This window comes from Spirosoma arboris (genome assembly GCF_009754945.1).
Lineage (GTDB): Bacteria > Bacteroidota > Bacteroidia > Cytophagales > Spirosomataceae > Spirosoma > Spirosoma arboris.
In genome coordinates this window covers 346028-461370 of sequence record NZ_WPIN01000005.1, presented here as the reverse complement: position 1 = coordinate 461370, position 115343 = coordinate 346028, and the positions used below count along the sequence as shown (strand labels likewise).

General features: G+C 46.7%; 79 protein-coding genes (2 of these 79 running past the window's edge). 42 read left to right on the top strand and 37 right to left on the bottom strand.

Annotated features, from left to right (window positions below; translation table 11 throughout):
* Positions 1–297, top strand: partial view of a type IX secretion system ring subunit PorN/GldN gene (gene porN / locus GO755_RS15895; protein ID WP_157586154.1) — the end only. It extends 753 nt beyond the left edge of the window; only the last 297 of its 1050 coding nucleotides appear in the window; the start codon falls outside the window, past its left edge; the stop codon is at positions 295–297.
* 94 nt (positions 298–391) lie between these two features.
* Here porN and uvrC read toward each other — a convergent pair whose 3' ends face one another.
* The 3 genes from uvrC to porW form a co-directional block, all read right to left on the bottom strand.
* A complete protein-coding gene (gene uvrC / locus GO755_RS15890; RefSeq protein ID WP_157586153.1) occupies positions 392–2200 on the bottom strand; it encodes an excinuclease ABC subunit UvrC in 1809 nt (602 codons plus the stop codon).
* Positions 2201–2342: 142 nt separating this feature from the next.
* Entirely contained in the window at positions 2343–4700 is a 2358-nt protein-coding gene (locus GO755_RS15885; RefSeq protein WP_157586152.1) for a penicillin-binding protein 1A, read from the bottom strand.
* A gap of 86 nt (positions 4701–4786) precedes the next feature.
* The gene (gene porW / locus GO755_RS15880; protein ID WP_157586151.1) at positions 4787–7036 is read right to left on the bottom strand and encodes a type IX secretion system periplasmic lipoprotein PorW/SprE; all 2250 of its coding nucleotides are present in this window, start codon (positions 7034–7036) and stop codon (positions 4787–4789) included.
* 115 nt (positions 7037–7151) lie between these two features.
* Here porW and GO755_RS15875 point away from each other — a divergent pair, with 115 nt between their 5' ends.
* From GO755_RS15875 to atpH, 5 genes are all read left to right on the top strand, one after another.
* A complete protein-coding gene (locus tag GO755_RS15875; RefSeq protein WP_157586150.1) occupies positions 7152–7427 on the top strand; it encodes an AtpZ/AtpI family protein in 276 nt (91 codons plus the stop codon).
* Between the two features lie 450 nt (positions 7428–7877).
* Positions 7878–8993, top strand: coding sequence for a F0F1 ATP synthase subunit A (gene atpB / locus GO755_RS15870; RefSeq protein ID WP_157586149.1), 1116 nt, complete (start codon positions 7878–7880; stop codon positions 8991–8993).
* 86 nt (positions 8994–9079) lie between these two features.
* The gene (gene atpE / locus GO755_RS15865) at positions 9080–9337 is read left to right on the top strand and encodes an ATP synthase F0 subunit C (RefSeq protein ID WP_082111625.1); all 258 of its coding nucleotides are present in this window, start codon (positions 9080–9082) and stop codon (positions 9335–9337) included.
* Between the two features lie 177 nt (positions 9338–9514).
* Positions 9515–10009: a F0F1 ATP synthase subunit B gene (atpF, locus tag GO755_RS15860; protein ID WP_157586148.1), complete on the top strand. Its 495-nt coding sequence runs from the start codon at positions 9515–9517 to the stop codon at positions 10007–10009.
* A 7-nt stretch (positions 10010–10016) separates the two neighbouring features.
* Positions 10017–10556, top strand: a complete 540-nt coding sequence (gene atpH, locus GO755_RS15855) for an ATP synthase F1 subunit delta (RefSeq protein WP_157586147.1) — start codon at positions 10017–10019, stop codon at positions 10554–10556.
* A 57-nt stretch (positions 10557–10613) separates the two neighbouring features.
* On the opposite strand, the gene GO755_RS15850 is transcribed toward atpH, so the two are convergent.
* Together GO755_RS15850 and GO755_RS15845 are read right to left on the bottom strand one after the other, a co-directional pair.
* The gene (locus GO755_RS15850; protein WP_157586146.1) at positions 10614–11528 is read right to left on the bottom strand and encodes a serine hydrolase; all 915 of its coding nucleotides are present in this window, start codon (positions 11526–11528) and stop codon (positions 10614–10616) included.
* A complete protein-coding gene (locus GO755_RS15845) occupies positions 11528–11989 on the bottom strand; it encodes a GNAT family N-acetyltransferase (protein WP_317165883.1) in 462 nt (153 codons plus the stop codon). Before GO755_RS15845 ends, GO755_RS15850 begins: the two co-directional genes overlap by 1 nt.
* Positions 11990–12191: 202 nt before the next feature.
* Between GO755_RS15845 and GO755_RS15840 the strand changes: the two genes are divergently transcribed.
* Positions 12192–13295 carry a DUF6786 family protein gene (locus tag GO755_RS15840; protein WP_227686972.1) on the top strand — a complete coding sequence of 368 codons (1104 nt, stop codon included), beginning with the start codon at positions 12192–12194 and terminating at the stop codon, positions 13293–13295.
* A 35-nt stretch (positions 13296–13330) separates the two neighbouring features.
* On the opposite strand, the gene GO755_RS15835 is transcribed toward GO755_RS15840, so the two are convergent.
* Positions 13331–14392, bottom strand: coding sequence for a methyltransferase (locus GO755_RS15835; protein WP_157586144.1), 1062 nt, complete (start codon positions 14390–14392; stop codon positions 13331–13333).
* 200 nt (positions 14393–14592) lie between these two features.
* Here GO755_RS15835 and GO755_RS15830 point away from each other — a divergent pair, with 200 nt between their 5' ends.
* Together GO755_RS15830 and GO755_RS15825 are read left to right on the top strand one after the other, a co-directional pair.
* Positions 14593–15606 (top strand): bifunctional heptose 7-phosphate kinase/heptose 1-phosphate adenyltransferase, encoded by a 1014-nt coding sequence (locus tag GO755_RS15830; protein WP_157586143.1) that lies wholly within the window; start codon positions 14593–14595, stop codon positions 15604–15606.
* Positions 15599–16870, top strand: coding sequence for an AGE family epimerase/isomerase (locus GO755_RS15825; protein ID WP_157586142.1), 1272 nt, complete (start codon positions 15599–15601; stop codon positions 16868–16870). Before GO755_RS15830 ends, GO755_RS15825 begins: the two co-directional genes overlap by 8 nt.
* Positions 16871–16921: 51 nt before the next feature.
* On the opposite strand, the gene trxA is transcribed toward GO755_RS15825, so the two are convergent.
* The gene (trxA, locus tag GO755_RS15820) at positions 16922–17299 is read right to left on the bottom strand and encodes a thioredoxin (protein WP_394351029.1); all 378 of its coding nucleotides are present in this window, start codon (positions 17297–17299) and stop codon (positions 16922–16924) included.
* A gap of 37 nt (positions 17300–17336) precedes the next feature.
* Complete coding sequence (locus GO755_RS15815; RefSeq protein WP_157586140.1) at positions 17337–18644, bottom strand: bifunctional 3,4-dihydroxy-2-butanone-4-phosphate synthase/GTP cyclohydrolase II; 1308 nt, start codon at positions 18642–18644, stop codon at positions 17337–17339.
* A gap of 212 nt (positions 18645–18856) precedes the next feature.
* On the opposite strand from GO755_RS15815, the gene GO755_RS15810 reads away from it, so the two are divergent.
* The 3 genes from GO755_RS15810 to GO755_RS15800 all read left to right on the top strand — a co-directional run bounded on the left by GO755_RS15810 (position 18857) and on the right by GO755_RS15800 (position 22404).
* Entirely contained in the window at positions 18857–20869 is a 2013-nt protein-coding gene (locus GO755_RS15810) for a T9SS type B sorting domain-containing protein (protein ID WP_317165882.1), read from the top strand.
* Between the two features lie 108 nt (positions 20870–20977).
* Positions 20978–21310 carry a YbaB/EbfC family nucleoid-associated protein gene (locus tag GO755_RS15805; protein WP_157586139.1) on the top strand — a complete coding sequence of 111 codons (333 nt, stop codon included), beginning with the start codon at positions 20978–20980 and terminating at the stop codon, positions 21308–21310.
* A gap of 71 nt (positions 21311–21381) precedes the next feature.
* Entirely contained in the window at positions 21382–22404 is a 1023-nt protein-coding gene (locus GO755_RS15800; RefSeq protein WP_157586384.1) for a glycosyltransferase family 2 protein, read from the top strand.
* An 80-nt stretch (positions 22405–22484) separates the two neighbouring features.
* Here the strand turns inward: GO755_RS15800 and GO755_RS15795 are convergent, their stop codons facing one another.
* Complete coding sequence (locus GO755_RS15795) at positions 22485–22706, bottom strand: PspC domain-containing protein (RefSeq protein WP_157586138.1); 222 nt, start codon at positions 22704–22706, stop codon at positions 22485–22487.
* 341 nt (positions 22707–23047) lie between these two features.
* Here GO755_RS15795 and GO755_RS15790 point away from each other — a divergent pair, with 341 nt between their 5' ends.
* Positions 23048–23248 carry a cold-shock protein gene (locus GO755_RS15790; RefSeq protein ID WP_157586137.1) on the top strand — a complete coding sequence of 67 codons (201 nt, stop codon included), beginning with the start codon at positions 23048–23050 and terminating at the stop codon, positions 23246–23248.
* A gap of 67 nt (positions 23249–23315) precedes the next feature.
* Here GO755_RS15790 and lysS read toward each other — a convergent pair whose 3' ends face one another.
* The 4 genes from lysS to fucP all read right to left on the bottom strand — a co-directional run bounded on the left by lysS (position 23316) and on the right by fucP (position 28551).
* Positions 23316–25070: a lysine--tRNA ligase gene (gene lysS, locus GO755_RS15785; protein ID WP_157586136.1), complete on the bottom strand. Its 1755-nt coding sequence runs from the start codon at positions 25068–25070 to the stop codon at positions 23316–23318.
* Positions 25071–25249: 179 nt separating this feature from the next.
* Entirely contained in the window at positions 25250–26269 is a 1020-nt protein-coding gene (locus GO755_RS15780; RefSeq protein ID WP_157586135.1) for a zinc-binding alcohol dehydrogenase family protein, read from the bottom strand.
* An 86-nt stretch (positions 26270–26355) separates the two neighbouring features.
* On the bottom strand, positions 26356–27147 hold the full coding sequence (locus GO755_RS15775; RefSeq protein WP_157586134.1) for an L-fucose dehydrogenase: 792 nt from the start codon (positions 27145–27147) through the stop codon (positions 26356–26358).
* Between the two features lie 150 nt (positions 27148–27297).
* Positions 27298–28551, bottom strand: a complete 1254-nt coding sequence (gene fucP / locus GO755_RS15770; RefSeq protein WP_317165881.1) for an L-fucose:H+ symporter permease — start codon at positions 28549–28551, stop codon at positions 27298–27300.
* A 148-nt stretch (positions 28552–28699) separates the two neighbouring features.
* Here fucP and GO755_RS15765 point away from each other — a divergent pair, with 148 nt between their 5' ends.
* The 3 genes from GO755_RS15765 (at position 28700) to GO755_RS15755 (ending at position 30823) form a co-directional block, all read left to right on the top strand.
* On the top strand, positions 28700–29572 hold the full coding sequence (locus GO755_RS15765) for an AraC family transcriptional regulator (protein WP_157586133.1): 873 nt from the start codon (positions 28700–28702) through the stop codon (positions 29570–29572).
* 112 nt (positions 29573–29684) lie between these two features.
* Complete coding sequence (locus GO755_RS15760) at positions 29685–30533, top strand: SPFH domain-containing protein (RefSeq protein ID WP_157586132.1); 849 nt, start codon at positions 29685–29687, stop codon at positions 30531–30533.
* A gap of 98 nt (positions 30534–30631) precedes the next feature.
* Complete coding sequence (locus GO755_RS15755) at positions 30632–30823, top strand: ribbon-helix-helix domain-containing protein (RefSeq protein ID WP_157586131.1); 192 nt, start codon at positions 30632–30634, stop codon at positions 30821–30823.
* Positions 30824–30826: 3 nt separating this feature from the next.
* Here GO755_RS15755 and GO755_RS15750 read toward each other — a convergent pair whose 3' ends face one another.
* From GO755_RS15750 to rpmH, 11 genes are all read right to left on the bottom strand, one after another.
* On the bottom strand, positions 30827–31510 hold the full coding sequence (locus GO755_RS15750; RefSeq protein ID WP_157586130.1) for a hypothetical protein: 684 nt from the start codon (positions 31508–31510) through the stop codon (positions 30827–30829).
* Between the two features lie 373 nt (positions 31511–31883).
* Positions 31884–32666, bottom strand: coding sequence for a type III pantothenate kinase (locus GO755_RS15745; RefSeq protein ID WP_317165880.1), 783 nt, complete (start codon positions 32664–32666; stop codon positions 31884–31886).
* Positions 32667–32799: 133 nt separating this feature from the next.
* The gene (locus GO755_RS15740; protein ID WP_198174844.1) at positions 32800–35229 is read right to left on the bottom strand and encodes a TonB-dependent receptor; all 2430 of its coding nucleotides are present in this window, start codon (positions 35227–35229) and stop codon (positions 32800–32802) included.
* Between the two features lie 8 nt (positions 35230–35237).
* Positions 35238–36617, bottom strand: a complete 1380-nt coding sequence (locus tag GO755_RS15735; RefSeq protein ID WP_157586128.1) for an HTTM domain-containing protein — start codon at positions 36615–36617, stop codon at positions 35238–35240.
* Positions 36604–37728 (bottom strand): imelysin family protein, encoded by a 1125-nt coding sequence (locus GO755_RS15730; protein WP_157586127.1) that lies wholly within the window; start codon positions 37726–37728, stop codon positions 36604–36606. The genes GO755_RS15735 and GO755_RS15730 overlap by 14 nt, the downstream gene beginning before the upstream one ends.
* Positions 37725–39137, bottom strand: a complete 1413-nt coding sequence (locus GO755_RS15725; protein WP_227686971.1) for a di-heme oxidoreductase family protein — start codon at positions 39135–39137, stop codon at positions 37725–37727. The genes GO755_RS15730 and GO755_RS15725 overlap by 4 nt, the downstream gene beginning before the upstream one ends.
* 76 nt (positions 39138–39213) lie before the next feature.
* The gene (locus GO755_RS15720; RefSeq protein WP_157586126.1) at positions 39214–40371 is read right to left on the bottom strand and encodes an imelysin family protein; all 1158 of its coding nucleotides are present in this window, start codon (positions 40369–40371) and stop codon (positions 39214–39216) included.
* A gap of 191 nt (positions 40372–40562) precedes the next feature.
* Positions 40563–41255 (bottom strand): tRNA (adenosine(37)-N6)-threonylcarbamoyltransferase complex dimerization subunit type 1 TsaB, encoded by a 693-nt coding sequence (gene tsaB / locus GO755_RS15715; protein ID WP_157586125.1) that lies wholly within the window; start codon positions 41253–41255, stop codon positions 40563–40565.
* Between the two features lie 70 nt (positions 41256–41325).
* Entirely contained in the window at positions 41326–42984 is a 1659-nt protein-coding gene (locus GO755_RS15710) for a S41 family peptidase (RefSeq protein ID WP_157586124.1), read from the bottom strand.
* A 72-nt stretch (positions 42985–43056) separates the two neighbouring features.
* Positions 43057–43455 (bottom strand): ribonuclease P protein component, encoded by a 399-nt coding sequence (locus GO755_RS15705; protein WP_157586123.1) that lies wholly within the window; start codon positions 43453–43455, stop codon positions 43057–43059.
* Positions 43456–43551: 96 nt separating this feature from the next.
* Positions 43552–43719, bottom strand: a complete 168-nt coding sequence (gene rpmH, locus GO755_RS15700) for a 50S ribosomal protein L34 (RefSeq protein ID WP_046576258.1) — start codon at positions 43717–43719, stop codon at positions 43552–43554.
* A 177-nt stretch (positions 43720–43896) separates the two neighbouring features.
* Between rpmH and GO755_RS15695 the strand changes: the two genes are divergently transcribed.
* The 3 genes from GO755_RS15695 to GO755_RS15685 all read left to right on the top strand — a co-directional run bounded on the left by GO755_RS15695 (position 43897) and on the right by GO755_RS15685 (position 48320).
* Positions 43897–45480, top strand: coding sequence for a M61 family metallopeptidase (locus tag GO755_RS15695; RefSeq protein WP_157586122.1), 1584 nt, complete (start codon positions 43897–43899; stop codon positions 45478–45480).
* A gap of 83 nt (positions 45481–45563) precedes the next feature.
* Positions 45564–46658 carry a glycoside hydrolase family 130 protein gene (locus tag GO755_RS15690; protein ID WP_157586121.1) on the top strand — a complete coding sequence of 365 codons (1095 nt, stop codon included), beginning with the start codon at positions 45564–45566 and terminating at the stop codon, positions 46656–46658.
* Between the two features lie 147 nt (positions 46659–46805).
* Positions 46806–48320 carry an amidase gene (locus GO755_RS15685; RefSeq protein ID WP_157586120.1) on the top strand — a complete coding sequence of 505 codons (1515 nt, stop codon included), beginning with the start codon at positions 46806–46808 and terminating at the stop codon, positions 48318–48320.
* 140 nt (positions 48321–48460) lie between these two features.
* On the opposite strand, the gene ppk1 is transcribed toward GO755_RS15685, so the two are convergent.
* From ppk1 to GO755_RS15650, 7 genes are all read right to left on the bottom strand, one after another.
* Complete coding sequence (ppk1, locus tag GO755_RS15680; RefSeq protein WP_157586119.1) at positions 48461–50527, bottom strand: polyphosphate kinase 1; 2067 nt, start codon at positions 50525–50527, stop codon at positions 48461–48463.
* An 8-nt stretch (positions 50528–50535) separates the two neighbouring features.
* Positions 50536–51795, bottom strand: a complete 1260-nt coding sequence (locus GO755_RS15675; RefSeq protein ID WP_157586118.1) for a Pycsar system effector family protein — start codon at positions 51793–51795, stop codon at positions 50536–50538.
* Positions 51796–51811: 16 nt separating this feature from the next.
* Positions 51812–55498, bottom strand: a complete 3687-nt coding sequence (locus tag GO755_RS15670) for a BamA/TamA family outer membrane protein (protein ID WP_157586117.1) — start codon at positions 55496–55498, stop codon at positions 51812–51814.
* Entirely contained in the window at positions 55495–57837 is a 2343-nt protein-coding gene (locus tag GO755_RS15665; protein ID WP_157586116.1) for a GAF domain-containing protein, read from the bottom strand. The genes GO755_RS15670 and GO755_RS15665 overlap by 4 nt, the downstream gene beginning before the upstream one ends.
* 436 nt (positions 57838–58273) lie before the next feature.
* Positions 58274–59506, bottom strand: coding sequence for an MFS transporter (locus tag GO755_RS15660; protein ID WP_157586115.1), 1233 nt, complete (start codon positions 59504–59506; stop codon positions 58274–58276).
* 115 nt (positions 59507–59621) lie between these two features.
* The gene (locus GO755_RS15655; RefSeq protein WP_157586114.1) at positions 59622–61319 is read right to left on the bottom strand and encodes a sodium:solute symporter family transporter; all 1698 of its coding nucleotides are present in this window, start codon (positions 61317–61319) and stop codon (positions 59622–59624) included.
* A gap of 226 nt (positions 61320–61545) precedes the next feature.
* On the bottom strand, positions 61546–62526 hold the full coding sequence (locus GO755_RS15650; RefSeq protein WP_227686983.1) for a YihY/virulence factor BrkB family protein: 981 nt from the start codon (positions 62524–62526) through the stop codon (positions 61546–61548).
* 355 nt (positions 62527–62881) lie between these two features.
* Here GO755_RS15650 and GO755_RS15645 point away from each other — a divergent pair, with 355 nt between their 5' ends.
* From GO755_RS15645 to GO755_RS15590, 12 genes are all read left to right on the top strand, one after another.
* A complete protein-coding gene (locus GO755_RS15645) occupies positions 62882–63220 on the top strand; it encodes a PadR family transcriptional regulator (protein ID WP_157586112.1) in 339 nt (112 codons plus the stop codon).
* A gap of 46 nt (positions 63221–63266) precedes the next feature.
* Positions 63267–65915, top strand: a complete 2649-nt coding sequence (locus tag GO755_RS15640) for an ABC transporter permease (RefSeq protein ID WP_227686970.1) — start codon at positions 63267–63269, stop codon at positions 65913–65915.
* Between the two features lie 102 nt (positions 65916–66017).
* On the top strand, positions 66018–68657 hold the full coding sequence (locus GO755_RS15635; RefSeq protein WP_227686969.1) for an ABC transporter permease: 2640 nt from the start codon (positions 66018–66020) through the stop codon (positions 68655–68657).
* Between the two features lie 19 nt (positions 68658–68676).
* Positions 68677–69423 carry a carbon-nitrogen hydrolase family protein gene (locus GO755_RS15630; RefSeq protein WP_157586111.1) on the top strand — a complete coding sequence of 249 codons (747 nt, stop codon included), beginning with the start codon at positions 68677–68679 and terminating at the stop codon, positions 69421–69423.
* 156 nt (positions 69424–69579) lie between these two features.
* Positions 69580–69918, top strand: a complete 339-nt coding sequence (locus tag GO755_RS15625; protein ID WP_157586110.1) for a PadR family transcriptional regulator — start codon at positions 69580–69582, stop codon at positions 69916–69918.
* Positions 69915–72542: an ABC transporter permease gene (locus tag GO755_RS15620; RefSeq protein ID WP_227686968.1), complete on the top strand. Its 2628-nt coding sequence runs from the start codon at positions 69915–69917 to the stop codon at positions 72540–72542. The genes GO755_RS15625 and GO755_RS15620 overlap by 4 nt, the downstream gene beginning before the upstream one ends.
* A gap of 88 nt (positions 72543–72630) precedes the next feature.
* Complete coding sequence (locus tag GO755_RS15615) at positions 72631–75288, top strand: ABC transporter permease (protein WP_227686967.1); 2658 nt, start codon at positions 72631–72633, stop codon at positions 75286–75288.
* Between the two features lie 73 nt (positions 75289–75361).
* On the top strand, positions 75362–78013 hold the full coding sequence (locus GO755_RS15610; RefSeq protein ID WP_157586109.1) for an FtsX-like permease family protein: 2652 nt from the start codon (positions 75362–75364) through the stop codon (positions 78011–78013).
* Positions 78014–78177: 164 nt separating this feature from the next.
* Positions 78178–78864: a hypothetical protein gene (locus tag GO755_RS15605; RefSeq protein WP_157586108.1), complete on the top strand. Its 687-nt coding sequence runs from the start codon at positions 78178–78180 to the stop codon at positions 78862–78864.
* Between the two features lie 7 nt (positions 78865–78871).
* Positions 78872–81529 (top strand): ABC transporter permease, encoded by a 2658-nt coding sequence (locus GO755_RS15600; RefSeq protein ID WP_157586107.1) that lies wholly within the window; start codon positions 78872–78874, stop codon positions 81527–81529.
* Positions 81530–81635: 106 nt separating this feature from the next.
* Entirely contained in the window at positions 81636–82376 is a 741-nt protein-coding gene (locus tag GO755_RS15595; RefSeq protein WP_157586106.1) for a GNAT family N-acetyltransferase, read from the top strand.
* A 44-nt stretch (positions 82377–82420) separates the two neighbouring features.
* Positions 82421–82975 carry a DUF6624 domain-containing protein gene (locus tag GO755_RS15590; RefSeq protein ID WP_157586105.1) on the top strand — a complete coding sequence of 185 codons (555 nt, stop codon included), beginning with the start codon at positions 82421–82423 and terminating at the stop codon, positions 82973–82975.
* Between the two features lie 14 nt (positions 82976–82989).
* On the opposite strand, the gene GO755_RS15585 is transcribed toward GO755_RS15590, so the two are convergent.
* The gene (locus tag GO755_RS15585) at positions 82990–83352 is read right to left on the bottom strand and encodes a hypothetical protein (RefSeq protein WP_157586104.1); all 363 of its coding nucleotides are present in this window, start codon (positions 83350–83352) and stop codon (positions 82990–82992) included.
* A gap of 191 nt (positions 83353–83543) precedes the next feature.
* On the opposite strand from GO755_RS15585, the gene GO755_RS15580 reads away from it, so the two are divergent.
* Positions 83544–83939: a VOC family protein gene (locus tag GO755_RS15580; RefSeq protein WP_157586103.1), complete on the top strand. Its 396-nt coding sequence runs from the start codon at positions 83544–83546 to the stop codon at positions 83937–83939.
* 125 nt (positions 83940–84064) lie between these two features.
* Complete coding sequence (locus GO755_RS15575) at positions 84065–87259, top strand: DUF4062 domain-containing protein (RefSeq protein ID WP_157586102.1); 3195 nt, start codon at positions 84065–84067, stop codon at positions 87257–87259.
* A gap of 167 nt (positions 87260–87426) precedes the next feature.
* Here the strand turns inward: GO755_RS15575 and GO755_RS15570 are convergent, their stop codons facing one another.
* Together GO755_RS15570 and GO755_RS15565 are read right to left on the bottom strand one after the other, a co-directional pair.
* Positions 87427–89820 carry a TonB-dependent receptor domain-containing protein gene (locus GO755_RS15570; RefSeq protein ID WP_157586101.1) on the bottom strand — a complete coding sequence of 798 codons (2394 nt, stop codon included), beginning with the start codon at positions 89818–89820 and terminating at the stop codon, positions 87427–87429.
* Between the two features lie 180 nt (positions 89821–90000).
* The gene (locus GO755_RS15565) at positions 90001–90636 is read right to left on the bottom strand and encodes a dioxygenase family protein (protein ID WP_157586100.1); all 636 of its coding nucleotides are present in this window, start codon (positions 90634–90636) and stop codon (positions 90001–90003) included.
* 220 nt (positions 90637–90856) lie between these two features.
* Between GO755_RS15565 and GO755_RS15560 the strand changes: the two genes are divergently transcribed.
* Both GO755_RS15560 and GO755_RS15555 read left to right on the top strand, forming a co-directional pair.
* A complete protein-coding gene (locus GO755_RS15560; RefSeq protein WP_157586099.1) occupies positions 90857–91924 on the top strand; it encodes a sensor histidine kinase in 1068 nt (355 codons plus the stop codon).
* 5 nt (positions 91925–91929) lie between these two features.
* Positions 91930–92673 (top strand): LytR/AlgR family response regulator transcription factor, encoded by a 744-nt coding sequence (locus GO755_RS15555; RefSeq protein WP_157586098.1) that lies wholly within the window; start codon positions 91930–91932, stop codon positions 92671–92673.
* Here GO755_RS15555 and GO755_RS15550 read toward each other — a convergent pair.
* On the bottom strand, positions 92647–96525 hold the full coding sequence (locus tag GO755_RS15550; protein ID WP_157586097.1) for a sialate O-acetylesterase: 3879 nt from the start codon (positions 96523–96525) through the stop codon (positions 92647–92649). The genes GO755_RS15555 and GO755_RS15550 overlap by 27 nt on opposite strands.
* A gap of 492 nt (positions 96526–97017) precedes the next feature.
* Between GO755_RS15550 and GO755_RS15545 the strand changes: the two genes are divergently transcribed.
* On the top strand, positions 97018–98064 hold the full coding sequence (locus tag GO755_RS15545; protein ID WP_157586096.1) for a sialidase family protein: 1047 nt from the start codon (positions 97018–97020) through the stop codon (positions 98062–98064).
* 62 nt (positions 98065–98126) lie between these two features.
* Here GO755_RS15545 and GO755_RS15540 read toward each other — a convergent pair whose 3' ends face one another.
* A complete protein-coding gene (locus GO755_RS15540) occupies positions 98127–101387 on the bottom strand; it encodes an NHL domain-containing protein (RefSeq protein ID WP_157586095.1) in 3261 nt (1086 codons plus the stop codon).
* Between the two features lie 313 nt (positions 101388–101700).
* On the opposite strand from GO755_RS15540, the gene GO755_RS15535 reads away from it, so the two are divergent.
* The 4 genes from GO755_RS15535 (at position 101701) to GO755_RS15520 (ending at position 108478) form a co-directional block, all read left to right on the top strand.
* Positions 101701–103398 (top strand): tannase/feruloyl esterase family alpha/beta hydrolase, encoded by a 1698-nt coding sequence (locus tag GO755_RS15535; protein ID WP_227686966.1) that lies wholly within the window; start codon positions 101701–101703, stop codon positions 103396–103398.
* Between the two features lie 110 nt (positions 103399–103508).
* Positions 103509–104198, top strand: a complete 690-nt coding sequence (locus GO755_RS15530) for a 3-keto-disaccharide hydrolase (protein ID WP_157586094.1) — start codon at positions 103509–103511, stop codon at positions 104196–104198.
* Positions 104199–104263: 65 nt separating this feature from the next.
* Positions 104264–107137 carry a PVC-type heme-binding CxxCH protein gene (locus GO755_RS15525; protein WP_157586093.1) on the top strand — a complete coding sequence of 958 codons (2874 nt, stop codon included), beginning with the start codon at positions 104264–104266 and terminating at the stop codon, positions 107135–107137.
* Positions 107138–107251: 114 nt separating this feature from the next.
* The gene (locus GO755_RS15520; RefSeq protein WP_157586376.1) at positions 107252–108478 is read left to right on the top strand and encodes an FG-GAP repeat domain-containing protein; all 1227 of its coding nucleotides are present in this window, start codon (positions 107252–107254) and stop codon (positions 108476–108478) included.
* A gap of 26 nt (positions 108479–108504) precedes the next feature.
* On the opposite strand, the gene GO755_RS15515 is transcribed toward GO755_RS15520, so the two are convergent.
* Positions 108505–112761, bottom strand: a complete 4257-nt coding sequence (locus GO755_RS15515; RefSeq protein WP_157586092.1) for a hybrid sensor histidine kinase/response regulator transcription factor — start codon at positions 112759–112761, stop codon at positions 108505–108507.
* Between the two features lie 440 nt (positions 112762–113201).
* Here GO755_RS15515 and GO755_RS15510 point away from each other — a divergent pair, with 440 nt between their 5' ends.
* Both GO755_RS15510 and GO755_RS15505 read left to right on the top strand, forming a co-directional pair.
* Positions 113202–114071: a 3-keto-disaccharide hydrolase gene (locus GO755_RS15510; RefSeq protein WP_157586091.1), complete on the top strand. Its 870-nt coding sequence runs from the start codon at positions 113202–113204 to the stop codon at positions 114069–114071.
* Between the two features lie 511 nt (positions 114072–114582).
* A protein-coding gene (locus tag GO755_RS15505) for a SusC/RagA family TonB-linked outer membrane protein (protein WP_157586090.1) crosses the window boundary here: on the top strand, positions 114583–115343 show its 5' end (the start). 2281 nt of this gene lie beyond the right edge of the window; only the first 761 of its 3042 coding nucleotides appear in the window; the start codon lies at positions 114583–114585; the stop codon falls past the right edge of the window.

Below are 115343 nucleotides of genomic sequence, written 5' to 3'. Positions count from 1 at the left end.
GATAAGAATACAGCTGGTTACGAAAAGCCAATTGCTTCCTTTAAATATAAGGATCTGGACAAGTTATTCCGTAGTGATCCGAAGAAGTTTATCTGGTATAATCCACAAAACCAGGCACAGCACAAAAATTTGGCTGATGCATTTGATCTGCGACTGTTCTATGGTCGGATTACAAAAGTGGCTAACCCTGGTGATACTGATTTAGTGGGTATGTATGGTGATCGAGAAGGTTTGCTGAAATCATACCAAACTGAGTATGAGCTGATGGAAACCGAACATAGTCTCTGGGAGTATTAATCTCTGGATTTTTTACAAAAAAGGCATCTGATTCGCACAGATGCCTTTTTTGTTTTTATGAACACGCAACTTATACTTAGTTAAAGCTAACTAGCTATTGCTCTATTGTATCAAAATACTGTTTCAATTTGTGGGCTCGATCCTGGCCAACTACTTCAGCAATTTCGTCAAGTGAAGCCTCGCGGATTTTTTTTACACCCTTAAAGTGCTTTAGAAGTTTAGCTGCCGTTTTTTTTCCGACTCCTTCTACGTTCTCTAGTTCACTGATCAAACTGTTCCGGCTCCGTTTGTCACGATGGTAAGTAATGGCAAATCGGTGGGCTTCGTCGCGAATACGCTGAATCAGTTTAAGCGATTCAGATTTTTTATCGATATAAAGTGGTAAATTATCTTCAGGGAAATAAATTTCTTCCAGACGTTTAGCAATGCCAATAATAGGTACTTTGCCATATAAGTTCAAAGCCTTGAGGGCATCACAGGCTGCACTGAGTTGGCCTTTACCACCATCAATCACAATTAAATCGGGCATGTCGGTTCCCTCAGTCAGTACGCGTGTGTATCGTCGGGTAACAACCTCATACATACTGGCAAAATCATTCGGGCCCACAACTGTTTGAATAGAAAAATGTCTGTATTCCCGATTTGCGGGTTTGCCACCAATAAAACACACCATAGCCGAGACCGGATTTGTACCCTGAATGTTTGAGTTATCGAAACATTCAATCCGATTAGGAAGGGATTTTAATTGTAAATCCTGCTTCAAACGAATTAAAACGCGGTCTTTTTTGCTGGCACTGGCCGTGGCTTCGGCGGCTGCACGTTCCTGACGTTCGCGTCGGAAATACAGTACGTTTTTCAAAGACATGTCCAGCAATTTCTTCTTATCACCAATTTGCGGAACTGTTACCTCAGCTTTCAAATCCACATCCAGCGGAATGTTTGAGATAATCTCTTTCGACTGGCTACCGTATTGTTCCCGGAACTCGATGATCATCATCGCCAATAGATCGGGATCGGTTTCGTCCAACTTCTTCTTGACTTCAACAGTGTGCGTTTGAACGATTGTACCGTTCACAACCTTCATGAAATTGATATAGGCCGACACCTCATCGGAGGCTATGGAAAATACATCGGCATCAGCAATTTTGGGATTGACAACGGTTGATTTACTCTGAAACCGCTGTAATACATCCATTTTTTCTTTGTACTTCTGAGCCTGCTCAAACGCCAGTTCATTGGCTGCTTCAACCATACGAGTTTTAAAATACTCCTGTGCTGGTTTAAGATTTCCTTTCAGAATATGATGAACCTGCTCAATATCGCTGTCATAATCAGATTCATTTTGCTTACCCTCACAAGGCCCTTTGCAATTGCCAATATGGTATTCCAGACAAACTTTGTATTTGCCCGCTTCAATGTTTTCGGGAGCCAGATTGAAGTTGCAAGTCCGAATCGTAAATAGCTGACTGAACATATCCAGTACGGTATACATCGGCTTCAGATTCGCAAAGGGGCCATAGAACGTCCCTAATTTTCGATCAATGCGCCGGGTTGTTAACACGCGGGGAAAATGCTCGTTCGTGACGCAAACAAATGGATACGTTTTATCATCCCGAAGCAAAATATTGAACTTTGGTTGATAACGTTTGATAAGTTGGTTTTCGAGTAAGAGAGCATCGAACTCGGTATGAACAATGGTAAATTCAATTTTCCGGATCTGGCTTACCAAACGTAACGTTTTGCGGTCATGCCCTTTTGAATTAGTGAAATAACTACTGACACGATTTTTCAGATCTTTGGCCTTACCAACATAAATTACCTCACCTGTGCTATCGAAATAGCGATAAACACCCGGCTCATGAGGTACTTTGGAGAGTTCTTGTTTGTAGTCGAATTCGGGCATGCTGTGGTACCGACTGTCTAAATCGGGAATTAATCTTAGTTTCCGACCGAAATGACCGGTATTACAAAACAACCAATATAGTCGAAAGGTTGCTTATAATTCATCTACCAATTAGGCCAGCAAACTGCTGGCCTAATTGGTCTTACTGTAATATTTCGTCTTCATCTTCCGGTACAACTTTAGGTGGAATATACCGTTGCGATGAGTCGATATTATAGCCGCCACAATCAATCTTGAAGTTGTTGGGTTTTCGGAATGGCTCAGGACGATAAGTTGTTAGTGTAGGATCTTTGTAAATTTTCTGCATATACATCGCCCAGGCAGGCATCGCTACGTGACCTCCCTGACCCAATTCGATGGTACGGAAGTGAATTGATCGATCATCGCCACCTACCCATAAGCCTGAGACAAGGTGCTGGGTCAGCCCCATGAACCAACCATCTGAGTAATTTGAGGTAGTACCGGTTTTAGCCGCAATCTCGTTGCCACCTTCTAATAATTTATACTGCGTTTCTAACCGCTTAGCTGTGCCATTAGGCTCTTCAACAGCCCCTCGCATAAGATGCAACATTTCGTAAGCTCGGTTAGAGCTAATAACCTGTTTAGCATCTGGCGTAAAATTCTTTAAGACATTCCCATTCTTGTCCTGAATCTGTACAAGCATCATGGGACGAACACGCATACCACCATTTGCAAATGCACAATAAGCTGCCACCATTTCATACACAGCCACATCACCTGTACCAAGACAAAGGGTTGGATTTTCGGGTAGATCTTTGCTTTCGATGCCCATTTCGTGTGCGTACTTAATAACCTCGGCTGCCCGCGTTTTCTTAATCAACTGGGCGCTAACCGTATTAATCGACTGCCCTAACGCTTCACGCAGTGACAAACTCTGATAACTATATTTCCCATTTGAATTATGCGGAGTCCAGGCTGGTCCGCCATTGTTATCCTCTCCGTGAGCAAACGTAGTTGGCTGGTCGGTAATACGACTACAGGGCGTTACAAATCCCTGATCCATAGCCGTTAGATAAACAAATGGCTTGAAGGTCGAGCCAGGTTGGCGACGGCTCTGTCGAACATGGTCGAACTTCATGTGTTTAAAACTGACGCCACCTACCCAAGCTTTCACATACCCATTGCGAGGGTCCATTGACATGAATCCTGTATTTAGCAGTCGTTTGTAATAACGGATAGAGTCAAGTGGACTTAAGGTTGTATCTTTCTCATTGCGTCTGCCACCATACACAAATACTTTCATCTTGATAGGCTTCTGCATGTCCTGCCAGATGGCTTTTTCGTCTGCACCGTAGAGTGCTTTGAGCTGCTTATAGCGTGTAGTTCGGCGGGCCACGTTTTGAATAAATCCAGGAATTTCGATGTATTTCTTCGTTCGCCTATCTTTTTGTACCCAAGGATTTCGACCGCGCCAGTGTTCGTAAAATTTCTTCTGCTGATCGCGCATGTTTGCCATAACGGCCTCTTCGGCGTAGGTCTGCATACGTGAGTCGATAGTCGTGAAAATTTTCAGTCCACTTGTATAAAGATCTAACTCAGCACCAGGATTTTCTTCATTGTATTGCCGAATCCACCGTTTAATGTCGTCTTTGATCACCGAGCGGAAATAAGCTGCCATGCCCGTATTCTGATTCTCGACGCTAAAATCGAGTTTCAGAGGTTTACGTTTGTAGGTAAAATACTGCTCATCACTCAGAAATTTGTATTTCTTCATCTGCCCCAGTACAACATTCCGACGTTCTTTTGTCCGTTCTTCAGACAAACGTGGATTGTAGAATGTCGGGTTTTTTAGCATTCCGACCAACATAGCAGCTTCTTCTACGTTCAGATTCCAGGGCTCTTTACTGAAATAGGTTTTGGCCGCCGTCTTAATACCATAGGTGTTATTGCCAAATGACACCGTATTGAGGTACATCATCATAACCTCCTGCTTGGTATAATTACGCTCTAGACGCACCGCCAGAATCCATTCCTTAGTTTTGGCAATCACCAGACCAATGACAGGAATATGTCCTAACACACCACGAAGTTCTTCCTGCCGGGTATCGAAAAGATTTTTGGCTGTTTGTTGTGTAAGCGTACTACCTCCTCCCGAACTCGACGCATCGCGAAAAGTAAGAAATCCTCCTACCGCCCGAAAAAGCGAGCGAGGGTCGATGCCTGAGTGTTTGATAAAGCGGGCATCTTCAGTTGCCAACAGGGCTGAGGTAACGTTGGGGGATACCTGCGAGATTTCAATCGGCGTTCGATTTTCAACATAATACTTACCCAGCAACTGATGATCGGCCGTGTAAACTTCCGACGCTTCCTCGCTTTTAGGGTTTTCGAGGGTTTTCAGGCTAGGCATACCGCCAAATAACCATAAGAAGTTGTAGCTAACTGCCAGAACATATAGAATCAATAGAACTATGCCAATCAGCGAGTAGCGCCAGAGATTTCGGATGATAGTCCGGTATGGTCCGGGTGCAAATTCAATCATTGATTTTTTGTTTCAGGTTTCGTGTTTCAGGTTCCAGGTTGGCTGATTCGCTTTTAACCTGGAACCTGAAACACGAAACGTTGAACTTATTTTCTTTTTGCTGTTGCCTGTTCGGCAGCGACTTGCATTTCTTTTACACGAGGGAGCAATTGGCTACCTGGATAATCACGTACGAATTCAGTCAATGCCTGACGATAAGCCTCCACATTCTGAACCTTACCAATTAACATAACCCGGAGTAAAGCCAGTTTGTCTTCTAACTGGGTACCAGCGACGCCACTCATTGCTGTTTCTGCGCGAGCTAATGCTTCTGTTGGATTGGTCTTATACAGTTCATAAATAGCCGTATACGTCTTAAGAGCCTGCGCTTCTGAATCAGTTGTATGAACAGCCGCCTTCCCCGTTAGACGAGCGTAAGAGGTATTTGGATATTCGGCCAGCAATTTATCCTTCCAGGATGAGGTTTTTCCTAGCTGTTCATTGGAAAGATACAGGAGATAGTAGACTTCTGGTTTCTGGAGTGTATTTGGGTACCTTGTTAATAATTGTTCAAACGTAGGAATGGCATCGGCAGGTTGATTCAGCTGAAATTTATAAAGCTTTCCTAATTTGTACAATGCATTTTCAATTCGTTGATTAGCCACAACCTGCGCTTCCTTCGTAAAGGGAATTTTTGCCATCATGGCATCTTTCTTGGCTTTCCGGCCAGCAGCAGGACCAGTCAAGTCAGCCGCCGGGCCCGATGCATCGGCTGGTGATAAAGGTGCATTGGGATTTACTGAATTGGCGGGTGATGCACCTGCAACAGGACTATTTACACCTGCAACGGCTTCCGACGACTCTTTATTACTACGTCGCCAGTTGTCTTCGAGTGGTCGATTGCCCCAAACTACAGAGAATTCCTGCCGACCCTGACTTAAAGTAACCGGATTGTACAAGACCCAACGTTCGTTGGGTTGTAAATTAGAGTTAGTAGCACCTGGTACAGAATTGATATTTCCGTTTGTTGCTTTGTCCACAATTTGCTGCGCAAGAGCAGCCTGAGCTTTATCTTCTTTTTCGCGTTTAGTGATTGTGTTATCCAGCAGTTTATCAAGAGCAGCAGGGTCCATTTTTGCCAGATTCAATAAACTGTCATCAGTTCGAATGGTTGTTTGATACAAAACGAACTCATCCAACGTCTTTTTTCGATTCAGTAGCGCTGCGTAATCGGCCGATTGCTTTGGAAGCAATGCTAATGCACTATCGTAATATACTTTTGCGTGAGTGTAGTCAGCCTTCTTCTCAAAATACAATTTACCAATTTCCAGATAAGTGTATGGCACTTGCAAGGTATTGGAGCCTGCCGCCTGAATCGACTGACTATATAGTTTAATGGCCTTGTCGATTCGTCCATTACGAGCTTCGAGCAACCCCATCGTAAAATAAATTTTGTCTTTTAGATCGGCATTTTTGCGATCATTCAGCAACTCCTCAAACGTTTCATTTGACTGTGCCATTCGTTTCTGGTCGCCTGTCAAACCATTACTTTGAATAGCGTAGAGGTTAGCATAAAAAGACTGATCGTAGCTTGGTCGTGATTTGAGTACTTGTCGGTAATGATCAACCGCCTTGGCGGGCTGACCAATGAGATCATACAATTGTCCTGCAATAAGGTGAAGCCGGGCCGTAGATTCTCCTTTTTTCAGGACTGGAAACGTAGCATCCAGAATACCCGCTGCAGTTGCATACTCACCTTGCCGTTCGTGCAGGTAGGCTTTTGTCAGGTAAAAATCGCGGGTGTTAACCTTGTTAAGCGGTTGATTTCTTAGATACTCAGCCACATTCAGGGCATTTGTATAGTCGCTGGCTTCAACATAAGCCCGCATCAATCCTACTAAGGCAGTATGTTTATCGTCCTCATTGGTTCCTTTTGTATTTACATACTTGAATACTTCAATTGCATTCGGTAAATCTTGCTTCAACAGTCGTGCCCGACCAATAAGTATATAGGCATTATCGAGCCATTTACTATTTTGGTGGCGTTCAGGAATAATTGAGGCCTTCTTTATCGCATCATCCAATTGAGGTTTCACCGGCAGAATCAGCATTGAGTCGACTGGAAGCAGGATGGGCAATAACTGGTTATAATTTTCCTGCCTCTTTTTAAATAGTTCTTGCTCGGCCTGGGCAATTTCATCGCGGGCAATTACATAAGCATTGAAATGGGCTGTCAGATTATGATACCCTTTACTGACGGGCTTAGTGCTATATTGCGAACATGAAACCAGCTCGCCGGTCAGTGCAATCAGGACCGTATAAAACAGAAAGAGGTGATAGCGATAATAGCGGGACATTCGGAAATAACACGTGGTCACTCGTATTAAAACGTTGCAGGTCGGTTAGGCAATATGGAACGTTAGGCCAAATTAACGAATTTTGTACAGCATATCGTCTTTCAGTCCTAATTCTATGGAAAACGCTCCCGACCAACCCGATCAAAGTAACTCAGATAAGCCCGTTCGGGGTAATGAACCTCTGAAAAAAGCGACCGAAAAAACAACATCATTTGTGCAATTTAGCGGTATTGCTTTTCAAATGCTCGGTACAATTGGATTAGGTGTCTGGGCAGGCATGAAATTAGATGCCTGGCAGCAAAATCATCGGCCTATCTGGACAATTATACTATCATTAACTGCAATTGGAGCCTCACTTTATTTATTTATTCGCCAATTGATAAAAAGGTAGGTGCGTAGTGCAAGGAGCAAAAGCTTAACTATTCTGCTCCCTGCCTCATGCTCCCTGCTCCCTGCCTCATGCTTCGTACATTCTTATTTACCATCATATTAGCAATTGTATTTTTCGTAGCCGAACGATATTCTGTTTCACCTTGGCTACATCCTGATTGGAAAATTCTATTGATCTTTTTCCTTAGCGTCTCATTCCTAACTCACCGACTGGTAGAGACTGGTTTACAAGGCAATCAAGAACGATTTATCCCACTTTACTTAGCCGCCACCGTTGCTCGTTTGATACTTGGGCTGGCCTTCATCGGTTTTTTTTTATTCCGGCACATTGAGCAACGTCGAGCCTTCGTTTTGGACTTTCTTGTACTATATATATGTTACACAGGCTTTGAGATTTGGACGCTTACTCGTAACTTGCGACGCGATTCGTAAAAAGGATCTGTCACATCATATGATGCGTTCGTCAATTAAGCAATTTTTGTTAGCAACGGCTCTCATTTTGAGTTCGTTAGTAGGCGCGAAGGCGCAGGAGCATAATCAGGAGGGCGAGGCACATGCCCAACACGAAGGCGAAGCAGCCGCTCCTAAAGGAAAATTTAATGTAGGTGAAATGATTATGCACCACATTAAAGACGATCATGGCTGGGAGTTTGCTCACGGTGTTACAGTGCCATTACCTGTAATTCTGTACTCGAAAGATAGGGGCCTGGAGATTTTTTCGTCATCACAACTAGCTCACGAGCAGGTATATAATGGCTATAAGAACGAACATGGTAAAATTCACCGTGTTGATGAAGCGGGCAAAGTTGATCATGAAGCGAAATTCTATAATTTCTCGATTACTAAGAATGTAGCCTCGCTGATATTAAGTGCCATTATTATGATTTTGGTGTTTTCTTCGGTTAGTAAAGGATATGCGAAGAATAAAGGAAAAGCACCCAAAGGCATTCAGTCGTTTCTGGAACCAATCATCCTGTTTGTCCGCGACGAAATTGCCAAGCCAAGCATTGGTCCTAAGTACACCAAGTTTTTACCCTATCTGCTAACCCTGTTCTTTTTCATTCTGATTAATAACTTGCTGGGTTTGCTACCCGGTGCCGCTAACCTAACGGGTAATATTGCTGTCACGCTGGTACTCTCTGTTATTACCTTCCTGATTGTTACGTTCAGTGGTAATAAACATTACTGGTTGCACATTCTAAAGCCAACGGGTGTTCCGGTTGCGTTGCTGCCAATTATGATTCCCGTTGAAATTGTGGGTGTGTTCATGAAGCCACTATCGCTCATGATTCGGTTATTCGCCAACATTACTGCTGGTCACATTATCATTCTGAGCTTGCTAGGCCTGATTTTTATGGCCAATCACATGGGCGGTATGGGTACTAGCATTGCCATCAGCCCCGTTGTCCTGTTTTTTACTTTGTTTTTGAATTTAATCGAATTGTTGGTGGCGTTTCTACAAGCGTTCATCTTCACGCTGCTGACGGCTATGTACATCGGTAGCGCTGTAGAGGAACATCATGAGGCCGACCACGGTATCGGTTACGAAGGCGCGGAAGCGCACTAATTTACGAAGTGTGATTTACGCTTTACATCGTAAATCGCCAATCAATACGCAATCTTTTGTTTCACTAATAAATCTGTTTGACGATTATGTTCGCAATGTTGTTTTCTATGCTGTTAGAAGCTACTGGTAGTGTTTCGGTTATGGGTGCTGCTATCGGTGCTGGTCTGGCTGCTATTGGTGCTGGTCTGGGTATCGGTAAAATTGGTGGTAGTGCAATGGAAGGTATTGCTCGTCAGCCAGAAGCGGCTGGTCGTATCCAAACCGCCATGCTGATCATCGCAGCTCTGATCGAGGCCGTTGCTCTGTTTGCAGCCGTTATTTGTCTTCTGGTTGCTACAGCCTAATTCGGCTGAGTTCCGCAGACGCTAAGTTTGAGTAGGCTGGTTGCATTAGGCACTGGCTCCACTGCTCGCTAATTACTCAGAAAATGTTCGCCCGTTTGGGATTGCCGACGGGTGGACATTTTCTAACAAAAGATTGATTACACAATTACTAACATTGATTTTCCATAATTCACACTCATGGATTTACTTACTCCCGAACTCGGTCTATTATTCTGGCAGGTAGTGGTGTTCCTCGGCCTGTTCCTGATTCTTCGTGCATTCGCCTGGAAACCCATTACGGAAAGCCTGAACGAGCGCGAAAACAATATTCAAAGTGCACTCGATCTGGCCGAAAAAACCCGTCTGGAAATGACGGCACTGAAAGCAGATAACGAGAAATTATTAGCGCAAGCTCGTTCTGAGCGCGAAGCTATTTTGCGTGGTGCGAAAGAAACTGCCGATAAAATGTTGGCCGATACACGTGAGAAAGCAGAGTCTGAAGGCAAACGAATTCTGGAACAGGCTCGTGAGTCGATGCAAAACGAACGGCAGGCGTTGATCGTACAAATGAAAAAAGAAGTTGTTACCCTTTCGCTTGATATTGCAGAGAAAGTTCTTCGGAAAGAACTCAGCGATAAATCGGCGCAGGAGAAACTAGTGACCGATCTGGTATCAAACTCACGCTTAAACTAATTCGATTATGGCAGTCGCTACCGTAGCCGCCCGCTATGCCAAATCGCTATTGGATTTGGCCAGAGAAAATGGCCTGACTGAGACAATGTATAAAGACATGCTGTTCTTTAAGAACACAGTGGCGCAAAGCCGGCCATTGTTGCTCATGTTGAAGAACCCTATTGTTCGGGCCGAAAAGAAAAATGCTGTTTTAAAAGCTGTTTTCGCCACTCGTGTTGATCCAGTAACTATGTCATTTTTTGAAATCATCGCTAAAAAGAACCGTGAGCCTATCATGGACGCTATAGCGGATGAATTCATCAACCAATATGACCGCTTGAAAGGCGTAGATCGGGCAACTGTTATCACGACAGTACCGCTTACAGATGCACTTCGCAAGAAGTTTAAGGCAATAGTCATGAAAACAACCGGTAGTAAATTGGTTGAATTAGAAGAGAAAATCGATTCGAGACTGATTGGGGGCTATGTGTTGCGTGTTGGCGATCAGCAGATTGATGGGTCAATTCGCAGTCAGCTGAATGAGTTGCGTTTGCAGTTTCTGAATTAAAACATAAACTGTCTCGAGCAAAAAGTCGCTTTCTATCATGGAAAGCGACTTTTTGTTTTACCACCACTTTTCATATCCTTCGGCTGGCTTCCAGGTTGATTTGGGTTCAAAATGATGCCATAGTGTGGTTGCTACCGTGCGTAACAGTACAGAACCTTCATTTGTGCGTGTCCAGCTTTCATCTTTTTGGTTCTTGGTTATGATACAGTACACATACTCTCCATGTGGAGCATGCACGAAGACAACTTCTGAACGAGACTGGTTAACAGCCCCATTTTTACAGGCCGTTTTTACATCGGGAGGCACTTGCGACAGCCCATCATTATCCCAATACTGGCGTCCCAGATTTCTATACATTTCTTCGCTGGCATCGGAGCTAATGGCTTTACCCTGACGGATGTAGGTTACTAACTCAGCCATTTCTCGCGGAGTTGTCTGTCCCCAACCGTATCGATTTCGGTTGGCCTCCCGGCCTGGCGTTCGGGAGTTGACCCGAGTTTGGTGAAACCCGTTTGTTTCGAGCCAGTTATTAATCGTAGTGCCACCTCCGGCTAGGGCTTGACACCATAAACTACCGGTATTATCGCTGACCGTTTCCATCAGCATAACCACCTTGCTAAGCGTAATTTTAGCACCCTCTTTCAGGGAGCCAACAATGCCATCGTCGTAGTGGAGCGAGTCTTTGTAGGTTAATTCCTGATCGTACTTTAATTCACCTGTATGGATTTTGTCGAACAGGCCACATTGAATCGGAATCTTAATCATACTTGCCGTCGGAAATAAGGTGTCGGCGTTGATAGCGACAATTTTTCCTGAGCGAAGATTATGGACGTACACGCCCGCATCACCCCGGAAATTAGCCAGTGCAGCTTGGAGTTTTCGTTCCAGAGCGTTATCGTTTCGTGTAGGCGACTGACTATTGGCAACTACCCAATTCAACGTAAATACGAAAGAGAGAAGGATGACACGCATTAGAATTGAATGGGTTTGACTAGTTTGATGTGTGTTTTGTTGAAAAATTCGCGTTCGTAAAAGCGAACCGTATCCAGGCGTTTTTGATTGGTGGTCACTTCCAGATTGATAAACTTCTCCCGGACGGCCAATGCACTCAGCTCGGCCACAAGTGCCTGACCGATACGTTGATTACGAGCGTCGGGGCGGACATATAACTCTTGAATTTCGCCCACTTTACCACAATGATGCAACAAGTATTGAGCATGACAACTCACGAAGCCGACAACCTCGTCATACCTTTCTGCTACTAAGTAATAGATGGCTGGATTGACAAGATTCTGTTGATAAATGGTATAGAAGGCTGTTTGATCTAACTCTATTTCCTCCAATTCGCACAAAAAATTATAAATAGTTTGTGCATCGGATGGAGTCGCAGTTCTGATTTGTATAGCATTTGCGAAAGTAGATTGGGACGTCACTGTAATTTATAGGGATACGTGTAGCTACGAAAATGGCTGTTCAAGTTCAGTATTTTTCAGATTGCTCGTTGAATTTCTCATGAACAAAATTATCGTCTTAATTTTTAGCGGTTTAATGGTCGCTTGCTCTGGTCGAAAAGCCGAAACAAACGACGGTCAAATACCTTCTACCGATTCAATCTCCCAAACTTTAACCGCAAATATGTACGCTAAAGACCGGCAGTTCTTACAGCAGCATCATTCCGATTTAGTTGAATTAGAATTAGGAAATGCTCGTGCCTTAATCTGCCCAGCTTATCAAGGGCGTGTAATGACAACGACTGCCGATGGAGAAGCTAGTTATGGTTGGATCAACTACGAGCTGATAAAGTCTGGCAAACTTCTACCGCATATGAATGCGTTTGGTGGGGAAGACCGTTTCTGGTTAGGACCAGAGGGTGGGCAATACGCACTATATTTCAAAAAAGGCGATCCATTTGATGGTGATCATTGGCAGACACCAGCCGCTATTGATTCAGAACCGTTTGAAACCACTAATACCACTAAGACTTCTGCTACATTTTCGCGGAATGTATCGTTGACCAATTATACCGGAACTCGATTTGACATCGGTATTGAACGAACGGTTAAACTCTTGGATAAGGCAGAGATTATGCGGCAATTGGCAGTTAATACGGATTCACTCAAGGTAGTTGGTATTCAGTCCGATAACGTAATTACAAACAAGGGAAAACAAGCCTGGACAGATCAAACTGGAATGCCATCTATCTGGATTTTGGGTATGATGAATGCATCGCCTGAATCCATGATCATCGTGCCGTATCGAGAAGGTGCTGGTCAACCAGTCAATGATTCCTACTTTGGGAAAGTCCCGGCTGATCGATTGAAGATGGGAAAAACAGCTGCATTGTTTAAAGCAGATGCGAAGTACCGTAGTAAAATTGGCGTTTCTCCAGCACGGGTTACGAATTGGATTGGGAGCTATGACTCAGCCACTAAAACCCTGACGCTGGTAACCTATGACTTCGACCCGCAGGACCATCTGTATGTCAACTCGGCTTGGGAGCATCAAAAAGATCCTTATTCGGGCGATGTCATTAACGCTTATAATGACGGTCCTATGAAACCGGGTCAGCCGCAAATGGGCCATTTTTATGAGTTGGAATCATCGTCGCCAGCGGCCAATCTGGCTCCCGCTGCTAAGCGCCAGCATCGGCATACCACGTTTCATCTGCAAGGATCAGAACAACAGTTAAATCAATTAGCCATTCGACTGTTGCACACAGACTTAGTTTCAATAAAATAAATGCTTGTGGCGGGCCTGCCGTTAGTATATTCAAGCTAACGATCGACAGATTTTGTAGCCCAGATCAATCCATAGTCCATCTGCGTCGGAATATTTACCGGAGTTGATTCTAAGCCAGCTTCGGTGAACCAATTCCGGTATTCGGCGCGGCTGTAGCAACGACCTTTCGTATTCCAGAAGAGTTGTGCCGAATAATCCGTGACAGCCAATGGACCATCCAAGTCATCATTCAGGAACGCATCGTGAACCCATAACTCACCACCAGGGCGTAGGGCTGCGGTAAAGCGATTGGCCAACAGTTGACAGATGGGTGTTGGCCAATCGTGGAAAAGGCTGGCTGCCAGAAGAATATCTGTCTTCGGAAGATCGTCGGTTAGCATGTCACCCGCCAAAAAAGTTACCCTTTCTTTTATGCCTGCTGCACCTGGGCGTTCACTTTGAGTGAATTCATCTAGTAATTCGGCAGCAACGGTGAGTACTGCAGGCCGGTCCAGGAGAGTGGCCGTTGAGTTTGGATTAGCCAGCAGCCATTCATAGGTGTAAAATCCTGTACCGCCAGCTACATCCAGTAAGTGCCCTTCCCGTTTGGATAGGTTTCTAGCGACAAGGGGCGAAAGATGGCGGGCGCGTCCTGCCAGGCCAAGTGTTAACATCCGGGCCAGTTCAGGATCGTCCATAGGGGAGGGGCCTTCGCCTTCTTTTACGAAGGAAATACCCTCAGGGGCCTGAAGCGGGCCGTCGTTTTTGAGCCGAAGCGCCATCTCGATAACCCCGGGATCGCCTTGTTCCAGACCAATATACCCGCTTATATTAGGCGTCTGATTTTGGGTCAAATAATGCCCTAATTCCGTAATGTAAAGTTGACCTGTTTCATTATACGCGAGTAGTTCCATAGCGCAGAGAGCTGGAAATAACACCATAGCTGGACGTTCATTCAATTGGAGCCGATCGCGTAATTCCTCTATGGAGAGAGGCCCATTACTTAGTTCCTCAAATACATGTAAATGATAGACAGCTGCAATTAATAGTCTGGAGCCAAACATCGCCCGTAAGTGGCGCGTAATGGGAGCAAGGTCGGGTTGGGTTATAGGGAGCATAGTAAAGTCCAGATTTAAGCCAGTAGGCGACAAAGCCGGGCTCCAAAGATAAAGACAACAAACGGAAGTATATAAGCCAATCCATATGCCACTTCCCAAAGAAATGGCGTATAGATTGGCTTATACTAAAAATAAACTAGTGAGTAGCTAGCCCATAGTAACGGGTTTTGTGTCTAATTACGGAATCCTACTACGAGTTAATGACAAGTACAGATATCAAAACAGTTTTCCAACGCTTTACTTCCCTAAAGGTGGGCGTTATCGGCGACTTTGCCATTGATCTTTATTTTACGCTACAAACTAAAACTGGTGAAATTTCCCTGGAAACCGACCTGGAAGTGTTTTGGGGCAGTAAACCCCGTGCGTTTCTGGGAGCGGCTGGAAATGTCGTTCAGAATCTGGTCGCTTTAGGCGTTTCAAATATTCAAGCCATTGGCTGCGTAGGCAATGACTTATATGGTAGGGAAATGCAGTATTTATTCCGTTCGCTGGGCGTGCAAACCCAATATCTACAGGTGCTCAATAGCGATTGGGATACATGCTTGTACACCAAGCCGAACCAAAGCGGGAAAGAGGCTAATCGGATTGATTTCGGTATTGCCAATAAACTGGATGAGGCTGTTTTTTCGGATGTGATCATCGGATTGGAACAGGCGCTTGGCGAGCTGGATGTGCTGATCATTAACCAGCAATTTGCCAACCCATTACTCACCGAAAACCGAGTTACCATGCTAAATGCGTTGATGGCCCGATTTCCAAAGGTTCGTTTTCTGGTCGATATGCGGGATGTAGGAAAGCTGATTCAACGAGCTACGCTGAAAGTAAATACGGCTGAACTGGCTAAGTTTCTGTCGATAGAATCGCCCGAACATCCTGACTTGGACTGGTGCGTTCGACAGGGAAATCTATTTCGCGAACAGAGTGGTGGCCCATTGTTGATTACACGTGGTCAGGCCGGAATTCTGTATCTGGATGATTACGAAACGCAACTAGTGGAAGGTCTTTCGCTACAGGGCGAACTTGATACTGTTGGCGCAGGCGACACCGTTGTTGCCACTTGGGCAGCTTGCATAGGTGCTGGCGCTACGCCCCAACAAGCCCTTACAATAGCTAACCTGGCGGCAGCTGTAACGGTTCAGAAACTAAATCAAACCGGCACCGCCAGCCTATCTGAAATCCTTGCCCTGCATTCAATCGACCATTCTAATGACTAACGAAACCCTACAACAGTATCGTCAGGAACTACATGACCATCTGACCAAAGAGTTACTTCCTTTTTGGACTCAGCGAGCCGCCGATCGTGTCAATGGAGGCTTTATTACCCACTTTGATCAATACGGAAATGATTCAGGCGAAGATGAGAAATCACTTATTGCCCAGACTCGCTCCATTTATACCTATTCATCGGCCCACAGAGCTGGCTATGGAGATGGTGAATTAGCTGACCTTGCCCGTCATGGTGTCGAGTACCTGCTGACCAATATGTGGGATCAGGAACATGGCGGATTTTACTGGATGACTAACCGAAAAGGGGAGGTGCTAATCGATCAGAAGATCGTGTATGGTCAAAGCTTTGCAATTTATTGTCTGAGTGAATATACACTGGCAACGGGCGATAATCGCGGTATTGAGTATGCCCAGAAGGTTTTCGATCTGTTGCAGAAATATGCAGCAGATACGTGCTATGGAGGCTATTTCGAGATGTTTCACCGTGACTGGACGCTAAAAGGACCGGGCGCTGCTGGGGGAGATCGTAAAACGCTGGATGCACATATGCATTTGATGGAGGCATTTACAACCTTGTACGAAGGTACACAGCAGCCAATTCATCGTCGGAAATTATTGGAAGTGATCGACCTTCTGGTTACGAAAATTATGCACCCAATCTATGGAACTGGCGTGCCGCAGTTTTGGGCCGATTGGCGGGTAGCTCCTCAAATAAAGTTCGATGTTATTTGGGGCTGGGATCGGTTTACAGAGGATGGAGTCAAGCGGGAAGCCGAAGATAACACGAGTTATGGTCACAATGGCGAGTTTGCCTGGCTTCTGATTCACGCCCTGGATATACTAGCTATTCCCTATGATGCCTACCACGATCAATTGCTAAAACCATTTGTTCATGCGGTTACAAACGGCGTAGATTGGGAGCATGGAGGGGTATTTGTAGAAGGTTCGCATAGTGGCGAAGTATACGACCGCGAGAAGGAGTTTTGGCAGCAGGCCGAAGTGCTGATTGGCTTTTTAGACGCCTATCGAATTTTCGGTGATGAAATCTATTGGAATGCCTATGCAAATGTTCACCGATTCGTGATGGATAAAATGATCAATCATCCGGTGGGCGAATGGTGGCCACTCATGACCCGACAGGGCATTCCGATCTGGACACATATGAGTCACTCCTGGAAAATCAACTACCATACCGTTCGCTCGGTAGTACAGTCGATTCGACGGCTCGATAAGTTGCTTACTACAGCATAAACGGGCGAGATTCTCATCCCGCCCGTTTATGTTGATCCAGTAATCGACTGATTAAGCGCCAAATTGTTTTACCAGCCCTTCCAGGGTATGTAGTGGCTGAACGCCCGATTGTCGCCAGACAATCTTGCCCTCTTTAAACATAATCATCGTCGGAATGCTCCGAATCTGATATTGTTGAGCTGCTGCCTGCGCCTTGTCTACGTCAATTTTAATAACCCGGACCTTGTCGCCAGCACGTTCAGTAAGTTGTTTCAGGATAGGAGCCTGCTGTTTACAGGGGCCACACCAATCTGCATAAAAATCGACCAGTACAGGCTTATCGCCCTGGATGAGGTCTTTAAATGATTGCTTGTTCATGGTTGATGAGTCATAAGTTTTTAAGTAGTAAGTTAGAAAGTGGTAAGTAGCTGACGCATATGTGGCTTCAATAACTTACTACTTAAAAACTTACAACTTACCAGCTTCGCTATTGTTCTTCGTTAACGGGCTCATTCATAATTGTATGTCCCATCTTATCGCGCTTGGTTTGCAGGTAGCGTACATTGTGCGGATTGGATGGAATCTCAATAGGTACTGTGTCAATAATTTCCAGTCCATAGCCCATCAAACCAGCTCGTTTTTTAGGATTGTTCGAAATGAGCCGTAGTTTGCGAATGCCCAGATCGCGCAGGATTTGGGCACCAATGCCATAGTCGCGGGCATCCATCGGTAAACCCAGTTCCAGGTTCGCTTCGACTGTATCGCGACCCATCTCCTGAAGTTTGTAGGCTTTCAGTTTATTCATCAAGCCAATGCCACGCCCTTCCTGAAACATGTAAACAATTACCCCCTTGCCTTCGGCTTCGACCATTTTCATGGACGCATGCAGTTGAGCTCCACAATCGCAACGGCAGGAACCGAAAATATCGCCCGTAACACAGGAGGAGTGCACACGTACCAGCACCGGTTCGTTAGGCTCCCAGGTGCCTTTAATAAGTGCCAGGTGCGTATCGCCTGTATTACTTTGCTTGTAGGCAATCAGGTCGAAGTGCCCCCATTCGGTGGGCATATCGACGCCGATTTCCCGATGGATCAGAGTTTCTGTACGAAGCCGGTATTCGATCAGGTCCTGAATGCTAACGAGTTTCATCCCAAAGCGATCAGCCATCACCCGTAGTTGGGGCAGTCGGGCCATGGTACCATCTTCGTTTAGCACTTCAATCAATACACCTGCCGGCGACAGACCCGCCATTCTAGCCAGATCGACGGCGGCTTCGGTATGGCCTGCCCGACGAATAACGCCACCCTCTACTGACCGAAGCGGAAAAATATGACCGGGGCGTCCCAGATCATCCGGCGTGGTGGTTGGGTCTACCAGTGCCTGAATCGTTTTCGAGCGGTCAGACGCCGATATACCTGTTGTGCAGCCACGACCCAGTAAATCGACCGAAACCGTAAAAGGCGTTGTATGTACGGATGTATTACTGGTCACCATCATATCCAGGCCTAATTCCTCGCATCGTTCGTGTGTGAGCGGAACACACATAAGGCCACGGGCCTCACGTACCATGAAATTGACCATTTCTGGCGTAACCATTTCGGCGGCACAGATCATATCTCCCTCATTTTCCCGATCTTCGTCATCAACTACGATCACAATTTTGCCTGCCTTAATATCGGCAATAGCTTCTTCAATACGGTCCAGCCGAATAGGTGCTATGTCAGTCTGGTTTAACTCTTCACCAGCGCGGGATTGAGGCCCAGTGGTTTCAGAGTTGGTACTATTATTGCTCATCTTTTTTAGTCTATGCGTGCCAGTAAAAGTATATAAAGTATATTTGTTGGTCGGTTTGGTGACTGTTCAGATCGTCAGCGCAACTACCTACCCTCAGGTAATCTGAAAACTGATTTTAAGAAAGATACGTTTCGCCGGATGCGAAAATGTCTATCGATCCGTTTTCAGGCATAGGAATAGTATAATCGAAGAACGATAAAAAAGAACCCTCTGTGCGAATTTTACGATTGTGGCTGATTGATAGTGGGGCGAAAGCCGATTTGTTGGCTTGTTGGAAAACTATGGCTCTATTGGGATTATTTCTCATCTGCGGATCGCGTGCCGCACAAGCCCAAAATGCCTGTATAAACCCACTATTTCCCGGTAATTTTTCGGTTTCTAAAGATAAAATCTGCGTCGGTACTCCGGTTACTGTCAATGCTCCATCCACAATAATTAGTGCCGGTTATAATTTTCAGTATGACGGCAAGAGTTCAATTGATAAAGTAGCGCTGTCTTCAACAACAAGCTTCACCTATTCGCAACCTGGCACCTATACAATTATACAGGGAGGAAGTGGTAACGGTGTTGGAACGGGCACTATTTTCTGTAAAGAAGTCACTGTACTTCCCGTCGATCAGGTGACATTTACGGCTAGGGCTTGTTCTGGACGCAGAGCCATGATCGTTCCAGATGCCTCAACGTTAGGGCAATACGATTTGTACGAAGTTTATTGGGGAGATGGTGTGCGGGAGCAAAAAACGCGCGCTGAAATGGCTCTTGAACTGGCTCATACCTACACGAATGCGGGTACATATACGATAACATTGCAAGGTATTTATAATGCGCCGGCTAGCTGCCGGTCAACGATAACGCAAGCGGCTCCTATAACGGTTTCAGCAAATTCATCGCAACCTTTAATCACGGCCTTAAAAACAACCAGCGATAATTCGATTGAGATTACATACCAGGCTAGCACCGGCTCCTCAATACAGTTGTACCAAAAGGTAAATGGCACCTACACCGCAACAGGACAGAACGGTACAGGGGCTGGGATATTCACAGTTCAGACCGATGCCAAACAGGTACAATGTTTCCAGGTTCAGACCCAGGATGCCTGTAATAGTACTCCACTAATATCCGACGAAGTGTGCAGCCTGGTAGTGGATGCCAAAGCTGTGAATAAGCAAAATAACCTAAGCTGGCAACCTTATGCAGGAACGATATCGGCAACAACGCAATTTAGAAAATACGTAATCTATAAAAATGGCCTTCCTGTAAATACGCAGACAAATAGAGCTACCAGTAGCTATAGTGATGCCAATAATATTACCTGTGGTGTGCAATACTGCTATACTCTTGAAGCGACTATTGCGGGAACTGCTCAAACTGTTATTACGTCAGCACCTACCTGTGTGTTGGGTATCAATGGCGAATTGCCCGGAGACTTAGGCAGCACGGTTGTATCGATTGAAGATAATCACCCACATTTATTGACTTCATTACCTGCTACAGGGGCATCAGCTAGCTATACCCTCGTTATTAGTCGTGCCAGTGGCCCTTCAGGTACGTTTCAGCAAATAGCAACCGTTGCTAACAAGAATACATTCACAGATAGTACAGCCGACGCATCGGCAGCTTCGTATTGCTACGAGGTGACTTACCTAAGTAATTGTGGACTAAGTTCGCCCCCATCGAGTCCAGTCTGTACTGTATTTTTATCCTCCAAATCACCTACAGGCATCGACTGGACTGCTGAGTCGCCTTTTACACCCGAAAAAATAGGGAATTACATTATCGAGGTGGTCGACTCTGTGAATAATACCAGGCAAGAAATCACAAATATTGGGGTCAATACACACTACGATTTGAGTGCTACAGATCTGGATATGCAATCACAGAAATACCGGATCATTGTTATTTCTGAGAATGGAGCAGTCAGTTATTCAAATTTTTATACGTTCCGTCGTGAGGCTAAAATTTGGGTGCCTGATGCCTTTACGCCTAACAATGATACGCAGAATGATACATTTGTAGTAAAAGGAGTTTATTTTGATCAGTTTAAGCTGATTATGTATGATCGCTGGGGAGAGGTCATTTATGAAACGACCGATAAAAACCAGGGATGGGATGGTAAAGTTAAAGGCCAGGATGCGCTAACAGGCCAGTATATGTATCGCGTTGAGGTCATTGACCTTACTGGGATGAAAACTGTTCGTACCGGTGCCGTGTTATTAATAAGGTGATGGAAACTAAACTAAGTGAAGTCAGTGAAGCAGCAAGTCTGATCAAAAGCTTAATTTACTCACTCCATCTACTTCACTGATTCCACTACTTACTAACTACAAAGCAATATGAATATGATGGATATGTTCGGGAAGATGAAGGAAGTTCAATCCCGAATGAAAGATGCCCAGGAAACGCTGAGCGCCGTTACGGAAACGGGCGAATCGGGGGCGGGATTAGTGAAAGTGACCGTCAATGGTCTGAAAAATGTTCTGAAAATTGAGATTGACCCCGACCTGATACGGCCCGATGATCGCGAAATGCTACAAGATCTAATCGTAGCAGCAACGAATAAAGCTATGGCTAACGTTGAAACAAAAGCGCGTGAACATCTCCGCCAAGCCACAGAAGGGCTGTTGCCAAACATACCCGGTCTAAATCTGGATGGACTGATGTCTTAATAGTTTGTAAGTTTGTGGTTCGATGTTGGCATAGATCGATTACTATGGCAAACGTCAAACCACAAACTGATTTGGATACCCTTGCCATTGTTATTCTTAATTACAACGGGAAACCGTTTTTGGCCAAATTCCTGCCTGCCGTACTGGCAACCGCTGATGGGCACCCGGTTTACGTAGCAGACAGCGCTTCTTCCGATGATTCCGTCCCCTTTCTAAAGTCTACGTTCCCAACTGTTCGAGTCATTGAACTTCCTCGTAATGAAGGCTATGCTGGAGGTTACAACGCGGCCCTCGAACATATCCGAACACACTATGGAGGTGCTACTTACTACGTTTTACCAAATTCCGATATTGAGGTAACACCCGGTTGGCTTTCACCCGTACTGGCGTTATTGGAGGCTAATCCGAATATTGCCGCTTGCCAACCTAAAATTCGGTCGTATAACGAGCGTGACTTGTTTGAACATGCAGGAGCTGCCGGTGGCTTTGTCGATTGGCTAGGCTATGTTTTTTGCCGGGGCCGTGTGTTTGCTACATTCGAGAGAGATCATGGACAATACAACGATAACCAACAGGTATTTTGGGCGACTGGAGCCTGTCTTTTCGTAAAGGCAACTGTGTTTCACCAAACTGGAGGCTTCGATGCATCGTTTTTTGCCCACATGGAAGAAATTGACTGGTGCTGGCGCATACAGCGATTGGGGTATGAAGTTTGGGCGTGTGGCGAGTCGACAGTTTACCATGTTGGAGGAGGAACACTCCATAAGTCCAATCCCCATAAAACCTTTCTGAATTACCGCAACAGCCTCTATATGCTCTACAAGAACTGGCCTGCCAATGGCTGGTTATGGCCAAAAATTCTTTTTAGGCTAGTAATGGATGGCTTATCGTCATTGCTCTTTATGCGGGAAAAGCAATGGCGTGATGTATGGGCCATTATACGGGCACATTTCGCCTTTTATGGAGCACTGCCAAAACTTCACCAACAGCGACGCTTATTAAAGCAACAGCAAACCACCGAAGTTAAGCTCTACCCGAAAAGCATTGTCTGGCAATATTTTGCCGAAGGAAAAAAGACGTTTAATCAGATGTAGGATATAGAATGTATGATATATGATATGGCTTACGCAAAAGCAGTACATCATATATCATACATCTTATATCATATATATGCTCACAGTTCCCAGATGGTTGGGTGAGCGTGCCGACGCATGTGTTTATTCATCTCCATCCAGAAAGCCAGTATCAGATAAAGAACAACGGGGGAGCCAAGTGTCAGAAATGAAGTATATATAAAATATAAGCGGATACTGCTGGCCGAAATATTCATCTTTTCTCCCAAGCGGGAGCAGACACCGAACGCCTGACTTTCAACAAAATATCGAATCTTATTCATTTTGTTCGTCTATGAAGTGGATACTGTTCAGTCATTGATCGTGCACAAAGCTAACGACTGTGTTTGGTAGAATGTTTGCCGTTTACGAAGAAAGCCAATATAAACTTAATGAAATTAGCTAAAAAGTGGTCCCAAACTCATTGAAGTCAGAACATTTTCGTTTTCTTTGTGTTGTAACGGGGTTAAAGGCTCATAAGGTGCCATTTTCGCCATTACATTTAACAAAGTTCGTTGATCCTCAACTAAATATCCTAATCAAAAGGATGTTTTGTTCGCTCTTTCCTGAATCTTTGTTAATGACTGACCCCTTAAATGTTTAATTGTTTAATTGTTTACGTTTTATGCAAACAGGTGAAGTAAAATTCTTTAACGAAAGTAAAGGCTACGGATTCATTGTTGAAGATGGTACCAACAGAGACATTTTCGTTCACATCACCGGCTTGAATGGGATTACCATTCGAGAAAAAGACCGGGTACAGTTTGAAGTGGTTGACGGCAAAAAAGGACTCAACGCCGTAAAGGTGCAAAAAATAGCCAATTAGATTTACCCTCCAGCATCGACTCAAAAAATAGAAACCCCACCCGGTTTTCAGGTGGGGGTTTCTATTTTTAATTCCCTGTCCAACTACGAACCTGCTCCAGGCTTGGCATTGGGACATTCATTTTTAATTTTTTGCGAACACCCCCAAGATCATTAAAGATTTTGTTAGGGTTACCTGCTTGGAGTTGCTCAACTGTTTGAAATCCTAGCTTTTGCACCGCTGGAATCCATTCTACTGGAACGCCGGCCTCCACAAAATCACTATCATCCGATAGCTCTACTTTCTTTTCCGGGCGCATCTGAGGAAAAAACAGAACATCCTGAATCGACGGCTGGTTGGTCATAATCATCGCCAGACGATCAATACCAAGACCAACACCTGCCGTTGGGGGCATGCCGTACTCAAGGGCACGCAGGAAGTCTTCGTCCAGAGCCATCGCTTCCTCGTCACCTCGTTCGGCTAAGCGCAGTTGCTCTTCAAAACGTTCGCGTTGATCGAGTGGATCGTTTAGCTCAGAGTAGGCGTTTGCGATCTCTTTACCATTGCAAATAGCTTCGAACCGTTCAACCAGGCCCGGTTTACTACGGTGCTTCTTAGTCAACGGCGACATTTCGACGGGGTAGTCGGTAATAAATGTCGGCTGAATCAGGTTGGGTTCGCAGGCGTCGCCAAACAGCTCATCGATCAGTTTTGACTTGCCCATGGTGCTATCGACCTTAATTCCCCGATATTCGGCAACCTGCCGTAATTCGGCTTCTTCCATTGCTGATACGTCGACGCCCGTATATTCCTGAATGGCCTCAAACATGGTCAGGCGTTTCCAGGGGCGTTTGAAATCAATAACGTTTTCGCCAACTGTCACTTTCGTTGTTCCGGCTACATCCAGCGCCACTTTTTCGACCATCTCTTCGATGGTGTCCATCATCCAGAGGTAATCTTTATATGCGACGTAGAACTCAACCTGCGTAAACTCAGGATTGTGCGTACGATCCATGCCCTCGTTGCGAAAATCTTTAGCGAATTCAAATACGCCGTCGTAGCCGCCCACAATCAGGCGTTTCAGATATAACTCGTTGGCAATCCGCATATAAAGCGTCATGTCGAGCGAGTTGTGGTGTGTGCTAAATGGTCGCGCAGTTGCTCCACCATGAATGGGTTGCAAAATGGGTGTTTCGACTTCCAGATAGCCTTTTTGGCTCAGAAACTGCCGAATCGAGTTCACCAGCTTCGTCCGTTTAACGAACACATCGCGCACCTGTGGATTAACGATCAGGTCCACATACCGCTGGCGGTAGCGCTGCTCAGGATCGGTAAAGGCGTCGAAAGTTTCTTTTTGTCCCTGCTCATTGATCACTTCCTTCACCACCGGCAATGGACGTAGTGATTTATTCAGGATCTTAAATTCCTTTACATAAACCGAGAGTTCTCCGGTTTTGGTCGTGAATACATGGCCCCGAACACCAATAATGTCGCCAATGTCAAGAAGCTTCTTGAAGACAGTGTTATAGAGGGTTTTATCTTCGCCTGGGCAGATGTCGTCGCGTCGGAAGTAGAACTGCATCCGGCCAGTAGAGTCCTGTATTTCGGCAAATGACGCACTGCCGCTAATGCGGAATACCATCAATCGGCCAGCCAATTGAATATTACCCCAGCGCTGGTCACCCGAAAAGTCTTGTTCAGGTTCAACGGTTTGGAAAGCCTCTCGAATGTCGGCAATGGTGGCCGTTACGTCAAATAACTCGGCGGGGTAGGGGTCGATCCCCATCCGCATTAATTCTTCGCGCTTTTGTCGGCGGTTTATTTCTTGTTCACTCAGTTGCATGATTGTCAATAAGTTGGTCAATCAGCGGGTTGACCAGTAATTAAGGCCGCAAAAATAGTGAAAAGGATTGGCGTTTGTAGAGTTAGGGCCTGAGTAGATATAGAAGACGAGCTTTTTCTGACAGGATTTACGGGATAAAACAGGATTTCTGCTAGCCGCTAATCCTGTCAGAAAACGAATTATTCATTGATGGCAACCATCGCTTTGATAACCCCATTTGCCGGATTGAGCCAACTCGCAAATTCGTCGCTTACCTGGCCAAACGCCACCCGATGTGTGATGTAGGTCGTTGGGTCAATCTGTCCACTTTTCATGGAGGTAATAACATGCTCAAAATCCTGTCGAGTGGCGTTTCGGCTGCTCATGAGTGTACCTTCTCGCTTATGAAATTCTGGATGACTAAAGGAAATCTCGCCTTTCTGTAAGCCAATCAGTATATAGCGTGCTCCATGGGCCATGTATTGAAATGCATTGTTAATGGCCCGCAGGCTACCCGTTGCATCAATAACTACTGTGGGCATGTCGCCGTTAGTAATGGCTGCCAATTGCTCGAGAACATCTGGCGCCGTTGCCAATACGGTATGTTCCACCTTCAGTCGATTTCGGCAGAAATTCAGTCGTGACTCATTAATATCCAAAGCAATTACATTTCCTCCAGCAATCCGGGCAAATTCCATGACCCCTAGCCCAATTGGGCCAGCACCAATAACCAACACCCACTCACCAGGCTGAACACCAGCCCGACGAATACCATGTGCGCCAATGGCCAGTGGTTCGACTAAAGCCAGTTCATCGAAGCTCAAGCCATTGCCGTGCACCAGCGAGTAGGAGGGGACAGACAAGTATTCGACCATACCGCCGTCGGCATGAACACCGCATACGCTTAGATTAGCACAACAATTAGGCTTTCCTGATCGGCAGGCAATACAGTGCCCACAGTTGAAATAAGGAATGAAGGTGACTGCTTCGCCGGGTTCAAAATCAGATGTGCCATCTACTTCGACTAATTCACCCGCTAGTTCATGTCCCAGAATACGTGGGTAGTTGAAATACGGCTGTGTTCCCTCAAACGCGTGGAGATCTGTGCCGCAAATACCAATTCGTCGAATCCGGATGATGGCGTTACCAGGGGTTAATTCTGGCTTGATGCCCAACTGATAGGTTAATTCCCCCGGCGTTGTACAGACTAAAGTTTGCATAAAGTAGTAGTTTGAGGTTTGAAGTGGGTGTTTCATACGCCATATCTTGGAGATATGGCGTATGAAACACCCACTTCAAACCTCAGTTAAGAAGCATTCGCTAAAGCCCGATCAAGATGCACGTAACCACCATCGACGTACAGAAGCTGACCGGTTGTGTGGCTAGAACGATTTGATAGTAAGAAAGCCGTCGTATTCGCAATTTCCTCGGCGGTTGTCATCCGGTTTTCGAGTGGGATATGCGCGACGATGGACGCTAGTTTTTCTTCTGGATTGGGTAAGGTATTGATCCAGCGTTCGTACAGCGGGGTCCAACATTCGGCAACGACAATTGCATTAACCCGGATGCCGTATTTCAACAATTCGACAGCCCACTCGCGGGTTAATGCATTACGTCCACCATTAGCGGCTGCGTAGGCAGAAGTTCCCCCCTGACCTGTATCGGCAGTTTTGGAGGTGATATTGACGATAGCCCCTTTCGATTCTTTCAGCGCAGGGAGTGCATGATGTACGATCAGGTAATAATGCACCAGATTCTTATGCAGGGAGGCTATAAATGCCTCATAATTACCATTTTCCAGGCCAACGCCATCGTTTACGCCAGCGTTGTTGACGACCCCATCAATTCGCCCAAATTGACTCAGGACGGCCTGAACCGCCTTGGCTGATTCTTCGGGCTGGGTCAGCTCTGCTACGACCTGAAAGGCCTGCTGTCCAGAAGCTTCAACCTCCGCTACGACCTTCTGGTTATCGTCTTCGTTTCGACCAATGATGACCGGGATGGCACCTTCGGCAGCGAGCACTTTTACAATGCCTTCGCCAATGCCTTTGGCTCCTCCCGTAACGATGATTACTTTGTTTTGCAGTTGTAAATCCATATGTATACGTACTGAATGAACGTTCGATGAAAAAAGAAAGCCCTCACTCAAGCCGGTGAGGGCTTTTCGAAACCAACCTATGAAAAAACTCCTTCGGAATGGAGTTATTGGCTTTGTTCTGAAGCGGTTTAACCGGATTCAGATAGTTAGTTAATGTGAAGCAGTTAGCGTCACGTTTTTAACCGCGAAGTTTTTGATGGCAAAATACAGAATGGGTAAAAAACAAATAGCTGGTATCAGGTAGGCTGTCTGCATCGTGGTCAGATCAGACACGCGGCCCATGATGACTGGAAACACGGCTCCACCCGCAATCGCCATAATGACCATCGATGAGCCTAACTTGGTTTTTGAGCCTAGACCCCGGATACTTAAGGCGAAAATGGTCGGGAACATGATTGACATAAAAAACTCAACACCAACCAGGGAATAAACCGGGATTAGCCCATGACCAAATACCGCAATAGCCAACAGTCCGATGTTAAGAAAACTATAAACCGCCAGTAAATGAGGAGGACTAATGTACCTCATCAGGAACGTACCGAAGAAACGACCAACCATAAAACCTAATAAAGCTCCCGACAACATGAGGGCGGCTGATTTTTCCCCTATATCGGCTACCTGCCCCACGAACCGGATAAAAAAACTACTAATACAAACCTGTGCACCCACGTAAAAAAATTGAGCGATTACACCCAGCACCAGATTTTTTTCTGATAGAATTGAGCCCTGACTAGCTGTTGGTGACTCATCTGCTTCTTCGATTACAGGCAGAGCAGTACGGCTAATCAGCAATGCCACCAGCAAGACAACGCCCCCAATTACCAGAAACGGAACTTGTACCGAAGATGCTTCTTCTTTCAGGTAAGCTTCGAATTGACCGGGTGCCATAGTCTGCTGCTCAGCGGATGACACATTCTTGCCTGACAAAATAAATGCGCCACCAGCGAGCGGAGCCAGAAAGGCGGCTAATCCATTGAACGATTGGGCAAAGTTGAGCCGCTGCGTACCCGTTTCTGGATCTCCCAGAACGGTTATGTATGGATTTGCGGCTGTTTCGAGTAAGGTTAAGCCGCTGGCAATAACAAACAAAGCCACCAGAAAAAGACTGAATTGTCGAAGTTCGGCCGCTGGGTAAAATAGGAATGTACCGCCTGCAAATAATAATAAACCCAGCGTAATACCTGCTTTGTATCCGTAGCGTTTCATAAACAACCCAGCGGGGAGGGCAATCAGGAAATAGGCAAAGTACGACGCAGAATCAATCAGAGCCGACTGAAGATCACTAAGTTGACAGGCCTTCTTGAGGTGCGGAATCAGAATTGGGTTCAGATTTAGTGCAAACCCCCAGAGAAAAAACAGAACCGTTATTAAGCCAACGGCGAAGCGATTATCAGGTTTAGACACAGGACTTTTTCAGGTTTAGGTGTAAATCCGGTAAGATTACGCTACAAAGTAACTCTATTTCGTAACTCATATTTTGTAGGAATTTACCCAGATACTAAGCTATATTGGCATAGCATCGGAAATGCTATTGCTATCGGAGAATATTTTTATGAAACCCCAATTATTAAAAGTAACGACCGGACCTACGCACTCGTTTAGTGTTCGGCAGGATCAGTCGCCAAATATCAATAACCGCTGGCACTTTCATCCCGAAGTCGAACTGATTCAATTTCACAAAGGTACTGGAACGCAGTTTGTTGGCGATAATATTATGCGGTTCGGGCCGGGTGATGTGGTGTTGGTAGGCGCTAACCTGCCTCATTATTGGCGGTACGATGAACAAGAGTTACCTGACGATCAACTTGCGCAGCCCTATGCTACTGTCATTCATTTCACTAAAGACTTTTGGGGAACTCATTTTCTGACGCTGCCGGAAACGAAGCCGATTAAACAGGTTTTGGACAAGGCCCAGCGCGGCCTTTTACTAACCGGGCTAGACAGCGAGTCGATTAGTTCGAAGATTGAATCTGTATACAAGTCGACGGGCCCTTATCAGTTGATCGCCCTAATGGATTGCTTAGTTTCCATTGCCCAGGCAAAGGAGGCTGTCCTCTTATCGTCGTTGGGATTCGAATGTAATTTTGCCGATGTCGAAAATGAGCGTATTAATGCCATTTATGACTTTACGTTTAAGCAATTCAAGCAAAAGATCCGGCTCGATGATGTGGCCTCAGTAGCAGGTCTGTCCTCAAACTCATTTTGTCGATATTTTAAATCACGTACCGGCAAGACCTACTCTCAGTTCCTGACCGAGATTCGAGTCGGGCATGCTTGTCGGCAACTGATCGACAATCGAATGAGCATTCAGCAGATTTGCTACGAAAGTGGATTTCAAAATGCGACCTGTTTCTTCGAGAAATTTAAAGTTGTTACGGGCAAAAGTCCATTAAGTTATCAACGATCCCATCGCAATCGCCCCTAACCGTTAATGGATTTGCTTGACCGCTCCTCTATATTTTGATGGATTACAGAAAATAGTAAGTATCATTGTGCTATCAAAATGATATTATTTATTTGTCTAAATCCTTACGGTCATGGAAGAGAAAAAGCTTAATGCAGTTTCTGGGTATGTGTATGTATTGATTGCTATAGTATGTTTTGGCGTGGCAGTCCTGTTCATAAGTTATGGTTCACCTTTAGGCGGTTTATTGTTTGTTGTAGCTGGGTTCATTCTAAAAGGTATTGTTGTAATTTACCCTAATGAGGGCATGGCCGCTACGTTTTTCGGGGATTATGTCGGTACAATCAAGGAAACCGGTTTGCGTTGGGTAAACCCGCTTTATAGCAAAACAAAAATCAGCCTGCGTGCTCGTAACCTGAATGGACAAACCCTTAAAGTCAATGACAAAATGGGTAATCCTGTAGAGATTGCGGCTGTTGTGGTCTGGCAGGTAAAAGACACATCCAGAGCCCTATTCGATGTGGACAACTATGTGAACTTCGTACAGATTCAGTCAGAAGCGGCCGTTCGGAAATTGGCTAATTCGTACCCGTACGACCATATGGAGGATGAAACTTCGGAGGTAACGCTTCGTGATAGCACCGGCCAGATCAATGTATTTCTGGAAGAGGAGCTGAACGAACGGCTGGCACGGGCCGGCGTCGATATTATTGAAGCACGCGTTAGTCACTTAGCTTATTCATCCGAAATTGCCGGAGCTATGCTACAACGTCAACAGGCATCGGCCATGATTGCAGCCCGACGTTTGATTGTAGAAGGCGCCGTTGGTATGGTTGAAATGGCACTCGAACGCCTTGAAAAGAATGGTGTAGTTGCATTAGACGAAGAACGCAAAGCCGCAATGGTCAGTAACTTGCTGGTCGTGCTGTGCGGTGAAAAATCAGTTAGCCCGGTCGTTAATGCAGGAACACTCTACGCCTAGTTGCAGAGTCATAGAGTTATGGCATTAAAACTGGCTCGCCGTTGCGATTCGCCAGCCAATGCTATAACTCTATGACTTTATGACTTTACAACTTAATTATGGCTGCTGAAAAAAAAGCCTTTGTCTTACGAATTCATCCCGAGACGCTGAAAGAACTGGAACGATGGGCACAGGACGAGTTTCGAAGCGTGAATGGACAAATTGAGTTTTTACTCAACGAGGCACTTCGGAAACGAAAAAAACGTAGTCCGTCATCCAGCGATGAGCCACCGACTCCTTCCGATGAGTAGTATCTATTCGGGAGCGACAGTCATGCCCTTAACCGAAGCTGTTTTCGCATCCCGCTCTACTAATGAATTGTACCGATCGATCAACACTAAACGGCCGGCCAGATTACGGTCATTAATATTATGTTCGTATATATAACGCTTTAATACTTTATCGTAAGCCGTCATTAATGGGTCATATATATCTGTATAAAATCGATCCAATTCCAGTAAATGCCCTGCATCGTACACATAGTAGTTGAAGTAATCCGTGTTTTGTGCCATTGTAGGCTGATCCACAAAGTAAGCCGGGTGCGAAAATGCACGCTTGAAGAGGCCGCGTGGTTGGCGTAGATTTCGGACTACGGCTAATGAGCCATCCATACAAATTTCGAAAAATGTCTGCCGGGTATGAGTTTTAGTGCCGGAGCTGGCCAGGACTTTAAACTGGCGGTATTTATGAATATCGAAATCAAACCAGCCGAACTGACTAACCTGATTAGCCGAAAATGTGTGTACGCGCCCATCCGCATGGCGAAACAGCACCGTTTCCATTAGCCAGTTGTAACATAAATCGCCTTCTAAAACAGTTTTGTTCCAAAGAATGAGCTGGCCTGATTTCCATGCTGGCTTCGGTAGGGCGGCATGAACAGAAAAAACATGAAAAAGTACAATTGTAGTGAGTAGAGTAAAAAAGTAGCGTGTTTTCATTGTTGCTGATGTTAGGTGAAAAGTAAAACCTATTCGTGCCCAGCCAGCTTATTTACGAATCAATAAGGCAAGGCTGTCACTTCAAGTTACTTAATAGATAAGTAGCTTGTTATCAGCTAGAAAATTGTCCTATTATTAATTATTTAACTATCTCTTGATAGAATAGAACTGGCAAAAGAAAAGAAAGGGAATGTTATATTTTTCTGTTTTTTGATTAAATAAAGCTACGGACATAGATTTATTATATGGTCTGTAAATAATTGTGTCTTTTTGACGTGTATTGATATAGTACAAAAAATAAAGTTACCTTAAGGTCTATTGTGAACAATAGAACGTTAAGATAACTTGAGATAGGTTAATAGGGAGAAACAGATTAAGGGTTACTCGTCGCCGTTGTAACAAACTCGCCAATTAATCGAACACCCTCTAACGTCAGTGATGGAACGATGTCGGTAAATATATCTCGCAACGACGGGATTCGGCCTGACAAACCGCCTGTAGCCACCGCAATACAGTCGCCATTCAGTTCGCTTTGAATCCGGCCAACCAGTGTACGAACCAGCCCTTCATAGCCTAGCACTACACCCGCCTGAATCGCATGCGTTGTACTTGTACCCAATGCTGAGGAAGGCACCTCAATAGGTACTTCGGGCAGTTGGGCAGTATTGGCAAACAGGGAACGAATGGCGGTTTTGAGGCCCGGTGCGATAGCAACACCCAGAATTTTGCCCTCACCCGAAACTGTGGTAAACGTGAGTGCCGTGCCAAAATCGACAACAACACAAGTCTGTTTATAGCGTGTGTAAGCTGCCAGCGCATTGGCAACAAGATCAGCTCCGATTTCGTGTGGTCGCAAAATCTCAATGGGTAATAGTGGATAAACACCCGGCCCAACCACCACTGGATCAAACCCGAACAGTTCGGTCAGCATCGCCCGCATAGTAGGTGTTAAGTCGGGCACCACACTACTCAATACAGTAGTTTTTATTGCACTCAGCGGAATACTGGCTTCGAGCAACCAGAGTCGCAACCGACGTTCATAGGAATCTGCTGATTCATCGCGCCGGGATGGAGTACGCCAAATGTATTTCCAGGTAGTTTGGTCGTAAAATCCGAAAACGGCGTCGGTATTGCCAATATCAACGATAATCTGCACAGGAGCGAGAAATAGACGGTTGCCGGGGTGAAGTAAGGAGAAAAATGGGGATAATTAAAAAAAAGAGTCAAAATCATCACGGGTTTCTTTCCATATAGACGGCCCTGACGTACGTTTTTGAGCTGTCTACTGATTAAATCCGCAGGCCTATGGTGAGTGAAACACTTCGGGCATCGGCAGGAATAATGCCGGGACCGGGGAAGCCTAATGCCCGCCGGGTAAAGTAATAATTGTTCGTTAGGTTATTGATACTCAAGCCAAAGTCGAGTTTCCTGATTCTATAGTTAGCCGTTAAATCTACCAGCCAGTAGGCAGGAATTTCGCCGACTAAGCCATCCGCCGTTTGGAGCGAATTATAAGCATCCGTGAATTGCTGACTGGTACGGGCAAATTGCAGGGTAGTTCTAAATCCTTTCTGCTGAAAGGTTAAGCCTGTTCGGACAATCGTTTTGGGGGCATATTCCACTTGCTTGCCAACGATCAGTGTCTCTAATAGCGGGTTAATCGCCTGTGTATAGATGGCGTTGGTGTAAGCAAAACTACCGAATAGCGATAGCTCGTTTCTAGGCGATGTATGGTTAATTCGAGAGAAATTAATCTCCCCAAATGTTTCTACACCAACACTGCGCGAACGACCAACGTTGGTCCGATACCGAATAACTTCCAGACCGTCGGCTGATGCTATCCGTATAATACCGATTCGATTGTTGTAGTCCAGATAGTAGGCACTTACATCGTAATTCAGCCAATTTTTATAATTCCCTCTAAATCCTAAATCGGCATTAAAACCAGTAACGTCTTTGAGCGCCGGATCTACCTGAAAGTTGGGCGTTCGGACTAAAATATCAGCGTAGTTAACGGGGCTGTAATTTTGAGAGATATTAAAGTAGAGTTCAGCTTGTGGATTTACGGCATAATTGACCCCAACACCGAATAGCGGAAAATGGCGAACGTTCTGCTGTTTGGCCGACAATAGTTGGTTCGTTACATCCACATAACTGTACCCTTCCGAATTGGAGTTGATATACTCATACCGGAAGCCGGGCGTAACGCTTATTTTGTCTGTTAACCATAGCACATTTTCCACAAAAAAAGCAGCATTGTACGATGGAAACCGATAATCGAATTCATCTAATTTGGATGGATTCGGGAACTCAAAATTGGCGTTGCTTCCTGTAAAGCCTGAGCCCTGTTGCCGATGCGTATTGCCCTGATAATAGCGAGCTCCGACTAACAACGACGCTTTTTTGCTCAGTAACGCATAGCGATGTAAGAGCCGGGCTTCGGTACCGAAATTATGGTAATGGTCGTAGGTAAGTTGTCGGCGTTGGGTTGTGTCGGTTTTGTCTTTTAGCAGGTTCACGATATTCCCAATTGAGCCTCGCTGGGCAAGCAGCCCATAGGCTCGTATATTGAACTTTGTTCGTTCATCCAACTGATAATCAAGCGTAAATACAGGCATGTTCCATTTAGCCTGAAACCAGTTTCGATTGCGATAACTTGCCCGAGGATTCTCATTAAATTCTGCGTCCGTCAATCCGCCGGGTTGCTGCATCAGGTAGCCCATAGACGTAAATTCCAGACCAACTTTAAGCGCATCTGAAAATTGATAGCTTACCGATGCATAGCCTGTATTGACGTTAAAACCTGTATTCTGACGCCAGCCATCACCTTGTTTATGAATGAAGAAAGCATAATAATTAAGCTTTCCAACCTGACCGCCAACGGAATTAAATGAGTTGAAGAGCCCATAAGTACCGCCGGTTTGCCGGGTCGTAAATTCAAATTTCTTGGCAGTATTTCCTTTTTTGAATTGGAAGTTTAACAACCCACCAAACTGCGTTCCGTACTGTAAAGAAGCCGCTCCCCGCACAATTTCAATACGATCTATTGCTTCGGCAGGGGGAGTATAATAGCTCTCCGGATATCCGATTGGGTCAGCTGAAATGTCATATCCGTTTTGTCGGGCATTGAATTCGGTTGTACGATTCGGGTTTAGTCCACGGGTCGCAATGCCTAACTGTATACCTGCTGCATCATTCTCAATGATATTAACCCCAGGTACTTTGGCGTAAATCTGACGCGAATTGTTGGTCGCTAAATTGGCGTTGATTCCGCCTAACACGACCACCTCATTTTTCTTGCCTGCGTAAATGGCCATATTTTCCACATCGGCCAACCGGCGAATTCCATTTTGGTCTTGATATTGCCCCGCAATTGTTACTTCATTCAGCCGTAACGTATCAATATTCAGACTGAAGTTTACGATACTGGTTTGTCCTTTCTGTAAAATGATCGTCTGATTTTGCGATAAATAGCCTACTGACGAAGCTGATAGTGAAAACTTTCCGGCGGCATGCACGATCGTAAATTTCCCTTCCGAATTGGCGCTAACACCTTTCCCTGATTCGTATACCCGAACACTCGCCCCAGAAATAGGAGCACCATTTTGATCCGTAATAACCCCTGAAATAGTAGCATTTTGGGCGTGAACATTAGAGAATGTCCCTAATGTCCAAAAGCAACTAAGGAGAATCAGCAGGTAAATTTTTACGTAGTTCATGCAAAGAATCATAATTTATTGATCCAGTTTTTTTCCTGAAACCCTTCTTTTTCGGCCGCTAAGTCAACCGTTGGATCGATGAGCAACGCACTGCCGCGCCCGTTCAATGATGCGTAACACTCCGCTCTGATTTCGGTATCGCCAACCCCATTTGTGAGGTAATAATCGTGTAAGTAATGAGCGAATTGTAATATCATATCAGGCTGAAAACTCATTTGTCGCGCCTGAATACGGGTTAGAAAATCAATGGGCTTGACTGTAAATTCTTTCCCTGTTTTCTTAACCTTTACAAAGTATTCGAGACTCGCATTTTTTTCCATCAGCATAATATTCCACGAAAACCGAAAGCCCTGTTCATGCCAGAGCACATTCCCCGAATAAGCGTGACTTCGAAAGGGAAGTATAAGTTGTAGCAAAAAGAAGACAGGCAGTATAAGTCGGATAGGGCTGAACGTATATCGTAATGCGGCTTGTGGTTGAGGCATTGTACCCTTATCAAAAAAGCGTAGAATCCTCTGAAAAAGCTCGGGCGGGAAGAAGATTAAAACTGTGGCGATCATCATCCAGGGAAACATGCCGATGTAAAACAGGAAATGGGTCAGCACATGAAATACAACGATGACAATGAACACAGGTAGTCGAGTTTGACGAAACGACAACAGAAATGGAACCGATAGATCGAAAAGCATGGCCAGCCAACTCAGTAAAAAAGCAACCCATTTTTCGGTGAGTAGCGGGCCTACAACCGGTAGATGCTCGTTGGCCGCCAGCCAGATTCTGAGGGGTTGAGCCATGAAAAGCCAATCGTATTTTAACTTAGCAATACCACCGAAAAAGTAAACCGATCCAACCTGCAATCGTAACGCCCAGACAGGATTATAAATAATGGCTTTTAGACTATTAGGTTTTACTGAAAAGGGAGCAAATTTTAGTACTCGTAGCGTATAAAAAGAAAGTTTTTTCGCAAGCCAATTATCAATAGAAAATACGGTATTCATTGGGAGCCAGCACATCAGAAAAGCTAATAAACTCACCTGATAATAATGGTTTAGATAAACGCTTTTATCCAATAATTCAACGTAAGTAAAAGCGAGAAAAAAAGCAATAATTGCGAAGCGATAAACTAACCCAATTGTGATTAAAAAACTTAGAATAACCAGGCCATAAAACAACCAGTAAATGTAAGGTTCAGATAACGGCTTTATCCAGTCGAAGCCGTAAAATGTAAAGAGGAATTGCGGCTTTACATAAAATGCATATACCCAGTCTCTATTGATAAACCGAAGCTCGGCAACCAACATGAGTAAACCGAAACTAATTCGGAAAAAAGCGAGAGCATACGGTTCAGCAGTGGATTGTGAATTAAGGGATAAATTAGTCGCCATCATTATCGCTGAACGTCAGCAAAACGCCCAGATTATTAATCATATCGACCTCCAGCATGACCTGCAATCGTTTGATTTCGTCGTAGGCAGCCTGTACCTCCACTGTATTACTGACCACCGCCGTTTGCAGAGGAGCGGGAATGGCATTGAGTTTGGCATAAACGGTAGCGAACTGATTTTTGATTTTTGTCGATAGCAAATCAGTACCTGATTTTGCCCCCAGCTTATCCAATAAATCATCCAGACCGATGCCGTCTATACCAGCTGGTGTTCTTCCCAGAAATGCATTTTCAAGACCTTTTAATTCGTTGATTGCCAGAGTAATTGAGTTATTGCTAATTGCCGACTCAGCTAAATCTGGCTGGGGTACACCGTTGTTTCTGTTGCCTTTAGGAGCACCAATTCGCTCGTCTCTGATCGTGTAAATCAAATCAATCAACTTGTTTGAGAGAATACCGAGCGATGAATTGATATCCCGCCCATCGGCATTGATAAAGGTCGTTGCATAGCCACCTTTCCAGGCATCCACAATAATTTTGGCCTGGTTTTTCAAATTGGTCGTTAAGGCACTCAGATAGGCCGTTCGTTTTGCCCCATTGATTCCGGTGTATCCACCAATGACTGTCGCATTGCTTTGTGCTTTATCGAAAATCAGATATTCGATTGCATGAATGCCTTTAACAGTAGACCCTTTCGACTCAATATATGCGTTGTCGATGGTTGTTCCATCGGTAATTGCTTTTTCTAACAGCGTCGTATTCAGATAGACACCTTTAGTTGAAAAATCAATATTGGAGAGCAAAAATTTATCTTCAATAGGGCCTTGTTTAAACACCGATGCCTGTTTCCAGGCAATGGACATATCGAGCCAGGCCTTCTGAACGGCGATTAATTTTTGTTCATTTTTTACATCGGCCGTATAAGCGATTGTTGCAGCCTCTAACGCGTCTGACTTCTGGTAAAAAACGTCGAATGAAGAGATAATAACATTGTTGCCCAGATTGGTTAACATGCCCTTCCGATCAAACGTATCAAATGCACTTGGATCTGCGGTTTTTGAACAGGCCCAAACCAATAAACTAACGAAAGCAAATGTTCCAATTAACGCTTTCATAATGAGTCGATAAATTTTAAGAGTTTTGCCCGATCTTCTTTGGCTAATTTCATGTATTTATTCTTCGAATTTTCGGCTTCTCCGCCATGCCACAAGATGGCTTCTTCTACGTTTCTGGCCCGCCCATCGTGTAGCATATAGGTATGTTTACTAACCGTTTTTTGTAAACCAATTCCCCACAAAGGCGGGGTTCGCCATTCGGTGCCGGTTGCCTCGAAATCGGGTCGATTGTCGGCCAGGCTGGCTCCCATGTCGTGCAGGAGCAAGTCGGTGTAAGGGCGTATCGCCTGATTTGCCAAATACTTGGGCGAGTTGTAGCTCGAGGTTTCCAGCTTCATCACATGACAGCCTGAGCAGTTTGCCTGTACGAATAGCTGTTTCCCGGATAAAATCTCCGAATCCTTCCAATTCCTGCGAGCTGGAACAGCTAAGGATTTAATGTAGAAAATAACATTCTGGAGAATAGTATCCGATATTTCAGGGTTTCCACCGGTAGGCAGATTGCCGTATTTCGTTTTCTGTGCGTCGGTAAAACTCTCCTGAGGAAGCGCGGTTGACGTGATTCCAATATCGTTATTGAAAGCGGTTACAACTTGTTGGTCTACACTAGGCTGATTGGCTTTCCAACCGAATTTGCCAATTACTTTTTTCTGAGTTTTCTCGTCCCAAACGTAATTCGGACGTCCGGAGATACCATCACCATTAGCATCGTTGACATCGACATTGGCTAAAATACTTTGTTCCGAAATCGCATCTAAAAGTCCGGCACCAATCATTTGCGGAGCCAGTCGCGGTGAAATAAAGGTGCCATTCATCGCACCATAATTGAGGCCTTTGAACGTATAGGTTGGTTTTTGGAGTGAGTATGAAGTTCCGTCTGGGTAATTGCCCGGTAGTTCCTGATAGGTGACCTCAACAGTACCTTCAGCATCTACACCTGGAATACTTCTTGGATTAAACTGACCACCATAGTTAGGATCGTTCACGGGTTCCCCATGCATACCTGTTCCGAATACAGAAAGTCGAAACAATAATGCCGGATTTACGCTAACACCATCTGTTTGCAAGGGCGAACCTTTGCCATCAAGCGAGTGACAACCGGCACAGGAAGATGCATTAAAAAGTGGCCCTAATCCATCGCGAGCGGCTGTTGACGATGGGGCAATGACCCAATTGTTGCGATTGAAGGAATTACCGATAACAAACTGATCGGTTTCGTCAGATGTGAGGTTCACCAGGGCATTTCCGAAGGCATTGAATGTCTCATCGAATATTGTCCCTTCGCGCCCTCCCGAAAACTCTTCATCTGTTTCGGCCGTAATCATTGGATCGGGATCGACGCTTTTTTGACAAGCCCAACTACCCGCTACCAGTAAAAGCCCGACCAAAATTTTGTGTAAGGTATTCATTCGGAATTGCTTTCTAAAAACTCAAAATAGCGTAATGACAAGACCATTACGCTATTGAGATCAGTAGACCTAGTGGCTAGTTTTGTTCGGGAACATTCAGGTTTATACCCAATTCTTTGGCGACCAAAACCAATTGATCACTTTGGTCACGCAGAGCTTTGATCGCGGTTTGAATTGGCGTTTTTGAATATAAAATCGCCTGGTCAAATGGCTTGGGAATCGCATTGATTGCAGTTGTCGATGCATCTAATTTTGCAATCATAGCTGTATTCAACGTCGTATTTTTTGCTTTTAGTAAATCATCAATGCCAGCGCCATCAATTGTTGTTCCATCAATACGTTTGTACCGACCTAAATACACGTTATAAACACCCAGTTCATCGTAGATAAAGTCGTTGGTTGTATTATCCGAAAAACAGGAATGTTCATCTTCCTGATCGCCTGATGCCAGAGCAACGGTCATGCGCTCGCCGGACAACTCGCCCTTCGTTAGTTTTCCCATACCCAGCATCATATTGGTTAACGAAGTCGTTTCGTTGCCTGCCTTTGTAAAATCAGCGTAGTATGCTCCCGTTTTACTGTCCCACTGGGTAGCTACTTCCTGCAATGACGTAATTAATGCGTCGGTAACGATTTGTAAATAAGCAGCCCGACGTGTGGCATTGGGAGCTGTCGTATAATCGGTAAATGGTCGTTTTCCTGGCGAGTCAGCATATAAATCCTGCCCCCATAGTAAAAACTCAATGGCATGGTAGCCCACTCGAACGTCAGTTTCACCATTCGATCCGTTTGCATTAAAAATAGCCTCCTTCGTAATGGTAGGATACGTTGTCAGATCATTGATCATACCACTGTTAGCATCTCCCTGAACGTAATCAATATAGGCCTCGTCGAGGGGCCAGGAGTTAATTTCACCTTCTAATTCAGCAGGAGTAGCATCGATTGGTCCATTATAAAACCGGTATGCTTCTGTTTGAAGATAAGCCGGACGGGCGTTGATCCAGGCAGTTTTACATGTTTCCAGCCCAGCGGACGATGGGGCTTTTACAAAAGCATCAATAGCCGTTTTAAGACTTTGAACGCCTGTGATTGCATCAGCATAGGAGGCCGTTACAATAGCCGCATAGTTCAACACGACATCTCGTTGAGTAACACCTGGCGTGACAGAGTCATTGTTAGAACAAGCGCTTGCCGCCATTAATAATGCTATAAGAGGAAATGTAATTTTTTTCATCTTTAAGTTTAAGTCTATATAAGAGATGAACTTTTCAGGCAGTAAAATTAGACCAATTATAAATAGGATGCTCCTTTTTTAATGATACCTTAATGTCTTAGCCAGCACTATTTGTTGATTTAGCGGATTTGTACGAACTAACAGGCAGAGTCTATTCTGCTGCAAATGAGGGTAGGACGATACGCACTTTCCTAAAGCACTAGCTTTTTGGGCTGCGTAGTCATGAAATCTTTTAGATAGAATGGCTCGAAGGTAGCCAGATTCTCAAGGGGACCTTCCGCAAAAGCGGAGATCGCTAGTTGCCCAATGGTGCGGGCGGAGGGTACTACATTTACGTCTGGAAAAATGGCGTTTGGTTGTTCGCCTATGAGCGCTCGGCATTTGGCGGCTCCATCGCCGAAGAAAACAACTGGCCCCTGAGAGAGCCAGAAACTGAACGAATGTTCGTCAATAATCTGCGCGGATGTTGACTGAAGCTCCTGCCCATTTGTATTGTAAAGCGCACAATACACTTCCATGCGACGGGCGTCAATCATTGGACAGAGGGTGTATGTGACCGGGAAATACGCACGAACCTGTTCGGCCATGCCCGCCAGCGTATTAATAGCCAATAAGGGCTTATCTAACGCGAAACACAGCCCTTTGGCGGTCGATACGGCAATACGTAAGCCGGTGTAAGAACCTGGACCTTTAGCCACCGCAATTGCGTCTAACTGAGTCAGCTCATAACCAGCTTGCTTCACGACATCGCCAATGAGTGTTGTGAGCATAGCTGCCGATGTTCGCTCGGTAAAGAGTTCATAACAACCTAGCAAGAGGCCATCACGATGGAGAGCAACAGAACAGGAAGCAGTAGACGTATCTAACGATAGAATTAGGGACATTTTCAGTGGTGTCGGTTTCTCAAAACCGACACGTTAATACAGGTGTCGGTTTTGAGAAACCGACACCACACTATTTTCCTTTTAAGATGGTTGAGTACCGACCCATGTCTTTAAATAAGTCGAGAGCGGCTTTCATTTCAGGATCGGTGGCGAAGGATGACTCTTTCAGACCACGTTGCAGATAATAATGCCCCGCAATTTCCTGCTCTAGTAATGTCCGAATCTCAGGTTTGAAAGTATTCAGGTCAGCGTCTTTGCTGTGCGACATCTTGGTCTTGAGCGACTTGAGCTGATCCTGAATCTGATCAAAATATTTTTCTTTCTTCGCCGAAGCTTCAAGGGTGCCGAGATCTTTTTCAACCTGCGTCGTGTAATCGTATTCTTTATCAGCAACCCACTTCGCAAAGTCTGCATATTCAGCGTCCGTCAGGCGAAATTCGCGGGCAGGCTTAATCGTTGGGTGGTCGTGACGATATTTCACGGCATAATCGAAAATCAGCCCTTTGTTTGTCAAACTCAGTGCAATAGGTGTCGGGGTTTGTGCTTCAATGACTACATCGGGCAGAACACCGCCACCGTCATAGACTACACGTCCAGCTTTGGTTTTAAAAGCCGTTTTGAGTGAATCGGGAATTTTACCAACGCTGCCGTCAGGATTGCGGTGGCTATAATCAATGGCCTGAATGCACCGTCCGCTTGGAATGTAGTATTTAGCGGTTGTGATTTTCAGCTTGGTGTTGAACGATAACTCGCGGGTGGTTTGTACAAGTCCCTTTCCGTAGGTGCGCTGACCGATCAAAACGCCCCGGTCATAATCCTGAATTACGCCAGACACAATTTCGGCAGCTGATGCGCTATGGTTGTTCGTCAACACAATAATCGGCATTTCGAGGTCTAACGGTGGGTTCAGAGCCGTGTAGGTTTTATTCCATTCAGTCACTTTGCCTTTGGTCGTAACAACTTCAGAATCTTTCGGGATGAACGTATTACAGATGTCGATAGCCATATTGAGCAATCCGCCTGGGTTCTCCCGAACATCGAGAATGAGTTTTTTCATGCCCTTGCCCTTCAACTCCTGAAACGCTGTGCGAACTTCACGAGAAGCTGTTGCCGTGAAATCTTTTAGATCGATGTAGCCAACATCTTCGGAAACCATGCCGTAATAGGGCACATTGGTCATTTTCACAACATCGCGAATGACACTGAGCTCTACCGGGTTTTTCTCGCCATACCGCTGGACGGTCAGTTTCACTGCAGTATTATTCTGGCCTTTCAGCAACTTACCCGGATCAGCTTCCTTCCGTGCTTTTATATCGACGCCATCAATCTTGATAACCTCGTCGCCAATCTGAAGCCCTGATTTTTCTGCGGGTGTGCCTTCATACACCATCAATACAATACTCTTTCCCTGACGCTGGCCAATCAGTGCGCCAATGCCGTTGTAACGACCCGTGGTCATGGTCATGTAGTCCTCGATTTCGTCTTCCGCAAAAAAGTTGGTATACGGATCGAGGGCTTTCAGCATCCCATCAATGCTGGTTTTGACCATCCGGTTCGGGTTGATCTCATCTACATAATATAGATTTAATTCTTTGAAGAGCGTCGCGTAGATGTCGAGGTTACGCGCGATTTCGAAAAAACGGTCGTCGTTTTTAAACGAAAAGAAACCAATGCCACCCGCTACCAGCGCTGACGAGGCTAAAAGTGTAAGGCGTTTAGAGAAGCGCATAGGAGCTTTTGAGTGAAGAATGTATAATGGAAAATGTACAATGAATGCTGAAGAGTTGACAGAAGGTATTCTTCACTCTACATTTTTCACTTTACATTTTGCTATAGCTAATTTCATACCTTTTTCTATCTCTTCAAACGAAATTATCTGTTTTGCGGTATAAAGAAAGGCTATATATCCAGGTATGGGTTTTTCCTGACTGAACAGGTGTTTATTGAGCCGATAAGCTTCCCGCACCCGTCGGCGAATAAGATTACGATCAACGGCACGCTTAAAGATTCGCTTCGGTACGGTAATGACAATAGCGGGAAACAAAACGTTGCTTTCAGGAAGAGATTCGGGCTGGGGGAGGTAGAGCACCCTAAATGGAAAAAGGTAGAACGTCCCAACGGTCGCACTACCCTTTTTAAATAATTCACCGAGAATTTTCTTGCTGCAAAGCCGTTCTGATTTTGGGAAGGTTTGCGGCATAATAGGTATAAAAGTCGTAAGTAGTCAAGTTGTAAGTTAATAAGTGAGTACTAATTAGCCACTTATTAACTTACAACTTGACTACTTACAAACTAATTAAATTTTAAAGCGTTCGCCTTTTTTCTCGTCCGAGACGGTCAGTTTGTGGCGACCTTTGGCACGACGGCGAGCCAAAACCTGACGGCCATTGGCACTAGCCATCCGCTCACGGAAGCCGTGTTTGTTTTTCCGCTTCCGATTCGATGGTTGGTACGTTCTTTTCATGATCTATCTTGCCTAAAAACTCTTATTTTTCGAAATGAGTCCGCAAAGATAGGTGAATATGTGCAGTTTAACAAGCCGATTTTTGTAAAAACGATTTGATATATTGAGCGTTACTTTAGGTAACTGTACTTTTTTCGGCGATTGTCGTCGTTGAATCATTCTCTTCTTTTTCAAATTATGCATTATCGCTTAGCGCCTGATCCTCAGATTCCTCACTATATAGCCATCGAAGCCACTCTAACCGACATTACTACGGAAGGTGTGGAATTGCAATTGCCCGCCTGGCGACCAGGGCGATATGAGTTACAGCAGTTTGCCAAAAATATTCAGCGATTTACGGTTGTCGATGGGCAGGGAAATCCGCTCCCGTTTCGGAAGATTACAAAAGACCGTTGGTACGTGCAAGCAAATGGTGCAACCAAACTGACTGTCCTATATAATTATTATGCGTTGCTGCCCACACCAAATCAATTGAACGCGGGCAGTAGCTTCATCAGCGAAACATTGCTCTATGTAAACCCCGTGAACCTGTGTTTGTATGCAGAGGGACGCATTAATGACCCTTGTACGCTGGAATTAGCCATTCCTGATGGCTGGACAATTGCCTGTGGTTTGGAGCAAACAGATGGAAAAACACTTCAGGCTGCTGATTTTTATGAATTAGTCGATTGCCCACTTATCGCTGCGCCTGTTATTCAGCATATTCAGTATGAGGTAGGAGGGACGCCGTTCCACGTTTGGATTCAGGGAGGACGCCGGACGGATGGCGATCCTACTTTTGATGCCGAGCGGATTGTGCATGATTTCAGTCGGTTTTCGCAGACGCAACTTGATCTCTACGGCGAATTTCCCGAAAAAGCCTATCATTTTCTAACGCTGATTTTACCCGTACCGTACTATCATGGCGTTGAGCATCGCAACTCGACAGTATTGGTGCTTGGGCCAAATGACGAAGGGGAAGGGCTGTACCAGGATTTATTGGGCGTATCGTCGCACGAATTATTTCATGCCTGGAACATCATCCGCATTCGACCAGTCGAATTGCTTCCTTATGATTTCACAAAGGAAAACTACTTCACAACCTGCTTTGTGGCTGAAGGCGTGACAACTTACTACGGTGATTTAATGCTTCGGCAATCGAATGTCTTCTCCGACGAAGCGTATCTGAAAGAGCTTCAGGTATTGTTTAAACGACACTTCGAAAACAATGGCCGGGCATTCCAGTCGCTCACCGAATCGTCCTGGGATTTGTGGCTCGATGGCTATGATAAGGGTGTTCCTGACCGAAAAGTGTCGGTGTATCATAAAGGGTCTATAGCTGCGCTAATTCTAGATTTGCACATTCGTAGACTTACTAACCATGCCCGATCCCTAGATAATGTGATGCGAATCATGTGGGAGCAATTTGGCAAACCATTCGTCGGGTATACACTTGAGGACTATCGGGCCGTAACTGAAACGGTTGCTGGTGAATCGCTGGATTGGTATTATGACCTGTGCATTTTTGGTAACGAGCCGCTCGAAACCAAACTCAATGAGTATCTGTCCTGGGTTGGCTTAGAGATCGTTTACGAGGAACCTACATTTGATCATCCGGGCGGCATTCGCCTGCTGGAGTTAGATGATGCACGGATCGATGGCTCATCCAGTCGCGAGCAACGGGCACGATGGTTTGGTGGACAGTTGACAAAACCACCTCATGAAGGACATGATGAACTGGTCTCGGAACATAAATTAGGTAAAAAAGTAGTGGCGAAATGAGTGAGAACGGAGCCTTTCTTACATCGAATTAGTAGCTCATTACCTTCTTCTGCCTTTACAAGCAAATCTTATTACGTTTATCGATGATAAAGCGCTTATCGCTACTATTACTGCTTTTGCCGAGTCTAGTACAGGCTCAGTCAAAAGCGGAAAAGCCCTGGATGTTAGGGCCATTCCAGAAATTAAACACCGATAACCCAATTTTAGCGGCTAAAACAAATACCACATTTGACTGTCCAGTGCGGCACCAAACCATCCGCTGGGAAGAGAAAGACGTGTATAACCCAACAGCGGTGGTTCGCAATAACAAAGTGTATATGGTTTACCGGGCCGAAGATACTGTTCGGCGAGTGGGTGGTACGTCTCGATTGGGGTTGGCGGTTAGCACCGATGGTATTCATTTTAAGCGAATGCCGAAACCAGTTTTTTATCCCAATAACGATGCCATGAAAGTCTACGAATGGGAGGGTGGCTGTGAAGATCCACGTATTGTAGAAAGTCCGAATGGCGTCTATGTGATGACCTACACGGCATACGATGGCGACAAAGCCCGACTCTGTGTGGCCACATCGCGAAACCTGACCGACTGGCAAAAACAAGGCCTGGCTTTCGATCAATTTGAGAATGGTAAGTACCGAAACAGTTGGTCGAAATCGGGTGCTATTGTCTGCAAACGGGTTGGGAGTCGGTTTGTGGCACAGAAAATCAACGGCAAATACTGGATGTATTGGGGGGATCAGCCTCAACTTCGCCTAGCCACCTCCGACGATCTTCTGCATTGGTCGCCCCTCGAAACTGATGGCGGCAAACCAGTCGTTGCAGCAGAATCGCGGAAGGGTAAACACGACTATCGTCTGATTGAGCCGGGCCCTTATGCCATGCTAACAAAAGAGGGTATTTTATTGATTTACAATGGTATGAACGATATTAAAAACGGCGATGTAAACCTTCCCGAAGGTGCCTATGCGGGTGGGCAACTGTTATTTAATGCCCAAGATCCAACCAAGCTAATCGACCGATCGGAAGCTCACTTTATTAAGCCCGATCAGCCGTACGAAACGCAGGGACAAGTTAATCAGGTCGTTTTCCTGGAAGGCATGGTGCCGTTTCATAGTCGCTGGTTTTTGTATTACGGTACGGCTGATTCAAAAATTGGCGTGGCTGTAGCTAAGCAGTAATGGTGCAGAATGGCGCAAGGCTCTGGCCTTGTGCCGATTATTACCCGGCCTCTGGCCGATATGATATACTAATCCGGCCAGAGGCCGGAGAATAGTCAGCACAAGGCTAGAGCCTTGCGCTATCATTCCTACAACTCCTAAACTTCTATGCAAACTTCTCGCTCCCAAACTCTGCCTTTCGAAGAATACGTCAAGCACGATGCGACGGCCCTAGCCGAGCTCGTTCAAAAAGGCGAGGTTACGCCTGCTGAATTGCTGGAAACGGCTATTGCCCGTGCCGAGGAAGTGAATCCAAGGCTCAATGCCATTGTCACGCCTTTGTACGACAAAGGCCGTGAGATGGCTGAGCAGTTGCCCGCTTCGGGGCCGTTTCGGGGTGTGCCGTTTCTACTAAAAGACCTGGAACTCGAATGGGCTGGGACGCCAATGAAGTCTGGGTGCAGAGGATATGCCAATTACGTATCTACGAGTGACAGCGAAGTGATCAAGCGGTTGAAAGCTGCGGGTTTGATCTTTTTTGGAAAAACGAACACCCCTGAATTTGGCCTGACGCCTTACACAGAATCGAAACTCTACGGGCCAGCCCATAATCCCTGGAAACTGACGCACTCGCCGGGTGGATCGAGTGGTGGGTCAGCGGTGGCGGTGGCGGCTGGCATTGTTCCGGCGGCAACGGCTACAGATGGGGGAGGATCGATTCGAATTCCGGCTGCGTGCTGTGGGCTGTTCGGATTAAAACCTTCGCGGGGACGTATTACACTAGGCCCCAAGTTTGGTGAGTTGTGGAACGGAGCAGTAGCTGGCCATGTCCTGACTCGTAGTGTCCGTGATAGTGCGGGTTTTCTGGATGCGATTGCAGGCTCAATGGCGGGTGACCCATACACAATTGCTCCACCCGAACGCCCATTTTTACAGGAGGTTGGCCGTGGGCCAGGTAAATTGCGAATTGCATTCTCGACACAATCGCTAATGCCTTCACAAACCACCGATCCGGAATGCGTTAAAGCAGTTCAGGAAACAGCCCGTTTGCTTGAGAGCCTGGGTCATACAGTTGAAGAGATTCCTTTGCCTTACGAGAAAACGATTGTAACAGAAGCTTTTTTTGTGAATGTGCTCAGTGAAACGGCGGCTGTACTTCGAGAGCTGGGGGGCTATCTGGGTCGCCCTGTTCGACGGGAGGATGTTGAGCTAAACACCTGGGCGCAGTCGCGGCTGGCCGAAGGGTTTTCATCAGCCGATGCTGCCTTTCAGAAACGTCGCTGGAATACGCTGAATCGGAGCATGGGTCAACTCCACGAAACCTATGATCTGTTTTTGACACCCACTTTACCACGTCCGCCTATCGAAATCGGTACGTTTCAAAACAAAGCATCGGAAGAACGTCTGCTCAAACTGGTTGACTCGTTTGGGGGGCTGAAATACCTTAAAGGCAGCAAAACCGTAAATGATCTGGCCGAACGGTCATTAGGCTATATTTCATTTACAGTCATCACAAACATGACCGGCCAACCATCCATGTCGGTGCCCTTACATTGGTCACCTGATGGACTGCCCATTGGGGTTATGTTCGCGGCTAAACTCGGCGAGGAAGCAACTTTGTTCCGACTCGCGGGACAACTGGAGCAGGAGAGGCCGTGGTTTGATAAGCGGCCTGCTTTATAATGAACCTGTTGCCAAAATCTATTGAAACTGATTGGTTTTTGTCATTTCGACGCAGGAGAAATCTCAAGTTTCGCAATAGTCAAGCTTGAGATTTCTCCTGCGTCGAAATGACAAAAGCAGATGAATATTTCCTATAAAAGCTAGCCAACCGAACGCTCGGCAAGCCACGTATAAATAGCTTGTTGTGAACGTAGCTGTTTGGATTGATCTGGCACGGGAATCATTTCCAGATTGCTGTCGATCAACCTGGCTTGTTGGTTGTCGGCCAATTGTAGGTCGATGATGGCCTGCATTTCATCCTGTAAAACTGGATCATAAATCGGACAGCAGACTTCGATACGGTGGTGGAGGTTCCGGTTCATCCAGTCTGCTGAACCGAGATAGATTTCCCGTTGGCCATTATTGTGGAAAATGAAAACCCGCCCGTGTTCCAGATAGCGGTCTACGATACGTCGGACAGTAATTGTCTCACTAAGCCCTGGAACACCCGGAACCAGACAACAGATACTCCGTACGATCAGATCAATCGGAACGCCCGCCCGACTAGCTTCGTAGAGCTTATCGATCATCGTCTTTTCCTGCAAATTATTCAATTTGATAACGATTCGGGCCGGATGACCGGCTTGCTTATGCGCAATCTCCCGGTCGATCAGCGCCAGGAAACGATCCATCAAATTGAACTGAGATACTAGTAAATGCTGAAAGGAAAGAAAGGGATAATTCGTTGGTAGTTCGCGATTTCGCAGGTAGGCAAATAGCAAATCTAACTCTTGTGTTATGCCCGAATGACTGGTCAGCAGTACGTGATCGGTATAAAAACGGGCCGTGCTTTCGTTGAAATTACCCGTTGCCACCAGGCCATAATGCTGGATAGTTAACCCTGATTTTCGCTTAATTAGCGCCGTTTTAGCATGTACTTTTAGCGATGGTATGCTGTATATCAAATGAATGCCAGCCGCTTTCATTCGCTTCGCCCATTTCAGGTTATTGGCTTCATCGAAACGGGCTTTTAGTTCCACAAACACGGTCACCTTCTTTCCATTTCTGGCCGCACTCATCAGAGCATTAACGATGAACGAATCGGATGCTACCCGATAGAGCGAAACATAAATCTCACTGACATAAGGATCTATGGCCGCTTCGTTGAAGAAACGCAGGATGTGGTTGTAGGACTGATACGGAAAATGTAACAGGTAATCCTTTTGGGCCAGCCGATCAAAAATAGACTTGTCTCCTTGCAGGGCGCGATGGGGTGAAGGAGGTTGGGGCGGAAATGTGAGAGAAAGCCCGCTGGGGTTGGGTAACTGATCCAGATCGCGCAGGTTATGGTAGCGGCCACCCTCAATCATTTCCTGATCACTTAGTGCAAAATAGTTTGCCAGGAAATTACGTAGCTCAACGGGCATGGTCGCATCGAACAGGAAACGGCTGGGCAAACCTCGTTCCCGCATATCGATCATGTTGGCAACTTTCTGATCGATCTCGCCAACTTCTTCGTCATGAATACTGGAGTCGGCATCCCGGTTGATTTTAAAGCTGTAACTGCCCTGAATGAAACAATCTGGAAAAACAATCGACAACTGCTGCCGAATAATATCATCTAAAAAAACAATGGCCTGTCTGTCATCGGTAGGAGAGAGAACTAGAAATCGGGGCAATTGTCCACGAGGAATATTCAGCAGAACGTATTGCGTGACACCAGGCTGGTGGTTTTTTTCCAGTGCCACCACAAAATAAGATGCGCTGTCTTCTAAAAACAGAGTTTTGCCAGGATCATTTGTGAGCCAGACGGGTTGCAGAAAAGCCAGAACCCGACTGTAGAAGTACTCGCTGAGGACTGAATGATATGAATCCGGTAATTCTTCCCGATAGTACACATGAATCTTGTGCTGATCCAGTAAGGGAAGCAGTTGGCCAGTTAGTACTTGACCAAACATAGTTAGCTGCCGCTGTAACGTATCCTGAACAGCTTGCCAGCGTGTCGAATCGGCGATTTCTTCATACGACTCGCCGGGTGCGTGAATGGCTAGAAGAGCAGGAACCCGAACGCGGGAAAACTCATCAAGATTCGACGAAAAAATAGCCAGAAAGCGAATCCGCTCGTACAGGGGCACTGCCGGATTGGCGGCTTCCTGTAGGATACGCTCGTTGAAACTAAGCCAGCTTAAGTCCCGATCGAAATACACGGGCGTTGCGAAAAGAGCCATAAGATGCCCTATTTGTTTTTGTCGAATAGTAGAAACACGACAAGAAAGGCAAGAATTGACATCACAAAGCCAAACATGAAGATGCTATAGGCTATTCGCAGCAATTTGTATTTTTTGGCCAGCACCAGTCCTAAATAGTAAATGTCGCGGGTCATGCTGCTGTATAGGTAGTTGCTATCCTGCATCAACTCCTGAATACCCCACTCAAATTCGCCCAGACTCATTCGGTGGAAATTGCCAAAGAACAACAGGTTGCCCTTTTTCTGCTGGATATCTTCATGGCTAAACGTGCCCTGCGTTATGTTGGGTCGGGTGGCTAAGATGGCAAAAATGATCGTCAGTAGCGATGTTGTTAGAAACATGGCCGTTGGTACAATCAAGGCCGGGTTTTCCTCAATCCGACGGGGGAGTATAGACACCAGTACCGACACCGTGATTGAGTTTACTGAAATCATGATGTTCGACTTTGTATCCGCAATTTCGCTCAATCGCAAATGATTGGTTGAGGTGGTTCGAAACATGGTTTCGATGCCCCGTTCAGACTTGCCGTCTTTATTTTTCTTCTTGTCGCTCGGAGGGGTTTCTAGTATCACAGGCCGTTCGGCTGACCCGGTTGAGGGTTGTTCGATTGACTCGGCTGTGGGTTCTGTTTCGGGGATGGGCGTTCCCGTTTTCTCTGCCTGTTTTTCCTGCAAACGACGAAGGTTATCGGCCTGACTTTTATTTAAGAGCGTCTGAGCATAAACGGTAAAATACTTGTGGGTTGACAGCAGGTCGATGTTTTGCTGTCGCCAGTCGCTGCCCGAAATGTCGGTTCCACTCACCTTCTCCAGTTCTTTCCGCAGTTGTTTCTGTCTACTGTTGTAGTCGTCGCTGCCAAGATGAAAAAGGTCGGCATCGCAGATGATTTCTTCGAGTAGGTTTTGGGGTGCTTGCGGCACTTTGGTTGCCCGAATGCAGTGCTTTACCGACTTTATCAGCGCTGCTGGTTGATCCTGATGCTGTAAGAATTTTGCAGCGATGTCTGCACTCCGCTCCTCATGGCCTTCGGGCGATCCATCTAAATAACCTGTGTCATGAAACCAGGCCGCAGCCATCACCGCCAGGTAGTCGGCTTCAGAAAGCTGATAGTGTCGGGCTATTTGATCGGTGGCCTGAACGACTTCCTGCGTGTGCGTGAGGTTATGAAACGTCAGTTCTGGCCGGACATGTTTTTCGAAATAATGAATAACATGCGCTTCAATTTGAGGTAAAAGGCTAGCAGCCATAAAGGGAAGGATAAAATCAAAACCGAAAACCAAGTGATATGTAAGGTAGCGCTCCTTCGTCGGAAAAACCAACCGTGGCTGCCACAACGAGCAAACTTGCAGGCGTTACGTATAGGCCGCCCCCGTAGCCATCGTGCCATTTTTTGGAATCTTCACCCTTCAGCCATACGCGTCCCAGGTCGTTAAAAGCCACGAGACCAACGCTTCCCGGAAACAAAAACGACCGAAAATCTAGCAGTTTGAGCCGGGCTTCCAAGTTATAATAAAATAGCTGATTACCCGCAAAACGATACGTACGGAACCCCCGCAGGTTATCCTGACCACCCAGGTACAATAGCTGATAAAAGGCTGGATTACCAAACGTCACACCTCCGCCAATTCGATTGACCATCACAAAGCGAGCCGACTGGCTGAAGCTGGTGTAAATCGCCATGTCGGAGCGAAGTTGCGTAAAGTGACTGGTTCGCTGACTAAATCCCTGAAGTCCCAGCAACGTTGTGTTCCAGTAAAATCCTCTGGACGGCTGCACAGGTTTATTTCGATTGTCGACGACAAGACCTGCCTGTAACCCACCGTAACTCTCCCGAAGTTTGAATTGGTTCGGGTCTGGAATCTGAGCCAGATAATCTTGAATAAATCGGCCTTTGTTGTCGTCCAAATCCAGCGTAAATCGCTGAAAGATCGGTCCAATCGACATGGACATATGCTCGCCCAACTTCCGCTTCAGTAACGCCGATACGTTAATCAGATTATAGCGAGTTCGGTAGTAGCGGATTCGGTTGGCTTTGTCGTAAACTGTTTCGTTTCCCAGTCCAAAAAAGTTAGTTACGTTATCGGGTGCTTTCGATAAGGCGTTGATCCACAAATCATTCTTACCAATGAAATCGGTGAAGATTCCGTCATATTTGATCGACATGGCATCTGTAGCCAGCGAACGCGTAACCATCAAGCGATTCATAGCCGCATAAGGCGACTTCCGAAAGCTCTGCTTTGTCCACTGAACACCTGCGCCCAACAATAGACCATCATCTAGATTATAACCCGCTGTAGCTAAGGGCGCTACGATATCGTACTTGAACGAGTGTGGATCATACTGATTCACTACTTTGTCAGTCGATAGGTGCAGCTTTGCCAGATTTCGGTCGGGTAGTACGTTGTCTTCTGTACTCAAATCGTAAATGAGCGGCTTACCGGGATGGCCTTCTACAGTGAACGCATCGGTTCCTTTGCCACCAATCAACCGTACCTTGATGCTAGCCGCTTCGGGCCCCTTGACCTCAAAACGATCATCACCTTTCTGCCCATACAAGCGAATCTCGTCAGTAACCGATGCATCGAATAGGCGATGATAGAACCGCTGTGCCAGCGAGCCATCTTTAGAAACCTTAAACACCGAAACCTCCACATGATCGTCGTCCAGATTTTCGATGCGGAATAAGTCTGTTTTATCGGAGCCGGGAATATCGACCGCTTTAGAAATGAACCGATAATAGTCAAGGCCTTTTTCCAGCAGCCAGCCCCGTCTGATCTTGAGCGTTTCCAATATCTTATTGCCCGACTCCTTCTGAATCGTATCGGGTAACTGACTAATGGCTCGTTGCAGCACACTGTCTGTCAGTGAATCGCGCAAAGTGGTAATCCCATTCATCCAGTCCTGGACATCCAGTTCGTTCAGAAACATACGATCTACGTAGCGGCCATTGAACATAAAGCCGTCTACGTTAGCGAGTTTGGTCGTAAATCCCTGAAATTTAGGTTGCAGCCAGGGCAATGAAGCAATAGAAGGCAAAAGTCCATCTGTCCTGAAAAAAACCTGATCGCGATCACGAGGGATAGGGAAGAATTCTTTTCCGGTTGCCGTTTTATGACTTCCCCAACGCCACTGATCTTCGTGGCGATCCCAATCGCCGATGAACAAATCGAGCATTCTAGCCCGTAAAAAAGCCTTTTGATCGACTTGATTGTCATTGTCTTTTTCCAGCGCTTCAAGGACTTTTACGGTGCTGATCGACTTGCCATCGCCGGGGCTACGCTCCTCGAAAAGACAAACCGTTTTCCCAAAATCGGCTTGATAGATGCCCAGTGCCGGATCGTCGGGGACGTACACGAGCCTGGGATTAGCGTGTGGTACGCCGGCAACCTGCGCCAACGTAGGTACAACTAAGGGCGCGAATGGATAGCCCGCCGAAATTTCATCCTGCAATACGTCTTTGGCAATTGTTTCGCGCAAGGCGGCTGGTAAAGCGTTCGCTGGATCTTTTTGGATACTCCGTAACACCCACTCCCGACCACTGGCGTCTTCGAGTCGTAACGATTTTGTTTGCTGACCACCGCCCCGCTGGAGAATTTTAAATCCACCATTGGTACGGGTTATATCAAAAACCGGCAGATTAACAGGTGTGGCCCACTCAGTACGGTAGTTGTTGCCGAGTAGCCAGCGCTGAATTCGACCTACGCTGTCATAAGCAGGCACAATGGCCAATCGAACACTGTCGGGCCAACTTGAACGCTGTAAACTTTCCTGTTTTGTAGCTGTACTCGACGAATCCGCACTTGGCGGGATTGTAAAGAGCGTGGCATCGTGTGCTTCGGTAGCCTTGGCGGATTCATCCACTGTGTAGAACGTCGCCTTTAGTTTGCCGTTGGTCAATTCATCCAGCACAACGTATCCCCATTCGCCACTCACAAACTTGGCCAGTTTCCCATTCTTTACCCGCTCGCGGTTGATGCCTGAACCACTGACGATATAATTGCGGGAGCCATCTACAATGTGTTGCACGGCATGATCGTGACCCGATACGAACACTACGTTTGGCGCTTTCGAAACCGCGCTTTCCATCACCCGAACCATGTGTTTATAGGTCGGGTTGGGCAAATCCTGAATATTACCGAATACCCCCCGAACCAATGGATAGAGTGAGCCAATGACCGGCAGAGGAATATACAGCTTGTCAGAAAACTCCGTTAGCGGGAAAATGTGCTGTTTGATCGTGTAGTATCCACCGTGAATACCGTAGCTGCGAAACGGATGGTGCGTAGCCAGAATAATGCCTTTCCCCTTATTGCGATAGGCAATGTCAGTCAGCCGGGCGATCACTTCATCTTCACTTTTGCAGGCGCAATCCGAATCTGGACCGGGCTTGCTAAATTGGTGTAGCCACCATTGCGTATCGATAATGACTAATACCAAGTTGTTGCTCAGCGGAATTTCCTCCGGGCCGGGGCAGCCGTTGGCGGGTAAAAGCCGAATGTTGGGAGCCTTCAGACTGTCGAGCCATTGCCCCTGTCGTTTAATTCGCTCCCAGCCATCTGCATGACTTTTTGCCCAATCGTGATTGCCAGGAATGAACAATACCTGCGATTTTTTGCCCTGCCCTGAACTGGCTAAGCCAGGCTTGGCCTGATACCTTAATACAGCTGCCAGCGAATCATGGTCGGGACTGCTCTCATCCGATAATCCGTGCGGATAAACGTTGTCGCCGAGGTAGACTAGCGTAGTGCGGGCGTTATTAAAATCATAACGGGCGCTTACCGCATCAACGACCGGATTTTTGCCATTTCGTAGTCGCCCAGCATCACCAATCAAAATAATTCGGTGCCGGATCGAATCTGCTGGAACAGACTGCCCCGAAGCAATCGACAGGAAGAAAAAACTACTTACTAACCACACAATCCAAGCACCTGATTTACCTACTAGTTTCATGCCTGCGTGGATTCGTTGTAGTTTATGTGAATACGTAACGCTTTGAGGTGAACAACGCCCTGCATTGGCTCCAGATCGAGGTATTCCAGATTAGGCTGTAGTTGTCCACTGTTCTGCATTTGGGCAATGAAAGGCAGATAATCGGCTATTTCAGACGGATGACTATAGACCAATGCAATGGTATCGGGCTGGGTCAATCGCTGCTGTGTACCTTCGATCAGTGCTTTATCTATCCGTTTTTTCAGCACTTCATAGCGAATACTATACGATCCCTCTACATCGAACCGACGCTCGTCGTGCCGGAAACTGATGTCAACGGGTTGATTGTGCGCCAAAATTAGCTGAGTCGTTTGTAAGGGTAGCGGCAAAATGGGCAATAATCGATGGGTTAGCTGGGCCATTTCCACCATGGATGTCAACTGCCAATGAAAGAATCGGTGGTTAATTTCCGGATCAAATTCAAGCTTGGGCGCAATCGACTGACCGATGAATATTGTATATTCCGTGCCGTCGGTACGATAGCGTTCAAAATAATGCGGGTAAATGGTTTGCAGCTTTTTCTCTTCTGCATCAATGTACTCGTTCACCGTCACATTGAGCCAATCCATGCTTCGCTCATAGCGTTTTAGTGCCTGATTGAATAAGCCAGTGGCTGGGTTAATCTGTGCAAAATAGCGCCTGATAGCTCCATCTAGTGAAGGATAATTGGGTAGCAGGGATCGAAAATAGGGATTCACTTCCTGCTCCAGAAACAGGGTTACATCTGGCTCATCCTCCGGCGAAAGTCCCGCTATAAGCTTGTGCTGGCATTGGTAACTCTCTTCCCGAAGTTGTTCGGGTCTATCCCAGTTCGATGGAAAGTCTGGATTTGAAAAGATTTCGTCAATCGCTGTTAATTGATCGGCTAAATCCCGCTGAACCGCTTTGTGGCGCTCGATGGATGAGTTTCGAATATCGACGGCACCATACAGCGGATACACCTGCGGAAACCGAACAGGTATCGTTTCACTTCCAGTTGGCTCGTTTGGGTTTCGGCTCAGTTGTTTCCAGGCAGCTTCATAAAACTTCCATTCTACTGAAGGTTGTAGCGACGTAAATTTCTTCCGAATAAGTTGCTCTATGTTGTTATTGAACTGATTGAGTTGGTAACGTAGCAATTCCTGAATGAGCGGAATAATTTGTTCGACCCGAGCCAGTATGGTTTCATTTAAGCCACCTACGATTGGACTTCCCATTTCCAACATCCCCAACACCTCATTGGCGGCCGAGATAGGGTACAACATAAAACTCCGAATTCCCTGCTGATGGAAAACCTGCCGTTTCGCTTCGGGGAGTCCATTTAAATCAGAGAAAATATGTGGAGTAGGATTGTTGAACAGTTGGGTGATCATCTGTTGCGCTCTGGGATCTTCAACACCGTCCAGATGCATGTCAGTATTGCGTAAGAAAACACTCCGGGTTTTGGCATCGGGGTGGTATACAAACTTCCCATTCACCTGGGGCAGTGATATGAGCCCAATCTGTAAATCGGGTTGCCCACAGAGATTGCGAAGGGCCGACTCAAAACGTTGATAAATAATGGGTTCAGTATCAGAGTGTAAGTGAGCAAAGACATCCTGCAACTGCTGAATGGTTTCAGCCTCCGTTACGTCTTCCATCAGGAAAAACGAAAAGCCCTCAAACGAAAATTCCTCTAGTGGCAGTGGCTCTACATCATCAGGGATCGGGGTCGCATGTTTAACGAAGTCGACCCAGGCTGGTTGTAAGGCTGGTAATTTCCCATCGAAATGGGGCTCCATAAACGACTGATTGATATCTAGTTGGTAATACCTCGCCAGACCGTTCTGTTTATTTTGAATGCGAAAGGAGGGCCCATTGCCTTTATTTACCTCAATACCATAGCATTTCTTTAGAATAAGATGGTAGGCAAACCGTTGCCGTTCCTGCTTTCGGATCTGATTTGGCAACGTGAGCAGAAAATCCGGCGATTCATGAACGATCTGCTCAAATGCGTTTGAGTAATGATAAATCGTTAACGGAACTGGCAGGCCAAACGAATACGCAATGTTCCGTTTTGAGTGATCAAGTGGTAAAACGGCTATTGTGGCCAACTGAAAAAGCTCTTTCAATCGTGCTTCGTCAATAGGCCCACTATGTGCATCCTCAATGGCCACTGCCGCGCTGAACTGACTAATCAAATACGCGTACAATTCGTATAACCCATCGGCCGATGTGCACTGTTTTTGTTGTGCTTTCAGGAAAGCAAGAAAGGGGCGAAACGATAACTGAAATTGAAGGGGTAAATCGTCTATTTTCGGAAAAGTAAATGCTGTTTCCATATCCATTTAGTCTTGTGAGTTGCAATCGGTACAGATCTTTATATGCAACTCTATAAGCTTGTCTCGTCCATATCATGTACAAACGAACGGTCAGAAACCTATAAAGAGAAACTACTAGTTAGTTTCTGACTTGTTTCCTGAACAATAGCGGATTGGATGTGGTTCAGGACGCTTAAAACTAGATTAAATAGTAATAGAGATTAGCAATTGCCTGCCCTCCTCTCACTCCAAAACAGGAGAGGGGCTAACTTATATTCTTGCTTAGCTTTTCTATTCGACTAATGTATCAGTAAAGACTATTTTTACTGGCTTGAGAATATACAGCTACATTAAAAGTGGCCAGAGGTCCTCGAACGGCAAAGCCAAGCCGAACGGAAATTGGGAGTATTAATTTTCTCCCCTCTCCCGTTCTGGGAGAGGGGTTGGGGGTGAGGGACTATTCACTATAATCCAATTCCTTCCCAAATGTTTCCTCCATCGTAAGCAACGACCATACGCCAAGCCCAAAACAGATAATGGCTACAATAGCGGCAGATTGAATCACGCCTAACGAAGGTTTCATAGCCTGAAAGGCCGGAATGGTGAGCAACGTAGTGGCCCGAACGTTATTGGCAACGGAGGTTGTGGCGGTTGCGCGGAGGTTGGTGCCAAAGCTTTCGGCTGTGATAGTCAGGAACATAGCAATATAGCCGATGCTAAAACCCATGGCCACACAGATGGCATAAAACGTACCTGTTGAGCTAATGCCGGCATATAAGTAGATCACGACAAAAAAGAAAGCCATGCCCATCATAAGCCCAATGGCTTTCTTGCGTGACTGGAACCATTGACTTAATGTGCCACTTAACAAATCGCCAACGACCATGCCGATATACGTAAACATGACGCAACGTCCCGGCTGAATAGCTTCCTGAATGCCTAATGCTTTCCCAAATTCATTCCCGAAAGTGGTCAGAATGCCGATAACCAGATAGGTTGGGAGGGCGATACCCATGCAACGGAAATACCGCAAAATCTGGCTTTTCCCCCGAAATAAGGCCCAGAAATTTCCTCTCGATACACCTGTCTGCTGGGCACGCTTGAACATACCCGATTCGAGAACACTTACCCGCAGGAGTAATAAGCCTAAACCCAGTCCACCACCAATGAAGTACGTTGTCCGCCAGTCGAACAGAGTAACCGTAAAATAAGCGACTACGGCACCTAATAAGCCTACACCAGCTATCAGCGACGAACCATAACCACGCAGACGTGGGGGTAAAATCTCACTTACCAAGGTGATACCTGCTCCTAACTCCCCTGCCAGACCCAGGCCCGCTACAAACCGAAGCCAGGCATAAAGCTGAGGGTCATGAACAAAACCACAGAAAATATTCGCCAGCGAATAGGTAATGATGCTCCCAAAAAGGACAGATAGCCTTCCCCGTTTATCGCCCAGGATACCCCATAAAATGCCGCCCACCAGCAGACCCGTTTGCTGATAGTTGATAATCTTACCACCTACCAGCGAAATGTCAGCTTCGGACAGGCCGAGGTCTTTGAGACTTGGAACTCGAACAATATTGAATAGTAACAGGTCATAGACATCCACAAAATAACCCAGTGCGGCTACAATGACGGGTAAAGTAAATAGTGGACGTAGTGAGGTGGGGGAGGTAGAACTTGTCATGGGGTTTGTAAAGAGGTAAATTTAATATGCGAAAAGGCACAAAAAACACAGAGAAAGCAATTAAATGCTCTGTGTTCTTTGTGCCTTTCGGTTTATCGTTCCGTATTTCTGAAAACTACCAGAAGCGAACGTACAGAACCGTAACCAGCAACAAAATGATAACGGTCAGTGCTGTTGCGCCTGGTGCCAGACGGAACATGCTCGCATCGATAACAAAAGCTTTCTTGTTGATGGCCGGCCCTGCCAGACTTATGGCAACCATGAGCAGGATGGTGAAGAAAAAAGCCCAGCCCATGCAAATCAGGAAGGGAATTTCGTAGCCACCATTACCATTTGGATAAGCCGTGTACAGGATCGTTTCGTGACCGAATAAATCAGGCGCGTAGTTATTGAACAAAACGGCCAGACCAAAACCGCCCAGAATACCAGCCACAGCAGCTGATCCTGTTGTACGCTTCCAGAAGAAGCCTAAGATAAACACCGCAAAAATGGCGGGGCTTAGATAACCTGTATATTTCTGAATGAACGTAAAACCACCTTCACGACCAATGCCCAGTGCATCCTGCCATGTCAGACCAATAGACAGCAGCATAGCGGCAAAAATGGTGATTCGGCCCACCCATACCAGTTGCTTTTGGCTAGCGTCTTTTTTGATGTATTTCTGGTAAATGTCGAGCGTGAAAATCGTTGAGATCGAGTTAGCTTTACCTGCCAGCGATGCGACAATAGCGGCTGTCAATGCAGCCATAGAGAGACCTTTGAGGCCGTTTGGCAGGAAGGTTAAAATAGCCGAGTAGGCGTTATCAGCAAGGAGTTTTCCGCCGGGTGCCATTTGCTCCTGAAGGCTGCCGTTCTTATAGAGGACATAAGCCGCAATACCGGGTAGCATTACGATAAGCGGCATGAACATCTTCAGCAAGGCAGCAAAGAGAATCCCTGTGCGGGCAGTTTTCAAATCGGCACCGAGGGCGCGTTGGGTGATGTACTGGTTACAGCCCCAGTAGTTCAGGTTCACGATCCAGATACCGGCAAAGTACATCGCCATGCCGGGTAGTGTCAAGTATTTATTGATGTCAACTTGCGAGGTGTTGGGGCCGGGTTTTTCAAAGATCATGTGGAAGTGATCGTCGGCGTCTTTCATCATAGCCGAAAAACCAGCAACAACATCGTTGCCAAGGCCGAACTTCTGGCTAACTAATTGTAAGGCAATGTAAGTAGTTACCAACCCACCAATAATCAGGACACCCACCTGAATTACATCGGTAAAGCCAATTACTTTCATACCGCCCAGCGTGATCACAATGGCAAAAATGCTCAGCCCGATTACGATTGGGTGAAACGAGTCGCCACCAACTAAGGTGCTGATTGCCAGTGCACCCAGGAATAAGATAGAAGTCAAGTTGACGAATACGTAGAGAAAAAGCCAGAAAATGGCCATGATCAGACTCACCGTTTCGTTATACCGCGTTTTCAAAAACTGCGGCATCGTATAAATGTGGTTCTTCAGATAAATAGGCATGAACCATATGGCCACGATGATCAGCGCGAGAGCCGCAAACCACTCATACACAGCCACCGCCACCCCGAAAGTGAATCCATTTCCCGACATGCCAATAAACTGTTCGGCAGAGATATTGGAGGCAATCATGGATGCCCCGATGGCCCACCAGGTCAGCGATCCTTCGGCCAGGAAAAAGTCTTTGGTATCGAGTTTGGTCTTTTGTTTTTGTTTGAAAATCCAGTATCCGTAGGAGGAGACACCAATGAAATACAGGAGAAAAATAATGTAATCTGTCTGGTTAAGTTGGTTCATTGTAGCAGCACGGAAAATAGGTTTTGAAATCAGCCTGTAAAAAAGCAATTATTTCTCCAAATAGGCTTACTCTAAGCTAAAATCATTTATAGATTAGCTAATCCAGTATCTATTTCCCGGCTGATGTAACAGGCCAAGGTTTATTTTTCGACAGGATTGACAGGATAAGGCAGCGTAAAACCTAGAAGCAAATCCTTCATTATCCTGTTAATCCTGTCGAAAAATATTACTTGTTGGCTTGTTCTACTTTTTTCTGTGTTGGTATTGTGGCAACGTCGCGCTCGCGTTCGGTTTGCTCCACGTACACTGCATAGTCGGCGGGTTCTATTTTGATGCCGAAATGGTTGGCATATGCCTGCGTGAACTCAGCGCCGAAGTAGAGAATTGCTGCTGTGTAGTAAATCCAGGTCAGAATAACTATCAGAGAGCCAGCCGCACCGTAGGTCGAACTGGTGCTGGTTGTTTCAATATATAAACCGATCAGGTAACGCCCCAACATAAAGAGTAGAGCCGTAAAGATCGCACCCCCACGAACATCTTTCCAGTCTATTTTGGCATCGGGCAAGACCTTGAAAATAACACCAAACAGAACCGTAACGACACCCGTGCTGATTAAGAAATTAAACGCACTGATGACATATACGCCTAGACCCGGCAGGTAACGCGTTAGGGTACTGCTCAGGGCTAATACCAGCCCATTTATAATTAAGGAAACCAGTAGTAGAAAACCCAGACTAACGACTAGGGAAGACGATAGAAGTCGATCTTTGAGGATCTTCACCCAGCCCTTCTTGGGTTTTGGCTTGACTCGCCAGATCAGGTTGACCGAATCCTGAATTTCAACGAAAATACTGGTAGCGCCTAGTACCAGCGTAACGATACCAATAATGAGAGCGGTACTGGTCTTTCCCGACAGACCAACGCTTTTGATCATGTCCTGAATTTGCTTGGCTGCTTCATTGCCCACCAAGCCATTGATCTGCCCGAAAATCTGCCCCTGAATCGCTTCCTGACCAAAAAAGATACTGGTAAGTGAGATAATTAGGACCAGTAGCGGAGCCAGCGAAAAAATAGTGTAGTAGGCTAGGGCTGCACTCAATTTCAGACAACGGTCATCAAGGAAACCGTTGAATGAATCGTGCAATACGATCCACGCATTTGAAAAGAAGCTTTGGTTGTCCTTCGTTTTCTTTTTCGTCGTTGTCATAGGCAATGGTATTGAGTCGGCGAACAGCTTCCGGTAGAAGCGCGCCAGTAGGTTTGTCATGGATGTCGTCATCGTAGGTATGCCAAAGGTTGGCTGTTGAACTGTGATGATCCTCGCTGAGCAGTTTCAGCTATAGGGATAACCCAAATAGACAGCGGTTGTTCCTAAACTCGTCCTTATCTGAGGGTAGGGTTCGCCTGTCCAGATTAGCTGTTCACTACCGGACATAAACTGTACGGTTTCGGACAATGTTTTTGATAGCGAGCCTTATTGGTGGCTCCCAATGGCCTTTTTGGGCTTTGGCAGGTTATTTGTTTTGCAAAATTACAACTAATCACCTCAGTCGTTTACCGCTATGCGAAGGGCCTTTTTAGGGGAGTTCGAAGAAATTGTGTTGCTGGTCGTAGCTGCTTGTTCAGAAGAAGCCTATGGCGTCAACATCTGGGAAGAGGTGCAGAAACAGACCGGGCGTTCGATAACCATGAGCGCCGTTCATGCCACTTTATACCGATTGGAGGAGAAAGGCTATCTGGAGTCCAGTATGGGGGGAGCCACAGCCGAGCGGGGTGGACGACGCAAGCGCTTTTTCACTCTGACGGCTTTGGGCGTTCGGGCGTTAAATGATATTCAGGAAATGCGGAATCGTTTATGGGAGGCCATTCCACCAGGGAAGTTTCAATTGATTGGCGGGTAAATAAATAACAGGGCGCTCACCGCTCACTGCCTTAACTACAGCAATTATGAAACCTCGACCTGTTGAACCACCTCGCTGGGCCGACCAGCTCCTGGAAACCTTCCTGTCTCCCCACTTGCTGGAAGATGCGCAGGGAGATTTGCATGAAGTATTCTATAAACGAGTCAGCGAAGTTGGCCTGGCAAAGGCACGTCGGGAATATGGCTGGGCAGTGTTGACTTATTTGAATCCGTACTTTTTTAAGACGTTCCGGCACAGTGCCGGAAAACCAGCGACTAGCCATTATACTACATATCCTCAACCCTCATTATTTCATTCTGCTATGGTTCGTAATTATCTGAAAATTGCCTGGCGAAACATCGCTAACAACAAATCGTTTTCGGCCATTAATATTCTGGGCCTCGCCCTCGGAATGGCGTGTAGTCTGCTCATTTTGCTCTGGATTCAGAACGAGTTCCGAGTGGATGCATATAACGCTAATGGTCCGCAACTCTACAATGTGATGGAGCGTCAGTTCTTCGATGGCAAGGTTGAAGCCGGTTCTGGAACACCCGGTTTGCTTCCCGATGAATTGAAAAAAGAGTTTCCTGAGATTGCTTATGCAGCTGGCATCTCGTGGGAGCAGGAACGCACGTTTTCTGTGGGGGATAAATTGAATAAAGAGAAAGGGCGATGGGCCGGAGCCGACTGGTTTAAGATGTACAGCATTCCGTTACTGGCCGGTACCGCTGAAACCGCCTTGAACGCGCCGACGAATATTGCGATCTCGCAAAAACTGGCTCAAAACTATTTTGGCAGCCCGCAGGCAGCTATGGGGAAGAGCATTCGGATCGGCAACAAAGATGATTATCAGGTCAGTGCGGTTTTTGATATTCCGCCAACCAGCTCGGTAACCTACGACTATCTGCTGACCTGGAAGGATATGCTGAACCACAACGAATGGTTAAAAGATTGGGGTACCAGCGCAACCCAAACCCGCATTCAATTGGTCGTAGATCGTAATGGGGTTATGGACGATCCGGCTCGTGTGGAAGCGAAGATAAAATCGTTGATGAAAAAACATAATCCGGATATGGCAAAACGCGGTTCTGATATTCAGCTTTTTCTGCAGCCCTATCAGGAAGCTTATCTGTATTCGAATTTCAAGAATGGCTATCAGGATGGTGGGCGCATCGAATATGTCCGGCTTTTTGGCATCGTGGCCGTTTTTATTCTGCTGATTGCCTGCATCAACTTCATGAATCTAGCAACCGCCCGTTCTGTCAAACGGGCGCGCGAGGTGGGCGTTCGAAAAGTGGTTGGTGCTGGGCGTGGTTGGTTGATCGGACAGTTTATTGGCGAAGCGATGGTGTTGACATCAATTGCTTTACTGATCGCTCTGGGCACGGTCTGGCTATTACTGCCTACCTTCAATAGTCTGACAGATAAGCACATCACCTATCAATTTACAGATGCTACATTCTGGGCCATTTTGGTAGGAATGACACTCTTAACAGGTCTCATAGCCGGAAGTTATCCCGCGCTCTTTTTATCGTCGCTGAACCCGATTCGTGTTTTGAAAGGCACTATTCGATTTAGTTCTGGCGCCCGGTTTTTCCGGCAGGGGCTGGTTGTTTTTCAGTTTGCGTTGTCAATGCTGTTGATTATTGGAACGATCATCGTATACCGGCAAATCAATTTTATCCAGACCAAGAATTTGGGGTTTGATCGGGAAGGGATGCTTTATGTATCGTCTGAAGGTGAGTTGGAGACCAAATACGACACGTTCAAAGAGGAGTTGCTGCAGATGCCTGGAATTCAAGCCGTAACTAAAATGGATGGCACACCCACCAATGGATTTGGAAGTACAAGCAACGTCCAATGGCCTGGTAAGAACCCAAAAGCCAGCATTCAATTCCAGTTCTCCAAGGTTGGTTACGATTTCACGAAGACATTGAACGTAAAGGTGACCGGGCGAGATTTTTCGAAAGATTTTGGCGCCGATTCGACGAATTATCTCATCAATGAAACTGCTGCCCGACGGATCGGCTACAAAGATCCAATTGGTAAGCCGTTGACCCTATGGGGCAAGACCGGGACAATCGTTGGTGTCCTTGCCGACTACCATCAGAGTTCAATGCACACGGCTATCGAACCATTCATTGCTAAATTAGGTGAAGGTCAAATTATTATCGTTCGTGTTCAGCCAGGACAAACGAAACAGGCATTGACGAGCCTGGAAACACTGGCCCGGCAAATGAATCCAAAGTTCCCGTTCCGGTACCGCTTTGCCGATGAAGCCTTTCAGACATTGTATCGCAGCGAAACCCTCGTTGGGACGCTGGCTAATTACTTCGCATTTCTGGCTATATTCATTTCCTGCCTGGGGTTGTTTGGGCTGGCGGCTTTTATGGCCGAACAACGGACCAAAGAAATCGGAGTTCGCAAAGTACTGGGCGCTTCGGTAGCGAGCATTATTGCCCTGCTTTCGCAGGATTTTATCAAGCTAGTACTGGTGGCTATCCTCATTTCGTCGCCGGTGGCCTGGTACGCCATGCGTCAATGGTTGCAGGAATATGCCTACAAAATTGACCTCGACTGGTGGGTTTTTGCTCTGGCTGGGCTACTAGCCATTGGCATTGCCTTACTAACGATCAGTTTCCAGAGTATCAAAGCGGCCTTGATGAATCCGGTTACCTCCCTGCGGTCAGAATGAAAGGGAGTGAAGAGTGAGGAATGAAGAGTGAAAAATAAAAATAATCTGTCCCCCCCCAATGACTACTCTTTATTCTTCACTCTTCATTCCTCACTCTTCACTATGACTCCTCGACTCGTCGAACCGCCCCGCTGGGCCGACTGGCTTTTAGAAAGGCTCCTCTCTCCTCACTTGCTGGAGGATGTGCAGGGAGATTTGCATGAGGTGTTTTATAAACAACTCGGCGAAATAGGTTTGGCACGAGCTCGCTGGGCGTACAGTTGGGCAGTGTTGAGTTATTTGAATCCGTCGCACAGTACCAGTAAACTACGATCCGGCGCTTCGGCAGCATATTCATCTCCATCCTTACTAAATCCTACCATGATCCTCAATTATGTGAAAATCGCCTGGCGGAATTTGCTCAGACATAAACTGTACTCCGGCATCAATATTTTCGGTCTGGCTTTAGGCATGGCGTGCAGCCTGCTCATTGGCTTGTGGGTGAACGATGAGCGGAGTTCGAATCACTTTTTGCCCGATTTGGATAGGCTGTATGTCGTTCATTACAATCTGGTTCGTGAAGGAGAGATACTGACTAATTTAACAACGCCGGGGCCGTTGCAGGAAGCGATTCAAAAAGACATTCCTCAGGTCGAATCCGCGACTAAAATTGCAGATTGGCCCAACCTGTTAGTAAAACCGATTACTCCCAAACAGGATCAGAAAACTGGTAAAGAGCAGGGCTATTATGCCACCAGTGGCTTTTTTGATGTGTTTCGACTACCCGCTTTAGCTGGTAATCCTAAAGCAGCTTTAGCTGACCCAGGCCAGATTGTGATCACGCGTCGGATGGCCGAAAAATACTTTGCTGGTGGCTCGGCTCTGGGCGAACAACTGCAACTAAACAACGATAAGATGTATCGAGTTGGGGCTGTTATTGACGATTTGCCAACGGCATCAACGCTTCAGTTCGAATGGGTTGCGAATTTCAGTGCTTTTGAAAAAGAATGGATGAAAGCCTGGGGCGATAACCCATTTCAAACCTACGTTCGATTAAAACCGGCTAGTACTGCCGCTCAGACCGAAGCTTCTATGAAAGGTATTTACCCGCGTTACACCGATTGGAAAAGCGCAAAAGAAGGGAGAATATTCCCAATCCTTCAACCGCTTAACGAGGTCTATTTGTACGGAAACTACCAAAACGGGGTACCTGTTGGAGGGCGAATCGAGTATGTGCGTATTTTTTCGATTGTCGCCCTGTTTCTCCTGCTGATTGCGTGCATCAACTTTATGAATTTAGCTACAGCGCGGTCAGCCTTACGAGCCAGGGAAATTGGGGTCCGGAAAGTGATTGGCGCCCTACGAAGTTCACTAATTGGCCAGTTTATCAGCGAATCATTTGTAACCAGTCTATTGGCTGTTGGATTGGCGCTGAGCCTGGTCTGGATAGCATTGCCGCTGTTCAATACAGAGTTTAATAAACAATTGACCCTTCAACCAACCGACCCCGCGCTTTGGCTGATTGTAGTAGGGCTTGTTTTGTTGACGGGCTTATTATCAGGTAGTTATCCAGCTGTGTTTTTGTCTTCCTTGCAACCAGCCAAAACATTGAAGGGTACGTTAAGACTAGGGACTGGCCCGGTGCTATTTCGGCGGGCGCTGGTTATCGTTCAGTTCACCTTATCGACCTCACTCATTGTTGGGATGATTATTCTGGGGCGACAGATGCAGTATTTACAAACCAAAAATTTGGGTATGGATCGTGAGAACGTCGTTGTGATTCCATTGGAGGGCGAAATCCTTAAGCCAGGTCGCGCCGAACTAGTCCGTCAACGGGCTCTGCGACTTTCAGGCGTTGCATCGGCGGCTACGGTCAATCACTTACCAACAAATATTCAGGGCGGTTCGGGCGATTTAAACTGGCCGGGAAAAGACCCTGGCCAAAAGGCAGAAGTATCCGCCGATTTTGTTGGGCCTGATTTTGCCAAAATGATGAACATTAAATTGCTGGCTGGTCGTGATTTTCAGGTAAATCGCCCGGCTGATTCGGCGGGTTATCTGGTCAATGAGTCAGCGGCTAAGCTGATGAGGATGACGAATCCGATTGGCAAGGAAATCGATTTCTTACGAGGAAAAGGGCCAATCATTGGTTTGCTCCAGGACTTTCATTTGCAATCACTGCATCAAAAGATCACGCCCTTAATTCTGGCGTTTGATGATGGCAATGCCAGCTACTTATTGATCAAACTAAAAGCTGGCCAAACCTCACCAACACTAACCAGTCTGGAACGGTTAATCAAACAGGCTAATCCGACTTACCCATTTACCTATCTGTTTTTGGATGAAGCGTATGGGCGATTATATAGTAGAGAGCAACAAGTAACGACGCTGATCAACTCGTTTGGCGTACTGGCTATATTCATTTCCTGCCTGGGATTATTCGGCCTGGTCGCGTTCATGGCCGAACAACGCACGAAAGAAATCGGAATTCGCAAAGTGCTGGGCGCATCGGTGACAAGCCTTGTGACACTGCTTTCGAAGGATTTCCTGAAACTGATTTTGATCGCTATTGTCATTGCTTCGCCCATTGCCTGGTACGCCATGAACCGTTGGTTGCAAAGCTTTGCTTACCGAATTGATCTCGATTGGTGGGTGTTCGCCTTAGCGGGCTTATTAGCTGTTAGCATTGCGTTGCTAACAATCTCTTTCCAGAGTGTCAAAGCGGCTTTAATGAATCCAGTGAAGAGTCTGCGCAGTGAGTAGCGTAGGACCCCAAAACCTTATGACTAAATTCTTACGAGTTGGCGCTTGTCAAACGCCGGAGATTATCGGAGATATAGAAGCTGCCCTTCGTTGTATACGCTCCTTCGTTGACGAGCGGGCTAAGGACGAGAAAATTGATCTGTTCCTATTTCCTGAATGCTTCCTGCAAGGCTATCTTGTTGAACAAACCCACCTTGAGCGGTATGCACTTGCGCTGGATTCGCCCACAATGACCACCATACTGGCGCAACTTGCGACCATTGAAGCAACCCTGGTGTTTGGCCTCATTGAGCAGAAGAATGATCGTTATTTTAATACGGCGGTGGTGATCAGGAAGGGGATTATCATAGGAGCTTACAGGAAAACACACCTTACGGCCGGCGAGTCACTTTTTGACGCGGGCAATGCGTATCCAGTTTTTGACCTGGAAGGCGTCAAATTTGGGATTAACATTTGCTATGATACACAGTTTGCCGACGCTGCTGCTGCCATTCGTGTTCAGGGTGCTCATTTACTGCTGGTACCCGCCCAGAATATGATGAAGAAAGCGTCGGCTGAAAAATGGAAACTTCGCCATAACCCGATGCGTGCTGAACGTGCAAAAGAAACAGGGATGTGGCTAATCTCGGCTGATGTTACAGGAATGCGAGGGACTTTACGAGTTGGATACGGCCCAACGGCGGCTATCAATCCTTCAGGTGAAGTAGTCGCTCAAGTACCACTGCTCGAAGTAGGGATGATTGTGGTAGACGTACTTTTACCGTAACTAATTACCTGTCCGTTGAAGGACAATGCTGTGTCCGTAAACGGACATATTTAGCAGATTAGACTGCTGTTAAACGCCCAAAATAGCGCATCCAGGCTATGTTGGCTATTTGGCCGCAGATTTGTACGATAAAATATAAACTAATCAGCGAAAGCCATGCGTCGCACGTATTTAGGCGAGTTTGAAGAGGTTGTTCTATTGATGGTAGCCATTCTGGATGGAGAGGGCTATGGCGTTACCGTCAGTCAGGCACTAGAGGAGCACACGGGGCGGATTGTTACGTTTGGTACCGTCCATAACACGCTCATCCGTCTGGAAGAGAAAGGCTTCGTGACCTCGGAATTGGGCGGAGGCACTGCTGAAAGGGGTGGACGGCGCAAGCGCCTGTTCCGGGTAACGGCCTTAGGGAGTCGGGCGCTTCAGGAGATTCAACAGCTTCGTCAGGAGCTTTGGCAACTGATTCCACCCAAAACGCTTCAACTCAGCGGCTCATGAATCCACAGGATGCGAACCGAAACGTCGGATCGCCACCGCGCTGGGCGCACTGGCTTTTAACCAAGCTTCATCCCCAGGAAACCCTGGAGGAGGTGGAAGGCGATCTGGACGAACTGTACACGTACTGGTACGATCGGGCGGGCCGGACGCAGGCTACTCTACGCTATATACTGAATGTCGTATCGGTGTTGCCACCCTTTGTGCGCCGACGGAAAACGGATAAACAACAATACGAACAACTTTCATCCTTCCATCCTGACATGATTCGGAATTATTTGAAAATCGCCTTTCGAAACTTGATTAAAAATCGGGTCTATTCGGCTATCAACATTATCGGCCTTACCACAGGACTGGTGGTCGGCATTTTTGTGCTGCTTTGGGTGCAACATGAACTTAGTTACGACCGCTTTCACCGAAATACTCCTCATATCTACCGGGTACTAACGAACGTAGGAAAAGGAGACAGCCGGGAAATCTGGTCGCATACGCATGCCCCCTTAGCCACCTTTGCGAAAGCCGACGTGCCGGAAATTAAAAATGCGGTACGTATTCGGGATAATCGGGACTTTGTTCAATTCACGCATGGCGATAGACAGCTTATCGACGATAAGAAAGCCTACGTAGACCCTTCGTTTTTTACTTTTTTCGATTTTAAGCTACTACAGGGCAACTCAAACTATCCCTTCCAGGGCGATCATTCGGTGGTGTTAACCGCAACGACGGCGCAACGCTATTTCGGTCATGAAAACCCGATCGGTAACGTGCTGATGGCCGATACGAAAGAGCAATTCGTAGTAACAGGGGTGCTGGATGATTTTCCGGAAAACTCAAGCATTCAGTACGATATGCTATTTCCTATGAATCTCTATGCCACCCGTTTTACCAGAGACCATAAAGGGAAAACCATCAATGAAGACTGGGGAACGTTTACCTACGATACATTCCTGGAATTAACCCCAGGAACCGCCACCCAATCCGTCGAGCATAAACTGGCCGGGCTGCTTCGTATTCATTTCCGCGATATCGGCATCGACGATCCGTATGCCCTTCAGCCACTGGCGAATATACACCTTTACAAAACCGACGGCAGTGATGGCCTTATTCAGACCGTCAATCTGTTTCTGATCATTGGGATTCTGATCTTGATAGTAGCCTGCACCAACTATGTCAATCTGTCGATGGCCAGGTCGCTGCTGCGAGCGAAAGAGGTAGGCGTTCGCAAGCTGATTGGTGCAGGCAAAGTGCAGTTGTTTGTTCAATTCATTCTGGAAGCAACCTTACTCTTTGCGATCGCGGCAATGGCTACGCTGGTGCTCATGCAACTGCTGATACCTGCCTACAACACCATCGCCAACAGACATATGGTGTTACGTCTTTCTGATCCCCAATTGTGGTCCGTTATCGGCCTGACTCTGGTTGCTACGCTGGCGCTGTCCAGCATTTATCCGGCACTTCTCCTAGCGTCCTTTGATCCGATGCAGGTTCTGAAAGGGAGATTTAGTATGGGCATAAGTACTACATTCTTTCGTAAACTACTGGTCACCGGACAGTTTATGGTTTCGGTAGGGTTGATTGCCGGCACACTGGTTATTGATCGTCAACTGACTTACATCCACACCAAAGAGCTGGGTTACGATAAGGAGTACGTATTCTCAGTAGACATAGGAAAAATGCAGCGACAGGCCCAGCTAGTCAAAGCCGACTTGATGAAGCAACAGGGCGTACGGGGCATTACCTATGCCAATGACCAGTTGGTCAACCTGGGGACCACCACCGGAAAAACGGATTGGGAAGGTAAAAGCCCAGACCAGCGTTTTTTTGTTCACCCGCTTACAGTGGATCAGGATTTTCTTTCTGTCTTCAAATTATCGTTAGTAGAAGGGCAGGGGTTTACCGGTATTGCTTCAGATTCTACCCATTTTATCCTCAACGAAACGGCCGTACGCGAAGCCGGTCTAACTAATCCTATTGGCAAACGATTTACGCTTTGGAATACGGAAGGAACCATTATTGGGGTGGTGAAAGATTTTCATTTTGCCTCGCTGAAGCAGAAAATAGAACCAGCGGTGTTTCAGTACAATCCCGGCAATGAACTGATGTACGTCAAGACAACTGGCGAAGATGCTCCTCAGGCGCTGGCTGCTGTCGAAAAGCGATGGAAGCAATACAACGCAGGACTACCGTTTATGTATTCGTTTCTGGACGACACCTACGACAATCTGTATAAATCAGAACAGCGTACGGGTTGGTTGTTTAGCTTATTCGCTGCTGTAGCTATTCTGATTTCCTGCCTGGGGCTATTTGGCCTGGCAACGTATGCTGCTCAACTACGTACCCGCGAAATTGGCGTTCGGAAAGTGCTGGGCGCCAGCGTTGTCGGTATCGTCCAGTTGCTGGCCAGGGATTTTATTCAGTTGGTGCTCATTGCTATTGTTCTTGCCACCCCATTGATCTGGTACGTCATGAATCAGTGGCTGAAAGAGTTTGCCTATAAGGTGACGCTAGACTGGTGGATTTTCGCTCTAGCCGGACTATTGGCCGTTGGAATTGCCCTGCTGACGGTGAGTTTTCAGAGTATCAAAGCCGCATTGATGAATCCGGTTACCTCCCTGCGGTCGGAATGAAGAATGTAGAATGAAGAGTGAAAAATAAAAGCCTGGCATCTATCATCGTTTACACCTATTCTTCATTCTTCACTCGTCACTCTTCACTATGAAACCACCCCGCTTTGCCCATTGGCTACTGACCCGGCTTCACCCTGAGGAAACTTTGGAAGAGGTCGAAGGCGATCTGGATGAACTGTACACGTACTGGTATGAGCGGGCGGGCCGGACGCAGGCTACCCTACGCTATTTGCTGAACGTAGTATCTGTACTGCCACCCTTTGTGCGCCGACGCAAACGACAAGAAGACTATTATCAAACCCCCTCAATCCTACAACCTACTATGATTCGGAATTATTTGAAAATAGCGCTTCGGAATCTGAAGCGACAAAAAGTCTCAACCAGCATTAATGTGGTTGGTTTGGCCATCGGATTGGCTACCTGCATCCTGATTATGCTGTACGTGCAGGATGAATTATCCTACGACCGCTATAATGACAAGGCAGATCGGATTGTTCGGGTCGGCCTCAAATTGCAGATGAATGGTAAGGACGTTGGTGGATACAGTTTAGGCCAGAATGCCGCTCGGGACTTGAAACAGGAATTTCCGGAAGTACTAAAAGTAACGCGTATCAAGGGGCAGGGAGGTGAGTTTGTCAGCTATGGAACAACCTCATTCAGACAGGATAACCTGCTGCTTGCCGACTCAACTTTTTTTGAGGTATTCACCATTCCCTTCCTGAAAGGAAATCCGAAGCGAGCGCTGACCGAGCCAAATACGGTGGTATTGACCGAAGAAACGGCCCGAAAATACTTCGGCAATCAGGACCCGATTGGAAAAGTCTTGTCATTCGGCAATGACAAGAGGCCATACCGAATTACGGGCGTGGTCAGGAATGTGCCGACGAACTCCCATTTTAAGTTCGATATGCTGGCTACGTTAGTCGGTCAGGATCAAACTATAGATTGGCCGGGATGGCTGTATAGTATAGACTATCAGACTTATCTGCTTCTGCCTGAACATTACGATTATAGACAGTTGGCGGCCAAAATTCCCCAACTCGCTGAAAAACAGATGGGAAGTGAAATACAGCAATTCCTGAAACTCACCCCAAAACAGTTTCGTGAGAAGGGTGATGACTTTGGGGTTTTTCTGCAACCACTCACCGATATTCATTTGTATTCCAGGGCCGAGTCAAGTCAGAGTGGGAATATTATGTACGTATACGTGCTTACGGCCATTGCTGCCTTTATGTTGCTGATCGCCTGTGTGAACTTTATGAACCTGGCTACGGCCACGGCGGTCCGGCGTTCGCGTGAGGTAGGGGTACGTAAGGTATTGGGTTCGGTGAAAGGGCAATTGCAGCAACAGTTTCTGATCGAATCGGTTCTGCTGGCGATGGTGGCACTGATAGTTGGCTTGCTGGTGGTAAGCCTGGCGCTGCCCTTCTTTAATCAGCTGACAGGCAAGACGCTATCAATGAACTTGTTGATCAAGCCATTGATGGCAACTGGTTTAGTTGCGGGCACTGTACTCGTGGGGCTGTTAGCAGGTAGTTACCCGGCTTTTTACCTGTCTTCCTTTAAGCCTGTTTTTGTGCTGAAAGGGCGAGTTACCGCCGGACGCGGCAGCTTTAACCTGCGAAGCGGTTTGGTCGTCTTTCAATTTTTTATCACCATCTCACTCATTATCGCCACCGTTACGGCCGACCGCCAATTGCGCTATATGCAAGCGCAAAAAGTTGGTTTTGATCGCGAACAAGTACTGGTGATTCATGATACGCACATGCTCCGAAATAACGAAACCGTATTTCGCGACAAGATCATTCGATCTCCGCAAGTCGTCACGGGGAGTATTTCAGGGCAGGTACCCGTTGGGAGGACAAACATGGATAACACCACCGTAAGGACCAAAGAAGATCCTGATCAAGGTGTCATGACCCGGTTCTATTTCGTTGATCCTGAATACATTCCCACATTGGGGATGCGTATGGTACAGGGGCGTAATTTTTCGAAAAGTTTCCCGACCGATGCTTCCGCTGTGATTCTGAATGAAACGGCTGTACGGGCGTTAGGCTGGCAAAAGAACCCTATTGGAAGAGAGCTGATCGGCCATACGGATGATAATGGCGTAAATATAATGTACCGGGTTGTTGGTGTTGTCAGCGACTTTCATTTCGAATCCCTGCGGCAGAAGATCGGGCCGTTAGCCATGTTTTTGGGGAGAAACTCAGGCAATATTCTCGTTAAAACCCGTACGGATAAACTTCCGGAGTTTCTGGCTTCGTTGAAGCAGCAATGGGAGTCATTTGCGCCCACCGCCCCTTTTTCCTATTCGTTTCTGGATGACCGATTTGAGCAGGTTTATGTCAGTGAGCAAAAAATAGAACAGATACTAACCCTCTTCTCAAGCCTGACCATTTTCATCGCCTGTTTAGGATTGTTCGGATTGGCTACCTACACCGCCGAACAGCGTACCAAAGAGATTGGGGTTCGGAAAGTACTGGGCGCATCCGTTGGCAGTGTGGTGGCCTTACTCTCCAAAGACTTTCTCAAACTCGTTCTGATCGCGCTGGTGCTGGCTTCCCCCATTGCCTGGTGGGGCATGAATCAATGGCTAAAGGAATTCGCCTATAAGGTTACGATTGACTGGTGGATTTTTGCCCTGGCGGGTTTGCTGGCGATTGGCATTGCCTTGCTAACAGTGAGTTTTCAAAGCATCAAAGCCGCGTTAGTTAATCCAGTCAAGAGTTTACGCAGTGAATAACAGGGAGCGTGGTTCAGGGAGCAGATACAAGGCGTAAACCCTTTTCCTCACTCCCTGCACCGCGCTTTTAACCATGAAATCTATGACTCCGCCCCGCTTTGCTCATTGGCTCTTAACTCAACTCCATCCCGACGAAACGTTGGAGGAAGTTGAGGGAGATCTGGGCGAATTGTACACCTACTGGTACGAGCGGTCGGGCAAAATCCAGGCTACGCTATGGTATCTGCTCAATGTAGTATCGGTATTGCCGCCCTTTGTGCGGAGACGAAAACCTAAACAATCGCCTTACCGTCAAGACGTATCAAGCCTACAGCCTACAATGATTCGAAATTATTTAAAAATTGCCTGGCGGAATCTCACAAAAAACAAGGTGTATTCTGTCATTAACATTGGTGGCTTGGCTGTTGGCATGGCCGTCGCGATGTTAATTGGATTATGGATATACGACGAGCTGACGTTCAATCAGTACCACCAAAACTATAGTCGCATTGCTCAGGTGATGCGTCATGAGTGGTTTGACGGCAAAAAAGAAACAGGTGGACAGTCGAGCCCGATGCCTCTTGGAACGGAGCTTCGGGCCGCTTTTGGAGATGAGTTTGATTACGTCGTACTGTCGACAAAACCTGTGAATTACATCATTGCCAGTGGCGATGCAAAATTCAATCAGTCGGGGCGATTTATGCAGGCCGATGCTCCTGAGCTACTTACACTAAGAATGGTACAGGGTAGTCGGGCGGGGCTTCACGATCTAAATACGATTCTACTCGCTGAAACGCTTGCTAAAAAACTCTTTGGTGATGGAAATCCGATAAACAGGATCGTCACTATTGATACGCAGGTGAACGTAAAAGTAATTGGCGTATATGAGGATTTACCCATCAGTTCTGATTTTCGGGAGACCGCCTATATTGCCCCGTTTCGCTTGTATGGTTCCCTTAATTCGTGGGTCAAAGACGCCAGAGATAACTGGGGTGATAACTCATTTCCGATTTATGTCCAGATCGCACCCAACAAGACATTCGAACAAGTATCGGCTCGTATAAAAGGAGCTATGCTGCCTCATTTGAAGGCAGAGAAAGCAGCTTCCAAACCAGAAGTATTTCTGCATCCGATGCCTAACTGGCATCTGTTTTCGACCTTTGAAAATGGGTTATCTATAACGAGTGAACCCATGAAATACGTCCTGTTTTATGGCGTAATCGGGCTGTTCGTCCTGTTGTTAGCCTGTATCAATTTTACAAACCTATCGACCGCCCGCTCCGAAAAACGAGCCAAAGAAGTGGGCATCCGCAAAGCGGTCGGTTCGGTACGTGCCCAGCTAACGAGCCAGTTCCTAAGTGAGTCTGTGCTTGTATCAATGGTTGCTTTTGGGATTTGTTTGGGGTTGGTTCAGCTGGCATTGCCCTGGTTTAATCGAGTGGCAGACAAACAGATCGTGATTTTATGGGCCAATCCCATTTTCTGGCTGGTCTGCATTGCCTTTGCTCTGTTTACTGCCTTATTATCAGGAAGTTATCCTGCTTTTTATCTGTCGTCTCTTCAACCTGTTCAAACCCTGAAAGGACTATACAGTTCGGGTTCTCTTTCTGGATGGCATTCGGCGGTTGCTTCCCGTAAAGTATTGGTCGTGTTCCAGTTTACCATCTCTACTGCCCTGATTATTGGTACCGCCAGTGTGTATCAGCAGATTCAACTGGCTAAAAACCGACCGGTTGGTTACGACCGAAGTGGCTTATTGAGTTTCCCCGAAAATGGCTTTCTGGGCAAAGAAGACGTTATTCGTAACGAGTTGCTACGTACTGGTGTTGTGGCCGAGGTAGCCGAATCGGCTTATCCACTTACCAACGAAGGTTCTAACAATACAGGCTTTGACTGGAGAGGGAAAACACCCTCTATGAACGATGATTTTGGTACAATCCGGATTTCTGGCGAATACGGGAAAGCGGTAGGGTGGCAATTTGTGGCCGGTCGGGATTTCTCGAGAAAACTTCGAAGTGATTCGTCGGGTCTGATCATTAATGAATCTGCGATGAAGGCAATGGGGCTTCAACAGCCAATTGGCGAACAAGTTCGATCCGAACACTGGCAAAAAGGTACCTATACCATTCTGGGCGTTGTGAAAGATATGGTGATGGCTTCCCCATTTGAGCGGGTTCGCCCTACTATTTTCTCGATTCGAGGAGGCAAGCGATGGATGCTGGTCAAAATTGATGCTCATGTAAGTCTTCATGCAGCTTTGCCAAAACTGGAAGCGGCATTTAAGACTATAGTGCCCGACGTACCTTTCGACTATAAATTTGCCGACGAGGAGTACGCACTCAAGTTTGCTGTTGAAGAACGTATTGGTAAACTGGCTTCTTTTTTTACCATCCTGGCAATCTTCATTTCGTGCCTTGGTTTGTTTGGTCTGGCCTCGTTTATGGCCGAACGGCGTACCAAAGAAATCGGGATTCGCAAAGTACTCGGTGCATCGGCCCTGACAATCTGGCGATTACTTTCCGAGGAGTTTGTTTTGTTAGTGCTTACCGCCTTCGCTATTGCCACGCCTACCGCTTATTACTTCCTTTCGAACTGGCTTCAGAAATACGAATATCATACACACATATCCTGGTGGGTTTTTGCAGGGTCCGGTATCGGTACATTAACCATTACGTTGCTGACAGTCAGTTACCAAAGTATCAAAGCTGCGTTGGTCAATCCCGTGAAAAGCTTACGTAGCGAATAGTGCTTAGTTATCGATCGTCTGATGCAGCGATGTGCTGAATCGTTCGCTCTTTAGTCAAATCCAGCGAAAATCAAGAAAATAGAGCACCTACCTTCAACCATCTGAACCACCTCTAGTCGTCATTCTAACAGGTAATCCATTTCCCCTCGCCAAAAAGCAAAACTATGAAAACCAAACTCCTATCCATTGTATTGATAGTTCTCTGCGTGAGTGCAGGTGTGGCACAGGTTCGTGCGCAGAAGCTGCCCCTGAATACTACGGATGGACTGCTACCCATTCGTATGCAGTTGTCGGTAGAGCAGTACCTCGGTAAGCAAAGTGTTCGGGTGGTCGATCCAGGCAATACCAACTATCCGGAGGTAACGTATGCCAAAATCAAAAATCTACGCTTTCAGAACGGCACCATCGAACTGGAACTGGCCGGGAAGCCCCTCGCTACGGCAGGCGAAGGGGCACGGGGCTTTGTGGGCATTGCCTTTCGCATTGCCGACGACGATACCAAATTTGAATGCATCTACTTACGCCCAACCAATGGACGGGCCGACGATCAGGTCCGGCGAAATCACTCGGTACAGTACATTTCGTATCCCGGCTTTCCCTGGGAGAAAAACCGAAAAGAAACCCCGGAGAAATACGAAGCGTATGTGGATCTGGTTGTTGGTGAATGGACTAAAGTGAAGATTGAGGTACAGGGTGATAAAGCCCGATTGTATGTGCATGGATCTACGCAGCCAACATTGATCGTCAACGACCTGAAGCATGGCTCATCGCAGGAAGGTGCCATTGGGCTCTGGATTGGCCCAGGAACCGATGCCCATTTTGCGAATCTGGTTGTAACGCCAAAACCATAAGTACGGCATGCTACCACGCCCTTCTCCACCCGAGTGGACCAGACAGTTGCTGACCTGGTTACATCCCAGAGAAACCCTTGAGGAGGTGGAGGGCGATCTGGATGAACTATACGTATACTGGTACCGTAAGGCCGGGAAAACGCAGGCTACACTACGCCACGTGCTCAATGTGGTGTCGGTGCTGCCCCCATTTGTACATCGGCGACAACGGCAGGAAGACTATTATCAACAACTATCAACCCTACACCCTACTATGTTACGGAATTATGTCAAAATCGCTTTTAGAAACCTGCTGCTCAACAAAGCCTATTCAGCGATCAATATTGTTGGGTTGACGATTGGCATGATCGGCTGCCTTGCCATTGGTCTGTTTGTATGGGACGAATGGAAATTCGATAAAACGATTCCGAACGGAGAGAATATTTATCGCATTTATACGGAAAGAACCAAAGATAATACAACCACGAAGCAAGCCGTTGTGGCTCCGGCCTATGCCAGCTTTCTGCAACAGCACTATCCTGAAGTTGATACTACTACCCGAATACTAATGGCTCCCGACCGGTTTCTGATGGAACTAGGCAGCCAAAAAAACTATGAGGACAAGGGCTGGTTTGTGGAGCCGTCGTTTCTACAGGTATTCGCTTTGCCCCTGGAAAAGGGGACGGTTACTGGTATTCTGGATGTTCCGAGAACAATTGTTCTTTCCAGCGAACTGTCAAAAAAGTATTTCGGCAGGGAAAATCCTGTTGGTAAAACCATTAAAATCAACACGTTCGATTATACCGTAAAAGGCGTATTGGCACCATTGCCGGATCACTTTCATCTGGATTTTCATTTCCTGATGTCTTTTTCCAGCGTGGGTATACCACCGAATCGAATGGAGAGATGGACCTGGAACCAGTTTTTTACGTATGTGAAAGTGAAACCGGGAACCGATATTGACCACCTGCAGAACAAGTTACAGGCGTATGTAAAAACCGAGATTATCAAACCCGGCGACACCGTCATGCTGCCTTTTTTTCAGCAACTCCACGATATTCATCTTGGCTCGGCTGATTTTACGTTCGACAATGCCATTCGCGGGAATGAAAGTTATGTGAATGCCTTGATGATCGTTGCGCTGTTTGTGCTGGTTATTGCCTGTTTCAATTTTATCAATCTGGCCACCGCAGTCTCATTCAGGAGAGCCCGGGAAATTGGCGTACGGAAAGTTGTTGGTGCAGGACGTCGGCAACTCGTTTTCCAATTTCTGGGCGAAACGATTTTGATAGCCACGATAGCAATGCTCATCGCGGTAATGGCTTTGTTCATCGTAGTTCCGGCATTGAATCGCTTCACGGGTAAAGCCATTTTCTTTAACCCCTTTGCCGACCCGGAACTGGGTCTGTTGCTGGTAGGAGCAACCCTATTGGTGGGTATACTGGCGGGTAGCTATCCGGCCATCATCGTGTCTGGTTTTCAGCCAGTGAAGGTGTTGAAAAATATACGGCTATCTCAAAACGGTACATCCTGGTTCAGACAGGGGCTGGTTGTTGTCCAGTTCGCGCTTTCTTCCTTGCTTATTATTTCGACCATTGTTGTGTTCCGGCAAACCCAGTATATGAACAATAAGGATCTGGGATTCAGTAAAGAACAACTGATCTATTTTCAGGCACAGGGCGACGTAGCCGGAAAAGGACTGGAAACGTTTAAGACCGAACTTAGACGATCCCCCAATGTGCTGGCTGTTACCTCCGGCTATGGCCTTCCGGGCGACCAGTTTGCGGGAGATGGCGTTACCATTCCGGGTAAGAATGCCGAAAAGGAATACTCCGTAAACATGTTTATCGGTGATCATAGCTATGTAAAAACACTGGGTCTGCAACTGATTGCGGGCCGGGATTTTTCCAAAGACATGTCGACCGATGTGCGGGAAGGCTTTATCATCAACGAAACGGCGGTGAAGGAATTCGGCTTTGGTTCTCCCGAAAAAGCGTTGGGCCAGCGGATAAACTGGCATGAATGGGTACCCGCCGACACGTCAAATCCGATTAAAAAAGGAAGAATAGTGGGGGTAGTTCGGGACTTTCACTACACAAGCCTTCATGAGAAAGTCACGGCGACGGTGATCCACATGGTACCGCAGGAGGTATTTAAGGTGGCCGTAAAGGTTAGAGAAGCCGATATGCAGCAAACGATAGTGTATATCAATACGATATGGAGCCGGTTCTCGCCCAATTTCCCTCTGGATTATAAGTTCATGGATGAGACCTATGGGAAAATGTATAGCACCGAAGAAAAACTGAGCGAGTTACTCTGGGTGTTTGCCGTGCTTGCCATTACCGTAGGCTGTATGGGATTGTTCGGGCTTGCGGCCTTCAGTATAGAACAACGTGTTAAAGAGATCGGAATCCGGAAAGTATTGGGCGCCAGTGTACTTACCATCGTGGCACTGCTTTCCAGGAATTTTATCGTGCTGGTTGGCCTGGCTTTTGTGATCGCCACACCGGTAGCCTTGTGGGCAATGGGCAGTTGGCTGAACGATTTTCCGTATCGGATTTCCATTGACTGGTGGATTTTTGCGCTGGCGGGTGGATTAGCTGTAGGAATTGCCTTATTGACGGTCAGCTTGCAGAGTATCAAAGCGGCTTTGGTTAATCCAGTGAAGAGTTTGCGCAGTGAGTAAGTGTTGACTGGAATTTTAGCCGAGTTTTTTTCAACTAAATCCCTGATAACGTAAAAAGATTACGTTGTCAGGGATTTAATATTGCTCAGGCTTTAGCGACTAGCTCATGAACATACAGATTTACAAAACGTCAGAAGCCGAAATAGAGCCTTTTCGGGTGTTGTTTCTACAGGAAATCAACGCCCAGTTTGTGTGTAACAAATGCCACCAATATGGCTGGGCCGATGTGTATCTATTTACGATCGACGACACCAAAGTTGGCTATGGATCGATTTGGGGAACAGATCGACGGGAAGATCGGGATACGATCTTTGAATTTTACGTTCTACCGCCATTTAGAAAATTCGTGAATTTACTTTTTCCAAAATTCACTTCGGTTTCGGGAGGTAGTTATATAGAAAGCCAAACTAATGACGCGCTCTTAGCCGCTATGACGTACGAATACGCTCGTAACATCAATGCCGAAGCTATTCTTTTTGAGGATCATATTACCACAAATTTTACTGTTTCGGACGCCATTTTTCGTCAGCGAACGGGCGATGATGAATCGGATGATGATAGTCCTTACGTGCTGGAACAGAACGGAGTTATCGTGGCCAGCGGGGGATTGATGCTGAATTACAACATGCCTTTTGCCGATGTTTATATGCAGGTAAAAGAAGACTTTCGGCAACAGGGATTGGGTAGCTTGCTGGTACAGGAATTAAAAAAAATGGCTTATCTCATGGGGCGGGTCCCAGCCGCCCGGTGTAATACAAACAACCCGATTTCTAAGGCTGCACTCCAGAAAGCAGGCCTGCGGGCGTGTGGGTTCCGATTGAAAGGGGAACTTGTAAACAACTACTAATGAATGAACAGGAGACGTACTGAATCAGCTCTTAAAGCCCTAACATGGAAGAACAAATTGCTCATGAATTGATTGAACTGGCCCAGCATGATTTAGCCGTTCGGGAACGATTGCTGACAGAGAATAAGCTATCAGGTGGCTATAATTCAGAAATGGAAGCCGTTCATAAAGCGAATGCTGCCCAACTACGGGAAATCATTTCGTTGATTGGATGGCCAACCCGGTCGAAGGTTGGTGCGGAAGCCAGCGATGCGGCCTGGCTTATTGTGCAACATTCGATTGGGGAGGCTTCATTCATGCGAGCCAGCTATCAATTGATGCTGAATTCAATGGATGACATCAACCCGCAAAACGTAGCCTATCTGTATGACCGGATTTGTTATTTTGAGGGAAGACCCCAGCGGTACGGCACCCAGTATGGTGATAGACAAATGTATCCGGTCGAGGATAAGGCAGTCGTGAATATACTCCGGGAAGAACTAAAGCTACCCCTCATTGCCTCAACAGATATAATTGAGGATACGAATGCTGAAAAGTCAGGCGATTTGCATACGGACGCTGGCTTCAACGCGTGGCGACGAGAAGCAGGCTGGATTTAAACGGGATTTATCGATCACTTTTTGGTGAGTATCTTTTTGATGCCCTCACACATTGACTTAATCCGCCGATAAGACGCATCGGAATTGTCTCCTTTATCTAGTTCTATCCGTACTTTACCAGGCGATTCTTCCAGTTTGAATTTGGTGTGATCGTCCAGGGTGGTTGTAACGTCTACGTGATCTCCGGAAAAACTACTGGGAGCTACCTGGGTATTGATAAAGTTCTGAACACGCTCGGTTTCGTGTTTATCGAATTTGGCAAAAAACTCATACGTATCATCGGAGTCAGTGACCGAAATTTTACGATCATCACCGTCGCAGCAGGCCAGTAGAGCGATGATAAAAAGAAGCCCGGATAGTCTTAATATGTATTTCATTTGGATTTGTGTTTTACAAGGAACTATGCAATGTACAGTAGCGGATTAATTCCCCAAATTCAAAATACATCAGCGGCAGTTTTACAGGATAAATGAAAGTGAGCAGAATCAGTTAACCAGACGAGAGTCTTGAGTCTTGAAAAATATAACCTGTTCTAAATCAAAATCTTTAAATAAAAACAGCAATACGAATGGAAACGACTAACGTAACGATTAAAAATGCCTGGCCTTACCAGCAGGATAAAATGAATTTGCCAGTTCCTGATCTGGAAACGGCCATCCCTTTTTACGAAACGATTATGGGATTTCAAGTGGTTGCCCGGAAAGATGCTCCATACAAATCGGCTACGCTGGATAAGGGTGGCTTTCAGATTGGGCTGGCCGAAAATGGCGGTGACCCAACGCAGGACGGTTGCTTCTTCGAGGTCGACGATGTCGAAAAGGCGTTTGCGGAGTTAAAGGCGAATGGCCTGGAAAAAAGCGAACCGAAATTTGACCATCAAAAACATGGAACTACAGACTGGAAAGTCTTTTTTGTCGTGGCTCCCGACGGGCTTTGCTACTGCTATGGTGAACGACAAAACTGACTGCTGATTGAGAATTGTGTGCGATTGGGTGGTAGAAATCTTGTTAGATATGAGAGAGTTATGGCTTTTGCGTAGAATAGTATTACTTTGTTTTGCTGACTATCTAAGCCATTAACACACGCATAATGCCTACTAATCCACCCATCGAGCCACGTCTTTTTCCTGGAGTTACCATCTCAAGCACATTTACGGATTTAAAGCAACATCGGGAGGCCTTGATTACAACGATTAAAGCGCATGGGCTGACCGATATTGCGATGGAGAATGATGCCGCAAAATTCATGGATGTCATTGATTCATCCCTGCAAATGGTTCGAGATGGCTCTGCTTACGTTGGTATCATTAGCAAAAAATACGGGCAGATCCCTCCAGACCCCATTAGAAACCCGGATAATCTATCCATCACCGAATTAGAGTTTAATGAAGCACTAGAACGTGGCCGTCCCATCCTGCTTTTCATTATGAGTAGGGATCATTTAGTTCATGAGGACGACATCGAACCTGATCCCGGGAAAAAGGAACAACTCAAGGCGTTTATTGAACGAGCTAAAAAAATGGGGGCTGACTCCAAAGTTCATCGTGTTTATGCTGAGTTTGACAGCCTGGATAAGTTCAAGGAAAAAATCGGTCCATCCATTGCCAGTATTCGTAGGTATCTGGACGAGCATGCTAAAGCTACCCTCAATGCCATCGTAATTCCTACCGAGGTACTAGCGTTATTACTTGATCCCATCCCCAAACCACCTACTCTTTATGCAGAACCCGCTTATATTGGATCGCATACGTTCGTGGGGCGCGATGCTCAGTTAGAAGCCCTGAACGACTGGGCGCGACCGGCTGATTCGCATACGATCCTGCTTTTCGAGGCCATTGGTGGGAACGGCAAAAGCATGCTCACCTGGGAGTGGACAACCAAGCACGCGACGAACGTACGCAAGGATTGGGCGGGGATTTTCTGGTATTCGTTCTACGAAAAGGGGGCCATCATGGCTGACTTCTGCCGACGAGCGCTAGCTTACATGACGGGCCGACCTCTGGACGAGTTTCAAAAGAAAAAGACTCCTGAATTAAAGGAACTGCTGCTCCACCAACTGAATGACCGACCATGGTTATTGATCCTGGACGGGCTGGAACGGGTGTTAGTCGCTTACCACCGGATTGACGCTGCGGAGATACCCGATGAAGAGTTGAATACCCCAACGGACAAGATTGTCAACCGCAACCCTTGTTCCTGTATTCATACCGACGATGATGATTTGCTTCGTTCACTCGCATCGGCTGCTCCGTCTAAGCTGCTGGTCAGTTCCCGTCTGGTTCCCCGAGTGCTTGTCAATGCGGCCAACCAACCCATTCCCGGTGTTCAGCGGATTCTGCTGCCGGGTTTGCGACCGACTGATGCGGAAAAATTGTTTCGTTCCTGCGGTATAACGGGTAATTCTGAGGAGATTCAGCGCTACCTGACAACCAACTGCGACTGCCATCCGTTGACTATTGGCGTACTCGCAGGGCTGGTCAATAACTATTTACCAGATAAAGGAAATTTCGATGCTTGGGTTGCCGACCTATCCGAAGGTGGCCAACTCAATCTCGCCGACCTGGATCTCATTCAGAAGCGAAACCACATTCTAAAAGCTGCCCTGCATGTGCTCTCGGAGAAAAATCGCCAATTACTCTCTACTCTTGCGCTTTTGTCAGAAGCGGTCGATTACCAAACGATTTCGGCCTTTAATCCGCATTTGCCTCCGGAGCCGGATAAAGTGACCGAACCTAAAAAGCCTGAACTTGGTAAGTATTGGAAAATTGAATCTGATTCTGAAAATGCTCACTTGCAACAGCAATATGAAGCCGACTTGAAGCAGTGGAAAGCGTATCAGAAGGCGCAGGAAAGATGGCGCTACTCCATAGAATACCGAAACGCCCCAAAGGAATTAACTAAAACAATCCGCGACCTGGAACAGCGAGGATTGTTGCAATATGATCACAACACCAAGCGCTATGATCTACATCCCGTTGTGCGGGGTGTAGCTGTTGGGAGCCTCAAGCCCGAAGAAATAGAACAGCATGGTCAGCGTGTAGTTGATTACTTTTCGGCCCAGGTTCATAATCCCTATGAGGAAGCCGAGACGATTGATGATATACGTTATGGGCTCAATATTGTACAAACTCAGCTCAAGATGTGGCATTACCAGGAAGCCTGCGATAATTATAGAGGAGACTTAGCCTCTGCACTTTTTTTTAATCTTGAAGCCTACACTGAAATTTTGTCTCTGCTTCGGCCTTTTTTTCCTAATGGATGGGGTATATTACCTACTGAACTTGATGAGAATGATGGTTCATATCTAGCTCATATAGCGGCTCTTGCTTTAACTAATATAGGAGAATCGGAAGAAGGCCTTAAAGCTACTAATTTATCCATTTTATGTGATCTGAATGTTTTGAACTTGAATTACCTTCAGATTGCTCTTGCCAATGCTTCAAAAAATTTAAATAGCCAAAACCACTTTGCTGCGGGGAAACGAATGATAGATTTTGCCCTTTTACTAGTTGCCATAGACGAAGACGATAAATCACTCTTTGCTGACCGACTAGATATGTTTGAAAATCTTTCTCGTTTTGGACAATGGACTGCTGCTAAAGATATGTGGAATCTTCTCGATCCGATGAGCCGGAATTGGACTCGTACAATCTATCGTCCGGGCCGTGCGGAGTATTGTTATGCTCAGTTTCGGTTCTTTGAAGGAGATTTTAGAGAAGAATATCTCATTCATGCGGAAAAGTTGGCCACGGAAGGTAAGAATCGTAGTATTATACGTGATATACATAAGCTACGTGGGGCATGGCGAATGGAACAAGGTGAATGGCAGCTTGCTGTCGAGAGCCTTAACGAAGCAGTTCGGATGGTGCGTGTTGTTGGACAATCAGATTCTGACTCGGAGACTTGGCTCGCGCTAGCTAAATTTCACCTTAATCAGCTTTCTGATCCACTTGAAGAAGCTGAACGGCTTACCCAATTGAATTCTGGTAGCCGTTCACTGGCCGAGTTGTGGTTTGCTATAGGTAACTTGGCGCAGGCAAAGGTTCACGCTCTTAAAGCCTACAGATGGGCCTGGGCCGACGGTGAGCCGTATGTGTATCGCTATGAACTAAACAAAACAACGGAGTTGCTGAATCGGATGGGTGTGGAAGTTCCAAACCTGTCTCCTTATGATCCGGCTAAAGAGGAGAAGTTTCCCTGGGAAGATCAAATAGAGGCTTTGATTGAGAAATTGAAAGCTGAAAAGGCTAAGAAGGATGAATTGTCATCCGAAGATGATCTGTAATTCTGAAGCTATTTAAGCATTCTCAAATGGGTGTGAATCGGTATTTTTTGTCATCCCGACAAGGGAGGAATCTTAGGCTCGATTACTAAGAAACGTTAAGATCCCTCCGTTGTCGGGATGACAAAAAAAGTTTCTCTATGACACTTTATCCAATAACCAACCCTGCGCTAATCCGGGTTTTCCGCCTGCCGCATCTTAGGGCTTTTAATTTCTTTTTGGCCTAGTTTATAGAAAGCTGTGAGCCGGAGATTCTGGTTCTGATAGCGATTCGTCTGTAATTGGTGGAAGGCGTTTGTTGTGATTTCTTCGTTGAGGAAGGTGTATCTGGATAGGGGAGTGTCCATCCGCAAACTCATCGTAAATCGCTCATTCGCCGATTTCTTGCTGAACGTCAGACTGTAGTATTTCCAGCCGGAGCGATACCCTTGCAGACTAATGCTGTTCGAGTCGAAGAAACCATAGAAGTCGATGCTGTAACTCTTCGGGAGTTTGTGGCTGTAGTTCAGTACCAATTGCCGCATCAGGCCGCTGTTACTTACTTGTAATGCGGGACTTTCTAACTGAACATGTTGGATCGTTAACGTACCGCCAAGGCTAATTTTGGGAGAGGGTTTCCAGGTCAGATTAACCGACAAGCCCAGCCGTTTATTCCGGCCAATGTTTTGAAACGTACTCTCAAAAACACCATCAGGTCGTGCCGTTCGAATGGTTTCAATGCTGTTTTGATTATGGTTATAAAACAGGGTAATGTCCGTAAATAAGCGGACGCCATTTCGGGAATAACTAAGCTGATACCGGCGGGTGATTTCAGGGTGGAGGTAGGGATTGCCAGACTGGACGTTAAGCGAGTCGCTTCGGTTTACGGTCGGGTTGAGATACGTAAAATAGGGGCGAACCAATTTGACCGTATACCCCAGTTTCAGCGTACTTTTTTGATCCAGATTTCGGCTGATCAACAGGTTAGGGACAAGGTTCTGGAAAGAAGGCAGTTGCAGGAAATTGTCTTTAAAGGTGGCATTCAGATCGGTTTTTTCGTAACGGAGTCCGGCCATCAATTGCCAGGTCTTTAGCTGAAACCTGAAATTAGTGTACAGGGCATAAATCTCACTTCGATACGAAAACGCATTTGATCGGATTGGGTCATTTGTATAAGCCTGATTGTTAAAATTATAAATACCAAACTGACTGTCGCTTACGAGATTTTTTTGCGTGAGTTTGCCACCCGTTTCCCATGTCAATTTATCTGTAAATGAGTGTGTATAATCAGCCTGAATCATGAGGTCGCGGTTCCGGGTTTTACTGTCGAAATTTTCCTGGTAAGGCGTTTGGTCATTGGCTACTTGTGAAACATCGTAGCGATTAATGTTATTGCTAATCAAATACGTGGCCAGCAGCGAAAACTCTCGCTTCGACGATCTGATCCGTTTGTTTGCTGACGTACTGGTATAGCCCGTCGTGAAAACATGACTAAATGCGGGTGTAGATGTTGCTATTTCCCGTTGAAATGAAGGCAGAAACCGCTCGTTTTCTGCATAGAAATTAGTGGAAACGACATCACTTTGATTGGCCAACGACCGCGGGCGATACCCGATACTAATTGTGTTGAGCGAATCGAGACTGTATAATACGGTAGCCCCACCAAAGAAATAATTACCTGTGTTTCGCGATTCGTTTTTCTGAAAAATCTTGACTTGCTCCGTTTCCCGTTCCAATACAGAGCCATTTCGGTTCCAGTATGTTTGGTAAAATCCGTCCAGCTTTACCAGCCATTTATTGAATTTGCTCTGCACATTACTCATCACCGCTTCGTTCCGGTTGCCCAGCACTATACTCGCATTCCCGTTTGTTATGTTATCCCTTACTTTTCGGGTAACGATGTTCACCACGCCATCAGAACCTTCTGCATCGTAGCGTGCGGATGGATGGGTGATAACCTCCACTTTGACAATGCTTTCGCCAGAAATCGACTTCAACGCATCGGCTACCGATGAGGCATAGATGTCGGACGGTTTTCCATCGATAAAAACCCGGATGTTGGAACTGCCTCGCATCGAAAGTCCGCCGTTCGCATCCACCGATAGCATAGGTACTTTGCGCAACACATCCGACGCATCGCTGCCAGCAATACCTGGCAAGCTTTCCACATTGAATGTAAGTCCGTCTACCCGTTGCTCAATGAGCGGCTTTTGGCCTCTAACAGTCACTGTTTGCAGGTTTTTTGCATCCTGACTAATACCAATAGTGCCTAAGTCAATTGCCGGACGTTGCTCATTTACGGTCCAGGTTGGCGTATGAAAAGACTGGTAACCTACGGCACTAAACGCAAGAGAATAGGTGCCATATCGGAGGCTATTTAGTACGAACTTCCCCAGGCTATCTGTAAGCGTTCCGTCAATGAGCTTGCCTTGTTGAAACAGGGAAACGGTCGCAAACGGAATCGCCTTAGTAGTAATAGAATCAATAAGAATTCCAGTTGCAGATCCCAGACTATCAATACGTTGTGCTTTTAATGGAGACCAATGAATAATGACCAAGAAGAGGAAGAATGCAAAGCGTTTCATAACGATTGGCGTTGGAATGATCAGGTGGAGTCTCCAATCAGGGGTATAGTTCGTCCAAGGCCTATGAAGACACAGGCTGACTGGCGCATGCTGGATCTGTGAGGACACAGACCTTGGGAAAAGGCGAGTTTTAGTCCCTCCCCTGAAAAATAGGGGAGAGGGGTTGGGGTGGGGTACAGCTTACGGATTCGTCGGGTAATTCGGGATGTTCCTGCCGAGGTAGATGTGCCGTTCGGCTTTATACATGTTACCGACATCTATGAGAGTTAGAATGCCGTTGCCGCCCCTATTTTCCAGCTTCTGTCGTTTCTCGGGGGTTAGGAGAGGGTCATTAGCAAATAGATATTCATCAATGTAATATTCATTGAGACCAGGTTCTTTGACAGTAATATGGATGTGAGCTGGGTCAGTACGGCCGGGGTAAGGAGCGGGACGGAGAGTGACAAACTTGTACTCGCCTTTTTCGTTTGTGCGCATCCAGCTACGTATGGACCCATGCCGTTTCTCCCAGCCTTTTGCGCCCTCTTTCGGACTGTAATGACCCGTTTCATCAGTATGATAGATGTATAAAATAACACCTGGGGCTGGCGTTTTGCCATCTGCTTTATAAACAATCCCATTGATACCCAGCGGTTTCTTGCCAGTCCAGGTAGCATCGGGCATTTTTACGAAACTGTCCAGCTTGTCGAATGGAACCGGACTTTCGTAAATCGCTTCGCAACCTTCGCAGGGGCCACCTACTTTTTTGTCCTGACCAAATGCGTTCAGCGTAAGAGTCATTGTGGCGATAAGCAGAAAAAAAAGTTGATTTTTCATGAGACGAGTTGATCAAAGGTATTAGCAGCAGGTTGGCTGATGCCTGAACAAAGCAACGGTAAGCGTTTGTCATCCCAAAAAATAGTAGACCAACGGCCAGAAAAATAGACGAGTTGCAAGAGCTAATTACTTTCCTCTACTTTTTTGGTCGTTGGTCGATATAATTTTCAGGGTGTTTTTCTTTTGCGTTCATTTACATAGACTTACAGCTGATGTTGACATGGATTTCCTGGACAGACGAATAAAAATTCCGCTTTCGAACCGAACCATTCCAATTAAGTATGCACTGGTGCACACGGCCTATTGGGTGCTGATTACAGGCTTTTTCCTGTACGAAAAACGGTATCTGATTTATAAGGCAGGTTTGCCTTATTTTGCGGCTTGTGTAACTATCAGAGTTAGTTTGCTGATTGGCATTGCCTACCTCAATCTGCACTACTTTTTGCCGCGCTATTTACTGACAGGGCGCTATCTCCGCTATTTCTCATTGGTACTCCTGTCAATCTTTGGCTATTTGCTGGTACAGGCTTTTTATGATTATATCATTTACGGATTCGTTATTGCCCCGACGCAAAATCGGAACTGGATCGAAACGCTGTCGTACAATTTTTTCAGTACGTTATGGTATCTGGGACTGATGGTGCCTCTAAAACTAAGCATCGACTGGTATGAGCAGCAGCGCATGCTTCAGAAAATAACGGTGGAGAAATTACAGGCCGAAGTGAACTTCCTGCGCTCGCAGGTGAACCCGCATTTTTTGTTCAATATCCTCAATAATCTTTATGCGTTAACACTTAAAAAATCGGACCTGGCGCCAGATATGGTCCTGAAGTTATCCGATATGATGGAGTATATGCTCTACGATAGCGATGAGGCCAGGGTGCCTCTTGAAAAAGAAATCAGCTATTTGCAGAATTACATTGAACTGGAAAAAATCCGTTGTGGCGACCATTCGAATATCGAGTTGCACATTTACGGGAATCCTAATGGGCAGGAAATAGCGCCACTTTTACTGCTGCCTCTAGTCGAAAATGCGTTTAAACACGGGATTGGTAAACAGACAGGAAAGTCCTGGCTGCATGGTACGCTAACCTTAAACCCAACTAAGGTGGAAATGACGGTGGAAAACAATAAACCGCCTATTCACCCGAAAGGACAGAAAGGTGGTATTGGCCTTGCCAACCTTCGAAAACGGCTGGAATTACTCTATCCCGGACAGTATACGCTTCAAACAGAAGACAGGCTAGAGACGTATAAAGCGGCATTATCTATTTCATTATCTGACTGATACGTATGCTAAAATGCGTAATTATTGATGACGAATTGCTGGCTCGTGAATTGCTGGAAGGTTACCTGAGTCGATTGGATTTTATCGAATCGGTGCACCAATTTGGCAATGCTCACGACGCTCTTTTATACCTGGATAATTATGAGGCCGATGTTCTGTTTCTGGACATTGAAATGCCGGGTATGAATGGTATTGATTTCCTAAATCGGATTGCCGAAGCCGCACTCCCCAGAACGCCCATTACGGTTTTCACCACGGCTTACCGCGATTACGCATTTGAAGGCTTTGAACTGGGCGTGATCGACTTTTTGCTGAAACCTATTTCCTATTCCCGGTTTATACAGGCGATCGAAAAAATTCGTGACTTTTTAGCGTTGAAAGAACAAAACGCTCGGCTAGAAGACCTCCTTACCGGCGATTCGCCTACGTCGGTCTTCGTGAAAAGCGGTGTCCAACGCATCAAACTGAATTTCGATACGGTGACTCATATTCAGGGATTGAAAGATTATGCGATCATTTACACAACCACTGGTAAAATTGTCATAAAAGGCTCGATCAAAGCCATGCATGATATTTTTCCGCTAAACCGGTTTATTCGGGTACACAAATCGTTCATCGTTGCTGTATCATGGATTAGCCGAATCGAGCGTAATCGAATCCTGTTAAATGGAAATCTGGTTCCGATTGGGCGGAATTATAAGGACGCTGTTATGGCCGTCGACTTACGTTCCTCCAACCCGAATCGTTAATGTAGCGGTATCGTCTTCGCCATTCGTAAAACCATTATTCACTGTAGAATCGGGGTCTAGCGGTGTAGCTGCTTCAATTTGAGCCTGAAGCGATTTAGCGCCAACTGTCGTGGACGTAACGTTGAACAGGAGGACGGCCTGCTGGCCCGCCGGAATACTGGATACCGTGCCTCGAACCGTACTGCCAGACAACGTCATATTGGTACTGCTGACGAATGACAGACCAGCAGGTAAAAGGCAGCCAGCCCGCACATTTTGGGCTGTTAAAGCACCGCTATTCTTCACAATTACACTTACAGAGAAAGGCGTATTAGGCGTTGGAGAAAGCTGATTAACGACTAGTTGCAGACTCAAATCGGCTTTGTTAGGGTCGGCAAAGGGTTGAGAACTAATCACTGCAGGTAGCACCGGCGCATTCTGTGACGCGATGGAAGTAAATATCGATGACGTACTCTCCGATGTCCGAAAGTCGATCCAGGCAACATCATCTTCGCCATTACTAATACTCGTATTGGGCCGTGAATCCTGATCCAGTTGATCGGCCCGAATAATCTCGCTGGCTATTCGATAAGTGCCTGGCTGCTTGGGGCGGGCCGTAAACGTCAGTTCAGTCTGTTGGCCAATGTCCAGACTGGGAATTGACGCCAATAGAGTCCCCTGTATGTAATCCATACTCTCACTGGTTGTAAATTGTAACTGTTCGGGTAAGGTGCTGCGTACCCGAATATTAGTTGCGGGTAGTTGGCCCTCATTTACAACTTTGAGTATGAAGAGAAGGTCCTTATCTACTGAGGCTATCCGAGCTTCTAATTCAGCCTTTAGACTAAGGTCACTTATAGCTGGCGATTGAGCCAATAAAGCAGATGTTGACCAGACTGATGTTGTTAAAGCCGTATTCCAGGCTTGCGCCAGTCGAGTAAGGCCGTTGCCCTGAAAATACTTGCCGCCGGGTCTGGGTATCTGAATTGTATCGGTAATAGGTCCGGCTATGACCTGATTAGTTGTCTGAATTACTTCATTCTGGCGGTTTGTAACGGGCTCGTAACTGCCGGATGGATACAGCGCACTTGTCGTATTATCTACCGAGGATCGGGCTATGATCCACGGAAGTGCAGCAAAGCCCGCATCCACCCGGCTCTGACTAATCAGTGCCTTTAAATCTGTGGCATAATTTGTCGCCTGCGGGTTGCTTGAGTAATATTCACTTTCACCCTGTTGCCAGAATATAGCCCGTAAACCTGTTAGCGGAACATAGTCTTTCAATACGCGTTTAAGATTACTGTAAGGCATACCAGCAGACATTGTCGTGCCATCGATGGTAGTCGTTGCCCCCTGTTCCATGCTTTCCCGCCAGTTACGAACGGTTGTACCTGCCCAGGCTACGTTATAAAACAGAACCGGAACGTTTAGTCGATTGGTTAATAAGTCGCCTAATTCGCTCCAACTCCAGGGTGTATTGCCATGCGGCCCAATGGTTCCATCTGCCGTCAATTTACTAAACGCAGGCGGCAAGGGTAGGCGAGTCGTATCGGTATAATTGTAATAGGGGACACTGTTTACCCGATCATCGGTGGCGGATATGACCGACCGGTTGGGGTTAATTCCCTGGGCATTGGCCTCGCCTGCAATGAGGAAAACTTCGCCTACGCCAACGGGCGTTACCCGTATGTGACTGATCGTCTTACTTTGGGCAATGGCCTGAATGTCCAGATTATACCAGCCACCGGTTGCCGTAACTGACCCTGAGAAAGTGCCATTTACGGGCTGATTATCCAGCACAACAAATACATCGCTGTTTTGACCGTAGCCCGATACCGTTGGCGAAACCCGTATCTCAACTCGTTCGGTTTGGGGTGGACAAAGCCCCCTGATATTGATTTGGGCAGAATTGCTACTATCTCGCTGAAAGACCACGCGGGGAGTGGGAAAAACGACATTAAGTGAAGTACCCGATGTGGTAACAGGCGTTGTGGATGGATATAGTCGATCCTTCGGAATATAAACGGCCTGCGTAGTACCCGGAACAACCCATTGGAGCCGGATCTGGGCATCGAACCAATATTGGTATAACTCGACCCGAATGTCGTACCGCTGGTTAGCCTGCAACGTAATTTGACCCTTTACAACGAATGGATAGGCGTGAGCGCCCAATTCGTCGATGATAAGTTGACCATTTATCCAGATTCGGGTGGCATCGTCATAACTGGTTTTTATCGTGTACGTGCCGGTAACCGGAGCTTCTAGTTGACCGGTCCAACTGGCAAGCCAATCACGAATCGGCATAAAAGAAGTAGGTCCTCTGTCAAACCAGGTTATATCCAGTGGTCCATCCAGTTGGGTATACATAACTGGTCCGTTCGAATCAGAGCCATTAATATATTTTCCCGTTAATCCTGTTCCTGTTTTTTTGGAATACGTAGGGGCAAAAACAGTAATGGGCGGACTCAGTGTGGATGAAGATGCTGAGGAAACGATCCGTGTCTGGTAGGTTCCCGCTGTTAAATTATCTGGAAGCGTAACGCGTAAAGGTCGGGTATTGCCCACACCCAGATTGGTAATAAATTGCCCGCTCGAAGAAACTAACTGAGCAGTGTATGTAACACCTGATGCCGGGCCATCCGGGGCTTCATCTAAAAATGGAATAACGAGATGCCCACCCTGATATTGATAGAAAGGCTGGGGAAGTCCAATCGTGATTTTGGGCGTGTCCTGAGGAAGAACGTAAGGGAGTGACTGCTGAAAAAACGCGTTGGTGAGCGCCTGATTCCAGAGTTCTGCCAATTGTGGATAAAAAGTTGGTAAGAAATGGGTGCCATCCTGACGGTAGCTGTTATCATACACATCAGTATTTGGTCCCGGATAGCAATACGGAACCTGAGTAATCAGTTGATTCTGTGCCTGCGTTATGTTAGGGTCGTTACTGCCGTCAATCCATGAAGTTCGCGCAATGACCCAAGATAACGTTGACACGCCTATATCCTGACGACTGACCTCAATCAGTTTTTGTATATTACTTATGTAGTCTGAAGCAGGTTTCCCTTTGTCGGATTCTCCCTGATGCCAAATGATAGCCCGAAGGCCCGTTCGTTTCACATAGTGATTAATGGTTGCCTTCATGGCCCGGTAAGGCCGTAAATCATCGGCACCATCCCATTGATCACTCTCTGGAATAACCAGCCCCTCTGCCGATTGACGCCATTGAAGAGAAGACGTACCGCCTATGGCTGCCCCATAAATTAGTACAGGTACGCCTAAGCGTTGCACAAGCTTATCGCCCAACATGCCGTAGATATAGGAAGAGTTTGTTGGACCAACGTTAGTAGGTACAGATAAATGGCTGAACGCTAAGGGAAAGCGGGACTCTGTAATCTGGCCATCATAATACTTGAGGCATGATACGCGGTCATCTGAGGCTCCCGTTGTATAAGGAAAACCCTGCGCATTGGACTGGCCTGAGGCAATCAGCACTTCACCCACACCTACCCGGTCTATTCGTTTAATTCCCAGACTTGTAGCACCATTGAACGCTTCGGCTTCCAGATCATACCAGCCGCCCTGAACTGCCAGGATGCGACCTGAAACAGCACCATTACCTGGCGTAAAAGTTGTCCAACCAGTAGTAGTTCCACCCTGACGAACGACTAAACGTACCTTGATTTGCGTGACAGATGCAGTAATGACAGCGTGAAATGGGACTGATGCCTGATTCGAATTATCGCGTTGAAAAACGATTCTGGGTACGGGAAAGTTAATTTGAAATTGCCCGAAAGCAATGGTTGGAATAATAAGTGAAACCCATAGAAATAATTGAACGTTGACTGCTTTTTTTACTCGCTTGTAGTTTTTCATCATATGAGGCTATTTTTGGAGTGGACAATAATTCTGAACATGACTGAAAATGGCCAAGATCGTACAAGACCAGTCTACAGTTTCTGCTTAACGTACTTATGGATTTGGCATGATAATTGAGTTTGGGTCTAAATCAATATAGGCCACCTTTTTGCCTTATTAGCTCTAGACTTTTACCTCAGGCTCAATCGCTTACGATTTCTTCTACGGTTCAAATAGGTTTCAAGAATTGGATTTTAGGTAGATTATTGTAGGATATTATTATTTATCGATATACTTAAGTAGATGATTTAAGTAGTAAAAGCGGCTCATTATTGACTGAATGATGCGCTATAATTATAGATAAATACAAGAAATGTGCCGATGGCATATAATGGAGCCATAAAAATATATTTGTTAAAACTGTTTAAAAAAAGCTCCTGGTTAAGGCATTTATCAATGATGAAGTTTATACGGTAACTAGCTAATTTGTGGAGCTTATCGTATTGTTGGGGTATGAAAACCTCCTCCTTATCCCTGCTGATTACATTCCTCCTGATTGCCCATTACACTATAGCGCAGTCAGACAACCCAGCTATTCTTCGTAGCGAGTGGATTTATGAAAAAGCTCCTTTCCCGGAATGCCATGCTTCAACACTGGCCGAAACGCCAACAGGTTTGATTGCAGCCTGGTTTGGCGGTACCCGTGAGCGTCATCCAGATGTAGGTATCTGGGTGAGTAGCCAACTGGGAGCAAACTGGACAACACCTGTCGAAGTGGCAACAGGTGTCCAGCCCGATGGAAAACGACTACCTTGCTGGAATCCGGTACTGTTTCAGGTGCCTGGCGCCGAGTTACTGCTATTTTATAAAGTTGGGCCAAGTCCTTCAACCTGGTGGGGAATGCTGAAGCGATCGACAGATGGAGGCAAAACCTGGTCGGCAGCAGAGCGGTTGCCGGACGGTATTTTAGGCCCTATTAAAAACAAGCCCGTGCTGCTGGCTTCGGGTGTTTTGCTCTGCCCAAGTAGTTCGGAAGATCACAATTGGCGGGTGCATTTTGAGCAGACCAGTGATTGGGGGAAAACCTGGCAAAAAACTGCCGCCATCAATGAAGGTGTTGATGACGGGGCTATTCAGCCAAGTATTTTATTTCACCCTAATGGCGAATTACAAGCGCTTTGCCGTAGCCAGAAAAGTGGATTTATTGTCGAAACCTGGTCGAAGGATAATGGTAAAACATGGTCACCCCTACAGAAAACATCGCTCCCCAATCCTAATTCGGGAACCGATGCCGTGACGCTGAAAGATGGTCGGCAAGTATTGGTTTATAATCCAGTTGCGCCCACACCGGGTAAATTTGGCGGGCCACGAACACCCCTCGATATTGCGATCTCTAACGATGGGAAAACCTGGAAAACGCTGGCTGTTCTCGAAAATGAACCGGGTGAATATTCGTATCCAGCTGTAATTCAAACCGCTGATGGGCTTGTCCACGTGACTTACACCTGGAAACGTCAGCGTATTCGGCACGTTGTTCTGGACCCTAAGAAAGGGAAATAGGGGACACTAGAACGTAAGGCCGGATCGGAAACCTGTTTAGGTTTCCGATCCGGCCTTGTTGCTTATAGCCCGTTAATTGTTCGGGCATAAACGTTATTGGCGCTATTGCCATCATAGGCCTTAGTGGCATCGTCGTTGACATTCACTGTGATATTGGAGGCACTGCCTGCATTCGCAGTCGTTCGTGTGATGCTAAACCCTAATACCGCCTGGCCATTCGCTGGAATAAATTGCCCGCTGTTAATCGTTAATGTAAGTTGGACGCCAGCAGTCATTGAGGTAACCGCCCACTTGGTATTATCGACTGCCACTGGACCTTCCGTACTTCCTGATACGTTGATACTGGTAAGCGAATTATCGAAGGAGAGCGTATACCCTGTAGGAGCGGTAATAGTAATGGCCACATTGTCCATAGAAGTAGGCAGTCCTGTCACTTCAAAAATATTAACCACAAAGTTACCCACACCACCTGCCGGGAAATTAGCCTGGGGCAAGATCAATGTAGGCGTTAAATCAGTGCCAATGAGTGCAACGCTGGTTGTACTGGAGCAGCCATTTATACTCGTAACGGTTACGGAGTAAGTGCCTGAGACGTTGGCGACAGCCGTACCTGAGACTGGGTCCTGGCTCACAATACCTGGTCCGGCGAAGTTATAGGAACTACCTACGCCTGCAATCAGCGTAGCGCTGGTCATACTAGCAGTCAGCGGCCCGCTGCTAATCAGAATGGCGACAGGTGGTGTTGTATTAGACTCCACCAGGGTCGATTGAGTGGCTGTACAACCGGTAATTGTGGCAACAGTTACGGAGTAGACACCCGACGCATTGACCAGAGCTGTGCCCGAAGTAGCATTTTGACTTACAATACCTGGTCCACTAAACGTATATGTACTTCCTCCTCCGGCCGTTAGGGTCAAATTAGTCGTGGCGCAGGTAAGTGTGCCGCTCGATAAAAGCGTGGCCGTTGGCAACGCATTGATTGTTATAGTAACACTGGCTGTTGGACTCGCTGTACCATCGGTAGCAGTAACCGTCAGGGTATAGGTAGTCGCCGTACTTACAGAAGGAGCTGTAAAAGTAGGTGTAGCTCCGCTGGCCGATAGCCCACTAGGTTGGCTGGTCCAGGTATAAGAGGTAGGCGTAAAATTAGCTGCGATAGCTGTCAGGCTGAACGTACTACCGGAGCAGACGGACTGCGAACTAGCCGGACTTACACTCACCTTGGCCGGTGCACTAACCCGACGTATCCGATTATTAGCCTGATCAGCAATGAATAGATTGCCGGGCCCATCCACCGCTATACCAAAAGGAGCATTCAATTGGGCGCTGGTAGCCGGTCCATTATCCCCATCTGTACCCGGCGAACCGTTACCGGCTACGGTGGTGATGGTGCCACCTGTGGTCACTTTGCGAATACGATGATTGAATGTATCGTCAATAAAAAGATTGCCACTGCCATCCACCGCTACGCCTGAAGGCGTATTCAGTCTGGCACTGGTGGCTGGTCCATTATCGCCACTGGAACCTTGCGTACCGCTACCAGCTACAGTGGTGATGGTTAAGCCGACTACTTTTCGAATCCGGTTATTATTCTTGTCGGCAATAAATAGATTCCCTGCACCATCCACCGCTACCCCGGTGGGATTATTCAGTTTAGCACTGATAGCCGGTCCATTATCACCACTAGATCCCGCGCTACCCGTGCCCGCTACTGTAGTAATGGTACCGTCGGTGGCTACCTTCCGAATTCGGTTGTTATCCCTGTCAGCAATAAATAGATTCCCTGTGGCATCTACCGCTACCCCGGTGGGGTTATTCAGTTTGGCACTGGTAGCCGGTCCATTATCGCCACTAAATCCCGCGCTACCCGTGCCGGCTACTGTAGTGATGGTGCCATCGGTGGCTACTTTCCGAATGCGATTATTGTTTGGATCAGCAATGAAGAGGTTGCCTGCACCATCTACCGCTACGCCTGTAGGGCCAGCCAGTGCTGCGCTGGTAGCTGGTCCGGTATCACCACTGAAACCAAAACTACCATTGCCCGCAACCGTGGTGATGATACCCGTCAGCGCTATTTTGCGGATACGATTATTAGTCTGATCGGCAATGAAAATAGTACCAGTACCATCTACCGCTACACCAGAAGGGCTGGCCAATGATGCGTTGATTGCCGGGCCGTTATCGCCACTAAAGTCTGTTGCGCCATTACCGGCTACGGTCGTGATGGTGCCATCGGTGGCTACCTTACGGATGCGATTGTTATTCTTGTCGGCAATGAAGAGATTCCCTGTTCCATCCACTGCTACGCCTGCGGGATTATTCAGGTTTGCGCTGGTAGCTGGTCCGGTATCGCCACTAAAGCCCTGTGTACTACCTGCTACGGTGGTGATAGTGCCGTCGGTCGCTACCTTTCGGATGCGGTGGTTGGCTAGGTCGGCAATGAAGAGATTACCCGTACCGTCTATAACTACACCGGCGGGACTGGCTAATTCTGCATCGGTGGCTGGTCCATTATCGCCACTAAAGGCTTGGGTACCCTTACCGGCCACCGTGGTAATAGTGCCGTCAATAGCTACCTTTCGAATGCGGTGGTTTAATGCGTCGGCAATGAAAAGATTGCCCGCTCCATCCACTGCTATTCCGGAAGGCGTATTTAGACTGGCACTGGTAGCTGGTCCGGTATCTCCGCTAAAACCTTGCGTTGCATTGCCCGCTACGGTGGTAATAGTTCCATCGAGGGCTACTTTTCGTATGCGATGATTCGCTTGATCGGCAATGAAGAGATTGCCGGTGGCATCCACCGCTACAGCATAAGGGGTGTTCAGCGTAGCCGTGATTGCCAGACCATTGTCCCCCGTAAAGCCTGGAGTGCCATTGCCTGCAACCGTCGTGATTGTGCCATCAGTAGCTACCTTACGAATAGTATGCGTATTCCGGTCGGCAATGAAGAGATTGCCCGAGCCATCCAACGCAATCCCTGATGGACTACCCAGATTGGCACTAGTAGCTGGCCCATTATCGCCACTGTAGCCGTAAGCACCTGTTCCTGCCACGGTAGTGATGGTGCCATCGGGCGCTACTTTACGGACACGGTGATTATCCTGATCGGCAATAAAGAGATTGCCAGTACCATCTACAGCTACCCCGGTAGGCGCATTTATAGCCGCATTAATGGCTGGGCCTCCATCACCTTTTTGTGTCGAACCCGCTATCGTTGTGATCGTTTGAGCCGGTAATCGAAGCGCCAATAAAACGAGCAGGATACTTAAGCTTATAGATACTGCCAGTCTTGATAATTTGTAGGTTAGGAAATATACTTTCATGTGTATGAAAAGAAAGATATGGTAACAAAAAACTAAACAATTATACCGCACGAACGCTACATAGAGTGTTTAACTGTAACTCTGAAATCGACTTTAATGCACTCATTTCTACTGTGTTGACTGAGTTAAATCAAAAAGGTAACATTGGCTAGTTAAAAAGGAGAAGATTTGGTCATATTTCGTTTAAACGGGATAAGCGAGTGGCTTGGATCGATTATCCCGTTTAGACGAAATGCACTCTATTCATTTATTCTGAGCTATCTGTGGAAATCTTGCCAGTAGCCGCAATTGGGTTAATTACTTTTAGATTAAAATGGACAACCTACTCTTCGAGTTGAAAATTGGTAGCTATATGGTCTATAAAAACTATCTTCTTGTCGCTGTACTCCTTTCGGTGCAGGTTAATAATCGCCTAAATGCCCAACCTGCACCCAGCACGACTAGTATTTCCCCGACAACGGCTGATTGTGCGTGCCAACGTATCGCTACTATAACGTTTCCGGGGGCGACTATTACCACAGCCGACTGTGTGCCTGCAGGTACATTTACACCACCAGGTGGTCAGGCCATTGCCGACTTACCTGCATTTTGTCGGGTTGCGGCTACTTTAAAGCCCACGCCCGAATCCATGATTCGAATCGAAGTCTGGCTCCCTCAAACCAACTGGAATGGGCGGTTTCTGGGAACAGGTACGGGCGGGGGTGCGGGAAGTATTTCCTATTCAGCTCTGGCCAATGGACTAAAGCGTGGATTTGCAACGACCAACACCGATATGGGAACTTCCCCAAATGCCAATGAGGCTGTTGGACACCCTGAACGGTGGGCAGATTTTGGCCACCGGGCGACGCATGAAATGACGGTGACTGCAAAAGCCATCACACAGGCTTATTACAAAAAAACAGTTCATCATGCATATTTCGCAGGCTGCTCAACGGGTGGTCAGCAAGCGTTAATGGAAGCACAACGGTACCCGGATGATTACAATGGAATTTTAGTTGGAGCGCCTGCCAATAACCGCACTCACTTGCATACAGGCTTTGTCTGGAACTACAAGGTAACCAATCAGATACCAGGTAGTGCTTTTCTGCCCAAAGAGAAGATCGCCCTAATAACCAACGCGGTAATTAAAGCTTGTGGAGGAAAGGATGGAGGGGCTCCCGGCGACAATTTTTTGACAGACCCCAGTGCCTGTACGTTTGATCCGGAAACGTTGCCTAAATGTTCGGATGGTACCGATGATGGAACTTGTCTTACTAATGCTCAGCTAACCGCCCTGAAAAAAATCTATGCCGGGCCAACCAATCCCCGAACGGGCGAACGAATTTACACGCCCATTCCGCTTGGGAGCGAAAATTCGGGGGCGGGTATAGAGTATCAGCAAAACCCCAAACAGGCACCACCTTCACTTTTTTATCAGTACAAATGGGCGTTTGGTAGCAACTTCGACTACACCACCTTCGATTTTGACCGTGATCAGGACAAGATGGATTCGCTGTTGGCGCCAATTCTCAATGCGAACAATCCTGATTTAGCACCTCTAAAAAAACGGGGTGGAAAAATCCTCATGTACTCGGGAACAGCCGATCCGCTCGTCCCTTATCAGGATGCGGTCAGTTATTATGAGCGGGTAATTGCTGCGCAGGGAGGAGTAAAGCAGACCAGTAATTTTTTTCGTTTCTATCTAATACCGGGAATGGCTCATTGTGGCGGAGGGCCGGGCTTAAACGACTGTGGTCAGAATCTGGCACTCAATGTTCCCCAGGATGGCGAACATGACGTCTTAACCGCCTTGATCAATTGGGTCGAAAAGGGCAGCGCGCCCGATAAACTAATTGCCACCGCTTTTACGGGCGGAATTCCGGCAAACGGCGTTCGATTCCAACGACCGATCTATCCATATCCAAAGTTGCCTAAATACATCAGCGGAGATCCGAATTCGCCTGTCAGTTATCAGGGAATCGACCGCCCGCGGAACACAGTTTTGACGCCCGCAACGAAATACCTGAACTAATCAGGCGAAATTATTAACCACAGAGGCACAGTATTTAATGAGTAATAAGAGGGTTTACCAGCACTTTGTAGCGTATACAAACCGAATAGCTACCCGAAACCAGTAAACGCATGAAATCAACCTGGACTCACTTGCTTCCTGGCCCCAGTTTATCCTGGCGGTTTTTGATCCTACAGTTTGTTTTATATATTTATGTCGCTGGCGGACAGTTAATTTGGGCGCAATCAACGGTGAAAGCTGTGTCATTATTTGACGGGAAAACCCTGACTGGCTGGAAGACGGTTGATCCTGCCGATACACAACTCTGGTTTGTAAAAGATAGCGTTATTCGAAGCGGAGATGGCGTTAAAAAGATTCCCGCCAATACATACCTCCACACGATAAAAGAATACGGTGATTTTGAATTTCGCTGCCTGTTTCGGTTGTCTGGCGATCCGGCAACGGGAATGATCAACAGTGGAATTCAATATCGTTCGCTCATAGAGGGCGGTAAAATGGTGGGCTATCAGGCTGACATTGGCAATGGATACTGGGGCGATTTGTATGATGAACACCGACGCGAAAAGCTGGTTAGTGGTGATCTGCGAATCCTCAGGCGAATCCTGAAGGAAGATGGCTGGAACAGCTACATCATTCGGTGCAAAGGCAACCACCACGAACTGTACATTAATGGCGTTAAAACCTGCGACTACATGGAGAAAGACAGCAAAATTCCGGCAAAAGGAGTGATTGCTGTTCAGATTCACAGTGGCGGTGTAGCCCAGGTTGAATTCAGAGATTTGACGATATCAGAACTTTAAGTAATTAAGTTAAAAAAGTTTTAAAAGTACCCTAATTCACGTTAATCGCCTTACGCCTTATTCCTATGAACAAATTTCGTTTGCTCATACCTTTCCTTTTTGCCGTTCTCGCCTTGACTAGCCCGTATAGTACAGCTCAGGCGCCTAAAACCAAGCCTGCCCAGGACACCGAGAAAGTTGATCGTGAGTATGCATTGGAAGCGTCCATGCTGGGCTATTTTTCGAAGGATGGGGCTCGAAATCCGACCTTAAAAGCCAACAAAGGCGACCGTGTCCGGATTACTATTACTGATGCCGAGCAGATGACGCACGATATTGCGCTGGAAAAACTCGGTCTAAAAAGTAAGTCGATTAACGACAAAGGAGCCAGCACCAGCATTACATTCACCGCCGACAAGAGCGATACCTATTATTGTACCGTTCCGGGCCACCGGGCTGCCGGGATGGTTGGAAGCTTCGAGGTCGTAGAAGGAAGCGTCACTAATGCTACCATTGCCGGACAGGTGCCCATGAAAAATGGCCAGCCGTTAAACCTGAATTTTGAGACGGGTACGCTGAAAGACTGGACGGCCACTGGTGACGCGTTTGCCAACCCACTTGTTGCTCAGGACGATCCTTCGCCAATCCATGAAAAAGACATGCATATCGGCTTTGCAGGAAAGTATTTCCTAAGCAGCGGAGGAACCACCAACTATAAACTTACCGGAACATTAACGTCTGTTCCATTTACGGTAACCCAGCCCTTTGCGTCCTTTATGGTATCGGGAGGAGCCTTGCAGGATACGCGGGTAGAAATCGTGCAGGCCGGAACCGATAAAGTCATTTTTCATAGCACCGGACAAGGTCGTGCTACGCTTCAGCCGGTTGTTGTCGACTTACAGCCGTATTTGAATCAGGAAATCTTTATCCGAATTATTGATAACGAGACCGGTATTTCGCAGATTCCGTACATCGCCAATGACAAATGGGCGCATATTAACTTCGATGAATTCCTGTTTTACCCCACCCGCCCGAACTTCCCCAATGAGTTGCAGCAGAAAGACATTATCATCCTGCCACCACTCGATCCCGTACTGCATGCTGGCCTTTCGGGTACCGAAGCGGCTAAAGTAATGACGCTGCCTAATGGGTTTAAAATTTCGCTGGCGGCTGCCGAACCCGATGTTGTGAAACCCATCTGCTTTACCATCGACTGGCGCGGCAGACTGTGGGTAGTAGAAGGGCATACGTATCCCGTTCCGGCTCCGGAAGGGCAGGGGAGAGACCGCATTCTGATATTTGAAGATACCAATGGTGATGGAACGCTGGATAAGAAAAAAGTCTTTGCCGAAGGGCTAAATCTGGTCAGTGGTATCGAAGTGGGCATGGGCGGTGTATGGCTCGGTGCGGCACCCTATCTGTTGTTTATTCCTGCCGATTTCAAAAACGATACCCCAACTGGTCCAGCCCAAAAACTGCTCGACGGCTGGGGTACGCAGGATACCCATGAAGTTCTCAATAGCTTCCGCTGGGGCCCCGATGGCTGGTTGTATGGTACCCACGGCGTGTTTACCCATTCGAATGTAGGTAAGCCGGGTGCCCCCGATTCGGAGCGGACAAAACTGAACGCAGGTGTCTGGCGGTTTCACCCAACAACGCAGAAATTCGAACTATTTGCCGAAGGTACGAGTAATCCCTGGGGGCTTGATTTCAATGATTACGGCCATGCATTCGTTACCGCTTGCGTGATTCCCCATATGTACCAGATGATTCAGGGCGGGCGCTATTTCCGGCAGGCAGGTAAGCATTTTAATCCCTACACCTACGACGACATCAAAACTCACGCCGATCACGTGCACTGGCTGGGCGAACGGGGACCCCATGCCGGTAATTTCCGATCGGCCTCGGCGGGTGGCGGGCATGCGCATTCGGGCGCTATGATCTACCTGGGCGGTGATTCCTGGCCAAAGGAATATCGCAATGATATTTTCATGAATAACATTAACGGTGCTCGTCTGAACCACGATCACCCCGTTCGGGAAGGGTCGGGTTATCTGGTTACGCACCAACCCGATTTTCTGGTCATGAACGACTCCTGGTCGCAATGGCTGAATATGAAATACGATCCAAGCGGTTCGGTATTTGCCATCGACTGGTACGACAAGAACCAGTGCCACAGCCCAAATCCAGACGTGCATAACAAAACGATGGGCCGGATTTTCAAGATCACGCACGAAAACGACAAATGGGTTCAGGTAGATCTGGCAAAGGCGTCGGATATGGAGCTGGTTAATTACCAGTTACATCCGAACGAGTGGTACGTTCGGCAAGCTCGGTTGTTGTTGCAGGAGCGTGGCCCAAATAAAAAGGTACATAAAGCTCTGAAGGAAATTCTGGCCAAAAATCCAGACGCTACCCGTAAACTCCGGGCACTCTGGGCGCTACATGTCACGAAGGGATTGACAGAGAAAGAATTGACGGACTTGCTATCGAGTGAAAGTGAGTACGTTAGAAGTTGGGCGATTCAGTTATTGGCGGAGAACAAAAGCGTTTCTCCCGAAACTCTGAAACGCTTTGCAACTTTGGCTCAGAATGACAAGTCACCCCTTGTCCGGCTCTACCTGACATCGGCCATGATTCGGTTAGACCCCAATCAGCGCTGGGATGTACTGGATGCACTCGTTCAGAAGTCGGAAGATAAAGACGATCATAATTTGCCTCTGCTGGTATGGTATGCCGCCGAACCGTTGTCGGCAGTAGATGCAAAGCGGGCACTTCAAATGGCCGAAAAGGCAAAACTGCCCAAGCTATTACCTTATACGGTGCAACGCATAGGTGCTTTAGGCACAGAGGATTCAAAGAAATTGCTCAAAGAGTTGAATGACCGGGTTGGTAAACTGGAACATTCTCACGAGACGCATGAGCTTCAATCGTTGATCGCTAAGACATTAGAAGAGTAGAAGGGAGTCGAGTGGTGTCGGTTTCTCAAAACCGACACCACACAAGAACCGTAAACAGATCTGGTTATTATGACTACAACAACCAATATAATTAGCCGACGTATTCTGAGTGGAATGTTGGCTTTCTGTTGGATAACAACCACCTATGGACAGGAAAAATCACTGTTCAACGTACGCCAGCAACAGGCAACGAATGCTGCTACGAACGTGGCTAAATCGACGAAACCCGTTGTGCCGGATGGTGATTTTAAAAAGACGACGCTCACGCGAGATTTTATTTCAGAAGGTGTAGCCGTTGCCGACTTGAATAAAGACGGTAAGATGGATATCGTTGCTGGGTATTACTGGTTTGAGGCTCCAAACTGGACACGCCACGAGATGGCCCCTTCGCGCGTGTTTGACCCACGCAAAGAATATAGCGAGTCGTTTCTTAATCTGGGGATGGATGTGAATCAGGATGGCTGGGACGATGTGGTGATTATTGACTTCCCCGGAAAGCCCGGTTTCTGGTTTGAGAATCCTAAAACCCAATCGGCGGGTCAGTGGAAAAAACACATCCTTGCCGACTCTATGGGCATTGCCAATGAGTCACCCGGTTTTATCGACATTGATGGCGATGGTCGACTGGATATCCTTTGTGGAGACAAGGCTAAAAAACAGATTGTCTGGTTGAAAGCACCAACAAAACCCGGTGACACCGAATGGCAACGGTTTGCCTTAAGCCAGGAGAACGTTCCAGGTACAGAAACCTTCTCTCACGGCATCGGCTATGGCGATGTGAATAAGGACGGTTTCAACGACGTTGTCGTTCGGGAAGGCTGGTTTGAAGGCACAGCCGATAAAAAATCTGGCAATTGGGTATTTCACCCAGCGGATTTGGGTGAACCCTGTTCCCACATGCAAGTGCTGGATGTAAATGGTGATGGTAAGAATGACGTGGTCAGCGCATCGGCTCATGCGCTGGGTATCTGGTGGCACGAGCAGGTTATGGATGAGCAGGGTAAAATCAATTTTAAAACCCACCTGATGAGCAACACGACTGCCCAAACCCACTCCTCAATCATGTCCGATCTGAACGGCGATGGTCGTAAGGACTACATTACCGGAAAACGGTTTTTGGCTCACCACGGTCGGGATCCCGGCGACAGTGATCCGGGTATTCTCCTATGGTTTGAATTTACGCCCGGAAAAGAACCTTATTACAAGGAGCATGTCATCGACAACGATTCTGGGGCAGGTCTCAACATTGTAGCGCAGGACATGAACGGCGACAAGAAACCGGATATCGTGATTGCCAATAAAAACGGTGTGTTTCTGTTTGAGAATAAAGTTAAGAAGTAACGAGCGAGAACTGGGAAATGGGTGTTCTAGCCCTCAATTCTGACTGAGTCCCTATATTGCTTCGCATAATCGGAAGGAGACAGCGTGTATAAGCTCTGGAACGTTTTTCGGAAGTGTTTCAGGTCTTCGAAACCAACCTGATTAGCGATTTCGGAAACTCGGAGTGAGGTCGTTGTGAGCAGTTGAGCGGCTCGTTTCATACGGACATCACGAATGAACTCGACCACCGACTGGCCCGTAATGGCTTTAATCTGTCGATAAAAAGCGGATTGACTCATGCCCATTTCGCGTACTAAAACGGGAACGGTGAAATCGGTATCAGCCAGATGCGTTTCCACAATGGCCATTGCCTTTTCCAGAAGTCGTTTCTCTTCATCAGGAATAATAATATCGGTAGGTTCCAGCAAAATCTGACGCTGGTAGTATTCCTTGAGCCGGAACCGACTTTGGAGCATCACGGCTATTTTTGTGTAGAGTAATTTAGGGTTGAAAGGTTTAGCCATGTATTCATCGGCGCCCGTTTCCAGCCCTTCCAATTCATGCACCGCAGCCGCCCGAGCGGTCAGCAACACTACCGGAATTTGCATCGTTTTCGGGTGCTGCTTGATTTTCTTGCACAGTTCCAGCCCATTACTGCGCGGCATCATCACATCGCTGACAACAAGATCAGGTAGTAAATCAAGCGTTTTTTCCCAGCCTTCTACACCATCGGCGGCCAGAAAAACCTCAAATGTTGGCGCAAAGAGTTGCTGTAAATACTGCCGAAGTTCATCGTTATCCTCTACTAACAGAATACGGGCCGATCGCACAGGTGTAGTCAATACGTCTCGTTCATCAGGTGTTTCAACGTCAACGGATTCCGTCAGAATATTCGGCACAACACCAAGTTGGACGGGCTCTTCCCGGATGGATTCAGGAGAAAGGTGATCTTTTCCGAACGGTAATCGCAATGTAAAAGTCGTTCCGACGCCCGATGCGCTTTCTACCGACACTTCTCCTACATGCACTTCTATGAATTGCTTGACCAGCGAAAGCCCAATACCCGTACCGGTCATGCGCATCGTTTCGGTATGTGATGCCTGATAATATGGGTCAAAAATTTTGTCCAGTTCGTTGGGGTTCATGCCAACGCCCCAGTCGCGTATCGTTAGTTGGAGGTAGTTATTTAGAAGTGTATGTTTCTGAAAAACAGCCGCTTCACCGGGCGAGCCTATAACCGAAACTTGCAGTCTGATTTTTCCGCCTTCAGGTGTAAACTTGAAGGAATTTGACAACAAGTTAGTTAGTACAATTTCCAGCTTACTTCGGTCAAAATAGAGAGGAACAACATCTGTAGGCGCTTCCATCGCGTAATCTAACCGCAACTCCTCTGCTTTGAATTTGAAAATCAGGAAGATTTCCGTCAGAAAAACCATGATATTTTCCTGACTGGCTCGTAGAGCCACATGGCCAGATTCCACTTTCCTGAAATCCATCAACTGATTCACCAGATCCAGCAGTTTACGCGTTTGCTGGTGCATCAGTATGATTTTGTCTTTTACGTTGTAAAGGGTGCCACTACCCATCGAAGCCAGTTCTTCCATCGGTCCCAGAATCAGCGTTAGAGGAGTACGGAGTTCGTGGGAGACATTGGTGAAAAACCGAAGCTTGGTGTCGGTGACCTCCTTTTCTTTCTCAACTTTAAACTGCTCGAGGGTCAGTTTATTTTTTAGTGCCTGCTGCGTCATCTCAATTTCCCGATAAAGCAATAAAGCCCCAGCAAATAACGCCAGATAGATCAGGTAGGCCCACCAGGTTTTCCACCAGGGAGGTAAAATCGTAAAGTGCAGTACGGCTGGCCTTGTCGACCAGACCCCATCGTCATTACTGGCTTTCACTAAAAAAATATAGTCGCCAGCCGGTAGGTTGGCAAAACTGGCCGTTCGCTGACCGGGAGCCGCCTGAACCCAGGTTGAGTTGTACCCTTCAAGTTGATAGGCGTATTGCTGTTTTTGAGGATTGGCATAATTCAAGCCGACAAATTCAACAGAAAAATCATTCTCCGATGCGTTCAGGCGGATAGCCTGAGGTTTATCAAATGGCTTATTAAGTAAAACCCGACCGTTCAGCGTATCGCCAATGCCCACAGGCTGGTTCAGGATCCGCAACGCTGTAATCTGCACCAGGGGTGGGTATGGATTTGGCTGTAGAGCACCGGGCTTAAAATAGGTAATGCCGTTGGTACCACCAAAGTACAGCGTTCCGTCTGTAGCTCGGCAAGCGGCTCCCACTTTAAAGGAGTTGCTTTGTAAACCATCCGATACATCGTAATGAAACAGTCGCTTGGTCAACGGATTGAATTTGTAGAGTCCCGCCCCGCCAATCCAGAGGTTTCCCGCGTCATCGGTTAGCAGACTTTCTACATCTGTTTCTGGCACCCATTTACTGTAGCGTTCAATGGTTTCCTGGCCATTTTTGGTCGCCGTTAGTCGGTGTAAACCGCCACCAATGGTGCCAATCCATAAGCTTCCCTGCCGGTCTTTCAGCAATGGCCAGGCATAATTGGTACTCAGGCTGTTTAGATTATTTGGCTCATGTTTGAATTGCTTGAGTAAGCGCAAACCATCAGGCGAAACCTGTAATTTCAAGACACCAGCATCCCGTGTACTTGCCCATAAAATCTGTTGATGGGTATCATAGAAGAGTGCAGTAAACTGATGGGTGGGTAAAATCGGCTGTTTGTATGTTTTAAGATGATGCCCCTGCCGATTAAACTGGTGAATGCCTCCATTAAAGGTGGCGACCCAAATTGACCCAAACTGGTCTTCGGTAATGCTTTCTATACTGATGCCGCCCCAATCGGTCACATCCAGATTATTGGGTAATCGTTTTAAGGCGGAGCCGGTTTGCCTGTTTAGCAAATAAAGTCCGTAGTAGCGGGTGCCAATCCAGGTCGTGCCATTCGATGCCTGAAAAATGGCGGAAACATCAATACCGTTTAGATCGCCTGATAAAGATCGATTCAGGTAATTCTGATAGGTTTTCGTTTGTAGATCGTAGCTGGCAAAGCCGTTTCGGGTACCCATCCAGAGCTTATCTCCTTTTTCGTCTTTGCAAATGGTATTGATATAATTGTTAGCCGGAGTCGTTTGACCAACCATTTGTCGCCGAATTAGGCCAAATGGCTTTGATCGAAGCTTCAGTTGATTCAGGCCCCCTGCCGAGGTAGCCAGCCAGAGGTTATGAAACCGATCTTCCAGAATATCGTGTACCCGAACGGAGTTAATGCTAAACGGGTCGGTATCCAGCGGGAGAAAGGTGTGAACGTTATGCTCATTTACTGGCGGCAATACACCCGTTACTGGTCCGGCGTTCATGAGAAGTAACCCATAATTCGTGCTGATCCACAGCCGATTCGATGAATCCAGATACAGACTTTCAATATCGGCAAATGTTCGGCGTAGCGGTTGGGTCGCCAGATTCGGTAACTGCCCTAATTTCTGCTTGTTTATCCAGAAAATCTGGTCGTCGGTGCCAATCCACAAATCACCCCGTCGGTCAAGGTGTAATGACCGAATATTAATTGCCGAAGGCGACGTTACTTGAATCGCCTGTACTGTTTTCTGTTGAGATAAATTCTGTTTCCCATCAAAAAGCCATAAACCATTTCCTAACGTACCTATCCAGATTTTTCCCAGATGATCGACTGTCAGTTTATTGATAAGTGGTTCGTGATCTGGTCGATTCGTCAGGCGGATTTGCCTAATGTCAAGTAGCTTACCCTGATCATCTGTTTGCACCATAAACGCGCCGTAGTGTTGAGTCGCAACCCAAAGCCGATTTTGGCTGTCGGTGGTAACCGCCTGAACGTTTGTGTGAGCTAGTTTTTGGATAAATGAGGCAAAACCAGCAGCACCTGTCAACTCTCGAATGCTGACGAATCGATCCCTGTTGGCATCGTACCAGAACAAACCGGCCCGTTCAACACCGACCCATAATCGACCACGTTGGTCTATGTGTAACGCCCTGATTCGATTACTCGCTATGCCATCCTCGTCGTTGAGGGGTAAATCATATTGTTTTAAGCCATATCCGTCATAGCGATCAATTCCTTTATTCGTGCCTACCCAGATAAATCCTGCTCTATCCTGGATAACACACATGGCGTCACTGTGCGAAAGGCCTTCATTAACGGTAATGTGTTCAAAGCGAAACTGGTCTGTCTCACGCTGGGCGATACCAACGCTGGGCACTAGAACAGCGCTTAAAAAGCAATAACTACAGATTAAAAACCACTTCTTCATTAGGGACTAATTTACCCCCTTCTTTTGACGAAAACTAACCCCATAGCCAGTTTTCGACCAGGTTACTTTTGTACGATTTATAATCCAACAACTTTAGATTCTGTTGATTCTTTGGCTTCTATAGACTCTATTGAGTTGTATGCCAGTGATTTATTGATAACAGAATTTAGTATCCCTCAAGGACCCGGTGTCCAGCATGATTTGTACTTTTCAGCCTGGACGGGTTGTTGTTTGGTTCTGCAATGATTTCAGCATCACCCGAAAAGTAACTTTTGCCAGAAAATGATAGGGTTATGTGTAGCCCAAATCGTTTTTCGATCAGTAATCAATAAGTTTAAGTTTAGATTAGGATTGGTTTAGAAAGGACGAGACTTTGTCTCGTCTCTTTTCTTTACATACTTTACTGGTTTCAGGAAATGCGTTTTAACTTCACGTCCATAATGCGACAACTCTACTTAATCCTCAGATTTCTGCTAATCAGTGGTCTGTGTTTAGGTCAATCCAGACCGGATCAGTCCAGACCGGATCAATCCAAAACGAAATCCGGCGACTGGATTCAACTCTTCAATGGTAAAGACCTTAAGGATTGGTCGGTGAAAATAACGGGCCACCCGCTCAACGACAATTACGGAAATACCTTCCGGGTTGAAGATGGTAAGATGGTCGTTCGCTACGATCAGTATACTGCCTTTGATGAGCAATACGGCCATATTTTTTATAACAAACCCTTTTCTGCCTATCTGCTGGTGATGGAGTACCGATTCGTTGGGGAGCAGGTGAAAGGTGGTCCCGGCTGGGCAATTCGGAATAGCGGAGCTATGTTGCATGGACAAGCACCGGAAACGATGGGGCTCAAGCAGGATTTCCCAATCTCGATGGAGATGCAACTACTGGGTGGAGATGGGCGGCACGAACGGCACACCGCTAATCTGTGCACACCCGGTACGAACTTCGTTTTAGATGGTAAGCTCTTTACCCAGCACTGTATTGATTCAAACTCAAAGACCTATCCTGGCGATCAGTGGGTGCATGCTGAAGCGTTGGTACTGGGCGATTCGCTGGTGAAGCACATTGTTGAAGGTGATACTGTGCTGACCTACACGAAACCACAGATTGGTGGTGGCAATGTCATTCATTACGATCCGGCCGTTAAAAAAAATGGCCAGTTGCTACGAGAGGGGTATATCTCGCTGCAAAGCGAAAGTCACCCCGTTGAATTCCGTAAGGTTGCTTTGTTCGATCTCTCGCCTTATATGGACAAACCAAAGCAACTAGCTGCCATGATACGGCAGTTGCAGACGAGAAAATAAGTAACGCGGAGAGGATGCTGGTACGCCAGCTTGACCACGTTATAATAAGCCCCTCTTTATGTCTGACTACCAAGCTACAGGCTCAGAACACTCGAAATAAATATCGAAAGGTGTTTACGAATCCAAAACGAGCTAGCAATATGGTTCTGAAGAAAGATAAAAGTCAGGGCATCTTCGGAGGCAGGAAAATGAAAATTACTGCGAAAACGTCAGCCAGCTTGACTATGGCCTGAAATCGGGTTATTTCAGCTGTCCATAAGCCATTTCTCTATTTCTAATAAATTGCACTTCTCCTCATATAGGCTTCTCAGTTAGCCTACATAATACAACGCGTAACGCCCTGATAATTAAGTTTGGGCTGCTGAAATACCCCCCTCTTTTTGGCGAAATACCCCCCTGCCTGTTCGTGCGAGTTCTTCTAGTTTTGCACTATTCAAATATTTGATTTGCCTATTATCTGTGCATCGTCAAGTAAATCTACAATAACTGAAGAAACCTAAAAGTCCTCTCTATGAACATTAAATGGCTACTTGTTTGTAGTGCGATGCTTCCCGCAAGGGGCGTATTCGCCCAGCAGATTGTCAGCAATAGCAGTCCGCTTTATGCCTCGGCCAGATTGATGGATGCCGGTTCGCATTCGTCAGACGTAGCGGTTATTACCGTCACGGGGAAGGTCTCCGATGAAAAAGGGGATGCTTTACCGGGCGCTACCGTCTCGCTGAAAGGTGGTACAATTGGCGCAAATACCGATGCTCAGGGTAATTATATCGTGCGCATTCCAGATGGGACGGCTAACCCTGTGCTCGTCTTTTCGTTTATCGGCTATACTCCTCAAGAAGTATCAGTCGGTAATCAGACGGTAGTGAATGTCCAACTCGTGAGCGATGCTAAGTCGCTGAGTGAAGTTGTCGTTGTTGGGTACGGTACGCAGAAACGCTCAGATATTACAGGAGCTGTGGCGTCGGTTCCTAAATCGCGGTTGTCGCAACTACCCGTCACCAACGTGTTGCAGGCCATTCAGGGGTCGGTAGCGGGGGTGAATATTACGCAGTCGTCGTCGGTTCCGGGTACAGCACCGTCTACAACGATTCGGGGTCAGAACTCCATCAATGCCAACTCAGGCCCGTACGTCGTTGTCGATGGAATTCCGCTTAACAAAGCAGGTGGATCGCTCAGCGACATTAATCCCAACGACATTGAATCAGTCGAAATCCTTAAGGATGCATCAGCGGTAGCTATTTACGGAACCAACGGGGCTAACGGCGTAATTCT

What these genes read in the sequence shown, in the direction of transcription:
- uvrC (WP_157586153.1), bottom strand. Translation starts at nt 2,200, where the DNA reads ATGCCCGAATTCGACTACAAACAAGAACTCTCCAAAGTACCTCATGAG.
- GO755_RS15885 (WP_157586152.1), bottom strand. Translation starts at nt 4,700, where the DNA reads ATGATTGAATTTGCACCCGGACCATACCGGACTATCATCCGAAATCTC.
- porW (WP_157586151.1), bottom strand. Translation starts at nt 7,036, where the DNA reads ATGTCCCGCTATTATCGCTATCACCTCTTTCTGTTTTATACGGTCCTG.
- GO755_RS15875 (WP_157586150.1), top strand. Translation starts at nt 7,152, where the DNA reads ATGGAAAACGCTCCCGACCAACCCGATCAAAGTAACTCAGATAAGCCC.
- atpB (WP_157586149.1), top strand. Translation starts at nt 7,878, where the DNA reads ATGATGCGTTCGTCAATTAAGCAATTTTTGTTAGCAACGGCTCTCATT.
- atpE (WP_082111625.1), top strand. Translation starts at nt 9,080, where the DNA reads ATGTTCGCAATGTTGTTTTCTATGCTGTTAGAAGCTACTGGTAGTGTT.
- atpF (WP_157586148.1), top strand. Translation starts at nt 9,515, where the DNA reads ATGGATTTACTTACTCCCGAACTCGGTCTATTATTCTGGCAGGTAGTG.
- atpH (WP_157586147.1), top strand. Translation starts at nt 10,017, where the DNA reads ATGGCAGTCGCTACCGTAGCCGCCCGCTATGCCAAATCGCTATTGGAT.
- GO755_RS15850 (WP_157586146.1), bottom strand. Translation starts at nt 11,528, where the DNA reads ATGCGTGTCATCCTTCTCTCTTTCGTATTTACGTTGAATTGGGTAGTT.
- GO755_RS15840 (WP_227686972.1), top strand. Translation starts at nt 12,192, where the DNA reads ATGTACGCTAAAGACCGGCAGTTCTTACAGCAGCATCATTCCGATTTA.
- GO755_RS15835 (WP_157586144.1), bottom strand. Translation starts at nt 14,392, where the DNA reads ATGCTCCCTATAACCCAACCCGACCTTGCTCCCATTACGCGCCACTTA.
- GO755_RS15830 (WP_157586143.1), top strand. Translation starts at nt 14,593, where the DNA reads ATGACAAGTACAGATATCAAAACAGTTTTCCAACGCTTTACTTCCCTA.
- GO755_RS15825 (WP_157586142.1), top strand. Translation starts at nt 15,599, where the DNA reads ATGACTAACGAAACCCTACAACAGTATCGTCAGGAACTACATGACCAT.
- GO755_RS15815 (WP_157586140.1), bottom strand. Translation starts at nt 18,644, where the DNA reads ATGAGCAATAATAGTACCAACTCTGAAACCACTGGGCCTCAATCCCGC.
- GO755_RS15805 (WP_157586139.1), top strand. Translation starts at nt 20,978, where the DNA reads ATGAATATGATGGATATGTTCGGGAAGATGAAGGAAGTTCAATCCCGA.
- GO755_RS15795 (WP_157586138.1), bottom strand. Translation starts at nt 22,706, where the DNA reads ATGAATAAGATTCGATATTTTGTTGAAAGTCAGGCGTTCGGTGTCTGC.
- GO755_RS15790 (WP_157586137.1), top strand. Translation starts at nt 23,048, where the DNA reads ATGCAAACAGGTGAAGTAAAATTCTTTAACGAAAGTAAAGGCTACGGA.
- lysS (WP_157586136.1), bottom strand. Translation starts at nt 25,070, where the DNA reads ATGCAACTGAGTGAACAAGAAATAAACCGCCGACAAAAGCGCGAAGAA.
- GO755_RS15780 (WP_157586135.1), bottom strand. Translation starts at nt 26,269, where the DNA reads ATGCAAACTTTAGTCTGTACAACGCCGGGGGAATTAACCTATCAGTTG.
- GO755_RS15775 (WP_157586134.1), bottom strand. Translation starts at nt 27,147, where the DNA reads ATGGATTTACAACTGCAAAACAAAGTAATCATCGTTACGGGAGGAGCC.
- GO755_RS15765 (WP_157586133.1), top strand. Translation starts at nt 28,700, where the DNA reads ATGAAACCCCAATTATTAAAAGTAACGACCGGACCTACGCACTCGTTT.
- GO755_RS15760 (WP_157586132.1), top strand. Translation starts at nt 29,685, where the DNA reads ATGGAAGAGAAAAAGCTTAATGCAGTTTCTGGGTATGTGTATGTATTG.
- GO755_RS15755 (WP_157586131.1), top strand. Translation starts at nt 30,632, where the DNA reads ATGGCTGCTGAAAAAAAAGCCTTTGTCTTACGAATTCATCCCGAGACG.
- GO755_RS15750 (WP_157586130.1), bottom strand. Translation starts at nt 31,510, where the DNA reads ATGAAAACACGCTACTTTTTTACTCTACTCACTACAATTGTACTTTTT.
- GO755_RS15740 (WP_198174844.1), bottom strand. Translation starts at nt 35,229, where the DNA reads ATGAACTACGTAAAAATTTACCTGCTGATTCTCCTTAGTTGCTTTTGG.
- GO755_RS15735 (WP_157586128.1), bottom strand. Translation starts at nt 36,617, where the DNA reads ATGATGGCGACTAATTTATCCCTTAATTCACAATCCACTGCTGAACCG.
- GO755_RS15730 (WP_157586127.1), bottom strand. Translation starts at nt 37,728, where the DNA reads ATGAAAGCGTTAATTGGAACATTTGCTTTCGTTAGTTTATTGGTTTGG.
- GO755_RS15725 (WP_227686971.1), bottom strand. Translation starts at nt 39,137, where the DNA reads ATGAATACCTTACACAAAATTTTGGTCGGGCTTTTACTGGTAGCGGGT.
- GO755_RS15720 (WP_157586126.1), bottom strand. Translation starts at nt 40,371, where the DNA reads ATGAAAAAAATTACATTTCCTCTTATAGCATTATTAATGGCGGCAAGC.
- tsaB (WP_157586125.1), bottom strand. Translation starts at nt 41,255, where the DNA reads ATGTCCCTAATTCTATCGTTAGATACGTCTACTGCTTCCTGTTCTGTT.
- GO755_RS15710 (WP_157586124.1), bottom strand. Translation starts at nt 42,984, where the DNA reads ATGCGCTTCTCTAAACGCCTTACACTTTTAGCCTCGTCAGCGCTGGTA.
- GO755_RS15705 (WP_157586123.1), bottom strand. Translation starts at nt 43,455, where the DNA reads ATGCCGCAAACCTTCCCAAAATCAGAACGGCTTTGCAGCAAGAAAATT.
- rpmH (WP_046576258.1), bottom strand. Translation starts at nt 43,719, where the DNA reads ATGAAAAGAACGTACCAACCATCGAATCGGAAGCGGAAAAACAAACAC.
- GO755_RS15695 (WP_157586122.1), top strand. Translation starts at nt 43,897, where the DNA reads ATGCATTATCGCTTAGCGCCTGATCCTCAGATTCCTCACTATATAGCC.
- GO755_RS15690 (WP_157586121.1), top strand. Translation starts at nt 45,564, where the DNA reads ATGATAAAGCGCTTATCGCTACTATTACTGCTTTTGCCGAGTCTAGTA.
- GO755_RS15685 (WP_157586120.1), top strand. Translation starts at nt 46,806, where the DNA reads ATGCAAACTTCTCGCTCCCAAACTCTGCCTTTCGAAGAATACGTCAAG.
- ppk1 (WP_157586119.1), bottom strand. Translation starts at nt 50,527, where the DNA reads ATGGCTCTTTTCGCAACGCCCGTGTATTTCGATCGGGACTTAAGCTGG.
- GO755_RS15675 (WP_157586118.1), bottom strand. Translation starts at nt 51,795, where the DNA reads ATGGCTGCTAGCCTTTTACCTCAAATTGAAGCGCATGTTATTCATTAT.
- GO755_RS15670 (WP_157586117.1), bottom strand. Translation starts at nt 55,498, where the DNA reads ATGAAACTAGTAGGTAAATCAGGTGCTTGGATTGTGTGGTTAGTAAGT.
- GO755_RS15665 (WP_157586116.1), bottom strand. Translation starts at nt 57,837, where the DNA reads ATGGAAACAGCATTTACTTTTCCGAAAATAGACGATTTACCCCTTCAA.
- GO755_RS15660 (WP_157586115.1), bottom strand. Translation starts at nt 59,506, where the DNA reads ATGACAAGTTCTACCTCCCCCACCTCACTACGTCCACTATTTACTTTA.
- GO755_RS15655 (WP_157586114.1), bottom strand. Translation starts at nt 61,319, where the DNA reads ATGAACCAACTTAACCAGACAGATTACATTATTTTTCTCCTGTATTTC.
- GO755_RS15650 (WP_227686983.1), bottom strand. Translation starts at nt 62,526, where the DNA reads ATGACAACGACGAAAAAGAAAACGAAGGACAACCAAAGCTTCTTTTCA.
- GO755_RS15645 (WP_157586112.1), top strand. Translation starts at nt 62,882, where the DNA reads ATGCGAAGGGCCTTTTTAGGGGAGTTCGAAGAAATTGTGTTGCTGGTC.
- GO755_RS15640 (WP_227686970.1), top strand. Translation starts at nt 63,267, where the DNA reads ATGAAACCTCGACCTGTTGAACCACCTCGCTGGGCCGACCAGCTCCTG.
- GO755_RS15635 (WP_227686969.1), top strand. Translation starts at nt 66,018, where the DNA reads ATGACTCCTCGACTCGTCGAACCGCCCCGCTGGGCCGACTGGCTTTTA.
- GO755_RS15630 (WP_157586111.1), top strand. Translation starts at nt 68,677, where the DNA reads ATGACTAAATTCTTACGAGTTGGCGCTTGTCAAACGCCGGAGATTATC.
- GO755_RS15625 (WP_157586110.1), top strand. Translation starts at nt 69,580, where the DNA reads ATGCGTCGCACGTATTTAGGCGAGTTTGAAGAGGTTGTTCTATTGATG.
- GO755_RS15620 (WP_227686968.1), top strand. Translation starts at nt 69,915, where the DNA reads ATGAATCCACAGGATGCGAACCGAAACGTCGGATCGCCACCGCGCTGG.
- GO755_RS15615 (WP_227686967.1), top strand. Translation starts at nt 72,631, where the DNA reads ATGAAACCACCCCGCTTTGCCCATTGGCTACTGACCCGGCTTCACCCT.
- GO755_RS15610 (WP_157586109.1), top strand. Translation starts at nt 75,362, where the DNA reads ATGAAATCTATGACTCCGCCCCGCTTTGCTCATTGGCTCTTAACTCAA.
- GO755_RS15605 (WP_157586108.1), top strand. Translation starts at nt 78,178, where the DNA reads ATGAAAACCAAACTCCTATCCATTGTATTGATAGTTCTCTGCGTGAGT.
- GO755_RS15600 (WP_157586107.1), top strand. Translation starts at nt 78,872, where the DNA reads ATGCTACCACGCCCTTCTCCACCCGAGTGGACCAGACAGTTGCTGACC.
- GO755_RS15595 (WP_157586106.1), top strand. Translation starts at nt 81,636, where the DNA reads ATGAACATACAGATTTACAAAACGTCAGAAGCCGAAATAGAGCCTTTT.
- GO755_RS15590 (WP_157586105.1), top strand. Translation starts at nt 82,421, where the DNA reads ATGGAAGAACAAATTGCTCATGAATTGATTGAACTGGCCCAGCATGAT.
- GO755_RS15585 (WP_157586104.1), bottom strand. Translation starts at nt 83,352, where the DNA reads ATGAAATACATATTAAGACTATCCGGGCTTCTTTTTATCATCGCTCTA.
- GO755_RS15580 (WP_157586103.1), top strand. Translation starts at nt 83,544, where the DNA reads ATGGAAACGACTAACGTAACGATTAAAAATGCCTGGCCTTACCAGCAG.
- GO755_RS15575 (WP_157586102.1), top strand. Translation starts at nt 84,065, where the DNA reads ATGCCTACTAATCCACCCATCGAGCCACGTCTTTTTCCTGGAGTTACC.
- GO755_RS15570 (WP_157586101.1), bottom strand. Translation starts at nt 89,820, where the DNA reads ATGAAACGCTTTGCATTCTTCCTCTTCTTGGTCATTATTCATTGGTCT.
- GO755_RS15565 (WP_157586100.1), bottom strand. Translation starts at nt 90,636, where the DNA reads ATGAAAAATCAACTTTTTTTTCTGCTTATCGCCACAATGACTCTTACG.
- GO755_RS15560 (WP_157586099.1), top strand. Translation starts at nt 90,857, where the DNA reads ATGGATTTCCTGGACAGACGAATAAAAATTCCGCTTTCGAACCGAACC.
- GO755_RS15555 (WP_157586098.1), top strand. Translation starts at nt 91,930, where the DNA reads ATGCTAAAATGCGTAATTATTGATGACGAATTGCTGGCTCGTGAATTG.
- GO755_RS15550 (WP_157586097.1), bottom strand. Translation starts at nt 96,525, where the DNA reads ATGATGAAAAACTACAAGCGAGTAAAAAAAGCAGTCAACGTTCAATTA.
- GO755_RS15545 (WP_157586096.1), top strand. Translation starts at nt 97,018, where the DNA reads ATGAAAACCTCCTCCTTATCCCTGCTGATTACATTCCTCCTGATTGCC.
- GO755_RS15540 (WP_157586095.1), bottom strand. Translation starts at nt 101,387, where the DNA reads ATGAAAGTATATTTCCTAACCTACAAATTATCAAGACTGGCAGTATCT.
- GO755_RS15535 (WP_227686966.1), top strand. Translation starts at nt 101,701, where the DNA reads ATGGACAACCTACTCTTCGAGTTGAAAATTGGTAGCTATATGGTCTAT.
- GO755_RS15530 (WP_157586094.1), top strand. Translation starts at nt 103,509, where the DNA reads ATGAAATCAACCTGGACTCACTTGCTTCCTGGCCCCAGTTTATCCTGG.
- GO755_RS15525 (WP_157586093.1), top strand. Translation starts at nt 104,264, where the DNA reads ATGAACAAATTTCGTTTGCTCATACCTTTCCTTTTTGCCGTTCTCGCC.
- GO755_RS15520 (WP_157586376.1), top strand. Translation starts at nt 107,252, where the DNA reads ATGTTGGCTTTCTGTTGGATAACAACCACCTATGGACAGGAAAAATCA.
- GO755_RS15515 (WP_157586092.1), bottom strand. Translation starts at nt 112,761, where the DNA reads ATGAAGAAGTGGTTTTTAATCTGTAGTTATTGCTTTTTAAGCGCTGTT.
- GO755_RS15510 (WP_157586091.1), top strand. Translation starts at nt 113,202, where the DNA reads ATGCGACAACTCTACTTAATCCTCAGATTTCTGCTAATCAGTGGTCTG.